We start from the raw sequence: 115,343 nt of genomic DNA, 5'->3' as shown, positions 1-115,343 counted from the left end.
CTCATCACCCGGCGGATCGAGGAGGTGCGGCATTTCCAGGAAAAGCACGGCGCGATCGTGCTCAAACCCCTGCACGGCAACGGGGGGAAGGCGGTGTTTCGCGTCGATGCGGATGGCGCGAACCTGTCCGCGCTGATGGAAATGTTCAACCAGACCTGGCCCGAACCGCACATGGTGCAGCCCTTCCTTCCCGAAGTGGCGAAGGGCGACAAGCGCATCGTGCTGATCGACGGGGAGGTGGCCGGCGCCATCAACCGCAAGCCGGGCGAGCGGGAGTTCCGCTCCAACCTGGCGCAGGGCGGCTTTGCCGAGGCGGCGGAACTGACCCCGCGCGAACGGGAAATCTGCGACGCGATGGGGCCGGACCTGCGCGAAAAGGGGCTGACGTTCGTGGGCATCGACGTGATCGGCGGCGAATGGCTGACCGAGATCAACGTGACCTCGCCCACCGGCATCGTCGCCATCGACCGTTTCAACGGCAGCGATTGCGCCGGCATGATCTGGACCGCGATCGAGCGCCGGATCGCCGCGCGGGCGCAATCCTGATCCGTGCCGTTGCCGATGGGCGGAGCTTTTGCCGCTCTCGCCGGTTGGGTAAGCGATATGGACGTTTCGACATGAACGACGCTTCGGCATTGGCGATGGGGGCATGAGCGACTGGATCGTCTCGATCATCGAGGGTGGCGGCTATGTCGGGATCGCGTTCCTGATGGCGCTGGAGAATATTTTCCCGCCCCTGCCCAGCGAGGTCATCATGGGCGTGGCCGGCGTCGCCGTGGCGGAGGGGCGGATGGCGTTCTGGCCCCTGCTCGCCTGGAGCACATTGGGTGCGACGCTCGGCAATTACGCATGGTTCCTGCTCGGCGACAGGCTGGGATACGAACGCATGCGGCCGTTTGTCGACCGGCATGGCCGCTGGCTCACCATGGACTGGCGACAGGTGGAGGCGACGAGCCGCTTCTTTCGCCGCTGGGGCCAATGGGTCGTGTTCTTCCTGCGCTTTTCGCCGTTGATGCGCACGATCATCTCGCTACCGGCCGGTCTTGCCCACATGGGACACTGGAAATTCCTCATATACACGCTTGCGGGGACGGCGATCTGGAATGCGGCGCTGATCTGGGGGGCGGGATTGATGGCGCGCTGGTTCCGGGAATTCGAACATTACCTGGGCGATGCGGTGCTCGTGCTCGTCGTCGCGATGACGGCGTTCTACATCTACCGCGTGGTCACGTGGAAGGCCGTGGACCACGATCCGGGCGATCCGCCGGCGTGACCGTGTTGATATGGTAGGCCGCCCGGCGTATCGAGGCGGCATGATCCCCGATATCCTCGCCGTGAATACGCAGATCGCATCCGATCTCGTGTCCCGCACCGCCAGCACGGCGCGGGTGCAGCAGATCCTGCAACTGTCGCTGGCGCCGGCGTTCCTGCTGGCTGCGGTGGCGGCGATGCTGAACGTCATGAATCAGCGGCTGACATGGATCGTCGACCGTGTCGAACGGCTCGAACGCAGGGCCGAGCGCGGCGGGCTCGACCGGGAGGTGCAGGAATTGCCCGCCCTCCTGCGGCGTCAGAAATTCGCGCATGTCGCCATTAATTTCAGCACGGGCTCCGCGCTGATGATCTGTATCGTGGTCAGCCTGATGTTCGTGTCGGCCTTCATCCGCCCGCCGCTCGGCACATGGGTTGCGGCGGCGTGGATCGCGGCGATGATGGGCGTGTTCGTGAGCCTGCTCTATTTCCTGCTCGAAACGCAGCTTGCGACCCGCTCTTCACGCGACCGGCGCCGCATCTCGCGCGAATTGCGCCGCCGCGAGGAGGATTAGCCGCTCTCGCGCGGCTGACGCTCGCCGGAGCGTTCGCGCGGGTGCGCCTCCCGGTAGATGTCGAGGATGGTCGCCGCGTCCACCTTGGTATAGATCTGTGTCGAGCCGAGGCTCGCATGGCCGAGCAATTCCTGCAGGCTGCGCAGATCGGCCCCCGCGGCGAGCAGGTGCGTGGCAAAGCTGTGGCGCAGCGCATGGGGCGTGGCCGATGATGGCAGGCCGAGAATCTGCCGCGCAGCCGCCACCGTTTTCTGTACGACACCCTGCGACAGGCGCCCTCCCTTCGCCCCGCGGAACAAGGGATCGCCGGGCCGCGCCAGCCATGGGGAGAGGGCAAGATAGTCAACGACCGCGTCGCGCACGATGGGCATGATGGGCACGACGCGCTGTTTCCGGCCCTTGCCCATGACGGTCAGCGTGTCGCCCGGTGGCCATGCCTCACAATCGAGCGCGAGCGCCTCCCCAATGCGCAGCCCCGCGCCGTAAAGCAGCAGCAGCACGGCCCGGTCGCGTGCACCGATCCAGTCCTCGTCCGAGCCTTGCGCCACCATGTCGGAGACGCCCACCGCCTCGTCCGGGGTGATGGCGCGGGGGATGCCCTTCTTGACCCGCGGCGCGCGCAGGCGGGGCGGCGTTTCATGTTCGATTCCAGTGCGTTGTCGGGCAAAGGCGATAAATGCCTTCAACGCGGAAATCTCCCGCGCCGCCGATGCGTTGGACAATCCGTCGCCGCGCCGCCGTGCCATATGCCCGCGCAGGGTCGCCGCATCGCACCGCGCCAGCTCCGCCCATCCCACATCGCCTCCGAGATAATCGAGCAGGCGTTTCGCCGCGGCCTGATACGCGCGTACGGTATGGGTGGAACGGCGCAGGTTGTGGGTCTGATGCGCGTGCCATTCGGCCAGCAGATCGGCAAAATGCGTCACGATAGCAGCAATTCGGGCTGCACCAGCTCGCCCAGCAGACCGTCGAGCAGGACCATCCCCCGCGGCGTCACGGTAAGCCGCGAGCCATCGAGCGTGACGAAACCGAGATCGCGGTACAGCGCCACCTGCCGCATCGCCACCAGCCCGTCCATCGGCATGCCGAACCGCGCCGAAAGCCGGTCGAGATCGACACCCTCGTCCAGCCGGAGGCCCATCATCAGCGCCTCTGCCGCCTGCTCGCCCGTCGGCAGGGGATGGCTGTCGCAAATGCCGTGACCGTCCCGCCGGACCGCGGTGAGGAAATTCTCCGGCTTGCGGTGTCGCTGCGTCGCCGTGGCGCAACGCAGGCCATGCGCGCCCGGTCCGATCCCCGCATAATCGCCATAGCGCCAGTAGGTGAGATTGTGGCGGCTTTCCCCCCCCGGCCGCGCATGATTGCTCACCTCATAGGCGGGCAGCCCCGCCGCCGCGGTCATCGCGCGCGTCATGGCGAACATCTCGGCGGACAGATCCTCCTCCGGCATGGCGAAGGCGCCTTGGCGCAGGTCGGTGGCGAAGCGGGTGCCCGGCTCGATCGTGAGCTGATACAGCGAAAGATGCCCCGTCCCGAAGCCGAGTGCGCGGGAGAGCATCGCTTGCCATTCCTCCTCCGTCTGACCGGGGAGGGCGTAGATGAGGTCGAAACTGACCCGCTTGAAATGCGCCTGCGCCGTGTCGAGCGCGGCAAGACCCTCCGCCGCGCCGTGCAGTCGTCCCAGGAATTTCAACGCCTTGTCATCCAGACTTTGCAAACCGAGCGAGGTCCGGTTAATCCCCGCCCGCGCCAGATCGGCAAAGCGCGATGCCTCGACCGAGGAGGGATTGGCCTCCAGCGTGATCTCGACATCCTCCGCAAAGGACCAGTGCCGCCCCGCCGCCGCGATCAGCCGCTCGACCAGTTCCGGCGGCATGAGGGACGGGGTGCCGCCCCCGAAAAAGATCGAGGTGAGGGTGCGTTGACCCGTCCGCTCCGCCTCGAACGCCATGTCGGCGAGCAGCGCCGCCTCCCACGCGGCCACGTCCACCGTATCGCGCACATGGCTGTTAAAATCACAGTAGGGGCATTTCTTCGCGCAGAAGGGCCAGTGGATGTAAAGCGCAAGCGTCATGCCGCCATTTCAGCGCCGCATCGCCCGCCAAAGTCAAGCCCGGCGAACGTGCTTCGGGTTCAGGCGCCGAACTGATCCGCGCGCAATTTGGCAAAGGCATGGGCGCGGTGGCTGACCCTGTGTTTTTCCGCCGGGTCGATTTCGGCGAAGGTCCGGTCGCGGCCCGCGGGCACGAAGACGGGATCGTATCCAAAGCCCAGCTGCCCGCGCGGCGGCCATGTCAGCGAACCGTCTACGCGCCCTTCGTACACCGCTTGCCGCCCGTCGGGCCAGGCGATGGCGAGAACGCAGCTGAACCACGCGTCGCGCGCGACGTCCGGCCCGCGCTCGGCCAGCATGCCCTCGACCTTGCCCATCGCCATGTACCAGTCGCGCCCGGCATCGCCCTCGAACCATTGCCGTTCGGCCCAGTCCGCGGTGTAGACGCCCGGCCGCCCGTCCAGCGCGGCAACCGACATGCCGCTGTCATCGGCCAGCGCCGGCAATTGCGAGGATTTTGCCGCCGCATGCGCCTTGATCAGCGCGTTTTCAACGAAGGTCGTCCCCGTCTCCGCCGGCTCCGGCAGGCCGAGCGAGCCTGCCGAAAGACATTTCATCCCATAGGGTTCGAGAAGGGCGGAAATCTCCTTCAGCTTGCCTGCATTATGGGTTGCGATCACCAGCGAACCGGCGCCGAGACGGGGATTGTCACTCATCACATGCGTCCTTTATGCGACGGCCTTTCCCTGCGCGGCGAAGATTTCGCTGCAACCGGTGCGGGCGAGGCGAAGCAGGCGCAGCAGCGCCTCCTCGTCATAGGTCGCGCCCTCCGCGGTGGCCTGTACCTCGGCGATGTGCCCGCCTTCGATGAGGACGAAATTGGCATCGGCGTCGGCGTTGGAATCCTCCGCATAATCGAGGTCGAGCACCGGCGTCCCGTCAAAGATGCCGCAGCTCACCGCCGCGACCTTGCGGGTGAGGGGGTCCTGCTTGATCGCGCCCGCCTCCATCAGGCCTTTCACCGCGAGTTTGAGCGCGACCCATGCGCCCGAAATCGCCGCGGTGCGCGTGCCGCCATCGGCCTGGATCACATCGCAGTCGAGCGTGATCTGCCGTTCACCAAGCAGCTTCAGATCCGTGACGGAACGCAAGGAACGCCCGATAAGCCGTTGAATTTCCTGCGTCCGGCCCGATTGCTTGCCCTTGGCCGCCTCGCGCGATCCGCGGGTGTGGGTGGCGCGGGGCAGCATGGAGTATTCGCCCGTGACCCAACCTTCGCCCTTGCCGCGCAGCCATGGCGGCAGGCGTTCCTCGACACTGGCGGTGCACAGCACGCGTGTATCGCCAAATGCGATCAGGCACGAGCCTTCGGCATGCCTGGTAAAGCCGGTTTCGATCGAGATCGCCCGCATTTCATCGGGGGCGCGGCCGGATGGGCGCATGAATGTGTTCTCCTGTGGTAATTCGCACGCGGTCTTACGGATGGCGCGGCGCGGCGCAAGGGGTTTCGCTCTGGAATCCGGTAAAGCGGCCATCGTCCGCGAGGCCGTTTCACCGGGTGCCATGGCCCGAAACGCTTGAGCATGGGCGCGTTCCACCCTACTTCGAATGCATGACAGCCCCGCCCATCACCGAACTGACCACTCGCGCACGCGAAATCTTTCGCCTGGTGGTCGAGGGATACATCGAAACGGGCGCGCCGGTCGGGTCGAAATTGCTGGCAGGGGCGGATGGGGTCAATCTTTCGCCCGCGTCGATCCGGTCGGTCCTGGCCGATCTGGAACGCGCCGGGCTGTTGTCCGCGCCGCATACCAGCGCGGGGCGGATGCCGACGGAAAGCGGGCTGCGCCTGTTTGTCGATGGCATGATGCAGGTCGCCGAACCGACCGAGCAGGAACGCGCCACGATCGAGCGCGAGCTTGCCAATCCCGGCCCGGTGGAGACGGCGCTTTCGCGGACGAGCGAGGCGTTGTCGAACCTGTCCGCATGCGCCGGCGTGGTCATGGTGCCGCCGCGCGAACCCCGCCTTGACCAGTTCAGCCTCGTGCCGCTGGGGCAGGGGCGCGCGCTTGTCGTGATGGTGGGCGAGGATGGGGGCATCGAGAACCGCGTGATCGAAGTGCCTGCCGGCGCCGGTCCCTCCGCTCTAGAGCAGGCGGCCAATTTAATCAGCGCCCAATTGCAGGGCCGCACCCTGCCCGAAGCGTCGCAGGCCGTGCGCCACGAGCTCGACGCCGACCGGGCGAGCCTCGATGCCGCGGCGCGCGACCTTGCCGAACGGGGCCTTGCGATATTGAGCGAGGATGCCGCGCGGCGCCCGGTGCTGATCGTGCGGGGACAGGCGCGGCTGCTGGACGACGGGGCGGTGGCGGATCTCGAACGGGTGCGCTCGCTTATCGACGACATCGAACGCTCCGAACAGGTGGCGCGCCTGCTCGACAGCGCGCGCGATGCGCAGGCGGCGCGGATTTTCATCGGGTCGGAGAACAAGCTGTTCTCGCTTTCGGGGTCGTCGGTCATCGCTTCGCCCTATCGCGACCGCGAAGGGCGGGTGATCGGCGTGGTGGGGGTCATCGGCCCGACGCGGTTGAATTACGCGCGGCTCGTCCCCATGGTGGATTTCACGGCCCGGTCATTGGGGCATTCGCTGGGCAATCCGCGCGGATGACCAATGGGGCAAGCGCCGGTGCGCGGCGACAATCGCGCCCGGTTTCATCACCGGACAACAGGACATGGAAACGTCAATGAACGACGAAGGCACTCACGACGAAGCGGTGGAACACGAACTGAAAGGCGTGCCCGAAGACATGCTGGACGATGGAACGCCGGAGGAAGAGGGCGAGGCAGGCGGCGGCGACCGCGTCGCGGAACTGGAAAACGAACTCGCCGAGGCGAAGCAGCAGGTGCTCTATGCCCGCGCCGAGACGCAGAACGTGCGGCGCCGCATGGAGAAGGACGTCGCCGATGCCCGCGCCTATGCCGCGACCGGTTTTGCGCGCGACATTCTCTCCGTCTATGACAACATGCAGCGCGCGCTGGAAGCGATCCCGCCCGCCATGCGCGAGGACGAGAAGATGAAGGGTCTCGTCGCCGGGCTGGAGGCGACGGGCCGCGAGCTCGACAAGATTTTCGGGCAGCATGGCATCACCCGCATCGCGGCCAAGGGGCTCCCCCTCGACCCCAATCAGCATCAGGCCATGATCGAGGTTCCGTCGGATGAAGAACCCGGCACGGTGGTGCAGGAAATGCAGAGCGGCTGGATGATCCGCGAGCGTCTTCTTCGCCCCGCCATGGTGGGTGTCGCGAAAAAGCCGGATTGATGTCCTGCGCCCCGATTTCGTTTCTGCCGGAACGGTTCGCGGATTGGATCGTATCATCCAGCAGAATGAAACAGGGGCGGACAAGGGAAGTTTTGCCATGAATACGATGAAGATGATTGCTCTGCCCATGATGGGTGCCGCTGCGCTTTCGATGGGCGGCTGTGCCGACAATTACGCGGTCGAAGGTGCCGGCATCGGCGGCGCGCTCGGCGCGGGCGTCGCGGCCGTGACGGGCGAGGACGTGATTACCTATGCGGCCGTGGGTGCGCTTGCGGGTGGTCTTGCCGGCACGTTCAAGGACAAGAACAACGATTGCAACGGTTTCCGCGACCGCAACGGCAATCGTTACATCGACGAGGATTGCCGGAACGACGATCGCTATCGCAATTATTTTTGATCGCGGTTTTCCCTTCGGTCTTGAAAGGGCGCTGCCTGCAGGCGGCGCCCTTTTTCGTTTGGGGCCGGGGCGGGTGATGCGCGGAGACGCGTCGATATGCGAATGAACACACAGGGGGCAGATATGCGCAAGGGTTTGAAATGGATTTTGGGGATCGTGGCGGCGGTCGGCTTATTGCTGACGCTGGTATCGCTGATCCCGAGCGATCAATGGTTCATTCGTGCGCTCGACATGACGCGGGAACCGGCGATGTGGGCGGCGATCATCCTGGCGATCGTGGCGGTGCTCGTGCTGCGCGCGGGGCGATGGGTCGTAGCGGGCACGTTCGTCGTGATCGCCATCGTTCATCTTCTGCGCATCTGGCCCTATAATGCGCTTGCCGGCACGGATATTGCCCTGGCCGATCCGAACGATGAAAGCGCGCAATGCGTCACCGCGCTCGCCGTCAATGTGAAGGTGAAGAACGACGGCTATGCCGAGGTTATTCGGCAGATCGAGCGTGTTTCGCCCGATCTCCTGCTTTTGATGGAAACCGACGTGACGTGGGAGCGGCAGCTCGACCCCGTGCTTAGCCAGTATGATTACCGGACGCAGGATATTCAGCCGCACGCCTTCGGCATGATCTTCGCATCGCGCATTCCGGTGTCGGGTGCGCGCATGGTGGAGAATACCTCGCGCGATACGCCGACGCTCTACGCCACGGTGGCGCTGCCCAACGGGCGCCGGTTCGATTTCATCGGCCTGCATCCCAAACCGCCCATTCCCGGCATGGATACCGAGGAACGCGACGCCAATATCGTGCGTGCGGGCACGGAAACGCCCAACGGCCTTCCCGACGCGCTGGTCATGGGCGATTTCAACGATGTGCCGTGGTCGGCCACGACGAGCAAGTTTCGCAAGGAAGGCGACTGGCGCGATCCGCGGATCGGGCGCGGCACCTATCCGACCTTTCCGGCGGACATGACCTGGCTCGGCTGGCCGCTCGACCAAGTCATGGTGCGCGGCGACTTGGAATTGCGCGATTTCACCGTGATGCCGAAGAACAGCTCCGATCACCGGGCCGTCCGCACCACCGTGTGTCTCGGCGACCGCAACGCGGGATGATCGCTACTGCGGGGTGAAGGGCAGGATGGTTTCCAGCTGCTCGCGCGGCGGCGCGCCGATCAGCGGGAAACCATGGCGCAGCAGGAACGCGTGGCGCACGATTTCGGCCTGCTGCTCGATCCCGTATTGCGTCAACCTGCGCCCCGGCATCACCGCATAGCCATAGCGGCAAAATGGGTGCCGCATCATCACGAGCCAGTATTTGCCGCGCTGCTGCGATTGCCAGACATGCGTCATTTCATGCAGGAACAGCCCCTTGAGCCAGAGCGAGGCATGGGCGAAATCGTCGCAATAAAGCCGGGTCCGCGCGGGAAAATGGATATGCCCGGTCGGCGCCATCAAGGTGTTGGCGGGTTGGAACGGAAACCATTTTCGCCGCTTGATCCGCACCGGATCCGGGTCGAGCGCGCCGCCGAAGACGGAGGCGACGAGCGCCTTCTCCCCATCGGTCAGGCCGCGCTCCCCGCCCGCGGGACAAGCGCCGGGTGCAGGATGGGGGGCCACAGGATCGGGCGCCGGATTCAGCGCATCGCCTCCATCCCGCCCATCTCGTCGCTATCGCCCAGGCCGCCGGGGCTTTCACCGGGTTTCAGGATGGGGGCGGCGAACGATGCCTTGTCGCCATTGTCGAACGTCACGGTCAGGTCGGCGGTGGTGCGCGCCATGATCGCAGGGTCGAGATCGAAAAGCATCACGTGGTAGCCGCCCTGTTCGAAGGCGACCGTCTGACCCGGTTGTATGGCGATTTCGGTAACCGGCTCCATCGATGACACGCCGCCTTCCTGCATCGTGCGGTGCATTTCGGTGCGGCCGGCGTTCACGATGGACACCGAGGCGATATTGCGTACGCCGTCGCCATTGTTGACCACGTTGAAATAGGCGGCGCCGGGCCGGCCGCTCACGGCGGGGAGGCGGACATAGGCATCGGTGAGCTGAATGCCTTCGGGCGTGTCGGGATCGGTCGCCTCCTCGATCAGTTCGTCGGCGGGCGGCGCCTCCGTCGTGTCGCCGCATGCCGAAAGCATCAGCGCAGCGGGGACGAGCGGGGCAAAAATCGCAAAACGGCGCATGGGTGTGTTTTTCATCCTCGGCATGGCGCGGCCGATACAGGCTGCGCGTTTCTCAACCGTCGATAGGCGTTTTCAAGCCCTTGTTCCATGAAAAACCGCCCCTATATCGCGCCCTGTTACTGAGCCGCGTGGCGGGCTTGCCCGTGTCTGGGGGGCCCCGAATGCGCGGTGTCCAATGTCAAAGAGGTGGGAACACTTAAATGTCTAAAGTTATCGGTATCGACCTTGGCACGACCAACAGCTGCGTTGCGGTGATGGATGGCGACAAGCCGAAGGTTATCGAAAATTCCGAAGGCGCGCGCACGACGCCCTCTATTATCGCCTTCACCAAGGATGGCGAACGCCTCGTCGGGCAGCCGGCCAAGCGCCAGGCCGTCACGAACGGCGACAACACGATTTTCGCGGTGAAGCGCCTCATCGGCCGCCGCTTCGACGACCCGGTGACCAAGAAGGACACCGAGCTCGTCCCCTATTCCATCGTCAAGGGCAAGAACGGCGATGCATGGGTCAATGCCGGCGGCAAGGATTACAGCCCGTCGGAAATCAGTGCCTTCACGCTTCAGAAGATGAAGGAAACGGCCGAGAGCTATCTTGGCGAAACGGTTACGCAGGCGGTCATCACCGTTCCGGCCTACTTCAACGACGCGCAGCGCCAGGCGACCAAGGACGCGGGCCAGATCGCGGGTCTCGAAGTGCTGCGCATCATCAACGAGCCGACGGCGGCGGCGCTGGCCTATGGTCTCGACAAGGCGGACGGCAAGACGATCGCGGTCTATGACCTTGGCGGCGGTACGTTCGACGTGTCGATCCTCGAAATCGGCGATGGCGTGTTCGAGGTGAAGTCCACGAACGGCGACACGTTCCTCGGCGGTGAGGATTTCGATACCGCCGTGGTCGAATATCTCGGCGACAGCTTCAAGAAAGACGAGGGCATCGACCTTCGCGGCGACAAGCTTGCGCTGCAGCGCTTGAAGGAAGCGGCCGAAAAGGCGAAGATCGAGCTGTCCTCGGCGCAGAGCACCGAAGTCAACCTGCCCTTCATCACCGCGGATCAGAACGGTCCGAAGCATCTCGTGAAGACGATCAGCCGGTCCGACCTCGAAAAGATGGTTGGCAATCTCATCGAACGCACGAAGGAGCCGATGAAGAAGGCGCTCGCCGATGCGGGCGTCACGGCCAAGGAGATCGACGAGGTCGTGATGGTCGGCGGCATGACCCGCATGCCCAAGGTGCGCGAGGCGGTGAAGGATTTCTTTGGCAAGGAACCGCACACCGGCGTGAACCCCGACGAAGTCGTCGCGATGGGCGCGGCCATTCAGGCCGGCGTGTTGCAGGGCGATGTTAAGGACGTGCTCCTTCTCGACGTGACGCCGCTGTCGCTCGGGATCGAGACGCTGGGCGGGATCATGACCAAGATGATCGACCGCAACACCACGATCCCGACGAAGAAGAGCCAGGTCTACTCCACCGCGGACGACAACCAGCAGGCCGTGACCATTCGCGTGTTCCAGGGCGAACGCGAGATGGCGAGCGACAACAAGATGCTGGGTCAGTTCGATCTCGTCGGCATTCCGCCCGCACCGCGCGGCGTTCCGCAGATCGAGGTGACGTTCGATATCGACGCCAACGGCATCGTGAACGTGTCGGCCAAGGACAAGGGCACCGGCAAGGAGCAGCAGATCCGCATCCAGGCATCGGGCGGCCTGTCCGACAGCGACATCGAGCAGATGGTGCAGGACGCGGAAAAGTTCGCCGAGGAGGACAAGAAGCGCAAGGAGCAGGCCGAGGCCCGCAACCAGGCCGACAGTCTCGTCCACTCGACCGAACAGCAGCTGTCCGAAAACGGCGACAAGATCGATGCATCGCTCAAGTCCGACATCGAGGCCGCGATCGCCGAGGTGAAGACCGCGCTCGAAGGCGAGGACATCGACGCGATCAAGTCCAAGAGCGAGGCGCTCGCGCAGAAGGCCATGCAGATGGGCCAGGCGATGTACGAGCAGCAGCAGGCCGAAGGCGCGGCAGCGACCGACGGTGCCGCTGAAGGGTCCGAAGCGGGCGGCGCGGAAGAAGACGTCGTCGATGCCGAGTTCTCGGAAGTGAACGAGGACGAAAACAAGGGCTGAAACGCCCGATGAAACCGAGCGCCGCCCGGCCATCGTGCGGGGCGGCGACGGAACACGGGAAGCGGTCGGCGTCAGCGAGAGTTCGCCGCCGGCCGCTTCGACATATTCAGGCCGTGCGCGCGGGCCGGTTCCTCCGGCACGATGACACGCGCGGCGTATCGCAACGGCGGGATGGGCCATGGAAACCGAAATCGACTTTTACGAACTGCTTCAGGTCGAACGAAGCGCGGACGACAAGACGATCAAGTCCGCCTATCGCAAGCTGGCGATGAAATTTCATCCCGATCGCAACCCCGGCGATGCGGAGAGCGAGGCGAAGTTCAAGGCGATCAGCCGCGCCTATGACTGTTTGAAAGATCCGCAGAAACGCGCGGCCTACGACCGTTACGGCCACGCCGCCTTCGAACAGGCGAGCAGTGGCGGCGGCGGCGGGCAGGCCGGATTTTCCGACATCGGCGATATTTTCGAGACCATTTTTGGACAGGGTTTCGGCGGCGGTCGCGGGGCCGGGCCACGCCCGCGCCGGGGCGCCGATCTGCGCTACGACATGGAAATCGCGCTCGAGGACGCGTTTCACGGCAAGGATACCGAGATCACGATCGAGGTATCGCAGGCTTGCGAACCGTGCGAAGGCACCGGCGCCGAACCCGGCACGGGCAAGCGCCGCTGCCCCATGTGCGAAGGTTATGGCAAGGTCCGCGCGCAGCAGGGCTTCTTCATGGTCGAACGCGCCTGTCCGACGTGCCACGGGCGCGGCGAGGTCATCGAAAGCCCGTGCCGCAATTGCGGCGGCGAAGGCCGGGTCGACAAGCCGCAGACGCTGGAGGTCAACATCCCGCCCGGCGTCGAAACGGGCACGCGCATCCGCCTTTCGGGCAAGGGCGAGGCCGGGCCATACGGCGCGCCGCCGGGCGATCTCTACATCTTCCTCCACGTCAAACGCCATTCGGTGTTCGAGCGGGAAGGCACGACCTTGCTGACGCGCGTGCCGATCACCTTCACGACGGCGGCGCTGGGCGGGACGGTCGAATTGCCGGGCATGGACGATGAATGGATCACCGTCACGATCCCCGCCGGGGTGCAGTCGGGCGAGCAATTGCGCAAGCGCGGCGAAGGCATGCCGGTGTTGCAGGGTCGCGGGCGCGGCGATCTGGTCGTGGAGGTAAATGTCGAAACCCCGCGTAAGCTGAGCGCGAAGCAGAAGGAGTTGCTCCGCGAATTTCAGGACACCGAAACCGGCGCCGAATGCCCGGATTCGCGCGGGTTCTTCGAACGTATCCGCGACAGCTTCACAGGCTGATCGCCGGATTTACGTGTCGAATTTGTCGGCGATCTCCGCGCGGAGCCGGGCGATGAGGGCGGGGTTGCAATTGCCGTCCTCATCCTCCTCGTCGAGGATTGCGGCGAATGCGTCGCGCTTCAGATCGCGCAGCATCTGCGGTGGCAATGCGTGCTCCGCGTCCAATGTCGAGGCGGTGATGTCGATCAGGCGGTCGGCGCCCTGAAGCCTGCCCCACAGGTAATCGTTCTCGCGATAGGCGCGGGAAAAGAACGCGCCGAAGCGGTAGAATTCGACGCCGCGCAACGTCTGCGCCGCGCCGCCCGAACGGATCGCATTGGCATCCTCCGGTGAAATCCGGTCCACCTTGATCGGGTCGAATTCGTCGGGCCCGCGCCCGCCCAGGATGGGAAGCGTGGCGATGTCGTAAAAGGGAAAGCCGAGATAGCTCAACAGCAGCGTGCGGCGCACCTCGCGCGGCAATTGCGCCATCGCATCGGCGAGCATGGCGTCGACCTCGGCATCCGTGCGCCTGAGATCGCGCCGGTCGGCGAGCCGGGCCATCGCGCGTTCCGGATGGCGCAGTGCATCGGACGCCAGCGCGGCAAAATCCTCGCCCAGCGTTTCGACCTGCTCCAGCTCGCCATAAAGCGCGAGCGCCTTGAACACGGTGTCGCGCGCGCCCTCGCGCTCCGCCGCGGTGAGCTGCCCGCCGATCCCGCTCTCCCCCACCGGTAGCAGCCGCCGCGCCAGCAAGCGAAGCCGCCGCACGCGGAATGCGATGTCATGGGTGCGGAAGAAGGAGATGGCCGCCTCGCTCGCCCCGCCGCCGTCCGCGGCAAGCCGGTCCAGCCCGGCTGCATCGAAATGACGGGTCAACGCATCGACGATCGCCGCCCTCGGCGGTGCCTCGTCCGGATTGGCGCGGCGGATCGTTTCGGCCAGCGTATCGATGATGCGCGTATATTTCGCCTTGGCATAGCCGTGAAAAGCAAAGCCGGATTGCTTGGCCGCGGCCTGCTGCGCCTTGTTGCGCCATCTGCCGAGGCGCGCGGGCGTCGGGCGGTCGAGGAACAGCGTTCGCCCGAACAGCCGGTCCACTGCGGCCTCTACCTCCGGGCGGAGGGCATCGACGATGGCGCGGGCACGCTCCGCCTCCTCGGAATGTTGCGCGATGCGTTCGATATCGTCGCGGATCGGCTGTTCGCGCGGGATGGAGGATAGCGCGCCGAAGATCGTGCTGAAGAAACCGGTGCTGCGTGGCTCGGCCTTGGCATTGGCATGTTGCGGCGGGTGCGGATCGATATAGACGAAGCGCCGGTCAACCTCCCGCATGGAGGGCCGGTTGTCGAGTGCGCCGATCGCCTCTGCAAACGGGCGTCCGGCAAGCACCGCCCCGTCGATGAGCGCGACCTCCTCGATATCCCCGCTTGCAATATGTTGCGGCATGATGCGCCGCAGGAACCGTTCGCGGCCCGGCCATTCGGCGCCGCGTTCCTGCAACAACGTGTCGATCTCGCCGACGCGCAAGGGTGGGAAGGCGCCGGGAAAGCTGGCCGTGGCGCGCGCGGCGAACACGAGCTCGGGCCGCGCCGCCAAGCGTCCGTCGCCGCTTCGCGCACGGAAAGAAATCGGGAGGCGATGTTCGGCCTCCACCGCGAAATCCGGGCTGTGCAGTTTGAGGACGCTGCGGTGCCCGTGAAAATCGGTCGCGGTGACGAACAGGTCGATCGGATGGCGCGGCGGCAACAGCGGCGGTCCCGCGATCTGCGCATCCATGGCCAGCAGCGCATCGTCGATGAGCCGGGAAAAACCGATGCCCGAAAACGGCGGCGCGAACCAGCGCGAGCGCATGAGCCGCGACAGTTTCTCCCGCAGTTCCGCACGCGTTTCGGGCGCCACGGTGCGGTTGATGGCATTACCCGGCCGTTTCAACGTCCATTTGACCAGCGGCGTCGCCCAGAATTTCGAGAGCCGGTTGCGCGCCATCGCATCCGGCGCGATCAGCAGGTCGCTATCCGCCTTTTCAAGCCAAAGTCGCGTCAACGGATCGAGCGAACGCCCGCTCACGAGCGCCTCTGCGAGGAACACCGCGTTCATTCCCCCCGCGCTCGCCCCGGATAATATGTCGGGCAACACGCGCAGCCGCGTCTCCCCTTTTTCCGCAATCAACGTCAGCAGCCGGTGATAGGCACGCTGCGACCCGGTTTGCGGCCGCTCGTCGAGACGGAACGCGCGGCTCGCCTGCGCCAGTTTCCAGACCTCTTTCGTGATGCCGTGCATGTAGACGGCGAGGCTGACGCCGCCATAGCACACGAGCGCGATCCGCAGTTCCTTTTCCCGCATGGCCACGGTGATGGCAGGCCCGCGCCGCGATGAAAAGACCTGCGTGAAAACGGAGGGTGCGCTTTACCGCAACGTGGTTGTGTTCCCCTCCTGTTCCGGGTAGGCGAGGCCATGGCAAAGACAAAGCGCAAATATGTATGCCAGGCCTGCGGCAGCGTATCGCCCAGATGGCAGGGGCAATGCGGCGATTGCGCCGAATGGAACAGCCTTGTCGAGGAGGCGGCACCGACCGTCTTTTCCGCAAAGCACGACCTTTCGGGCGGGGGGCAGACGATCCGTTTCGTGCCGCTCGACGCGCCGGTCCCGCTCCCGCAACGGCGCCCGACGGGTCTTGCCGAATTCGATCGCGCACTGGGCGGCGGCTTCGTGCCGGGTAGCGCCATATTGATGGGCGGCGATCCGGGCATCGGCAAATCGACCCTGCTGCTACAGACCTGCGCGACGGTGGCGCGCTCGGGCGGGCGCGTCGTCTATATCAGCGGGGAGGAAGTAGCCGGGCAGGTGCGGCTGCGCGCCGAACGGCTCGGTCTTTCGGACGCGCCGGTGAGCCTTGCGGCGACGACATCGGTGCGCGACATCCTGACGACGCTGGGCGATATGGAGCCGCCGGCACTGCTCATCATCGATTCCATACAGACCATGCATTCCGACCAGATCGAGGGCGCACCCGGAACGGTGAGCCAGGTGCGCGGCTGCGCGCTCGAACTCATCCGCTATGCCAAGCGGAACGGGGTGGCGATGGTGCTGGTCGGGCATGTCACCAAGGATGGCAATATCGCCGGACCGCGCGTGCTCGAACACATGGTCGATGTCGTGATGAGCTTCGAAGGCGAGCGTTCGCATCAATATCGCATCCTGCGCGCGTTGAAGAACCGGTTCGGCGCGGTCGATGAAATTGGTGTTTTCTCGATGGAAGGGGCCGGCCTTGTCGAGGTCACGAACCCGTCCATGCTGTTCCTGTCGGGCCGGGACGAGCCGCTCGCGGGAAGTGCGGTGTTCCCCGCGCTCGAAGGGACGCGCCCGGTTCTGGTCGAGATTCAGGCGCTCATCGTGCGGTTGCAGAGCGGGGCGACGCCGCGCCGCGCGGTCGTGGGGTGGGACAACGGGCGCATGGCGATGCTGCTCGCCGTGCTGGAGGCGCGGTGCGGGCTCAATTTCTCCTCGGCGGAGGTTTATCTCAACGTGGCGGGGGGATACCGGCTGACCGATCCGGCGGCGGACCTCGCCGTGGCGGCGGCGCTGGTATCCGCCTTGTCGGAACGGGCGTTGCCCGCCAAATCGGTCTGGTTCGGGGAGGTGTCGCTGGCGGGTGAGATTCGGCCCGTGGCGCATGCGCCGCTGCGTCTTCGCGAATCGGTGAAGCTTGGCTTCGACCGTGCATTCGGGCCAGGTTCGGTGGCGGAAAAGGGCGAAAAGGTTGCGGGCGCGCGCTTTCACCCGATGCGGCAATTGCCAAATCTCGTTGACCATGTGGTGGGGAGCCAATAGCGGATAACGCCATGACGGCATTCGATCTCGTGGTGATTATCATCGTCGGTTTTGCGGCGGTGGGCGGCTTCATGCGCGGGTTCGTGCATGAGATACTGGCGCTTGCCGCGTGGATCGCCGCGATGATCGCGATTTCCGCGCTGCATACGCCGCTGACGCAATGGATGCTGCAGTATATCGACACGCAGGCGAGCGCGGCCGTGCTCGCATTCGCCGTATTGTTGATGGTGCCCTATCTCATCGTGAAGCTGATCGCGCGGTGGGCCGGGTCGCGTGCGCGCAATTCGGTGCTCGGCGCGGTGGACCGGATGCTGGGCCTGGGCTTTGGCATCGTGAAGGGGCTGATCATGGTGGTGCTGGCCTTTTCGGTGCTGGTGCTGGGATATGACACGATCTGGGGTGTGGAGGGGCGGCCCGACTGGATCGCCAAGGCGCGCAGCTATTCCTTCGTCAACGCGGCCAGCATCGCACTGGTCGAGGATATCGAGCAGCGCCGCGCCGCTTTTCGCGAGCAGGCGGACGATGAAGACGGCGAGGACGACATGGAGCGCGTGAGCAGCGAAGTGGACGCCGCGACCCGATGAACGCGCACCGGCTCTATACGCCCGCCGTGCTGGCCGCGGCGACCCGGCTCGCATCCTTTACGCTGGATCTGCGCTTTTCCATTCGCGGGGAGGCCCGTTCGCCCAGCTGCGGCAGCCGGGTCGAGCTGGGCCTGTTGCTCGGCGAGGGCGGCAAGATCGCCGAGGTCGGCATCGCGGCCCATGCCTGCGCCGTGGGGCAGGCGGGCGCGGCGGTCTTTGCCGAGCATGCCGCGGGCCGCGACGCGCAGGACATTGCGGCGGCGAATGCGGCGATGGAGGAATGGGTGCGCCGCGACGGGCCGCAGCCCGAATGGCCGGGGCTCGACCTGATCGCGCCGGCACGCGCCTATCCGGGGCGCCACGGGGCGATGTTGCTGGCGTGGAACGCGGCGGCGAACGCGCTTCGCCCGATGGTTCGCGAAGGGTGAGCGGAATGAAGACGCCGCTCGCGAATGGCGATGAGCCGGCCGTGCCGCTTCCGCCGCCGGCCTTGCGCCTGACTTTTGACGAGGACGCGTTGGCGGCGAACTGGCGCGCGCTGGACCGGTTGTCCGGGCGGGCGACGGCCGGGGCGGCGGTGAAGGCGGACGGCTACGGCACTGGCGCGCGGCGGGCGGCGCGCGTTCTGTGGGAGGCAGGCTGCCGTCAATTCTTCATCGCCCACTGGCAGGAGGCGCCCGATGTCATGGCCTCCGTTCCGGCCGAAGCAGTCTCGGTGCTCCACGGCCCTGCCACGGATGAGGAAGCGCGCTACGCCCGGGCGACCGGATTGCGCCCCGTGCTCAACAGCCTGACGCAGGTCGACCGATGGCTTGCGACCGGCGGCGGGCCATGCGATCTCATGATCGATACGGGGATGAACCGGCTGGGCCTGCGTCCCGACGAATGCGGCGATGCCAGGTTGCAGCAATTGCAGGTCGGCACGCTGATGTCGCATCTCGCCTGCGCCGACGAGGATGTCGCGGCGAATGCGCGGCAGCGCGATGCGTTCGCAGGCCTGCTGCACCGGATCCCGCATCAGCGGGCGAGCCTCGCCAATGGTGCGGGGATCGCATTGGGCGCGGATTACCATTTCGACCTCACCCGGCCCGGCCTTGCGCTTTATGGCGGGGTGCCGCGTCCCGAACTGTCCCCGCATATCCGCCAGGTCGTCACGCCCGAGGCGATGATATTGCAGGCCCGCCATGTCGCCGCGGGCGATACCATCGGCTATAACGCGACGTTCACCGCGCAGCGCAACATGCGCGTGGGCATCGTGTCGCTGGGCTATGCCGATGGGTATCTGCGCTGCTGGAGCGGGAAGGGCGGCTTCGTGTCCGATGGCCGAACGCTCCCGGTTCTGGGCCGCGTGTCGATGGACATGACCGCGATCGACCTCGGCGATAGCGGCATCGGGGAGGGGGACTGGGTCGCGGCGCGTTACGACCTGCCGGAGGCGGCGCGGACCTGCGGCCTGTCGCAATACGAACTGCTCACCGTGTCCGGGCCGCGCCTTCGGGGGTAAGCGGCGCTTGCCCCGTCAATGCTGCGCATGCTAAGAGCGTGTGCAGCAACGTGAAAATCCGCAATCCGGCGGGATCGTTCAGTACTGATGGGCATGGATATGGCGGAAAAGAAGCGCGAAGATGGTGTCATCATCATCAAGAAATACGCCAACCGGCGCCTGTATAACACCGACAGCTCCAGCTATATTACTCTTGATCACCTGTCGAAGATGACGCGCGAAGGGGTCGAGTTTCAGGTCGTCGACGCGAAGAGCGGCAACGACATCACGCATCAGATCCTGACGCAGATCATCATGGACGAAGAGGCCGCCGGCGGATCGCAGATGTTGCCGGTGAGTTTCCTGCGCGACCTGATTTCGATGTACGGCAATTCGATGCAGTCGATGATCCCGCATTATCTCGAAATGTCGATGCAGCATTTTCGCGAAAACCAGATGAAGATGCGCAAGACGTTCGAGGAAAGCCTCGGCTCCAATCCGCTGGCCAAGCTGGCGCAGCAGAACATGGCGATGTTCACCGCCGCGACCAATGCGTTCATGCCCGGCGCCGCGCAGCCCGGCGGAGCGCCACAGGGCGAGGACCGGCCCGACGGCGACGCGAGCGCGACGACCGACGAGGGCAAGGAGGCGGAGCTTGAAACCCTGCGCCAGCAAATGGCCGAGATGCAAAACCAGCTGAACAAGCTCATCAAATAGCACGCCACGCTTGGCAAATGGAGCGCTTGGGAATAGGGCGTTCCCGACAGGGGTGCGGCAGGACAGCCGTCACCCCTTTATTGATATGCTCTATACCCGAGGTACGCAGTGGCCGCCAAGACCGACGCCCAATTTCCGACGATTCGCCATGCGCTGGACATCAAGCGCGAGGACGATTTCGCCGCCTGGTACCAGGCGGTCGTGTCCCAGGCGGATCTGGCCGAGGAATCGGGCGTGCGCGGGTGCATGATCATCAAGCCGTGGGGCTGGGGCATCTGGGAACGGATTCAGCGGCTTCTGGACGAGCAGATCAAGCTGACCGGTCATGACAATTGCTATTTCCCGATCTTCATTCCCCTCTCCTATTTCGGGAAAGAGGCGGAGCATGTCGAGGGTTTCGCCAAGGAAATGGCCGTCGTCACCCATCACCGGTTGAAGGCGGAGGACGGCAAGCTCGTCGTCGATCCCGATGCCGAGCTTGAGGAACCGCTCGTCGTGCGGCCGACGTCGGAAACGGTAATCGGTCACGCGATGCACCGTTGGGTGCAGAGCTGGCGCGATCTTCCGCTGAAGATCAACCAGTGGGCCAATGTCGTGCGCTGGGAAATGCGCACGCGCATGTTCCTGCGCACGAGCGAATTCCTGTGGCAGGAAGGGCATACCGCCCACGCCGACAAGGCCGACGCCATGGACGAGACGCTTAAAATGCTCGAAGTCTATCGCGCCTTTGCCGAGGACGTGCTGGCCATGCCGGTGATCGCGGGCGAAAAGCCGGAGAACGAGCGTTTTCCCGGCGCCGATGCGACCTTCAGTATCGAGGCGATGATGCAGGACGGCAAGGCATTGCAGGCGGGCACCTCCCATTACCTCGGCACGACCTTCGCCGAGGCCGCCGACATCCGTTACCAGGACAGCGAGGGGCAGCAGCAGCTTTGCCACACGACGAGCTGGGGCGTGTCCACCCGCATGATCGGCGGCGTCATCATGACCCATGGCGACGATGACGGGCTGGCCGTGCCGCCGCGCGTCGCCCCGCATCAGATCGTCATCCTGCCCTTGCTGCGCGGCAAGGACGAGGACGCCGACATCATCAACTATTGCGAGGAAGTGCGCACCGCGCTCATCGGGCAGGACGTGTTCCGCGAGCCGATCCGCGTGCTGGTCGATCGCAAGCCCGGCAAGACGGCGGTGAAACGCTGGGGCTGGGTGCGCAAGGGTGCGCCCGTCATCATCGAGGTCGGCCCCCGCGACATGGAGGGCGAAAAGCTTTCGGTCCTGCGCCGCGACGCGCTGTGGCGCGAGGATGATGGAAAGCCCGATTTCGCCCTGCAGGACCGCCACGATTTCGTGTTCTGCGCCGGCGGTATCCTCGCGGAGATTCAGCAGACCCTGTTCGAGCGCGCCCGCGAACGGCGCGATGCCGCGATCCGTTACGACGTCACCGATTTCGAGACGCTGGCCGATCATTTCCGCGAAAGCGAGACGAAGCCGGGCTGGGTCGCGGTGCCGTGGTCGCGTCCGACCGGTGCCGCGCTCGACGCGATTGTGGAAAAGCTGAAAACGCTGAAGATCACGATTCGCAATTCCGCGCTTGATGCCGACGTGCCCGATGCGCCGTGCTTCTTTACCGGGGATAAGGCGGTCGAGACGATCTACATCGGCCGCACCTACTAGGCGGGTTTGGCGCGCGGGCGATCGCCTGCTCTTGCCGCAGGGCAAATTGGCGGGCATCGTCGCGTAATGAAAACCATCGCGCTTCTGTCCGCCCCATTGCTCATCTCGCTCAGCGTCGTCCCTGCCTTCGCGCATGATCCGTCGCCCGCATCGTCGGTCGCCGCCCCCGTATCGCAGGACCGTCTGCGCGCCGATGTCGAAAGCCTGGTCGGTTTCGGCACGCGCCATACGCTTTCGGAGCAGGACAGCGCGACGCGCGGCATCGGCGCGGCCCGCCGCTGGGCCGAGGCGGAATTCCGCCGTGCGAGCGAGGCGTGCGGCGGCTGCCTCACGGTCGTCACGCCCGAACGCATGGTGTCGGGCAATCGCATCGAAACGCCGGTGCGCCTCGTCAATGTCGTGGCGATACAGCCCGGCACCGAGCGTCCGGACGAGGTCGTGATCGTGCAGGCCCATATCGACAGCCGCGCCAGCGACGTGATGGACTGGAAAAGCGACGCGCCGGGCGCCAATGACAATGCATCGGGCACCGCGCTCGTGCTCGAAGCGGCGCGCACGCTGTCGCAGCATGACTACCCCACCACCATCGTTTATGCCGCGCTTTCGGGTGAGGAACAGGGCCTTTACGGCGGTAGCCTGATGGCGGATTACGCGCGGGAGCAGGGCTGGACCGTGAAGGCGGTGCTGAACAACGACATCGTCGGCGGCTCGCACGGTTCGGACGGAAAGACGGACGATACGCATGTCCGCGTCTTTTCAGAAGCGCTGCGCTCCGATTCCAACGACGAATTGCGCAGTGCCATGCGCCGCAACGGCGGCGAGAACGACAGCCCGTCGCGCAATCTGTCGCGCTATATCGCCGGCATCGCGAGCGCCGACGCAGATGATACGCTCGCCGTTCGTCAGATATATCGGGCCGACCGCATGGGGCGCGGCGGCGATCAATTGCCGTTTCAGGCGATGGGCTATCCCGCCATCCGTTTTTCCGTCGCGGTCGAGGATTACGAGCACCAGCATCAGGATCTGCGCACCGAGGATGGCGTGACCTACGGCGACACGGTCCAAGAAATGGATTTCCCTTATCTCGCCAAGGTGACGCGGCTGAACGTCGAGACGCTGGCCGCGCTCGCGCAGGCGCCGATGCCGCCGCGCGTGTCCGCCGAAGCCGCGGTGCAGACCTTTACCACGGTGCAGTGGACGCCGAGCGAGGGGGCGACGGGCTATCGCATCTGGCGCCGGCGGACCGACGATGCGCAGTGGGAAATGCTGCGCGAAACGGATGGCGCGACGCATATGGTGACGCTCGACGGGTTGCGCGGCGATGACTGGATCGTCGGGGTCAGCGCACGTGCCGGCGAGGCGGAAAGCCCGGTCGCCGCGGCGGTTCCGGGCGGCGCGTTCTATCCGCTCGACACTTCCGAGGGGGAGTGAACGGTCCGCGCGTCAAGGCGCGCGACCGGATCTTGCGTCGATAGCGCGAGCGCCCAGAGCCCGCCCAGCGCAAGGTCGGTCGCATCGTCCAAAAACCGGTCAAGCCCCGATCCGGGGTAGAAACAAAATTCGCCGAACACCGGGCGCCCGTGCAATTCGTAGAAATCCACGCGCACGAAGGACATCGCGCCCGACAGCATTTCCGCCGCCTCGATCATCGCGTCGAGGCTGCGCGGACGGGGAAGCGCTGCGCCGCCATCGCGCCGTTTCCAGTCCCGGTCATGCAGGTGCCAGCGATGCCGCCCCCCGCCGCGCCCGGTGTGCACCTGCACATGGGTGGCCGCGCCGCCGAACACATAGATCTTGTAATCCACCGGCAGCGTGTCGCCATCGCCGAGCCACCCCTCGATCAACAGCCCGCGCGGTACATCGCGGTAAGCCCATTCGTCGAGCCACGGCGAACGCAGCCAGCGATGCGCATGACGGCGCACGGCATCCCACCGCCCCGGCGCCAGCGACGGGCTGAGCGCGCGATACTGATTGCAGCCGTGCCGGGATTTCAGCATCGCGCGCCCCGACACGGGCGACCGCGCGGCAATGCCGGCCCCTCCCACGCAAGCGGCGCCACCCAGTCGGAGCCGAGGCGGCCAGCAACGAGCCGTTTGGCGTAGAGCTTGTCGAGCAGGCGCGGCATGGCGGGGTCGCGGTCGTAAAGCTTGCGATGCTGCACGAATTCGGTGAAGCGGCGCGGGTTTTTCACCGGACACAGCCGCCCCATTCGCGCCGCGTAGCACAGCGCGACCCGCATACGCGCGCCGGGTGCTGGCGGATCGTTCGCGTCGGCGGGAAGGTCGGTCATTCTTGCTCAAATCGCGATCTTGCCGCCGGTTCCCTACGGCGCGTCGGCGCCCGCACGATAGAGGGCGAAGGGATCGTGCACCGCCATGCCGAGCGCATCCTCGAACGCGTCGCGCGCCGATCCGGCTTCGCCATGTCCGTTGCTCGTTTCGGCGCCGAGGTTGGATTGAAAAATGCCGGCTGCGCTCACGGGCAGGAAATCCTCGTAGGTGACCGGATTTCCGCCGCGGAAAAAGGCGAGCGCATCCTCGCGCATCGCGTCGAGGTCGTCGGGGAAGCGGGCAAAGGATTCGCGCAAGGCAGCCTCGTAATCGCCGCGTGCCGCGCGCGCATCGGCGAGGCATTCGTCGTAAAGCGCGCGGCCCTTGGGCGTGAGCGCGGCGCCGCGTTGCTCGATCTCTCCGAAACGGGCGGTGTGGGCGCCTGCGTTGTCCCCGCCGAAGGACACTGTTTCGGACAACGCCTTGAAACTGGTCTGACGCAGGAGGATGGGGCACGCGCGGCGCGGCGGGCCTTCGATCTGATCCTTGGCGTCGATGTTGCGCGCGATCATTTCCGCCTGCGCCGCGTCGATGTCGAGCGTGCGCGGCGTCAGATGGTTGATATGCGGTCCGGCAAAACTGACCACATCGGCAATCAGGCGATGCGCATCATGCAATTCGCCATAGGTCTGCGCATCGACCCGCGCCGTATCGTGCCAGCGAAAGACGTTCAGCCCCTCCTCCAGAAACGCATCGGCATCGCCTGGCGCCAGCCCGCCTGTCTCCTCCGCCTTTGCGATGAGGTGCATCAGCCGCGTCGAGCAGATCTGCCGCGCCTCTAGAATGCCCGCAGCCCGATCGCGCAACTCCGCATCCTCGATCAGTTCGAGCCGGAGCAGCGAGCAGAACATGCGGAACGGATTGGCCTCCATCCCCTCCGCCGTGATGGGCCGGAACGCGGTGGAGTGCACCGGCACGCTTACCACCGAAAGATCGTAGTAATCGACAGGCTCCATGCCCATCACGTCAAAGAACCGCCGCATCGCGCGCAATTCCGCCGCCGTGCCCACGCGGATCGCACCGTGGCGTTCCTCACCCAACCGTCCGCCAACGCGCGCTGCGGGTCCGCCCGTCCGCGCATTGACCGCCGCCACGATGTCGAGCAATTCGCCGTAAAGCGGCACCTCGGCGCGGTACATCGCCGACATCGCGGCGGAAAAACGGGCGCGCAGCGTATCGGGCGAAACGAATTGGGTCATGGGTCTGCTCCGGTCGGCAAGTCTTGCCGGGTGATAGGGCACGCAGTTGCATTTGCAACCGGGCGAACGCGCTTGCGTATCGCGCAGGTGCGGCCCACATGGGAAGCATGAACGAAAAATCGAAGAAATTTCAGGGGCTGCCGTCGAAAGAACAGATTCTGGAGTTCGTGAAGACGAGCGAAACCCCCGCCGGGAAGCGGGAAATCGCGCGCGAATTCGGCCTCAAGGGGCAGGAGAAGATCGCGCTCAAGGCGCTGCTGCGCGACATGGCCGAAGAGGGGCTGATCGACGGGAAGAAATCCGCGTTTCACAGCATGGGCGGCCTGCCGCGCGTGACGGTGTTGCGCGTCGCCGATATCGAGGATGGCGTGCCGATCGCCATTCCCGAAAGCTGGTCGCCCGATAGCGGGGCGGCGCCGCCCCGGCTGCGCGTGGTGGATCGCAAGCAGGCCGGCGGCAAGGGAAGGGCAATCGCGCCTTTCCCGCCTTGCGCAAGGGTGACCGCGTGCTCGCCCGGACGGAGGAGACGGGCACGGGCTGGCTCGCCCATGTGATGAAGAAACTGCCCGATGCGCAGACCGCGATGATGGGCGTCGTCGAAATCGACAAGACGGGGAAGGGCTGGCTCGCTCCGATCGAGAAATCGGTTCGCAATTCCGCCGCCATCGCCGATCTTGGCGGGGCCGAAGAAGGCCAGCTCGTGCTCGCCGAGCCGACCGGCAAGTCGCCCCGCGCCGGCGTGAAGGTCACGCAGATCCTCGGTGATCCGCTCGAGCCGAAATCGTTCAGCCTGATCGCGATTGCAAAGCACGAAATCCCCTTTCACTTCGACGACGCGGTGAAGGATGCGGCGCAGGCGGCGGCGAAACTGCCGGTGTCCGCCGACAGCCGCGAGGATTTGCGCCATCTGCCCATCGTCGCCATCGACCCGGCCGATGCGCGCGACCATGACGATGCGATCTGGGCCGCGCCCGACGACGACCCCGCCAATGCGGGCGGGTGGAAGGCGATCGTCGCCATCGCCGACGTGTCCTATTACGTGCGGCCGGGCAGCGCACTCGACCGGGAGGCGAGGAAGCGCGGCAATTCGGTCTATTTCCCGGACCGGGTCGTGCCGATGCTGCCCGAAATCCTGTCCGCCGACGTGTGTTCGCTGGGCGAGGGGGAGCCGCGCGCCGCGATGGCGTGTCACATGACCGTCGATGCGAAGGGCAAGATCAAGGACTGGCGCTTTACCCGCGCCATCGTGAAGATTTCCGAGGTCATCGCATACGAGGATGCGCAAAGCCGCATCGACGATGATCGCGCGGATGAAAGCCTGCGCCATCTGTGGGCTTGCTGGAAGGTGCTCAACGCCGCGCGCGAGGCCCGCGATCCCCTCGATCTTGACCTGCCGGAACGGCGCGTGGTGTTGAACGAGGCGGGGCGGATCGAGGAGATCGCCGTGCGCGAACGGCTCGACGCGCACCGTGTGGTGGAGGAATTCATGATCGCCGCCAATGTCGCGGCGGCCAAGGCGCTGGAGAGCAAGGTCGCGCCCGTCGTCTATCGCATTCATGAAACGCCGAGCCGTGAAAAGTTGATGGCGCTCAAGGATTACCTCGCGACCTACGACCGCAATTTCACGCTGGGGCAGGTGATCACGCCGGGGATTTTCAACCGGCTGATCAAGGATACGGCCGACGATGCGGAGCGCGCGCTCATCATGGAGCAGGTGCTGCGCAGCCAGACGCAGGCCTATTACGGGCCGCAGAATGCTGGGCATTTCGGGCTGGCGCTGGGAAGCTATGCGCATTTCACCTCGCCCATTCGCCGCTATTCCGACCTGCTCGTGCACCGCGCGCTTGTCGATGCGTTCGACCTCGAACAGCCCAAGCCGCAGGACCGCGACATTCCGGCGCGCTCCGGCCTGTCCGACAAGGATCGCGCCAGCCTCGAATCGATCACCGAGGCGATCAGCAAGACCGAGCGCCGCGCGATGGAGGCGGAGCGCGATACCATCGACCGCTATGTCGCGGCGTGGCTTTCAGGCAAGGTCGGCGAGGTGTTCGACACCCGCGTGACCGGCGTGCAGAAATTCGGCCTGTTCGCGACGATCCTCAATTTCGGGGGAGACGGGTTGCTGCCGATTTCGACCATTGGCGATGAATATTTCGTCTATGAGGAAAAGGCGCAGAAATTGGTCGGTAGCGACACCGGCACCGAATACAAGGTAGGCGACCGGCTGAAACTGCGGCTGGCGGAGGCGAACCCGCTCAGCGGTGCGTTGAAGTTCGAGCTGCCCGAGCAGGAAGGCAAGGTCGAACCGCGCGGCAAAAAGATCGTGCACAAGGGCAAGGCGCGCACGAAGGACCGCGGCCCGAAAAAGGACGCGCAGGGCAAGCACATCGTCGGCAAGCGCGGTAGGCCCGGCAATATCCGGCATCAGGGGCGCAAGAAGAAATAGCCCGGCGTCAACTCAGCGCGTCGATATCCTCCTCGCTGAGCCCGCCGGGCACGATCATGAGCGGGCAGGGGAGCTGCCCCGCCTTGTGATTGGCGAAATGGTGTACCAGCGGACCCGGAGAGCCTTCTGCCGCCGCGCCGAGAACGAGCGCGGCAATCTGTGCATTTTCGGTGAGGTAGTCCTGCACCACCTTCGCCCCGTCGCCGACGCGCACCGAGATGGACGGCATCCGCCCGCTTTCGGCGAGCAGGCTCCCCGCCGCCGCCATGACGAGAACTTCGGCGCGGCTTTTCGCCTCCTCCTCGATCGTGGCCTGGACGCCGCCGAACGCGACGAAGGCCTGTTTCGGGACGAGCGCGATGAGATGCACCGACCCCCCGGTTTTCGCCGCGCGGCGCGATGCAAAGCGCAACGCGACCTTCGCCTCCGGCGTTTCGTCCATGATGACGAGATATGTGCGCATGTGGCGTGGTGTCCCCTCTGTGCCCTGGGCTCCAGACTGGGCCATGAACGCATTATTGGCAAGTCGGCGGCTTACGCCCTTGACCCCGGCGGGCCGTCCCCCCAACAAGGCGATCAAATGTGAGCCAAGGATCGCGAAGGAAGCCCATGCCGATCGAAATCAAGATGCCCGCCCTGTCCCCCACGATGGAGGAGGGCACTCTCGCCAAGTGGCTGGTCGAGCCGGGACAGAAGGTGGAACCCGGTGACATCATCGCCGAAATCGAGACCGACAAGGCGACGATGGAGTTCGAATGCATCGATGAAGGCACGATCGCGGCCATCGCGGTGGATGAAGGCACCGAGAACGTGAAGGTCGGCACGGTCATCGCCATGCTGGCCGAAGAAGGCGAGGATGCCGATACGATTTCGGCGCCATCCGCGCCCGCCTCCGATGGCGGCAGCGACGCGACGAAGGTCGAGACGCAGGACCGCGAGGAAAAGGTCGAGGGAGAGAAGGCCCGCACGCGCGAGGCGCCGGCCCCGGCACCCGCACCTGCGCCGACCGGCGGGGACCGTATCGTGGCATCCCCGCTCGCCAAGCGGATCGCGGCGGAAAAGGGGCTCGACCTTTCGGCCATCAGCGGCAGCGGTCCCAACGGCCGCATCATCAAGGCCGATGTCGAAAATGCAAAGCCGGAGCAGCAGAAAGCCGCCGCCGAAACGGCTGCGCCCGCCGCCGCATCCGCGCCCGCAACGGCGCCGAAATCGGCCGCGCCCGACATTCCGCACGAGGCGGAGAAGCTTTCGGGCATGCGCAAGACCATCGCGCGCCGCCTCACCGAATCGAAGCAGCAGGTGCCGCATATCTACCTCACCGTGGATATTCGCCTCGATGCGCTGCTGAAACTGCGGGGGGAGCTCAATGCGACGCTGGCCGCGCGCGATGTGAAGCTTTCGGTCAACGACCTGATGATCAAGGCGCTCGCCCGCGCGCTCGAAATGGTGCCCAAGTGCAATGTGCAATTCGCCGGCGACGAGCTTTACAGCTTCACGCGCTCCGATATTTCGGTGGCCGTTTCGGTCCCGGCGGGCCTCATCACGCCGATCGTCACCGATGCAGGCGGCAAATCCGTTTCCAAGATCTCGACCGAGATGAAGGATCTCGCCGCGCGGGCCCGCGATGGCAAGCTTCAGCCGCACGAGTTCCAGGGCGGTACGGCGTCGCTGTCCAACATGGGCATGTACGGGATCAAGCAGTTCGAGGCGGTCATCAACCCGCCGCAGGGCATGATCATGGCGATCGGTGCGGGTGAAAAGCGCGCGTGTGTCATCGACGATGCGTTGCAGATCGCCACGGTGATGAGCGCCACCGGCAGCTTCGATCACCGCGCCATCGACGGCGCGGACGGCGCGCAATTGATGGCCGCGTTCAAGGAGCTTGTCGAAAACCCGCTGGATCTTCTGGCCTGATGGCGGGGGGCGGCGTCGCCGAAGGCCAGCCCGACGGCGAACCGGTCATCCGCATGACCGCGATGCCCGCCGATACCAATGCCTATGGCGATATTTTCGGCGGCTGGCTGATGAGCCTCATGGACATGGGCGCGGGGCTCGTCGCCTCGCGCAGGTGCAAGGGGCGCGCCGCGACGGTGGCGATGGACGGGATGCAGTTTCACGAACCGGTCGCGGTCGGCGACGAGGTTTCGGTGCATGCCTATATCGAGAGCGAGGGCCGTACATCCATCAAAATCGCAGTAGAAGCATGGCGGCGTCACCGGCATGAAGAGGTACGCGTAAAGGTGACCGAGGCGCGGTTCACCTTCGTTGCAATCGACGATAACGGGCGTCCGCGCCCGGTGAGTGGTTAGGAGTTTTTCAGTGGCTGACAGCTATGACGTGATCGTTCTGGGTTCGGGGCCGGGCGGCTATGTGGCGGCGATCCGCGCCGCGCAGCTCGGGCTGAAGACGGCAATCGTGGAGCGCGAATTGCTGGGCGGAATCTGCCTCAACTGGGGCTGTATCCCGACGAAGGCGTTGCTGCGCTCGGCCGAAATCCTGCACTACATGCACAATGCAAAGGATTACGGCCTCGCGGCAAAGGAGATCGAAGCGGATCTCGACGCGGTGGTGAAACGGTCGCGCGGAGTGGCGTCGCAGCTCAACAAGGGCGTGACGCACCTGATGAAGAAGAACAAGATCGCGGTGCACATGGGCACCGGCAAGGTCGCCGGAAAGGGCAAGCTGTCCGTCACCGACAAGGATGGCAAGACTCAGGAATTGTCGGCGAAGCACATCATTGTCGCGACCGGCGCCCGCGCGCGAGAGCTGCCCTTTGCCAAGGCGGACGGGAAGCGGATCTGGACCTATCGCCATGCGATGACGCCGTCCGAAATGCCGGCGAAGCTGCTCGTCATGGGGTCGGGCGCGATCGGCATCGAGTTTGCCAGCTTCTACAATGACATGGGCGCGGATGTGACCGTGGTCGAAATGCTCGACCGGATCGTGCCGGTGGAGGATGAGGAGGTGTCCGCATTCCTTCAGAAGGCGTTGACGAAGCAGGGCATGAAGATCGTTACGGGCGCCGGTGTCGAAGCGCTCGACGTCGGCGCGAAGGGCGTCAAGGCGAAGATCAAGGGCGCGGATGGCAAGGTCACCGAGACCGAGTTCAGCCATGTCATCTCTGCCGTCGGGATCGTGCCCAATACCGAGGACGTGGGCCTCGAAAGCCTGGGAGTGAAGATGGAGCGCGGCTTCATCCAGATCGACGATTTCGGGCGCACCGGGGTCGATGGCGTCTGGGCGATCGGCGATTGCACGCCCGGCCCGTGGCTCGCCCACAAGGCCAGCCATGAGGGCGTGGCCGCCGCCGAATCCATCGCCAAGGAACTCGGCAACAAGGACGTTCACCCCCACGGGCTCGACCGCAACAATATTCCCGGCTGTACCTATTGCCACCCGCAGATCGCCAGCGTCGGCCTGACCGAGGCCAAGGCGAAAGAGGCCGGGCACGAGGTGAAGGTCGGCAATTTCCCGTTCATCGGCAATGGCAAGGCGATCGCGCTGGGCGAGGCCGAAGGGTTCATCAAGACGGTATTCGATGCAAAGACCGGCGAATTGCTCGGCGCGCATATGATCGGCGCCGAGGTGACCGAATTGATTCAGGGCTATGTCGTTGGCAAGACGTTGGAAACGACCGAGGCGGAGTTGATGAACACGGTGTTCCCGCATCCGACTTTGTCCGAAATGATGCATGAAAGCGTGCTCTCCGCCTATGGCAAGGCGCTGCATATCTGAGGCGTGATGGAACGGGGCGCGGTTTTCGACCGTTGGTCGTGCAAAGGAGAAACCGCATGAGCGACGACGAATACACCCCCGTTCCCAAACGCCCCGATCCGGCCAAGGAAAACGCTGTCGATCCCGGCGCCGTACCGGGCAAGGGCAAGCCGGCGGATTCGGCGAACAAGGATCCGGACGACATGCCCAAGGGGATAACCCCGCCGGCAACAGCCAGCTGCACAACACGGCGAAATTCAATTCCGAAGTCAGCCCGCAGGATTATCCCGAAGACGAACGCCGCGCGAGCCAGCTGACCGGGGGCCCCAAGAAATAACGCGATTCTGACGTGCCGGTAATGCCGGCGCTTGCCGGATACGCCGCGCTGGGATAGCGGCGGACCGGTGACCGAAAAGACGCAAGACACCGCATTTCCGCAACCTCGGCCCCACGGCGTTGCGGAAGATATCTATGGGCTTGTCACCGGTGCGTTGCTGATGGCGATCGGGCTCACCTTGATGAAGGCGAGCGGCATCGTCACAGCGGGCATGGGCGGGGTCGCCCTGTTGATGACGTACAAGGTGGGATGGACCGTCGACGGTTGGTTCTGGACCTTGAACCTGCCGTTTTTCGTGCTGGCGCTGTCGGCGATGGGGCGTGGCTTCCTGATCAAGTCGATCGCGGCCGTCACGCTGGTGTCCGTGTGCGCGGCGATCACCCGTATCTCGCTCGACATTTCGGCCATTCACCCGGCTTTTGCGGCGGTGGGCGGGGGGACGGCGGCGGGTGCGGGCATCCTCGCCATGTTGCGGCACAAGGCCGGCGTTGGCGGGGTGACGATCCTCGCCATCTTTCTTGAAAAGAAGTTCGGCTGGAATGTCGGCTGGCTAAGCTTCGTGCTCGACGCGTCGATCATCGCGATCGCGGTCACGGCCATTCCGTCGGAACTGGTGATCTATTCCGTGCTGTCCGTCGCGGCGGTGAGCGGCATATTAATCGCCTATCACAAGCCTGGACGATATACGGGATATTGAGCGGGCGAGGGTTCGCGCTCCGGCCTAACTCGTGATCTCTCGCAATTTCGGGAAGCAGGCCCTTGTCGAAAGGGTTTGCGGAAAACCCGGCGCCAGTTCGGATAGAACCGAACGGAACGGCACCTCGATCCGGACACTATGCGATTCGGCAAAACCCTTGCAGGTGCCCGTATCGCTCGTGACGATGCGGTCGGCGGGTACCGCGATGCCGTAGGCGGCGGCCCGCTCCTTTGCATAGGCGCCGCGCGTTGCGGTATCCTCGCAAGTGAGGCTTACGCTTATGCAACGCGCGGTGCTGTACGCGACCTCGTCAATGGTGTGCTGCGTCCAGAACAGCCGCCCGGTTTCGATCACGCCGAAAATCATCATGATCATGATTGGCGCCAGCAGTGCAAATTCGATCACCGCCGCGCCGCCTTCATCCATCCAGAGCGCGCGAATTTTCATTCCAGCCTCAGCGTCGTGGCGCGCGTTACGGTGTCGCCGCCAAAGGCGCGTTGCGGGATGATGAGCGCCTCGATCGGGGTTGTCGCCTCGACCGTCATGTAATAGCCCGCGCGTGCGCCATTGTCGGGGCACGTCGCCTTGCAGGTATAGGCGCTGTACCCGCCGTCCGCGGAAATGCAGGCACAGCTGCGATCCATGTTGGTGCATGCATCGACGACGCCGTTGCAGCTCAGGATCACGCTCGTTGCCGTATCGTCGGAAAGCGCGCGGACATAGGCGGGAAGCTGGTCGAAGCGTACGTTTTCGCGATTGTCGAATGCGACGATGGCGCTGGCCGACAAGGCTTCGTCGAGCCTGCTCCGCTTCATGAAAAAGGATCCGATGTCGAGCGCACTCGCCACGACCATGAAGAACAGCATCGACCACAACGCGAATTCGACCGCAACCGCGCCCGTTTCATCATCGCGGAGGGACCGGATCATCGGACCAGCCTGATCCGGCTGTTGGCGCGCGTTTCGCCGCCGGCCGATCCCGTCATCAGGCATTTGGACCCGGCCGTCGCGCCGCCAGCCGCCTTGATCTCATCCGCGATCAGCATGAAGCATGTGCCGCCATCGGCGGTCGAATTGCCGCCGGCCATCGTCACCGATGCGTTGGGGAAATGGATGGTGCCCGAAAACACGTTGCCGGTCCCGCCGGTCCAGTTCGACGCACCGCTTGCCGCCGAATGGAAAAGGAGTTGCGCGATCTGCGCACCCGATTGCGAGTAGCTCGGCGCGGAAAGCTTGGTCAGCGCACCACCCGCCAGCTTGAGGAGGCCTGCAAGAATGAACGTCACATCCTGCCCGGCCATGTCGAAGCCAGCGCCATACCCGCCATAGGTTTCGCCGGTCAGCGAGGAGGTATAGGGCCAGGTCGTGCCCCCCGTGCCGTTCACGAAATCGCCATTGACGGTGTAACGACCCGCGCCGAAATACACCGAACCGCCGAAATCCATGTCGCCATCGATATAATGGTTCGCGGTGTCGCCGAAAACCATGCGGCTCCCGCCCATCGTCTTGATATCGCCGCCGATCGACGTGCTGCCATCGCCCATCAGGAAACGCGCGCTTCCCGAAAGCGATACCGCCGCGCCGCTTTTTGGCGTGCCGATGATCACATCACCGTTGCCGATGGCAAGCTCGCTGTCACCTTGGACGTCGATGGATTCCGACACGACGAAATCGCCGTTCCCCATCAAGGTGTCGCCACCGCCGCCCAGCTTGATCGATTTGAAATAATGGTCGCCATCGCCCATGAGCAACGATTGTCCGCCGCCCAGATTAAGGGTGTCGTTGATCACGACCTTGCCATCGCCCTTGCGATTGGTGCCGAGGAAATCGATCTTTCCGTCGCCGATCCACAGCGTGCCGTCGCCGAAGGTGACTCCGTTCGATCCGCTGTTGAACCCGCCGTTGATGTAAACGTCGCTATCGCCGAAATTGACGGAGGATCCCCCCCCGACCGCGACGCCGTTTGACACCGTAATCCTCGATCCCGACTGGAATACGACATCGATGCCGCCGTCCACCGTCAGGCTGGAAATATCGTAATTGCCGGCGGGGATCACATACCGGTTCGTGTCGCCAACCCGGTATTGCTTCACCGCATTGCTGGGCGACCACGACAGATCCCATTTTGCGCCGCCTGGCGTGACGGGATTGAACAGTTCGGGCGGCGCTGTGCGAGAGCCCAGCTTGTCTTCTGCCTCCGCGATTTCCAGATTGTCCTTCCACGGATCGAACAGGTCTGTCTTGGCATTGTGACGGTCGGCGAGGGCGGGCAGTTGATTGTTCCACTGCGGCACTTTCAATTCGCCGCCGTACCGCAGGGAATCCGCCTTCAGCCAGCCGGAATTGAGCACGATGTCGCCAAGCCCTGCGACGATCTGGGATGCCTCGATCGTGTCGCCCTTGTTCGCGAGACCGCCGATCGCCGCCACCGAACAGCCCGGCGCATTGATCGATGCGCCGCCGTTCACCACAAGCGCGTCGTTTCCCGTACTCAGCGCCAGAAAACAGGGCGTGTCGTAGGGCGATCTGCTTTCGACGACGGCGGCGGATACGGCCGACACGGTAAAATTCCCGCCAAGCCCGACCGCCGCAGCGAGGAGATAGGGCACGTCGCGCGTGATGGTGACTTCGACCACCTTGTCACCCTCGTAAGGGTAATCATCGACCAGCTTCGCCTTTACCGTCACGCCCTCCAGGCGGTTCGCGGCGGCAACCACCGCGGCGGCGCTTTCCAGATCGACGGAATTGTTGTCCTGATACTCGAGCGCCACACTCAGGGCGGCCATGTCGGCGACGCGCTGATTGACGACTTTCTGCCCGTATCCGCGGCTGAGGTCGAAGGCCAGCCCCGCGCCGCCCAGCATGACGGGCAGCGAAAGGGCGGCAAGCGTGGTCACCGATCCGCGCTGATCGCGCAAGATCCTGCGAAACAGCGAGGAAGATAGTCTGCGGGCCATGCTCGGGAAGATGGCGCAAAAGGCTTAAGATTTCCTAAACGTCCCGCTTGCGGGCGTGATTGCGTCCGGCAATTCCCGTGGCCGCCATCGCATGGCAATGCCGGTCCCGCGACCGCATCGCCCGTGACAAACGCAGCGCGCGCTCGGGGCGCCGCGCGACCCATGCGACATGGTGAACGCATTCATCGCCGCCTCGATAAAACGCCCTGCGCAATGGCACTTTGGCTGCGGCTCTTGTAGGCGGGCGGCATGACCCTGTTGATTTTCTACGTCGCGCTTGCGCTCGTCGTGTCGTTTTTGTGCTCGCTTCTCGAGGCATCCTTGCTCACGATCACGCCGTCCACGATCCGTTCGGCACAGGATCATGGCGCGGGCTGGGCGGTAAAGCTCAAGAAGCTGAAGGACGATGTGGAGCGTCCGCTTGCCGCGATCCTGACGCTCAATACCGTGGCGCATACGATGGGGGCGGCGGGCGCCGGCGCGCAATATGCCAAGCTCTACGGCGCGGGAAGCGAGGCCGTGTTCGCAGGCGCGCTGACCCTCGCCGTGCTGATCGTGACGGAGATCATTCCCAAAACCATCGGCGCCCGCTACGCGCCGAGGCTTGCGCCCTTTACCGCCTGGCTGCTGCCCATCCTCATCACGGTTCTGGCGCCGCTGGTGTGGGCATCGCGGCAATTGACGCGGGCGATCACGCGCGGACGCCCGGCCGAAATGCCGCATCATCGCGACGAATTGCTGGCGCTGGCGAGCCTCGGCCATGCCTCTGGCCAGATCGAGAGCAGCGAGGTCCGTTTCGTTCAGAACATGCTGCAACTCCACCGGGTCAAGAGCGCCGACGTCATGACCCCGCGGATCGTCGTGTCGAGCCTTCCGATGGATCTCCCGCTGGCCGAACTCGCGACACGGATACGGGACGTTCCCTATACGCGCATTCCCCTTTTCGAGGAAAAACCGGACAATATCCGGGGCTTCGTCATCAAGCACGAGGTGTTCGCCAGCCTGTCCGACGATCCGCCGCAAGAGGATGTTCAATCGCTGATCCGCCCGTTGCCCGGCGTGCTGGACGAGGTGACGGTGGACCGTCTTTTCCGCCGCATGATCTCCGATCACCACCATATCCTCGCCGTGGTCGACGAATATGGCACGTTCCTGGGGCTGGTCACGCTGGAGGATGTGCTGGAGACGATTTTCGGGTTCGAGATCGTCGATGAACTCGACGAAATTGCGGATCTTCAGGAGTATGCGCGCGAACTTGCACGGCGCAGGGCATCCGCATCGCGGCAGGGTCGCGGAGCCGCGTCACCCCCGCGCGCCGGCTCGGATGCTTGACCCGGCGGTCATCGGCATCGCGCCGCACCATGCTGTCGGGGAACACGCGGCTCGTGCCTCGATCGCGGAGCAGGACGTTTCGAAAGAGGCGCGTTCCTTCCTCCGAAAACGACCGTCCGCACCGTTCCCGAACAAGCAGGTTGAGATGACGCAGATGTTGAAGACACTGGTGAAGGATTATGGCTGGATACACACCGCGCTCGGCGTGTTGGGCAATGCGACCTTCGTGATCGGAAGCGTGCTCTTTCTGCCGCAATTCGAACAGCTTCAACGTCTGGCCGTGTGGTGCTTCATCGTCGGGTCGGCGTTGATGCTGGTCGGTGCGTTGGGGAGCCTGGCGGTGAAACTTTACGACGATGCGTAGCGAGGCACAGCCGGGGAAGTCCGGATCGGTGTGACGGTCTCGGCGCTGGCGATGTGACCGGCGGGGGTTGCAAACGCCGCGATCTGGCGCCCGGCGGCATCGGCCTCTGCTGTGTGTCGAAGGATCGAGCCGCGCCCCATCTCCGGTCCGACGCGCTGATGGAGGGGCGCCGGCACTTGTCCCGTGCCACCTCCATGACCCGGGCAAGCGGCAACCGACCGCCGTATTCGCGCCGTTTGCGCTAGGGGATGCGCGTGTCCTGATCGCGCATGGCCGAACCGCTTGGCGAGTGGGGGGCAGGGAAGGGAAGGGGCCGCCGCCCGCCGTGGCGAACATGCGGCCCCTTGACCCTCGTGCCCCGTTTCCCGGCCTCTAGAACGTGATGCGCCCGCGCAGGCCGTAGGTCCGGGCATCGTTGAGGAAGCGAATGTTGAGGGCAGAGCCCACCAGCGCCTTTTGCGAAACCTCCTCGTCGAGGAAATTGCTCGCCCACGCCTCCAGACGGAAATTCCCGATCGTGTAGCCCGCCCCGAGATTGAGCGTCACGAAACCGCTTTGCCGATCGGGAAAGCCGGCTTCGAGCGCCCCCTGCCGATCCCCGTCGAGGAAGACGATGTCGTCCTCGTTGAACTGGGTCAGGAAGAACGAGGATCGGTAATTGAGCAGAGCCTGCCAGTCGAACTGACCCTCGCCGATGTCGAACCATTGCGAGAGACGCGCGCTCAGGTTCATCTTGGACGCCAGAGGCAGGCGATTGCCGACAAGGCTGATGAGCGGGGATTCGCCCCCGGCATCGTTATCCTGCGCGCGGGGATCGGCCACCACGCCCTTCGTGATCTCGGTATCGAGATAGGCGGCATTGAGGTCGAGCGCATAGTTCGCCGGCAGTTTCAGCTTGAGCTCGGCCTCCGCGCCGTAGATGCGGGACGCGCCGATGTTGCGATTGACGAGCGAGTAGCCGTTGCAGACCGGCGGTGCCTGCGTGTTGTCGAGATTGATGCAGGTGAGGTCCTGAAAAACCTGATCGGAGTAGTCGTAGTAGAAGCCGGTCAGGTTGAAGATGGCGCGGCGTCCGAACGCGTCGAAGCTGTTTCGGCTACCCGCCTCGTACACGATGATCTCTTCGGGGCTGAATGTCTCGGGTATGGTCGAGCCATTGAAGCTGTCGTTGAAGCCGCCCGATTTGTGGCCGGTCGACACCTTGGCATAAAGCATGGTGTCCGGGCTCACGTCGAATTCGATCCCGGCGCGCCAGTCGATGAAATCGAACGCGGCCTGACCAATCTGCTGATCCGGGATGGTGAGTTCGACGAAGCTGAAGCCGCCGTTCGCGTTTGCCGGACAGTTCACGAACCCGTTGTCGATATCGGGACGGTCGATACAGGTCCCGTTGGGGTTCGTTCCATTCGCGATCGCGCCGATCTGGTCGATCAACGTATCGCGAAGGCCGGGCGTGCGGATCCCTTCGATCAGGAATTGCGCGCGCTGTTGCGGGGTCGTGATCCCGCTCACGTCGAAATTGGGGCGGCCGAGGAGGTTGGGCCGGAAGCCCTCGGTCCCCAGACGCGTGCCAAAGCAGCAGGAGAAATCCTCCCCGCCCAGCGTCAGCGCCCAGTTGCCGCCGATGCCGTAGCGCGACTTCTGTTCTTCGGTGTAGCGCAGCCCGCCGAAGATACGCAGCCGGTCCGTGACGTCGTAAGTCCCGTCACCGAAGAATGCGAAGCTTTCGCCATTGACGTCGGGCATCGTGAATTCGGTACCCGAGTAACAGCAATACCCACGATCGGCGAGCGCGAGATAGCCGACCGCCTGGTCCTCCTTGAAATAGAACCCGCCCAGGTTCCAGCGCAGGCGCTGCTCGTCATTTGCGGACAGGCGCAGCTCATAGACCTGGCTCTTGGATTTCGCCTGCCAGAAATTGTTCGAGAAATTGTCATACTCCTGCGCATCGAGGTCGCGGCCCGGATAGTCGATGCCTTCGCTGCTGGCATTGGCCTGCTCGAAATCGACGGAGCGATAGCTGCCGGTGAATTCGGCGGTGAACGTGTCGAACTCGTAGGCAAGCCGGCCCTGTATGCCCCACAGCTCGTTCTCCATGTCGCCCTGCATGCCGCGATAGACGACGTCCTTCAGGTCGAGCTTGTCGGGCCGCAGTCCGGTGGCGATGACCGCGGTATAGATATTCGCGCCGGGATAGCCGGTGCCCGTTTCCATGCCGTAATCGCCCACGAAGGAGATGCTCAGCCGATCGTCCGGCTCCCAGAGAAAGGAGAGGCGGCCGGCGTAGTTCTCTTCCAGGCCCGCGGGCTTGAGCTGGCTTGCCTGTTCGCCCGTGGAGACATTGCGAAAGCCGAAGTCGCGATTGACGTAATAGCCTGCTGCCCGCACGGCCATGGTGTCGCCGAGCGGTATGTTGAGCGCGCCCTCGGCCCCATAGGACGAGCGATTGGCGATCTCCGCCTGCGCATAGCCGCCAAATTCGCCGAGCCGCGGCTTGGCGGTGATGATGTTGAGCGTGCTTACCAGCGCGTTGCGGCCGTAGAGCGTACCCTGCGGCCCCTTGTTCACCTCCACCCGTTCAAGATCGTAGAACATGAGGCCGAGCCCGCGGGGGCGCGGAATGTAGACCCCGTTGAGATGCGGCGCCGCGCCGGGATCGCCCAGTTCGGTATTGTTCGCGGAGCCGACGCCGCGAATGAAGATTTCCACATTGCCTTCCTGATTGGCGATGCTGAGCCCGGGGACGGCGACCTGAAGATTGCGCAGGTCCCTGATGCCGTCCTGGCGCAATTGGTCGGCATCAATGGCCTGCACCACGCCGGCCACGTCCTGCAGATTTTCCTCCCGGCGGTTGGCGGTTACCATGATGACGCTGTTGTCATCGTCCGTATCCTGCGCCTCGGTCGGCCCGGAGCCGTCCGCGGGCGCCGTCTGCGCCTGTGCAGGCAGGGCTGCGACGGAGCACAGCAGGATGGTGGCAAATGTCCTTGCGAATTTCGTATTGGTCATGGTGTCCTCCCCTTCGATCTGTCCGTGCAGATCGTGCTTATTGACATGAAACTTGGTTGCCCGACGGCGACACGATCCGCGCCGACGAGAGTGTAAGATCGAGCCGCCCTTCGGTGACCAGCATCAGCGGCGCATCGATGCGCCCCATGTCGACGCCGGCTTTTTCGAAACAGCTCAAAGGAAGCGCGAGCCGCGTCCAGGCCCCGCCCTGCGCCGCCTTGGTCAGCACCGCGCCGAGCGGAAAGCCGCCAGCGCATCCCTCGCCGCAGGTCATCATCAGCGTCACGTCCTCGGTCGGCGCGGAATTGACCCTGAATTGCAGTTCCAGCGCGAGATCGCCGTTGGTCTGCCGCGTAAGGTCCGCCGGGCTGTTCTGTACGATGGCGGCTGCGGCGCGGCCCTTGCCGGTGAAGCGCAGGCGCACCGAATCCTCCTGCGCATTGCGGTCGGCCCGCTCGAGCGTGATGAGGTCGGGGCCGGGGTTCGTCGCGAGCGCGCCCGGCGTCCCGATCAGCAATCGCCGTCCCGCACCGGCACGCCCGGCGTCAAAGAGCACGCTATCGTCGACCGGCGCGGCGGAGGCGCGGTCCTCGGGCAGCATCGCAAGCGCGCCGTCGTCCACCGTGGTCAGCCCGAAGCCATAGGGAAACAACGGATCGTAATCCGCATCGCCGATGTTCAAGGCGGTCTGATCGCTGGATTTCGGCCAGCTATACGGCAGCTTGCCCGTAAATTCGGTTTTGCCGAACAGGACATCGGCGATACCGCCACCCTCGGAACCCGGAAGCCACGCGGCAACGAAGGCGTCCGATGCGTTGATGAAGGGATTGGCCCACATCGCGCGGCCCGACAGAAACACCGATACGGTCGGAATCCCCTTCGCGCGAAGCGAGCGGAGCAGGGAAAGGTTGGCCTCATCGTCATAGCCGACGTCGGGCCGGTCGCCCTGAAACTCTGCGTAGGGCTCTTCCCCGAACACGACGATCGCGACGTCCGGCCTCGTCGCATAGGAGCCATCGGGCGAAAGCGTCGCGGTTCCGCCTGCGCTGGTGGCGGCGTCCGCGATCCCTTCCCATATCGACTGCGCATGGGGAAAGTCGGATCGCTTGGTGCCCGTTCCCTGCCAAGTCAGCGTCCAGCCGCCGGTCTGCTTGGTGAGATTGTCGGCGCCGTCGCCAGTGACCAGCACGTTCGCCCCGCTGTCGAGGGGGAGCACGCCGCCCGCATTCTTGAGCAGGACCAGCGATTTTCGCACCGCCTCGCGCGCCACCGCCCGGTGGTCGGCGCTGCCCAGGCGTTCGAACTCGCCAGCATAGGGGCGCGAGGACGGCTTGCCCGCCTCGAAAAGCCCGGCGCGCAGTTTGACGCGAAGGATGCGCCGCACCGCGTCGTCGAGCCGGTCCATCGGCAGCGTACCGTCGCGCGCGTCCGCCAGTGTGGAGGTGTAGAGCGCCTTCCAGCTGTCGGGCGCCATGTACATGTCGAGGCCCGCGATGACCGACTGCGCGCAATCGGTTGCGGTGCAGCTTACCACCTGCCCATGGCCGTTCCAGTCGCCGACGAGAAACCCGTCGAAGTTCCAGCGATCCTTGACCACGCCGGTCAGCAAGGACCGGTTGCCGTGCATTTTCGCCCCGTTCCAGCCTGAAAAGCTGACCATGACCGACTGCACGCCGGCCTCGATCGCGGGAAGGTACGGCGCGCTGAACAAATCGCGCAGGCCGGTCTCCGTAATCCGGGTGTCGCCCTGGTCCTTGCCGCCGGTGGTGCCGCCGTCGCCCAGGAAATGCTTGGCCGTGGCGATGATATGCGGGCCGCGCAGCCAGTCTTCGTCGCCAATCTTTCCCTGCAACCCCTCGATCAGCGGGGCGGCATAGGCGGTGGCGATCTCCGGCGTCTCGCCAAACCCTTCGTAGGTCCGGCCCCAGCGATCGTCCCGCACCACGGCGAGCGTTGGGGCGAATGTCCAGTCGAGGCCGGTCACGCGCATCTCGACTGCGGTAATCTCGCCGATGCGGCGCAACAGTTCGGGGTCACGCGCGGCGCCGAGGCCGATATTGTGCGGAAACAAGGTGGCGCCGACGATATTGTTGTGGCCGTGCACCGCGTCGCTGCCCCAGATGATCGGAATGCGCGGCAGCTTGCCATCGCGCTTCATCGAGGCGGCGTAAAACGCATCGGCCGCCTTCAGCCATTGCGGGGCGGGCGCATTATAGGCACCGCCCGGCGTCGAATTGCCGCCGTTGAGGATCGAGCCGAGGTGATACCGGCTGACGTCCTCGGGGGTGACGCTTCCGATGTCGGCCTGAATGATCTGCCCGACCTTCTGCTCCAGCGACATCGCGGCGATCAGGGCCTCGATCCGCTGCTCCATCGCCGCATCGCGCGCGATGGGCGCCGACAGAGCTAGCCAGACAGAGGGATCGGCGACCGCCGACGGATCCGGTTGCGCCGCGAGCGGAGCGGCCGCCAGCGCCGCGCCAAGCGCGCCCGCCATCGTTCCCGCCATGAATCTAGCCCTGCCAAACAGCACCCGTCTCTCTCCCTGCTTATGACAACGTTTACCGTCGTTGCTGACAACGTTTACCGGCGTCTATCGACAGGTGTCAAGAGAGTCGCTAACCCATACCCGCCGGCAGGGTCGGCGAGGGGTCCGGCGGCGCGCTTTTTTCCGGAGACTGTGCTATTCCCAAACGATCCACGATCGTCGACGTCGCCGAACTCGCCGGGGTGTCGATCAAGACGGTCTCGCGCGCCCTGAACGACGCCCCGCATGTCAGCACCGATGCCCGCGAACGTGTGCGCGCCGCGGCGGCGAAACTCGATTATCACCCGAACATCGCGGCACAGAGCCTGATCGCGCGGCGCAGTTACCTGATCGGGCTGACCTACGAACGGCCGAGCCCGAGCTATGTCGTCGAACTGCAGAACGGTGCGCTCGCCCGCCTCGAAGATTCGCGCTTCCGGCTGGTGGTGCTGCCGTTTCGCGACGTGGCCAACCGGCCGACCGAACTGGGGCGCCTGCTCGTACGGGCCGGTCTCGACGGCGTGGTGCTCGCACCTCCTGCCTGCGATCAGGACGATCTGCTCGAAATGCTCGACCGGCAGAAGGTACCCTATGCGCGGATCACGCCCCATCGGGAGATGGCGCGCGGGATCGTGGCGACGATCGACGAGGTCGCCGCCGGTCACGCGATCGCCGCACATCTGCTGTCTCTTGGGCATCGCCGCATCGGGATCATCATGGGCGACCCCTCGCATGCCGCGTGCGCGGCGCGGATGGAGGGGTATCGCCGGGCCTTCGCGGAGGCCGGGGCGGAGATCGACGATCATCTGATCGTGACCGGCGATTTCACCTATGACGTGGGCTATGCCGTTGCGGCGGATCTGCTCCGCCGGGCACCGCAGCCGACCGCGATTCTGGCGCAGAACGATGACATGGCGGTGGCGGCCATGGCCGCAGTGCGCGACCGCGGCATGGCTGTGCCGGCGGATGTCTCGGTTGCCGGGTTCGACGATTCCGAAGTGTCGCGTACGGCGTGGCCGCAATTGACCACCGTGCGTCAGCCGGTCAGCGAACTGGCATGGGACGCGACCGACCGGCTCATTGCCGCGCTCGAGACAGAGCGCGACGGTAGCAGCAAGGACGCCGCGTCACCGGCTCCGCGCGGCGATCATGCCCACGAATTGTTCGTGCGGGGTTCGACCGCACCACCGCGCTAATCCCGGATCAACGGCGGGACCGCATTCCGGATCAGCTCGCGCGCCTGCGCCGGGAACCAGCCACCCGCGCGCGGCGCCGCGATCCCGCGCGCGGGGTCGGTCGGCCCACCGGTTCCGCGATAGCATTCACCGTCGGATTCTCCGGGAATCTTGATCCACAGATACGCATCGACATAGGGATTGCCGGTATCGAGCGCAGGCCGTCGGCCAAGCCCGCGCCCCGGCGGATTGCACCAGATTTCCGCGTCGGAATATGTGTTTGCCGGCGGATCCCACGATCCCGTTCCGTTGCGGCTGGTATCTATGATTGCGTGTTTCTGCGATGCCGGTTCCCGCGCGATTCCGACGCGCGCGAACAGCGCGTCATAAGCCGCATCGGTCGCGGTCCACGAGCTGGAATCGGCGAAATCGGCGGGATGATATTGGCTCGGGCATGCGCGCGGATCGGTTTCTCCCCCTGTCACGAGGGCGAGGCAATCGCTGATCCAGCGCGCGTAATGGAGCAGGCGGAGGTCGCTTTCGAAATTCGATACGTTGAGGAAATATCCGTCCGCGCGGGCGACATTCGCGCGGATGAGGCGGTCGGCGGCTTCGCCCGGGGCGAGCCATCCGCTGCCTGTTCCGTCGAGGTAGATGCGCACGTTGGGCAAGGCGGCGAGGATATCCACCGCCGCGCTCAATTGCGCAAACCGTGTCGCGGCGGCATCGCTGTCCGCGCTGCTTCCGGGTTGGCAATGCTCCAACTCGCCGTCGAGCGTGCGATGCCAGGGGATCGCGCCCAGGCTGTCGGGTTCGAGCACGACGATTGCCGCACGTTCGCCGATGCCGGCTGCAAAGCCTTCGATCCAGGCACGATAGGCATCGCTGCCCGCCGCGCCCCCGGCGGAATAGAGCGCGCAATCCCGCGCGGGAATGTTGTAGGCGACAAGGACCGGCAGGGCATTCCCTGCCGCCGCTGCGTCAACGAGGCTTGCAACCTGTCGTTCCACTTCGGCGGGCGTCCCATCGGAGAACCATGTCGCGGTGGGAATGCGGCCGAGGGCGAGAGCATCCCGCCGCGCTTCCCCGTCCAGCCGTTCCGCCGCGGCGAAGGTGGTGCTGTGAGGATTGACGTATAAAGCGGGCTGCGCCTGCGCCGAAGACGCAGCGCCCAGTCCGAGCGCCATGTGTGCCGCGAGGTAGGCCATGAACCGTAATTTTGCCATCGCCAATGTCTGCCAGCATCGCACGATCGTGACAATCGGAAGGCGCGACGGGACGGTGTAAAATGGCAATTTCGCCGTATTGAAACGGCCTGTGTCGACGGCGCGGATCGCGGGACGGAACGAAAGTTACGCCGCAGGACCGGATTTCGGCCTTGAAGCCGCGCCCGATCGGCGACGAGGCCGCGAATCTCGATGATGTCGTGTATGTAGCGCCCGGTATTGGTCGGTGCCATGTGGCGGAAGCGGTGTCCGCCAAACTATCTGCCAAAGTTATTCGAGTTTGACCTTGGAAACCAACTAAATGCTGCGGTTTATCTTCTAAAATAGTTTTCATCTGTCCTTACCTGTTCGATTGCATTCCCATAAAACCAGCCTATTATCAGGGAGCGGTTATGGGAACGGCCCTTGATGTCGACGGTTGGTTCGATTCCCTAAAAGGGAGCCGAAATGCCAAAGAAGCTTCATAACGCGCTAACCCCTCTTACTGTGAAGAACGCCAAGCCCGGACGTCATGCCGATGGCGGTGGGCTGCACTTGCTTGTGAAGCCGACCGGCGCTCGCTCATGGGTCTATCGCTTCATGCTCAACGGCAAGTCGCGGGACGTTGGCCTTGGCGCGGCTGGGCAAGGCGGAATGTCGCTTGCCGATGCGCGCGACGAAGCGGCGGCGCTGCGACTCAAGGTTAAGGCGGGCATTGATCCGCTGGAGGAACGGGACAGGGAAGCCGCTCAGGCGCTTGCAGCTGCTCAAGCTGCCAAAGTGGCCGGGACTACGTTCAGGGACGTAGCAACCGCCTATATCGCCGCGAACGAAGAAAGCTGGCGCAATCCCAAGCATCGCCAGCAATGGCGCAACACGCTCCGCACCTACGTTTATCCGGTGATCGGAGATTTGCCGGCTGCCGAGGTCGAAACCGCGCATGTGCTCAAAATCCTTGAGCCGATCTGGAAAAGGAAAGCGGAGACTGCCAGCCGCATTCGCGGGCGGATAGAAACTGTGCTTGATAGCGCTAAGGCGCGTGGCTATCGGCAGGGAGAGAACCCAGCGCGCTGGCGCGGGCACCTTGCGCAAATCCTGCCTGCGCGCACTCGGCTATCGCGCGGCCATCACAAGGCCATTGCCTATGAGCAAATCCCCGCATTCGTCCGCGCGTTGCACAATCGGGAGGCGGTTGCGGCGCTGGCGCTGGAATTTACGATCCTCACCGCTGCCCGCTCTGGCGAAGTGACCGGCGCGACTTGGGCTGAGGCCGATTTGGACAAGGCAATCTGGACGATCCCAGCTGACCGCATGAAGGCCGCAAAAGAGCATCGGGTGCCATTGTCCCCGCGCGCTGTTGCCATACTCGAAAGCCTCAAGCCGCTGAGCAGCAAATATCTGTTCCCCGGCGCGAAGGGCGGCAAGCTGTCCGGCATGGCAATGGCGATGCTTATGCGCCGCATGAAGGTCGACGCCACCGTGCACGGCTTCCGTTCGGGCTTCCGCGATTGGGCAGCCGAATGCACCGGCTATGCCCATGAGGTTGCCGAAATGGCGCTCGCGCACACTATCGAGAACAAGGTTGAGCGGGCTTATCGCCGCGGCGATCTGTTCGAAAAGCGGCGGCGGCTCATGGACGATTGGGCCACATATTGCGGCACAATCCCGGCGGCTGGTGCCAAGGTGACGCCAATCAGGAAGGCCGACTTAGCCTAATGTCGCATTAGCCATACATCAAACTCCTAGCGGCTGCCCCTGCGCGCATCCGCCAGGAGTTTCTCATCAATTGCAGAGGGTGCGCCAAACATAGGCGCTTCCGTTCCAGACTTGAGCTTGGCGGCAAGATCTGGTGCCAATTGGCGGAATGACCGGGGGCTGGATTGGGCGAACGGAAGGTGGCACGATTGGGGCGATCGCCGGGGGTCGGATGGCTGGCAAGTCTATTGCGCTATCACAAAGCTGCTTCTGTTCGCCGTCAACGAATGTCCAACGGCATTCAGCCGACGCCTGAGTTGACGCAAAAAATGCTCCTAATGCGATCATCACTTTTGCTAATTTCATTTGACCTCCCCGTGCGCCAGATTCCCATTATCGCTACTTTTTTTAGCCCATTTTTGGTTGCTAGCAATCTTTACGTTCGAGATTGTCGCTTAATCTAGCTGGCAAGCTTCCACCGGAGACCATAGATTGCGGGCGGGGATAGGCAGGCCAGCCGACAAGCGCGCATCCCATGCGCTTCCCCGCCTCAACCTGGGAGCCGCTAGGGAGGCGGTATGGCGCGAAAAGACGAGCGGGGCGTAGTGATCCCCGCGCCCCTTCAATTCAATAATCCGGCGTCTGCAAGCCAGCCGCGCTATGATGACGAGCATCGCGGCCCAGCCGTCACCGATTCCTATGAGCTATCGCATTGCCGGATTGATCTTGCGGAGCGTTCGGAAGGTTGGCCTACTCCCGCAAACCTGCCTGCCCGGATGGTGGATTTTGCACAATCCGTTCCAGAGGATCAGCGGGCGGACTGGCTTAGGCGGCGAGCCAATATCGAAGAAGCGGACAGGCATATTTCCAATGCCATGCGTTCCGGGGAACTGCCGATATGGGTTGCTCCAATTGGAGAACCGGAACGGTTGGTAGCTCCCGGCGCGATTGTCGAAGTTGATTACGCTACGGTTGTTTCCGGCGTGTATTGTCCCCCAAAAGATCGCGGCTGGCTCTATGGCAGGCCGCTCTTTGTAAAGCGTGACGACTGGGCAAAATTCGCCGCGCGGATTGATTCCGCGAAAAAGCCTGCGCGGGAAAACGGCAAATCGCAATCACGATTCCATGATGACGACGAAAAGCAATGGCTGCGAATATCGAAGGCTGTTCGCATCCTGCACCGCATCCTGAGAACGCGGCTTGCAGGGCAGGAACCGGCCCCGTGGATTGATCCCCCAGCCGACCCGTTCGATGCTGACTACGAGAACGCAACGCATCGGCACAGGCGCACTGCCCGCACGTCACTCACCATGCGCCGCGCCTTGCTGGCGGGCGATTTGACCGCGCATTTGGTGAAAGATGGCCGCTCCCATCCGCTTCCCGGCTGGGCTTGGGAGAATGCGAGTGCGGCAGAGAACGCCTTCAACTTCAATTGGCTTCCCCTCAATCCGCTGCTGGAGCACGGCCTTGGGGAATTTGGAGATTGGCGTTGTTTCGTTTCGCGCGCCGAGTTTCGGGCATGGCTTTCCCGATCTGATATTGCTGAAATTGGCGATCTGCCGACGCTCCCCGCCCCGTTTGACCAGGATGCGCGGCCCGATCGGCTTTCCTATCGGGAGCCGCCAGAAAGGCCGTTTATCGAGCTTACAGAGGCTTTGACGTGGATAGCCTTTGCCGTCTCGCTGAGCCGCGATGAGTTCAGCTTCATGGAGCCATCCGAGTTTGGACCGTTCGCAGAGGGCGGCTGGCGGGATGGCTTGCGAACTGCGATGGCCGCTTTTGCCAATGAAGCCAGCGCCGGGAATATAAGGGTTCGAGGGCGGTATGTGGCGAAAATGTCTGATGACGATGCAACGAAGTGGGCTGACACTAAATATCTCACTGATTTGCAACTCAGAGACTTTGCCTGTTTTGAACCGGCCTTCGGGGGGCTTCAGAGAGGTGAAGGTTTGATGGAAGATCACGACATATTTGAAAGAGCATTCCATGGGAAAGATGATGGATGGCGGGAGGTTGAAGTTAGTCGAGCCGAGTTTGTGAATTTGTTCGGGTTAGGTTGGGGTAAGACAGCTCATGTCCCGAGGGCACAATCTATCGTGGGAGCCGAAAGTAAATGCAAAGATTGGTTGAGGACGGAGTTCACAAACGAGCTCAGCAATCAACGCAAAAAGGAGGATTTTCGATCAGATGCACAGGCTAAATTTCCAGGCCTGTCGCACCGCGGCTTCTTGCGGGCGTGGGGTGCGGTCGCACCTGCTGCCGGAAGGTCGAAACCGGGTCGTAAATCATAACGGCGTTTCGGTACGCTAATAATTCGTGACGGCTATTTAGGACAGTCCACTCCACGCATTTTCCGCCTCGTTCAACGGCAACCGCCAGCAAACGAGGAATGGCTATGCACACCGAAACCAATGATCTCCCCAAGATCGCCTACTCCATTAAGGAGGCTTGCAGGGCATCCAGCCTTGGGCGCACCACAATCTACTCGCATATTGCGGCGGGGCGTTTGCTCGCACGTCGAATCGGTGGGCGCACTGTCATCCCGGCAGAGAGTTTGCACGCTCTAATTGCTGGGGAGGTTTGAGCCATGCCTCACAAAAGCAAAACCCCGGCTGACACCGGGGCTTCGCGCGATAGCTTTGCAGGCCTGTCGCTCCCCACCTCTACCACTCTTGCCATTCAGGCGCAATTCTTGATCGCAGGGCATCACGTCAGGCCGGAATTGGCCGCGATGATCGCCGCGCTCGCATTCAAGGGAGGCGACCATGGCTGATCGCTATCCCGACATTCCCGGCGCGAAAGGACCGGACGGCACAAGCCAGGACGCTGCCGAGGCTATCGCTCCGACCGTCTCGCACCTTCGCCGCCTTGCCATGCACTTGCTGGCACGGCTGGGGGACGCAACTACATTAGAGGTCGTGGCAATATCCGGCGTCACGCGGGAATCGCTCCAGCCGCGCTTTTCGGAACTGCGAGCCATGGGGCTGATTGAACCGACCGGCACGCGGCGGCGCAATCCCAGCGGCAAGAGCGCAGCCGTACTCAGACTCACTGACAAGGGGAGGGCGGCGCTATGATTGTCGATATTCGCGCAATAGCGCGCCACTACGGAGGCAAGGTCTGCAAGGGCAATGCGCTAATCCCAACGCCGGGCCATTCTGTCCGCGACCGGGGGACAGCGATTAAGGCCAGCGCGCACGCTCCCGATGGTTGCCTTGTTGCTTGCTACAACGGCACTCGGGCCGATGCGCTGGCGGTCAAGGAAATGCTCCGCGCGGACGGGTTTCTTGCGCATTCCGCGCACACGCACGCGTTATCTATACAGGAACGGCGCTCGATCCGGCAGGCCGAACTAGCCCGCAAACGCGAGCGGCTGAAGGCTGAGGAAGCGGCGGCAGGGTGCGCGGTGGACCTATGGGCCAATGCCGGCCGCGCCGATCCTGCGCACCCTTACCTTGTCGCCAAGGCGCTGGAGCCGTTCGGCATCCGGCGGGCGGGCCGCGATTTGCTGGTGCCTATGGTCGATCCCCGCTTTCGAATGTGGAACGTGCAGCGCATCCGACCCGATGGTATCAAGCTGTTCGGCAAGGATGCTCCCACGGCTGGCCTGTTCTGGCCTCATGGCGTGCACCTGAGCGATGGAAGGCCATCGGCTGGCCCGCTGGTAATCGGGGAAGGCTTCGCCACAATGGCGGCTGTCCATTCGGCAACCGGCTTTGGCGTTGTCGCCGCGATGTCCGCGCGCAACCTTGAATCCGTGGCGCGGGCCATGCGCAAACTGTTCCCAACGCGCGAACTTGTCATTGCGGCGGACGATGACCGCCACCTATCGGAGAATATCGGGCTGGGAGCCGCCAGAAAGGCTGCTCAGGCCGTTGGCGGGGTTGTGGCCACCCCAAGGCCGGAAATGTGCCCAGCGGACTCCAGCGCCGATTTTGCGGACATTCCGCGCGGCGATGTTGCCGGACGCATCGAAGCGGCGCGGCTGGGGGAATGACGATGGCAGCAACCGCGCCCCAGCCGATGGACTATGCCGCAATCCATCCGGACGACGCAGCGGCGCGCATCAATGGCCATTCCGCCTTGCGCGCCACGCCTTACCGCTGGCCCGACCCCGCTTCGCTGCCACGGCGGCAATGGCTCATGGGCCATTGGCTGCTTCGCGGCGAAGTGACCGCGATTATTGCACCGGGCGGCACCGGCAAGAGCACGATCGGCAACACGATTGCGCTTTGTCTCGTCAGCGGGCACCCGCTTTTGGGTAAGCCACTGCATCGCGGGCCGCAAGCGGTGTGGATCTTCAACCTTGAGGATGGCACCGACGAACTGGAACGGCAATTGTCCGCTGCCTGTGCGTATCATGGCATTGGCCCCGATGATTGCGGGGACCGGCTCCACCTCGATAGCGGACTGGTCCAGCCGCTCTGCACGGCAAGGGAGGACCGCGACGGCTTTACGCTGGCGGAGGACGTGTTTGTCCAGCTCGCAGCGACGATCCGCGAACGGCGGATTGCAACGGTGATCGTCGATCCTTTCGTTTCCAGCCATGCCGTGCGCGAAAGCTCGAACGAGGCAATCGACGCTATCGCCAAGCGGTGGAAGCGGCTGGCTCAAGAAACCGGCTGCGCGGTCGTGCTGGTGCACCATACCCGTAAGCTGGGCGGGCGGGAGGTGACGGCAGAGGATGGGCGAGGCGCGGTTGCCTTGCGCGACGCTGCCCGCGTCGTGCTCCCGCTCAATCCCATGGGCGACAAGGAAGCTCAGGAACTGGGTATTGCGGACCCGGCATTGCGCCGCTCGCTTGTGCGTATCGACACCGGCAAGGCCAATCGCGCGCCTCCCGATTCCGCCACCTGGATCAAGCTGGAGAGCCAGAGCCTCGACAATGGCGAAGGGCTCGAACCATCCGATTTTGTCGGTGTGGCCACGCTCTGGGAAAAGCCGGACGTATTCCATGGCCTGACAACATGGCACCTCTACACCGTCCAGCAACGGCTTGCGGCTGGTGAATGGCGGGAAAGCGTGCAGGCCAAGGATTGGGTTGGCCACCTTGTCGCCAACGTGGCGGGCCTGTCCGCTGAAACCGACAAGGGGCGCATCAAGGCAATTATTCGGACGTGGAAGCGCAACGGTGCGCTGGCTGTGGAGCATCGCGCGATCAATGGCCGGGAAGTGCCTTTCGTGATCGCCGGCAAACCGATGGACGCGAGCGAAATAGGTTCCCGTCCGCACCTTGCAACGTGTGGTGCGGAAAGTGCGGAAGGTGCGGGCGCGGACCCGTGACGAACCTGCCCACACCACCACCCCCTTTATAGGGGGGTGAGGTGGTGGTGTGGTGCGAGTGAATGCTGGCGAGGATCAATTTTGGAGGTGCGGGAATTATGACTGAAACGAACAAGGCGAAGCGCAAGCAATCGGCGCGCAAGGGCAAGGCTGGTGCCCAGCCGCAAGAGCGGACTGTGACGATCCCGTTTCCCGATACCGACAGCGAGGACGAGGCCACCCGCATTCTGGAGAAACAGGTTCCCGGCTGCGACAAGCTCGACAAGGACGAGCGGGCCGAACTGTTGCGGCTGATCCGCGATCATCGCAAGCGCGGCGCACCGGCCAAGGTCAAGATGACCCGCAAGCCCCATGGCGGCTGGAGCATCGAGGCGACCGGCAAGAGCGAAATGCTGGCTCTGCTCAAGCTGCACGAAACCTTTTCGGCCAATTCGATTGACCCGGTGAATGCGCGGGCAAACGAACTGCTCAAATATCTCGGCTCAGTCGGGGCGGACAATGAAGCGCGCTACAATGCCGCGCTGTCATTCATCGAAAGCATGAAGCCCCAGGATCAGGCCGAGGCGCTAATGCTGGTGCAGATGTATTGCACCCACGATGCGGCAATTCGCGCGCTAAGCCAACTTGGATTGGCGGAATGGGCGCCAACCGCGCAGACATTCGGAAACCTCGCCACGAAGCTGCTGGGCACCTCTCAGCGGCAAATGGAAACGCTGGCTCGAATGCGCCGGGGTGGGGAACAGGTAGTGAAACATATCCACTTTGATAACCGGGGCGGGCAGGCCGTAATTGCCGAGAACGTCAGTCAAGGGGGGAGGAACAGCGAAAAATGAGGATCAATGCCATGGAGCCGGAATTACTGGCAGCGGCCCCGCGCTGCTTGGCCATGACGCGCAAGGGAACGGCGTGCCAATCCCCAGCCGTGAAAGGGCGGAAGCGGTGCCGTATGCACGGCGGGACGAACCCCGGAGCGCCTAGGGGCAATCAGAATGCCCGCAAGCATGGCGGCTATTCGGCAAAGACGCTGGAGGCGGTGCGATATGTGAGGGCAATTGCGCGCCTGGTTTGCGACTAAATGGCTACACGTTACCGGCGGTGACGCGATGAAGATCGGCGAAACGTTTTCGACCAGGAACGAAAGGGAACGGGTTTTTTGTCTAGCTGCAATGCATTTAGCGATTTGGCAATTCTATTAATCCCTGAGTTAAGGGCGTTGGATTGTCGCTCATATTTCTGCGGCATATCGAAAAAAAATCTGCTGCCATCGTCTCGGTTGGATGGTCCTTGAAGAAGCGCTTCTAAGTCGATCGCAAAACAATCGGTTATAAGCTTACCTCCGCTTTCATATTCTACCGTAACGTTGAACAGCAAAGGGAAATTTTCGCGATCGTCTGACCCAAGCCAGAGGTGAGGCTGACCCAATCCGTAATGCCACTCAAAATCGATAGGTAACGCTTCAATTGTTCGCTTGAAAGCAACCGTTTCGCGCAATGTTTTTCCACCAAATGTTGAATGCACATCGGAATCGACAGTTAGGCGGCATTGGCGCGCTGGCCCCCGACCAATATTTTTAATAACCAGATGAATCATATTGCCTCCCTGATGGAGAGACAGTGTAGCAATCAAAATTGCCCGGTTATTCTCCCAGACTTGCTTTGCTGTCGTTTGCGCAAGCCAATAGGTCAGTCCCGCATATATGACCGTGGCTACAAGAAGGCCAGAGGTTAGCCATTCTATCGCGCTCATTATCATCTCCCTTCAGTCAGCGCGATTCATCGACGCTTGGAAAGTGAGATGCAAGTGATGATCGTATCAGGGAGCCATCATGGGAACAATGTGATATAAGGCAAGAAAACAAAATAAATTCAACGCCATGTGGCGGAAGCGGTGGGATTCGAACCCACGATACGGTTGCCCGTATGCCAGTTTTCAAGACTGGTGCCTTCAACCGCTCGGCCACGCTTCCACATCATCGCCATCGTTCGTCGCGGCAATCGCGGCTGCGTCGCTAGCCAAAAGCGCCGGCTTTGTCACGCCACATCGCGCATGGGGGGGCATTCGTCGCATGTCGCAATTCACACGGCCGTGTTCCTGTGCCATGAGCCTGAACATGCTGAAAAAACTTCGCGCCGCCGTGCGCCTTCCCTCGTTCGCCGGTGCCGCCGTCGCGCTTTTGCTGGCCGCGCCGTCATCGGCGCAGACGCTCACGCAGGCAGGCTTCGATGCCTATCTCGATCAGGTTGCCGCCCGTGCGCGGCAGCAGGGCGTGTCGGATCGCGCGATCGCCGCGGGGCTTTCGGGTCTCACGCTCAATCCCCGCGTGGTCGAACTCGACCGCCCGCAGGCGTCCAACCCCAATTCGGTGCCGCCCCCCTTTGCCCCCTATCGCGAGCGTCATGTCGATTCCGCGCGGATCAATGGCGGCATCCGCGCCTACGCGCGCAATGCCTCGCTCTTTCCGGAGATCGAGCGGCGCTATGGCGTGCCGGGCGAGGTGCTCGTCGCGATCTGGGGGCATGAAACCAATTACGGCAGCTACATGGGCGGGTTCGACCTGCCGCGCTCGCTCGCGACGCTGGCGTATGAAGGGCGCCGCCGCGACCTCTTCGAAGGCGAGCTCATCGCCGCGCTCAAGATGATCGACCAGGGTGTCGCACGTTCGCAGCTGGAGGGGAGCTGGGCCGGCGCGTTCGGCAATCCGCAATTCCTGCCGAGCGTGTGGCTGCGTCTCGCCGTCGATGGCGACGGGGACGGGGACCGCGATATCTGGAACAGCAATGCCGATACGCTGCATTCCATCGCAAATTATTTTAAAAGTGCGGGCTGGCGTCCGGGCGAACCCTGGGGCGTGCCCGCCGCCGTACCGGCCGGGTTCGACATGGGCCCGCAACGCACCGACCTCGTTGCGCCGCGTTGTCCGCGCGTCTTCGCCCGGCATAGCCAGTGGAAGACCGTGCGCGAATGGAAGGCGCTCGGCATTCGTCCGCAACGCGCGATCCCGGACGACAGTTTCGCCGTATTGTTCGAACCCGACGGGCGCGGGAACACGGCCTATCTGCTGACCTCGAACTATCGCGTGATTCTCGATTACAACTGTTCCAACTATTACGCGCTTTCGGTAGGGCTGCTGGCCGATGCGATAAGGCGTTGATCCGACGCCGCCGCGCTGATGACGGGATGACATGACCGGATTGACCCTTCGCCGAACGCTTTTCGGCCTGACCGCGGCCGTGATGCTGGGCGGCGCGCCGCTTCTTTACGCACAGGCGGATCGCGGCGACGGGGCAGGGGGCGCGGCCTCGGGCGGGCCCGCCCCGCCGCTTGCGCCCGCCCCTCCGCAAAGCCTCGACGGTGCGCCCATCGCGCTGATGTACGATCTGGGCTCCAGCCGGACCCTGCTCGCCCGCGAAACCGACCGGCGGTTCATTCCCGCCTCGCTGACGAAGCTGATGACCGCCTACACCGCCTTTGAGATGGTGGAAGAAGGCCGCATCGCTCTCGATCAGGTCATCACCGTCGATCCCGAAACCGCCCGGCAGTGGAGCCGGCGCGGGTCGTCCATGTTCGTGCGCGCTGGCGACCGGATCACCGTCGATACGTTGCTCGCCGGGATCGTGACGGTGTCGGCAAACGACGGCTGCGTCGTGCTGGCCAAGGGGGTTTCGGGCAGCGTGGACGGATTTACCCGCGAGATGAACGCGGAGGCGCGCAAGCTGCGCATGACCGACAGCCATTTCAACACGCCCAATGGCTGGCCGGACGAGGGGCGCACCTACACCAGTGCGCGCGATCTCGCCAAGCTGGCCAAGGCGATCCTGACCGATCATCCCGATCTTTACCGGCGCTATTTCGCGATGGAGGAATTCAGCTTCAACGACATCACGCAAAAGCATCACAACCCGATCCTGGGCGCGGTGGCGGGCGCGGACGGGTTGAAGACCGGCTTTACCAACGAGGCGGGTTATGGCTTCGTCGGCTCGGCACAGCGGGACGGGCGCTACGGCTCATCATGGTGGTGGGCAACACCGAAACCTCGCGGGAGCGCAAGCAGATCTCGCGCGATTTCATGGAATGGGGTTTTGGCGAATGGTCGGCGACGCGATTGTTCGGGAAGGACGCGGAAATCGGCCGGGTCAAGGTGCAGGGCGGCAGCCACACCAGCGTCGCGGTCGCCGCGCCGCGCCCCGTTTTCGTCACCACCCCCATCGGCAAGGCGCCGAACCCGTCCGTCAGCATCGTTTATCAAGGTCCGGTCGTCGCGCCCATCCGCAAGGGGGAGCGCATCGCCGAACTGCACGTCGAGAACGGCAACGGCAAGGCGAGCCGGATGGATCTCGTCGCAATGGAGGATGTCGCGCCTGCCAATCGCTGGCAGCAATTGCGCAACGGCTTGCTGGGGCTGGTCGATTGACGGGGGTGTTCATCGCGGTCGAGGGGATCGACGGGTGCGGCAAGACCGGCTTTGCGCAGGCGCTTGCCGATCACCTGACGCAGCGCGGCAATGATGTGGTGGCCACGCGCGAGCCGGGCGGATCGCCGCAGGGCGATGCGATCCGTGCGCTGATCCTGTCGGGCGCGGACGATTCCTGGGACGATCGGTCCGAGCTGTTGTTGATGACGGCGGCGCGGATCGAACATGTGCGGCGCACGATCCGCCCCGCGCTCAATGCCGGGCGCTGGGTCGTGTGCGACCGGTTCGTCGGCTCCACCATCGCGTACCAGGGGGCGGGGCGCGGGCTTCCGGTGGATTTCATCCGCATGTTGCACGCCCGCACGATCGGCGATTTTTTCCCCGACCTGACCGTCGTGCTCGACCTCGATGCCGGGACCGGCCTTGCGCGCAGCCGCAAACGGCTGACGCGCGATGGCAGCGGGGAGGACCGTTTTGAAACGCTGACGCAGGAATTTCACGCGCGGGTGCGGCAATCCTTCCTCGATCAGGCGGCGGCGGATCGCGCGGCGCATGTCGTCATCGATGCCTCCGGATCGCAGGACCGGGTGATTGCCGATGCGCTCGCCGCGGTCGACGCATGGCTCGATGCGCGGGGGTGATGCGGCCGTGATGCGTTCATGACGCAGGGGCGCGGATCCATGCTGCGCCTTGTGCCGAAAGGTTGCACCGGCTAAGGGCCGCGACATATCCGAACAATCGACAGTTTTTTTGCAAACCATTCAAGGTCCACACCCATGAAGATCAGCGGCGTCGACATTCGCCCCGGCAATATTCTCGAATATGAAAAAGGCATCTGGAAGGTCGCCAAGATTCAGCACACGCAGCCCGGCAAGGGCGGTGCCTACATGCAGGTCGAGATGAAGAACCTGATCGACGGGCGCAAGACCAACGTGCGGTTCCGCAGCGCCGACACGGTCGAGAAAGTGCGCCTCGACCTCAAGGATTTTCAGTATCTGTATGCCGATGACGAAAGCCTCGTCTTCATGGATACCGACACGTTCGAACAGATCCAGCTTCCCGCCGACCTGCTCGGCGATGCTGCCGCCTTCCTTCAGGATGGCATGCAGGTCACACTCGAAATGTATGACGAGCGCCCGATCAGCGTTGCCCTGCCCGAGCAGGTCGAGGCCCAGGTCGTCGAGGCCGATGCCGTGGTGAAGGGGCAGACCGCCTCCTCAAGCTACAAGCCAGCCGTGCTCGACAATGGCGTGCGCGTCATGGTCCCGCCCCATATCGAGAGCGGCACCCGCATCATCGTCGACGTGTACGAGCGCAGCTATGTCGGCAAGGTCAGCTGATCTTTCCCTTACGCCCCTGATTTGAAAAGCGAATAGAAGAATGGCCCTTTCCGGCATCATCCGCGTCATGGAACGCGCCGCGCGCAAGGCGGGTTCGCGCCTGCGCCGCGATTTCGGCGAGGTCGAGCACCTTCAGGTCAGCCGCAAGGGACCGGCCGATTTCGTGTCGAAGGCGGACCGCGCCGCCGAACGCACGTTGTGGGACGAATTGCGCGCCGCACGGCCGGGCTGGGGCTTTCTCATGGAGGAAGGCGGCACGATCGAAGGCGACGACGACAAGCCGCGCTTCATCATCGATCCGCTCGACGGGACGACCAACTTCCTCCACGGCATGCCGCATTTCGCGATTTCGATCGCGGTGCAGGAGCCCAAGCTCGACCGCAGCGGTTGGGGCGAGGTGACCGCCGCGCTGGTCTACCAGCCGATCACGGACGAAAGCTTCTGGGCCGAAAAGTCGCGCGGGGCGTGGCTCCACGATGCGCGGCTGCGCGTGTCGGCGCGCCGCGACCTTGCCGATTCGCTGATCGCGACGGGCACGCCTTATGGCGGGCATGGCAATTTCGCCGAATGGTCCAAGATCGCCAATGCCATCGGCCCGCGCGTGGCCGGGTTGCGCAGGTTCGGCGCGGCCTCGCTCGATCTCGCATGGGTGGCGGCGGGCCGCTACGAAGGGTTCTGGGAAAGCGATCTCAGCCCGTGGGATACGGCTGCCGGGTGCCTGCTCATCCGCGAGGCGGGCGGTTTCGTGTCCGACTGGAAGGGGCGTTCTCTCCCCGTGTGCGACAAGACCGTTTTGGCCGGGAATGACGCGATCCATTCGCGGCTGCACAAGCTTCTCGTGGGCGCGCTCAAGGGGGATTGATGCGCGCAGCCCACCCGGCTAAGGCCGGTGAGCGCCGCCTGTGACAGGGCGGCTGTGCCCCTGTGGCGGAATGGTAGACGCGAACGACTCAAAATCGTTTGTCGCAAGACGTGCCCGTTCGAGTCGGGCCAGGGGCACCATTTCATGGAATGCGAATGTCGCCCCGGTGGGCGGATCGAGGCGCCATATGGCGCTTCGTCTCGCAGGGTGTTAGGACTTTTGGTCTATGCCGGGCTTGCCGTCCTATCACGCCGCTGCCGCGATGGCGCTGACCATCGCGATGTTCGTCGCCTTTGCGCGCGGGCGGATCAAGACCGAAATCGTCAGCCTCGTCACCATCGCGATCATCGCGCTGGGCCTCTATTTCTGGCCGCTTGATTCCATCGACCGGAATGCCGGGCTCGCCGTCGCGTTCAGCGGTTTCGGCCACCCGGCGCTCATCACCATCTGCGCGCTGATGATCATGGGCCGCGGGCTGGTGGTCACCGGCGCGCTGGAGCCGGCGACGCTGTTCCTCGACCGCGTGTGGAAGTTCAATCCGCAGGTCGGCATGCTGGTGTCGCTCATGCTGGCGATGGGGCTGTCGATGATGGTCAACGATACGCCGGTGCTGGTGCTCCTGCTTCCGGTGTTCGTACAACTGGCCGAACGCGGCGCGATGCCGGCATCCAAAACGCTGATCCCGCTCAACGCTGCGGTGCTGATCGGCGGGATGGCGACGACGATCGGCACGTCGACCAACCTGCTCGTCGTGTCCATTGCCGAGGATCTGGGCATGCCGCCGCTGCGCGTGTTCGATTTCACGCCGATCGTGCTGCTCGCCGCGCTGGTGGCGATCCCCTATCTCTGGCTGGTGATGCCGCGGCTCCTGCCGGACAATGGCCTGACCGCGATGCGCACGAAACGGCGGTTTTCCGCGACCCTGCGCATTGACGAGGACAATGAGCTCATCGGCATGACGCCGAACGACCTTGCCGATCGTCTGCCTGAAGGTTTCGCCTTCGAAGGACCGCAGGACCGGCAGATCACGGCGAGTTCGCGCATTCCCGTAAGCGGCACGCATCGCGCCCTCGAAGAGGCGATGCGCGTGTTCAAGGGGCGGGTCGCACCGGCCTGGGTGGTCGAACGCATCCGCGCCGCCGCCCGCAGGCAAAGGCTCGACGTGATCGTCGTCGAAATGGCGATTACCGCCGAATCGCGGCTCGTCGGGTTGACGATTCCGTCGTCCGGCGTGGCGGGGCAATTCGGCGTCGCCGTGCTCGGCATTCATCAGCAGAAGAAATCCGACGACCGCGGCCGCCATGAATATTCGGAACTGACGCTCAAGGTCGGCGACGTGCTGCTCGTCATGGGATCGCTCGCCGAGATCGAGGAATTTGCCGAGACGGATCGCCTGCTCCTGCTCGAAGGGGCGAAGGAAGTGCCTCGCCGGTCGAAGGCTGTGCTGGCCGCGGCGATCATGCTGGGCGCGGTTCTGTCGGCCAGCATCGGGCTCTGGCCGATCGCGGTGTCGGCGCTGGGCGGGGCGATCGCGATGTTCGTGACCGGCTGCGTGAAATTCGACCGGGTCGGGCGCGCCCTGTCCGCCAATGTGATCGTGCTCGTCGCGGCGAGCATCGCGATCGGGCGCATCATCCTCGAAAGCGGGGCGGCGGAATGGCTGGGCTTGGTGATGTCGGCGGGCTTGCAATATCTGCCGGCGTGGCGTGCTGGTCGCGATCATGCTGTTCGTGACGCTGCTGACCAATTTTGCGTCGAACGCGGCGGCGGCGACCGTGGGCACGCCCATCGCCTTCAACATTGCCAACACGCTGAACCTGCCGCAGGAGCCGCTGATCCTCGCCGTGCTGTTCGGGTGTAATCTGTGCTATGCGACGCCGATCGCGTATCAGACCAACATGCTGATCATGGAGGAGGGCGGCTACGACTTTGCCGATTACCTTCGGACCGGCGTGCCGCTCGTGCTGTTGATGGCGACGACGCTCTCGATCCTCTTGGTTATATTTTACGGGATGTAGCGAGATTACGCGATGTTATGGCGCGGCGTTCCATCGCCCAGCCGGTATCCGACGCCCGGTTCGCTGAGGATATAGCGCGGCAGATCGGGTTCCGGTTCCAGCGCGTGCCGCATGTGACCGATCGCCACGCGCAGATATTCGCGGCGTCCTGCCGCATGTTCGCCCCATGTCTGCGCGAGCAGCGTCTCATGCGTCACGAACCCGCCCCGCGCCGCCCATAAAAGCGCGAACACGCCTGCGCCCCGCTCCCGTAACACGACATCGCGTCCGTCGATCCGTACGGTTGCCGGCGGATGGAATTCCACACCGTCCGGCCGCGCCGCCCCGTTTTCCAGGAAACGCAGCCGCGCACGCAGATCGGCCGGTTCGACAGGGCCACTTTGCAGGAATTCGTCGACCCCCTGCTCAAGCGCGTCCTCACGCTCCCGGATCTGCGCCGCGGTGGCGAGCGCGAGGACGATGCGCCCCTCGCTGTGCCGCGCGGCAATCCGTAGTGGCGCGTCGGGGAGGGACAGGCTGACGCAGGACAGCGTCGCCGGGACGGGAATGGCGGGAAGGGCAGCCATCGCGGCGACCCATTCCTCGCGCTCCGGCGCGGTGGTGTCGGCAAGAATGTCGGGGGCGACCTCCATCCGGTGCTTGTCCGACGAACAGGCGACGAGCGCAACGAAATTCCGCGCCGCCGCCTCCGCGCGGAACGGAATCCTCCTGTCCGGAGTTTTCAAGGACTGGATAAACAAGGAGGCCGCCATGGTCGAAGAACGCGTCACCGAAACCCGCACGCCCGAAGGCAACACGCACACGCATACCGAAGTCTATCACGACAGCCCCCGCAAATCCGGCGGGGCCGGGTGGGCGATTTTCGCGGTGCTTCTTCTGGCCGTGCTGGTCGGCGGGTTTTTCCTGATGCAGGGGAGCGGGGCCGAAGTCGCCAAGGACAACGCCATTGCCGAGGCCGCCGGCGATGTGGGCAATGCCGCGCAAAGCGTGGGCGATGCGGCCAACGATGCCGCGGACAATCTGGCTAACTGAACGTCCAGACCGCCGATGGACCCGCCGTAATGTGCGGCGGGTCCATACGCGGATCAGGAGGAAACGGGCCCGCCGGACGGTCCGGCCTCAGCATTGGCCTCCGCGGCGTCCTCGGGATGCTTGCGCGCATGGCGGATCGACCAGAGCAGCGACAACCCGATCAGCGTCGCGCCGATCAGCCCGGTGATCGTTTCGGGGATATGCACGACCGCGGACGCCAGCATGATCGCGCCCAGCACGATAATCGCCCAGAACGCCCCATGTTCGAGATAGCGATATTGCGAAAGCGTGCCCGCCCGCACCAGGTGAATGGTCATCGACCGCACGAACATCGCGCCGATGGAAAGGCCCAGGGCGATGATGAGCATGTTGTTGGTGAGCGCGAACGCCCCGATCACCCCGTCAAAGCTGAAGCTCGCGTCGAGCACCTCGAGATAGAGGAACCCGCCGAGCCCGGACCGCGCCGCGCCCGATGCGGCGTTGTTGTCCGCCATGTCGAGCAGCGTCCCGATCGCCTCGACCACGATATAGGTCAGCAGGCCCAGCATGCCCGATGCCAGGAAGGTCAGTGCCTCCGCATCGGGAAGCGCCAGCGATATGAGATAGAGCGCCAGCACGAGGACGGCGATAGCCGCCGCATCGATATTCGAAACCTTGGCAAGGAAGCGTTCTATCACACTGATCCAGTGGACTTCCTTGTCCGCGTCGAAAAAGAATTTCAGCCCCACCATGGTGAGGAACGCGCCCCCGAAACCGGCTATGCCGATATGCGCGTCGGATACCAGCGCCTCATAGGTTTCCGGATCGTTCAGCGACAGGTTCAACGCCTCGATCGGGCCGATGCTGGCCGCGATCGCCACGATGGCGAGCGGAAACACGATGCGCATGCCGAACACCGCAATCGCGATGCCCCAGGTGAGGAAGCGCCGCTGCCATTTTTCGTCCATGTCGCGCAGGACCGTGGCATTGACGACCGCATTGTCGAACGACAGCGATATTTCGAGGATCGAGAGCACGACCACGATCCACAGGACCGAAAGCATGCCCGACACCCCGTCGCCCTGCGCAAATCCAAGCCATACGGAAAGCGCCAGCGCCACGAAGGTGAAAAGGAACGAGCCTTTGTAATGGGCAAGGAATGTCTGCAAGACGGTTCAACCTGAATAAGCGTTGCGGTAAAGGTGCAGGATCGGCGCGCGGCCGGGCGTTCAATCCGCCTTTGCGGGATAGATCTGTTCCGGTCCCGGAAATTCGCGGGCGCGCACGTCGCGGGCGTATTCGGACGCCTTTTCCGAAATGAATTCAGCGATGTCGCCGTATTTCTTCACAAAGCGTGGCACCCGTTCGAACATGCCGAGCATGTCTTCGGTGACGAGAACCTGCCCGTCGCACCGGGCCGATGCGCCGATCCCGATGACAGGGACCGCGACCGCCGCGGTGAGCGCGATGGCGATATCCTCCACCACCCCTTCGGCGACGACGGCAAAGGCGCCGGCCTCGGCAACCGCGCGGCCATCGGCAATGATTTTCGCATGTTCCGCCTCGCTGCGCCCGCGGGCCATGTACCCGCCCAGCGCATTGACCGCCTGCGGGGTCAGCCCGACATGCGCCATGACCGGAATGCCCCGCGCCGAAAGGAACGCGATGGTGTCGGCCATCGCCGTTCCCCCCTCCAGCTTGACCGCGGCGGCGCCGGTTTCGGCCATGATCCGGCTCGCATTTTCAAAGGCGTGCTGTGGCGATGTCTCGTAACTGCCGAACGGCATGTCGACCACGACCAGCGCGTGATACGATCCGCGCACGACGGCGGCGCCATGGGCGCACATCATGTCCATCGTCACGGCCAGCGTCGATGGCAGGCCGTAAATCACCTGCCCCAGCGAATCGCCGACCAGCAGCATGTCGCAATGCGGATCGAGCAACTGTGCCTGCCGCGCGGTATAGGCGGTGAGCATGACGAGCGGTTCCGCCGTCTCTCCGTCCTGCTTGCGCCGGGTGATCTTGGGCACGGTGAGCCGTTTCATCGGCGCCGGCGTCGGCGTCGCCCGGCTGGTCGAGGTGTCGATCTGAAAAGTGGTAGACATGGTGGCGGCTTTTACCCGTGAACGCGAATATGGCAAAGCCCCGCTTGGAATGCGGGCCAAACCGTTGCAAGAGATATGAAACAAATGGTTACCGGGGGCGAAGGCAAAGATATGGCGGCACCAACACAAGACGCAGCGCATGAAGGCCCCGACCACGAAGGCCAAGCCCACGAAGGCCAAGCCCACGAAGGATGGTCCTCGCGCAGCGCGTTCATCCTGGCCGCGATCGGGTCGGCGGTCGGGCTGGGCAATCTGTGGCGGTTCCCGGCGGAGGCCGGCGCGAACGGGGGCGGGGCGTTCGTCCTGTTCTACATCTTCTGCGTCGTGCTGATCGGCTTGCCGGTGCTGTTGTCCGAAACGCTGATCGGGCGGTTCGGGCAGACGTCGGCACCGCAATCGGTGCTCAAGCTTGCGGCGGCATCGCGCGCGTCGCGCCATTGGGGCGCGCTGGCGTCGATCGGCGTGCTTTCGGCGTTTATCGTGCTGTCGTTCTACTGCGTCGTGGGGGGATGGGTGCTGTATTATATCGGCATCTTCGTATCCGACCTGTTCCACACCGGTGTCGCGGGCGGCGCGTTCCAGGGGCGCGACCCGGCGACGATCGACGCGATCCTGCCCGGCCTGTTCGGAAACGGGCCGTTGATGGTCGGGCTCGACGTGGTGTTCATCGCGGTCACGCTGTTCTTCGTGGCGCGGGGCGTTTCGGGCGGCATCGAATTCGTGGCGAAATGGATGATGCCGGCGTTTTTCGTGCTCATCGTGGCGATCACCATCTATGGCGCGTTTACCGGCGCCATGGGCGATACGGTGAATTACCTGTTCACGTTCGAGCCTGAAAAGCTGACGGGGGCAGTGATGCTGGCCGCGCTGGGACAGGCGTTCTTCTCGCTCTCGCTCGGCGTGGCGGGGATGATCACCTACGGGTCGTATGTGGGGCGCGACGTCAATCTGGCGGGCACGTCGCTCATCATCGCGGGCGCGGATACGGCCGTGGCGCTGATCGCGGGGCTGTGCATCTTTCCCATCGTGTTCCTCGCCGGGCTGGAGCCGAGCGCGGGGCCGGGCCTGATGTTCCAATCGCTGCCCATCGCGTTTCAGGACATGCCGGCGGGATCGCTCGTGGGGCTCTTGTTCTTCGTCATGGTGGCGTTTGCCGCGCTGACGAGTTCGGTCGCGCTGATGGAGGTGCCGACCGCCTGGATGATGGAGCGGTTCTCGCTTGCGCGCGGCCCGGCCAGCGGGATCGTGACCGCGGGGGCACTGGCGCTCGGCGTGCTGGCCGCATTGTCGTTCAATACGCTTTCGGATGCGCATCCGGCCGGTTTCATCCCCATGTTCGAAGGTTTGGGCTGGTTCGATTTCCTCGATTCGCTGACGTCGAAACTGTTGATGCCGATTGCCGCGGTGCTGACCTCGATTTTCGTCGGCTGGGTGGCGGAACGGCGCATCGTGGATAGCGAGACCGGCCTTGGCGGCGGGTTGCTGCGGGTTTATCTGGTGCTGGTGCGCTGGGTCTGTCCGGCGGCGTTGATGGCGATTTTGATCATCGGCATCTTCCCCTCGATCCTCGGCGCCTGACGCCCGGCATACGAAAAAGGGCCGCTCCGTGTGAAAGGAGCGGCCCTTTTGCTACGCTGCGCGGTGGATCAGAGCGCGGTTTCGGCCTGTCCGCCCTTGGTATCGTCGGTGATGTCCATGCCGAGCATCATCTTGGCCGTGGTGATCGCACCCATCTCGCCGGACCAGATCGACGCATCGCCCAAATCCATCCGCATCATCAGCAGGTTGGGATCGTCCTTGCCCTTGGGGAACCATGCCTCGACGGAATTGCTCCATTCCTTGTCGAGCCGTTCGCGGCTGGTTTCCTCGCTCAGCACGCCGTGGAAACGGGCGAACAGCTCGTGGTCCTTCGACGCGAAAGTGGCCGTGGCCGGACCCATCGTGGCGAAACGATTGTCGCGATAGGTGAAGAACCAGATCGCGCTATCGGCATGCTTGTCGAGCTGCGCAGTCATGGGTGCGAGCCAGATCCGGGTCGGCATCGAGTTGCAGCATGACGAAGGGCGATTTCGCCATCTTTTCCCAGAATTCATGCTTCAGTTCGTCGGCGTCGCCTTGATCGTACATTGTCGGTCCTTTCGTTGTTTTCTCCTTAACGGGTGGGGACGGCGCGCGTTCCGCCTTTGCACACGCCTGTGGATGAAATGCGGAGATCGCGGAGCATGACAATGGACGCAACGAACGGAACATAATAAGAACATAGCCGTTGCCTCCACAACCGTGAAAGACCGATTCGCCGGAAAAATACCGCCATGAACAAGACCCGCCCCGATCCCGTTCCCGACCTTCCCGACGGCCTTTTCGCGGCCAGCCGGCTGTCGCCTTCGCATATGCGCGGGGCAGGGGGGGAGTGGCGCCCCGGCATGGGGTTTCGCGGTGCCGGCGATATTTTCGGACAGGGGCGGGAGGCCGCCGCCGCCGCGCTCGCACTGGCGCTGGCGCAGGAGGCCCCGCGCGACATGGGGCACGCCGCACTGAACGCGGCGAAGGCTGCACGGGTGGAGGCGGCGGATGACCGCGCGTTCCTCTGGGTGCAGGACCGGGCCGCGATCCGCGTGGGCGGGCGACCCTATCTGCCGGGCCTGCCCGATGCGTTGCGCCACCGGATGATCCATGTCGCGGCGCGCGATGCGGGCGATGCGCTCTTTGCGCTGGAGGAGGGGGTGCGGTGCCGCGATCTCGCCTTTGTCATCGGGGAGATCGCGGGCAATCCGCGCGCGCTGGACTTTACCGCCTCGCGCCGGCTGGTGCTGGCCGCGGAACGGCATGGCGTGCCGTTGTGGCTGGTGCGGCCCGATGCGCGGCGCGATCTTGGCGCAGGGCGGATGCGGTGGGAGGTGTCCGCCGCCCCGTCGCAGCCGCCGCGATGGAACGCGAACGCGCCCGGGGCGGCGCGCTGGCACGGCGAATTGTTCCGCGCCCGCGGCCTGCGCCCCGGTGCGTGGTGGATCACGCAGGATATTGCAGGACAGGACCATGACCGCAGCCAACACGAAAGGCAGCCCCTGCGCGCCGCCCCGGCGGGTGCTGGCGATCTGGCTGGCGCGGCTGGCGATCGATCGCTGGCGGTGGCATCGGCCCGCGCCTGAGGGGCACGCGCCTTTGGAGGGGGCGGGCGAGGACGCCGCCCCCGTCGCGCTGATTACCGAAACCGCGCACGGACCGCGCATTGCCGCGACCAACCACGCGGCGGAGCGGCACGGCGTGCGCGCGGGCACCATGCTGGCCGATGCGCGGGCGGTATGCCCGCAGATTGCCGTGCATCCCGCCGATCCCGCGGGCGATCTCGCCTTTCTCGAACGGCTGGCCGTGTGGGCACAGCGCTGGGGACCGTGGAGCGCGCTCGACCCGCCCGACGGGGTCATCGTCGACATCACCGGCGCGGCGCATCTGTTTGGCGGGGAAAGACGATTGATCGGCGATGCCGCCGCGATCCTCGCCGCGCGCGGATTGACGGCGCGCATCGCCATCGCGCCCACGGCGGGTGCGGCATGGGCGCTCGCGCATCATGGCCCGGCGCAGGCCATTGTCGCGCCCGATGACGACATGCCCGCGCGGCTGTCGCAATTGCCGGTGGCGGCGCTCCGGCTCGACGATGACGTGTTGCTGGTGCTGCGGCGGCTGGGGCTGAAACGGCTGGGCGATCTGCACGGGGTCGGGCGCGATGCGTTGACCCGCCGGTTTCGCGTGCGCCGGTCGGCGACGGCGAACCCGCTTTTGCGCTACGATCAATTGCTGGGCACGGTGCCCGAACCGTTGCTGCCCGTGGTGGGGGAAACCGCGCCCATGGTGCAGCGGCGGCTGATGGAGCCGATCCGCCATCTGCCGCTGCTCGAAATCGTGCTGTCCGATCTGGCGGAGGAGATGATGCGCCTGCTTGAAGGGAAGGGACGGGGCGCGCGCCGGCTGGAGCTGGGATGCTGGCGCGTGGATGGGGAGATGGTGGGCCGCCGGCTCGAACTCGCCGCCGCGACGCGCGATGCCGCCCACGTGTGCCGCCTGTTCACCGAAAAGCTGGACGGGATCGACGCGGGCTTCGGGATCGAGATGGTGCGCCTCACCGCAAGCTGGGCCGAGCCGCTCGATTTCAACCAGGCCGATCTCGACACGGCGGCGCAGGAACACGGCACCAGCCTTGCCGCGTGCGTCGACCGGTTGACCACCCGGCTGGGCGCGGATGCGGTGCGCCGCCCCGTCCCGCGTGCGAGCCATGTTCCCGAACGCTGCGTGAGATGGCAGGCGCCGCTCGCCCCGCAACCGGCGGCGCAGGCGGAAATGGCGTTCCATGCCCGCCCGTTGAAACTGCTCGACCGGGCGGAGCAGATCGCGGTGGTCTACGAAACGCCGGACGGCCTGCCGCGCCGGTTCCGCTGGCGCGGCGAATTGCACGAGGTCGCGCGGGCGGAGGGGCCGGAACGCATCGCGCCCGAATGGTGGCGCGAACGCTCGACCGTGCGGCTGCGCGATTATTACAGGATCGAGGACAGCGCGGGCCGGCGTTACTGGCTCTATCGCGACGGGATCGCGGGCGACGGGCGCGGCGGACCGCCCGCGTGGTATCTGCACGGGATCTACCCCTGAACGAGGGTTTGCACATCCTCCCGCACGGCGCGCAACGGGTGGCGCACCACCGGCGTCATCGGCGCGATCGACAGCCCGTCGCCATAACCCCATTCCGCCGCCCGCGCCGCCTGATCGAGCGTCATGTTCGGGACATCGGCATAATCCGCATTGCCGTCGCGCATTGCCATATCGACCGGCACCGGTTCGAGATCCAGAAACCGGTGCAACGCCGCGGTCCATGCATCGGGCCGTGCAACGAGATCCTCGTAACGCACGACCATGGCCCAGTGCAGCCGGGCCAGATCCCGCGCCACGATGTCATAGGCGTCGAGCGCGTAATCGACGAGTTCGGCAAACGGCCGGTCACTCCATTTCGCCAGCGCCCCCGCCATCGCCGCCGGGTGGCGCAGGAGGACGATGAATTGCGCCGTCGGAAACACTTGCTGGTAAAGGCGCATGCGGGTGAGGTTCACCGGCGATTTCTCGACCCGCCACGGTCCCGCCGTGTCGAACCACCGCGCCCAGTCCGCCTCGATCCTGTCCCGCGTGGCGAGCGTATCGTATCGGCACCCCTCGATCAGGTGTTGCGCCGGGTCGGTGGCGAAATGCCCCGGAATGCCGTGGGTTGCGTCGTGGGGAATGGCGCCCTGGAGATAGCATCCCTCGTTTTCGGGGACGGGCGCATTCGTGATCGCGGCGACCTGCGGATGGGCCGCGATCAGCCGCGCGGTCATGCTGGTCCCGGTGCGGTGCAATCCGGCGACGAAGGCATATCGGTGGGGGCGCGGCGTCACAGTCACAAGGCCATCCAATGAGCGGAACCGCCACCGGTTCCACCCGTTTCTCGCCACATGCGAAATTCTCCCGCTCGTCCCGCCCCGACCCGCCGGTCAAGACCGCCCCGTCTATGAAGATCGCCGTCGTCGCGCATATTCGCCACCCGCTCACCGAACCGTTCATGGGCGGGATGGAGGCGCATGCCGTGCAATTGTCGCGCGGGCTTCGCGATGCGGGGCACGACGTAACGCTGTTCGCGGCGCCGGGGGGCGAGGATCCCGACCTCGTGCCGATATGCGACGCGCCTTACGAGGCTGTCCTGCCCTGGGCGCAATGGCGCGGTACGCCCCGGCTCGACCGGTATCAACGTGCGGCCTTCGACCGGGCATGGACCGCGATCCGGGTGGGGTTTCGTAACCGCGAATTCGACGTGGTGCATAACAATTCGCTGTTCCCCGACCTCATCGAACGGGCGGCGGAGGAAGGCGTGCCGATGGTCACGTCGCAGCATGTGCCCCCTTTCGGAAAAATGCGGGAGGCGGTGCATGCCGTCGCCGGATGCAACCACGCGCAAATCACGCTGACTTCGCAGAGCCAGATGCCGCTCTGGCTCGCCGGATTGGGGCCGGACGGGGCACAGGCCCGCGATGCGCCCGCCAATTTTGCGGTCGTGCCCAATGGCGTGTCCTGCGCCGAATGGCAGCCCGCGACCCGCGGCGACCGCCTGTTATGGTATGGGCGGATCACCCCGAACAAGGGGCTGGCCGAGGCGATCGCCGCCGCGCGAGAGGCGGATGCCGCGCTCGACATCTACGGCCCGGTCGAGGACGAGCAATATTTCTCGGATCGCGTCGCACCCGCGCTCGGCCCCGATATTGTCTATAAAGGCCATGCCAGCGGCACTGTGCTCCGCGCCGCCGTGGCGCGGGCGCGGGCGGTGTTGGTGACGCCGATGTGGGACGAACCCTTCGGTCTCGTCGCGGCGGAGGCGCTCGCCTCAGGCGTTCCTGTCATCGCATTCGACCGCGGCGCCATGCGCGAGGTGATCGGCGATTGCGGGATCGTCGTACCGGCCAGCGATACCGGGGCCATGGCACGGGCCATCGGCGCTATTCACGCCATCGACCCCGCCCGATGCCGCCGCCACGCCGAAACCATGCTTTCCACCGCGGCGATGATTGCCGGGTACGAGGCGCGCTATTCCGCGGCGATCGAGGCCGCATCCTTCGCCGCGGCGCGTTCCAGCAGATCGAGCACGCGCGCGCTGCTGGCATAGGGCTGGTCCTCCTCCTGCCGGGTGAGGGCGAGGTCGCGCTCCTCCGGCTCGCGCAGTTTTACCCACCCCGCGCCGTCCCGCCGGGTCAGCCCCATGAGTGTGAACGCCCGCATCCAGTGCTGCATCGTGGGTTCGCCCCATTTTTCGGCAAAGCGATGCGCATTGGCCATCACGCTGTCGAGGTGATGCACAGGCGGCATGTGGTGCGGGTGATATTGATGATACGCCTTCGCCCCGCGCACCCATTGGAGCGGAAGTCCGCAGGCGGCGACCACGCGCCCGAAATCCGTATCCTCCCCGCCATAGCCGGTATAGCGTTCGTCGAAACCGCCGGTCCGCGCGAAATCCGCCGCCGATATGGCGAAGTTCAACGACCAGAAACACCGGTAATCCCGGCACGGCCCGACCGCAGCTTCGGGTGGGCCGGGGCGTTCGGAATGGCGCACGGAGACGCGTTCGAAATGCGCGAAATCCACGCCGTTCGCGGTCGCGCCGCGCGGCAGATAGCCGACCTCGCCCATCAGCACGCCTGTATGGTCGCGCGCGGCCTTCGCATAATCGCCGACGAGTGCGGGGTGCGGCACGCAGTCCACGTCGAGGAAGATCAGCAGATCGCCCGTCGCCCCGCCCGCCGCCGTATTCCGGCCCAGCGACAACGGCACGCCGTCGCTGCCCAGAACGATCTGCGTCACAGCGAACGGCGCCGCCGGCAGGTCATAGGGCGCATCCTGCAACACCGCCACGATCAGCTCGTCCGGTGCCCGCTCGCTCTCCATCAGGCCGAGCACCAGGTTGCGCAGATGCGCGGCCCGTCCGCTCGCCAGCGTGCATATCGAGATTTTCATGCGCAATCCTGCCTTTCGCGAAGGGGCACCCCTGCGCCCGCCCACAGATCGGTGGCGAGATGGTCGAGCCATCGTGCTGCCTGCGCCGCGGCATCGTCGCGCACCATGGCGCGTTGTCGTTCCGCGTGAATCGCGCGTGCCGCGTCCCACAATGCGCGCCATCGGCCCGCATGCGCTTACCAGTGCGGCGTGACGGCCGCGACCCCGGCGCGCGCCAGGGCATCCGCCTTGCGCAATTGCTCATCGAAATAGCGCCATTCGGGCACGACGATCCATGGTTTGCCAGCGGCGCACACCATCTGCACCGTGGTGTTGCCGCAGCTCGACACGATGCGATCCGCCGCCGCGATCCAGTCCTGCGGATTGTCGACCCATCCCATGTGGCGAAGATTGCCCGGCGGCGTTTCGTGCCATTCGCTCGCGATCGTGCCGATGGTGAACCATTGCGCCCCCGCATCGTCCCGCGCGCCGAGCGTAAGCGGCGCCGTCGGCGTACCCGTGCCGCCGCCGCCGGCAAGGACAAGGACGATCTCCGCATCCTGCGACAGGGATAGCCGCTCCCGCGCCGCGTCGCGCGTGGGCAGCGCGGTCATATCCACCCCGACACCGGGGGCGTAGTGGGTCTTCGCCTGCATCCAATGGGGTCGTTCCGGCTGCTCCAGATCGGCGTGGTAGGGGGCGAGAAGGCCGGCCGCAGCGGCGTAGGATGCCATGTGGCCGGGATCGGAGCGGTCGCCATGTTGCAGCACCGCGACATGCGGCACCGATGCGATCCGCGCGAGCTGGCCCAGCTCTGCCGAAACATCGGTCACGAACAAGGCGGGCGCCGCATCGTCGAACCACCCGGTAATCGCCGCGACCGCGCGCGTGATGGTGGACCATCCGACCGGCGCGCAATGCAGCGTATCGGGCGTCGGCATCGCGTCGAGCCGGGGCGGGGCGGCGCCCTCCGGCTCGAACAGCGAAGGAATGGCGATGCGCTCGATGCGCGGGTCGAGTTCCGGGAAAATATCGCTGCGCGCACAAAACAGGTTGACGGGGCGGCAATCGATAAGCCGGTTGGCGATCGCTGCGGCCCGTTCGGCATGGCCGCGCCCCTGATGATGGACGAAATAGCCGACCGCGCGACGCGGATCGCCGGTCATGCCGCGACGCCCCGCCGGCGCGCGAAACGATGGGCGACAATCCCCTCCAGCGTGCCTCCGGCATGATGGCGCCGGGTGAGGTAGACATTGTCCCGCTCGCTCAACCGTGCGAGCTCGGGCGCGTGATTGCCGACGAGGATCGCGTTGCGGCAATCGGTCAGCATGTCGATATCGTTGCCGCTGTCCCCGGCGGCGAAAACATCCTCTGGCGTGAGGCCGAGCGTGGTGGCGACATGGCGCATCGCCGCCGCCTTTCCGCCCTCCACGGGGAGGATGTCGAGCAGCTTTTCGTGGCTGAAGATCACGCGCGTCTTCAATCCCGCCCGGTCGAGCCGTTCGCGCACCTGCGCAAGCCGGGCGGGATCGTGGAGGAAATAGCTGCGCTTGAATTCGCGTTGCTCGCTGCGCCCCTGCGGCGTGAGGGTGGGCAGGTCGCGCAGGGCATCGTGAACCGCGTCGCCGTCCCATCCCCGTGCGAGGGACCGCGCATAATCGTGATCGGCGATACGATCCTCGCCCCGTTGCCAGTAGATCTCGCTCCCCACCGAGGTCACCCAGACGGAGGGAAAGGGGAGCGACCATTCGCGCAGGACACGCTGCGCCTCGAGGATGGAGCGGCCCGTCGCCACGCCAAAGACGGTGTCGCGATGGCGGGCGAGATAGGCGCTTAACCTCCGCGCACCTTCGGCGCATCCGGTGAGCGTATTGTCGATGTCGCAAAGGGCGAGCGCGCGGGGCACGGGCATAACGGCACGGTTCGCCACCACCCGCCCGGTCACTTCCCGCGCCAGCGCGACGAACCCGCTGGCATAGCGGTCCCAGCCCATCGAGCGCACACCCTCGCGCCCGCTGTTCGATGCGCGCAGCCATAATGGGCGATCCTCGATCAGGGTACGTACCGCATTTGCGATTTCGGCCCGGTCCGTCGGCTCCACCAGCAATCCGTTTTCCAGCTCGCCGACGATATCAGCCGGCCCGCCCCGGCATGTCGCCACCACGGGGAGGCCGTGCGACGCCGCCTCGATCAGGGTCAGGCCATAGGGTTCGGTCAGTGCCGGATTGACGAACACGCCGCCGCTGTCGCGGGCAAGGGCGTAGAGCGCCTGAACCTCGTCGCGCGAATGGTTGCGGGGCCACGCGACATGGCCATGCAGATCGTGACGGTCGATCGCGTCGGCAATGCCGGACAGCACGCGATCCTGCTCCGGCTCCCCGCCGACAAGCCCTTTGCGCAGACCGGCGAGCAGGACCAGATTGGCCCGGTGCCGCAATCGGGGATCGCGCCCGAACGCCTCGACCAGGGCGACGAGATTCTTCTTTGCCACCGGGCGCGCCACGGCGAGCACGATGGGCCTGTCCGCATGGCGCAGGAACGGGGCAATCATGGCCGCCGCCCCCGCACGCGCCGCGGCATCGGGCACCGTCATGTCGACGCCGGGACGCAGACGATGAATGCGCGCCGCATCGGCGGACGGGTAGGCGGGCAATTGGCGCTCACACTCGTCGACGGAGCTCGCCACGATAGCGTCGGCGCGGGCGATCGCCGCGTCCTCCTCCGCGATGCGCGCTTGCAACGTGGGCGTATCGCGGGGCGCCATCGCGCAATCGCGCTTGTCGATGCCGAGCGAATGGGCGGTGTAGATGAAGGGAATGCCCAGTTCGCGCCGGACCCGCGCCGCGACATCGGCCGCGTCGGCGAAATGAGCATGGATGAGATCGGGCAGCCGGTCCCGCGCGCGCAGATGGGTAATGAACGCGCGCGCGAAGGCATCCCGGTCGGCGGCAAGAGCCTCCTTCGCGAGATAGGCGCGGTTGCCGCTGTCGATCCGCGTGATGGACAGCTTGGGGCCGAGCGGTTCGTGCGCGCACCCATGGATCGCGCCGAGTTCGGGCGCGTCGAAGAGGCGTGTGACAATCTCTGCCTGCGTCACCGCGCCATGTGCGGCAAGCGCGCGCATCTCACCCAGGATATAGGCGATATGCCCGCCGGTATCTTCGGTAATGCCATAGGCAACGGGTTCGCCCCGCAAACATCCACCCAGCGCCAATGAAACGATATGCAAGGAATGATCCCCGGTCATGAAACCCGAACGTTCAATCGTTGCTGGCGATACCCGTTCCTCAAACTGATTAAGGTTAATACGTTTTTTCCGGCGGGCTGTCCGAAAGGGGGCGGAGCCTCGCCGGCGCCTGTTTGGTTCCGTTTTGTTCTGGCCTCTATCTAAAAGAACATTTATAGAACATAAAAAGAGGTGCCCATGGCTCAGAAACCGATTCTCGACCGATTGAAGATCCTCGCCGATGCGGCGAAATACGATGCGTCCTGCGCGTCGTCGGGGACGTCCAAACGGGACAGCCGCGGCGGCAAGGGCATCGGCTCGACCGAGGGGATGGGCATTTGTCACGCCTATGCGCCCGACGGGCGGTGCATCTCGCTGCTCAAGGTGCTGATGACCAATCATTGCATCTTCGATTGCCATTACTGCATCAATCGCAAGAGTTCGAACGTGGAGCGCGCACGCTTCACGCCGCAGGAGGTCGCCGATCTCACCATCGCATTCTACAAGCGCAATTATATCGAGGGATTGTTCCTGTCCTCCGGCATCGTGAAATCGTCGGATCACACGATGGAGCAATTGGTGGAGGCGGCCCGTATCCTGCGCGAGGAACATGATTTTCGCGGCTATATCCACCTGAAAACCATTCCCGAGGCGGACCCGGAGATCATTCACCGCGCCGGGCTTTATGCCGATCGCGTGTCGATCAATGTCGAATTGCCGACCGATGCCGGGTTGAACCGGCTGGCGCCCGACAAGAACGCAGGGCAGATCGACGGCGCGATGGGCCGCATGGGCAGCGACATCACGGAGGCGGTGGATGCGCGCAAGCGGTTCCGCCACGCGCCGCGATTTGCGCCTGTAGGCCAGTCGACGCAGATGATCGTCGGCGCCGACGGGGCGAGCGACACCGATATCGTCACCCGCGCCAGCAGCCTTTACTACCGGCATGCGCTGCGCCGCGTATATTACAGCGCGTTCAGCCCGATCCCCGATGCAAGCGCGGTCCTGCCGTTGAAGCGTCCGCCCTTGATCCGCGAACACCGGCTCTATCAATCGGACTGGCTGATGCGGTTCTACGGCTATTCGCCGCAGGAGGTCGGGCAGGCGGCGGGGGCGGACGGGATGTTGCCGCTCGACATCGATCCCAAGCTGGCCTGGGCTCTCAAATTTCGGGAGCAATTTCCGGTGGATGTGAACCGGGCTTCGCGTGAAATGTTACTGCGCGTGCCGGGGCTGGGCACGCGGGCGGTGGGGCAGATCCTGTCGGCGCGGCGGCATCGGCGGCTACGGCTGGACGATGTGGCGAAGATGACCGTGTCGCTCACGAAGGTGCGCCCGTTCCTCATTGCCGCAGACTGGCGCCCGACATTGCTGACCGACCGGGCCGACCTGAAAACGCTGATCGCCCCGCCGCAGGACCGGCAGCTGGAGCTGTTCGCCGCATGAGTGCGCCGGCGCAGGACAGGCTGGCTCATGTGAAGCTGGGCACCTATTATGTGGTACCCTTGGCCGAGAGCGACGATTTCGAGGGGTGGCGCGATCAGGCCCGCCGCCTGTTGATGGCGGATGTGCCGCCCGACCGCGTGGCGTGGACCGAACCGGGTGGAAGCGCCGGCGATCTGTTCACCCATGGCGACCGCCGCCTGCCCACCGCGCCCGGCGATGCGCCGCAGCCGCGCGTGTCGCGACGCTTCATGGATATTGCGAAGACTGTTATCCTTCACTCTGATCCGGAACGGTTTTCCATTCTTTACCGCACGCTCTGGCGGTTGCAGACGCGGCCCCGGCTGATCGAGGATGCCGCCGAGGGCGATATTCGCAAGCTGGCCGACATGGCCCGCGCGGTGCGGCGCGATATTCACAAGATGCGGGCCTTCCTGCGCTTTCGCGAAACGAAGGACGAGGACGGGACCGAGCATTACATCGCGTGGTTCGAACCGTTCCACCACATATTGCGGCACAATGCGGGCTTTTTCGTGCGGCGCTTCGCCAATATGCGCTGGTCGATCCTGACCCCGCGGGGGACGCTGCACTGGGACGGAGAGGTGCTGCGCGAAGGGCCGCCCGCCACCCGCGCCGACGCGCCGACCGGCGACGATGCGGAGGAATTGTGGCGCGGCTACTATGCCTCCATCTTCAACCCCGCGCGTCTGAAGATCGGCGCGATGATGAAGGAAATGCCGCGCAAATACTGGAAAAACATGCCCGAGGCGCAGATGATTCCCGCGCTTGTCGCGGGCGCGCAGGCACGGGAGGCGACGATGGTGAAGGCCGGCGAAATCGACATGGGCGAACGGCCCGAAACGCTGGCCGCGATCGAAAAGGCGATCCATGCCTGCGCCCGCTGCCCGATCGGCGAGCTCGACAATACCGCCGTCATGGGCGAAGGGCCGCGCGGTGCCCCCCTCATGATCGTGGGCGAACAACCCGGCGATCAGGAGGATCAGCAGGGCCGCCCCTTCGTCGGGCCGGCGGGGCAATTGCTCGACGTGCATCTTGAAAAGGCGGGCATCGACCGGGCCACCGCCTATGTCACCAACACGGTCAAGCATTTCAAGTTCACGCCCAAGGTCACGCAGCGTGGAAAGCGCCGCATTCACCAGTCGCCCACGGCGAAGGAGATCGACATCTGCCGCTGGTGGGTGGAGAGCGAACGCGCCATCGTGCGCCCGAAACTCGTGCTGGCACTGGGGGCGAGCGCGGCGCGCGGCATGCTGGGCAAGACGGTCAGCATCACCAAGGCGCGCGGCACCGCCCATCCGCTGGATGACGGAAGCGAATTGTGGGTGACGGCGCACCCGTCCTATCTCCTCCGCCTCGACGGCGCGGCGCGGGAGGAGCAGCAACGGCTTTTCGATGCCGATCTCGCCGCGGTGGCAGAGCGGCTGTCCGAACTGACCCATGCATAATGGCGATGTCCGATGCCCGATGCACCGCTGACCCCCGCACGCCGCCGGATTGAGGGCGATCCCGACGGCTTTGACCCGCCACCCCGCGCGCCCTTCGTGGAGCTGGGGCTGATCAGCTGTTTCTCGTTCCTGCGCGGGGCTTCGGATGCGGTCGATCTGGTCGAGACCGCGCGGGCGCTGGGCTATGATGCGATGGGCATTGCCGACGTCAATTCGATGGCGGGCGTGGTGCGCATCCATACCGAGGCGCGGACGGCGAAGCTGCGCCCCGTCATCGGTTGCCGCATCGAAACGGTGGAGGGGCTGGCCTTTCTCGCCTATCCCACCGACCGCGCCGCCTATGGCCGGTTGTGTCGCCTGATTTCCACCGGGCGGATGCAGACGCTGAGCGGTGAGTGGCAGGACAAGGGCGTGTGCGAGATCGATCTCGCCATGCTCGCGAACCATGCCGAGGGGGTGCAGCTGATCGCGGTGCCGTAGGCCGATCTTGCCACGCAATTCACGATTTGCGCGCCGGGCAATGTCGTCGCCTTTCCCGGTGCCGAACAGCCCGTGGCCGATGGCCGCATGACGGGATGTTTCGAGACCTTGCTGCCCCATCTGTCCCGCATGTTGCCGAGCCTGCGCCATGTCGCGGCCAGCCTCGTCTATATCGGTGACGATTTGGCGCGGATCGCGCAGCTCGACCGGATGGCGCGCGCCCATGGCATGGCGATCCTCGCCACCAATGACGTGCATTATCATGCGCCCGGATGCCGCCCGCTTCAGGATGTGATGACCGCGATCCGGCACAAGACCACGGTGGCGAAGGCGGGCCATCTGCTGCACGCCAATGCGGAACGCTATCTGAAAGGGCCGGAGGACATGGTCCGGCTGTTCCGCGACTGGCCCCATGCGATCGCGGCGGCGCGGGAGGTTGCCGATGCCTGCGATTTCAGCCTCGACGAATTGCGCTACGAATATCCGGAAGAGATCTATCCCGACGGGCAGACGCCGCAGGGCTATCTGGAGGCACAGACGTGGGAGGGGGCAAAACGACGATATCCCAATGGTTTGCCGGATAGTATTCGCGCAACGCTGGAACGCGAGCTGGCGTTGATCGGGAAGCTCGACCTCGCGCGCTATTTCCTGACCATCAAGGATATCGTCGATTTCGCACGTGGGCAGGAACCGCCCATCCTGTGTCAGGGGCGGGGCAGCGCGGCCAATTCGGCGGTGTGCTATTGCCTCGAGATTACCTCGGTCGATCCGGCGCGCCATGCGCTTTTGTTCGACCGCTTCATATCGGAGGAACGCAAGGAGCCGCCCGATATTGACGTCGATTTCGAACACGAACGGCGCGAGGAGGTGATCCAGCATATCTACAGGACATACGGGCGGCAGCGGGCCGGGCTGTGCGCGACGGTGATCCATTACCGCCCGCGCATGGCCATCCGCGAGGTGGGCAAGGCGATGGGTCTGTCGGAGGATGTGACATCCGCGCTCGCCGGGACGGTATGGGGCGGCATGGGCCGGGAAATCGGCGAGGCGCACGCGGCGGAAACCGGGCTCGACATTACCGATCCACATTTGCGGCGGGTTTTGAAGATTACGCGGCAAATGATTGGAATGCCGCGCCATTTGTCGCAGCACGTTGGCGGTTTCATCCTGACCGAAGGGGCGCTGACCGAAACCGTGCCGATCGGCAATGGGGCGATGCCGGACCGCAGCTTCATCGAATGGGACAAGGACGATATCGAGGCGCTGGGCATTCTGAAAGTCGACGTCCTGGCGCTCGGCATGCTGACCTGTATTCGCAAATGTCTCAACCTCGTCGGCGATCATCATGGCCGCCGGATGACGCTGGCCACCGTCCCGCGCGAGGATGCCGAAACCTATGCCATGCTGCGCAAGGGCGACAGCCTCGGCGTGTTCCAGGTGGAAAGCCGGGCGCAGATGAACATGCTGCCGCGCCTTCGCCCGCGCGAATTCTACGATCTTGTGATTCAGGTCGCGATCGTGCGTCCCGGCCCGATTCAGGGGGACATGGTGCACCCCTATCTGAAACGCCGGCGCGGCGAGGAGGCGGTACAGATCCCCGCACCCGGTCCCGCGCATGGCCCGCCCGACGAATTATCCTCGATCCTCGGCCGGACGCTGGGCGTGCCGATCTTTCAGGAGCAGGCGATGAAGATCGCGCTCGACGCCGCGAAATTTTCCAGCGTCGAGGCGAACCGCCTGCGCAAGGCGATGGCCACGTTCCGGTCGCGCGGCATGGTCGACGAATTGCAGGACATGATGGTCGAACGCATGGTGGGGCGCGGGTACGACCGCGAATTCGCGCAGCGGTGCTTCAACCAGATCCGCGGTTTCGGCGAATATGGCTTTCCCGAAAGCCACGCGGCGAGCTTTGCGCATCTGGTCTATGTGTCGAGCTGGCTGAAATGCCATTACCCGGCCGCGTTTGCCTGCGCCCTGCTCAATTCGCAGCCGATGGGATTTTACGCGCCGGCGCAGATCGTGCGCGATGCCGCCGAACATGGCGTGGAAATCCGGCCCGTGGACGTGAACCGGTCGCAATGGGACTGCACGCTGGAGCAGGCGGGGGAGCAGGCGGGGCGGGGGCGCATGGCGTTGCGCCTCGGCTTTCGTCAGGTGGACGGGTTCCCCGAACATGTCGCCGCGATGGTGATCGATGCGCGCGATGCAGGCGGCGATTTCGCCGATGTCGCGGCCATTCGCGAACGATCCGGCATTCCGGTCGCACATGTCGAGCGGCTTGCCAGCGCCGATGCGTTCGGGTCGCTGAACCTCGCGCGGCGGCAGGCGCTCTGGGATGCGCGCAGCCTGGTGTCCGCCCCGGCGCTGCCCTTGTTCGCCCATGCCGATGCGCGCGACGAAGGGGCAGAGGCCGTGCCCACCCGCCTGCCGTCGATGCCCATGTCGGAGGAGGTCGTCGCCGATTACCAGACGACGCGCCTGTCATTGAAAGCGCATCCGATGGCGTTCCTGCGGGCCGATCTGGCCGAGCGGGGTTTCGTGCGGGCCTGCGACCTGCGCGCGCGCAAGTTCCGCTCGATGATCCATGTCGCGGGCGTGGTGCTGATCCGGCAGAGGCCGGGCAGCGCGAAGGGCGTGTGCTTCATCACGCTGGAGGATGAGACCGGCGTCGCGAATCTCGTCGTGTGGCCCGATCTCAAGGAGAAATATCGCAAGGTGGTGATGGGCGCACGCCTGATGGAAGTGCGCGGGCGCGTCGAATATGACGACGACGTGGTCCATGTCATTGTGCAGCACATGGTGGATGCGACCCCGGCATTGATGGCGCTGTCCGACGACCTGATCCGTACCGATCTGGCCCGTGCCGACCATGTGAGCCACCCGTTGCCGACGAAATTCGGCCCGCGCGACGAATTGCGGGAGGGGCGCGACGATCCTGCCCATCCCAAACCCCCGCTCGACCCGTGGCAGCCGCCACCCGGCGACAATCGCGAATGCGGCTTTCGCGGCGGCCATCCGCGCAATGTCAGGATACTGCCGCGCTCTCGTGACTTTCATTGAGGATGGATGTCTTTTCGCGCCTGCCCGCCCGTTCGCTGTTCCGCATGGACCGTGTGTTCATCGGTGCCATGATCCTTGCCGCACTGGCGCTGGCCGCGAATGGATGGATTGCGGCCCATCCGGAGCACGATCCGCGCGCGCCCCTCGCCTTGAACGGGCCGGAAGGGATGGCGACATCGCGCAAGCTGGCCGCGCTGCGCACCGATCCGGCGCAGTGCCGCGGCGCGCTCGAACAGGCGGAGATCGCGTTCGACGATCTCGACCCGGTGGGTGAGGGGGCATGTCGGCGCGACGACCGGCTGCGCGTTGTCCCGGCGCCGGAACGCGGCCTTGCCTTTGCGCCGGCGCGTCCGGAAACGACCTGCGCGGTGCAGGCGGCAATGGCATGGTGGCTGGATAAAAGCGTGCAGCCCATGGCGGAGGAATTGTTGAACAGCCGCGTCGCCCGGATCGAGCAGCTCGGCACCTATAGCTGCCGCCGGGTGAATGGCGCCGACACCGGCCGGTGGAGCGAGCACGCCACGGGCAATGCCATCGACATCGCCGCATTCGTGCTGACCGACGGACGCCGCATATCGGTGCAGCGCGACTGGTGGACCGGCGCGGGCACGCCCGATGCCGAGGGCACGTTCCTCTTCGCGGTGCGGGACGGGGCGTGCGACGCGTTCGGGACGGTCTTATCGCCCGATTACAATGCGCTGCACGCCGATCATTTCCATCTTGACCAGTCGCCGCGCGGTTTCGGCTCGTTCTGCCGGTAGGTCAGACCGCCTCGAACGCATAGTAGGCCGAACGCACCGTGCGGACCGGATCGGTGCTGTTCTCGATGGTCAGCCCCTTGCGCAGGCGGCGAATATGCACATCGACCGTGCGCAATTCGATGTCGCTCCCGGTGCCCCATACGGCGTCGAGCAATTGCACGCGCGAAAACACCCGCCCGGGATGCTCCATGAAGAATTTCAGCAGGCGAAACTCCGTCGGTCCCAGTTGCAGTGATTGCCCCCGCCGCGTGGCCCGATGGCTCGTCGCGTCGAGCCGGATGTCGCCAACCTCCAGCATTTCACCGGCCAGCGCGGGCCGCACCCGCCGCAGCACCGCACCGACGCGCGCAATGAGCTCACGCGGGGAAAACGGCTTGGTCAGATAATCGTCCGCGCCGGTTTCGAGACCGCGAATCCGGTCCTCCTCCGCATCGCGCGCGGTCAGCATGACGATCGGTACATGCGCCGTGCCCTTGCCCCGGCGCAGGCGGCGGCAGATCTCGATCCCGCTCGTCCCCTCCACCATCCAGTCGAGAATGACGAGATCGGGGGCCTGTTCCTCGGCCAGGAGCAACGCCTCGTCGCCATCGGGGGTGGAGATGACCTTGTAGCCTTCGGCCTCGAACCGGTATTGCAGCAATTCGGCGAGCGACAGATCGTCCTCGACGAGGAGAAGGCGGGGGGAGGGCACGTCTGAAACTCCTGTATTCGCGAAACCGGCCACAGTCTCACACGCGCAACGTTACCGCCTTATGACAATTGCGACCGCGATTTAACGGCGATCCTCGTCGGGCGGGTAATCGCCCGTCGCCGCAAAGTGCACCATTTCGGCGACATTGGTCGCATGGTCGCCGACACGTTCGATATTGCGCGCCACGAACAGCAACTGGGCCGCGCTGCTGATCGTGGCGGGGTTTTCGACCATGTGCGTGACGAGATTGCGGAAGATGCTGTCGTAGAACGCATCGACCTTTTCATCCATGGCGATGACCTCGCGGGCAAGGACGGGGTCGCGCGCGGCATAGGCGGTGAGCACGTCATGCACCATTTCGGTCGCGACCTCGCCCATCGCGGGCAGCAGGGTGAGCGGTTCGAAATGGCGGCGCCCCTCGATCTTGCCGACGCGTTTCGCGATGTTCTTCGCATAATCGCCGATGCGTTCGACGACGCCGGCGATCTTCAGCGCGGCAATCACCTCGCGTAAATCATCCGCCATGGGCGCGCGCAGGGCGATGATGCGCACGGCGAGCCGGTCCACCTCGGTTTCGAGCGCGTCGATCTCCTTGTCGCGCTTCACGACCTTTTCGGCGAGATCCTCGTCGCCGTTGACCATCGCATCCAATGCTTCCTGTACCGACAGCTCGGACAGGCCGCCCATCTCCGCGATCAGGCCGCGCAGCCGGGTGATGTCCTCTTCGAAAGCCTTGACCGTGTGTTCCATCGTCAACCGTACCGTCCGGTAATGTAATCCTTTGTCCGCTCTTCACGGGGATTGGTGAATATCGCGCTTGTCTTGTCGTATTCGACTAGATTGCCAAGGTGAAAAAAGGCTGTGCGCTGGGATACGCGTGCGGCCTGCTGCATCGAGTGGGTGACGATGACGATGGCATAATTGCCGCGAAGATCGTCGATCAGCTCCTCGATCCGGGCCGTGGCGATGGGGTCCAGCGCGGAACACGGCTCGTCCATGAGAATCACCTCGGGATCGACCGCGATGGCGCGGGCAATGCAAAGCCGCTGTTGCTGCCCGCCCGAAAGCGCGGTGCCCGAATCGGTCAGCCTGTCCTTCACCTCTTCCCACAGCCCTGCGCGTTGAAGCGAGCGTTCGACGATCTCGTCCATCTCGGTCTTGCCGGACGCCAGGCCATGGATGCGCGGGCCATAGGCGATGTTTTCATAGATGGATTTCGGGAACGGGTTGGGCTTTTGAAACACCATGCCGACGCGGGCGCGCAATTGCACCACGTCCATTTTCGACCGGTATATATCCTCCCCGTCGAGGAGGATTTCCCCGTCCACGCGCGCCGCCGCGATGGTGTCGTTCATGCGGTTGAGGCTGCGCAAGAAGGTAGACTTCCCGCAGCCCGACGGCCCGATGAACGCCGTGACATAGCGGGTGTGAATGTCGATCGACACGTTATCGATCGCTTTCTTCTCGCCATAATAGACCGACACGTTGCGCGCCGACATTTTCGCAGGGCCGGCATCGGCGAAGGGATTGTCCGCGTCCTCACCATGCGTTTCGTCGAGATTCTGATCCGTCATTTTCAACACTCACCAGCGCCTTTCGAAGCGATTGCGCAGATAGATGGCCAGCCCGTTCATCAATAGCAGGAAAACGAGCAGCACGATGATCGCCGCCGAGGTCCGTTCGACGAAACCGCGATTGATTTCGTCGGACCACAGGAAAATCTGCACCGGCAATACGCTGGACGGCGAAGTAAAGCCATCCGGCGGCGTCGCGACGAACGCGCGCATCCCGATCATGAGCAGCGGCGCCGTTTCGCCCAGAGCGCGGGCCATGCCGATGATCGTGCCGGTCAGAATGCCGGGCAGGGCGAGGGGGAGCACATGGTGAAACACCACCTGCACCTTTGACGCGCCGATGGCGAGCGCGCCGTCGCGAATCGACGGGGGCACGGCCTTGATCGCGTTGCGGTCGGAAATCACGATGACCGGCATCGTCATCAAGGCCAGCGTCATGCCGCCAATGAGCGGGGCCGAACGATAGTTTGGAAAGATCGCCAGGAACACGGCGAGGCCGAGCAGGCCGAAGATGATGGACGGCACCGCGGCGAGATTGTTGATCGACACCTCGATAATATCGGTCCATTTGTTCCGCGGGGCGTATTCCTCGAGGTAAAGCGCCGACAGCACGCCGATGGGAAAGGCGAGCGCCAGCGTCACCACCATGGTGAGCAGCGACCCCTTGAGCGCGCCCCAGATGCCCGCCTGCTGCGAATTGGTGGCATCGGCGCGGGACAGGAAGCCCCAGTCGACCGCGCGATAAAGCGCGCCCTAGGCCGCGAGCTGGTCGGCGAGCGCGCGCATCTGCGGTGTGCCTTCGCCGCGCAGGCCGGAGGCGAGATCCTCGCTCACGGGCACGGACACGGTCTGCTCCCCGCGGAGCATCGCGGGGTCTGCGATCAGCTGATCGGCGAGGTTGCGCCATGCCGCGGCATCGAGTTCGTCCGCCGCGTCCTGTCCATAGGCTTCGGTCGCGGAGAATTGCAGGATGTCGGCAAGCCCTGCGGATTCCAGCGCGGACTGCGCGCCCGGCTGCGAAAGCCGCATTTCGTCGATGGTCAGTCCCGCGCCGGAAAAATCGACCGGCACCCGCATTTCTGCGCGCGCAAACCCGGCGATCCCGTTCGAGGTCATCACGAAAAGCAGGAACGCCAGCACGAGCGCGGAGAAGATCACCGAACCCATGGCCAGATATTTGAACCGCTTTTCCGCGGCATAGCGTTTTTTGAGCCGCGCCGCGATGCGGGCATTGCGCGCCTCGCGCTGTGCATCGACGCTGGTGGTGGTCTCGCTCATGGCAGGCTCACTCATACGCTTCGCGGTAACGTTTCACCACGCGCAGCGCGATGAAATTGAGGATGAGGGTCACGGTGAACAACACCATGCCCAGTGCAAAGGCCGACAGCGTCGCGGGATGGTCGAAACTTCCCTCGCCCGTCAGCATGGCGACGATCTGATAGGTGACGGTGGTCATGCTTTCGAACGGATTGCCAGTGAGGTTCGCGGCGGCGCCGGCGGCCATGACGACGATCATCGTTTCGCCAATCGCCCGGCTGACGGCGAGCATCACGCCCGCCACGATGCCCGGAAGCGCCGCGGGGATCAGCACCTTGCGAATGGTTTCCGATTTCGTTGCGCCCATCGCCAGGCTGCCATCGCGCATCGAGGAGGGCACGGCGGCGATGGAATCGTCCGCCATCGAGGATACGAACGGGATGATCATCACGCCCATGACGAGGCCGGCGGCAATCGCGCTCTCGCTGCTGGCATTGGAAATGCCGATCGCGCGGGCCCAGTCGCGAATGACCGGCGCCACGGTCAACGCCGCGAAATAGCCATAGACCACCGTCGGTACGCCGGCGAGGATTTCCAGCATCGGCTTCATCACCCGGCGCAGGCGGTCGTTCGCATATTGGGTGAGGTAAATCGCGCTGAACAGGCCGAGCGGGATCGCGACGAGCATGGCGATGATCGCACCGATATAGATCGTGCCCCAGAACAGCGGGAGCGCGCCGTAATCCTCGCCCGCGGTATAGGCGGGATCGCCCATCGGATTGGGCGACCATTGCGTGCCGAAGAGAAAATCGATCGGCGACACCATGCCGAAAAACCGGACGGTTTCGAACAAGAGCGAGACCAGAATGCCCAGCGTCGTCAAAATCGCGACCAGCGAGGCCAGCAGCAGCGCCAGCATCACCGTACGCTCCACCCGGGTGCGGGCGGTAAAGTCGGGCTTCACCCGCAGGAACGACCACACGCCCGCCACAAAGGCGATGAGCAGCGTCACCACGACCCCGATGATGCCATAGCGGGTCAGCGCGTCGCGGGCCGGCTCGACCAGCGGCTGCGCCAGCGGGTTGAACACGCCCTGTGCATTGCCGCGCGCGACGGCCATGGCCTCCGCGATGATGCTGTCGCGGGTCATGCCGAATTCGGGCAGCGCGCCCGCCGCCGGATGCGAGGTGACGGCCTGCATCACGAGCTGCGGGCTGATGATGGCCCATACGGTCGCGAACAGGACGGCGGGGACGAAGACCCACAGGCCCACGTACCACGCATGATACGACGGCAGCGAATGCAGCCGACCAGGCGTGGACGCGGCCATGGCCCAGGCGCGCGAGCGCGCCGCCAGCCACCCGACCAGACCCAGGCCGAGAGCGAGAAGGACGAAGATGGCTGGAGACATGACGGCGGGTCTATATCCGTATTATTTCAGAACCGAGGCATCGATCGGCGTGAGGTTCTTCGCCGCATCGGCGGTCCGCGCCTGCACCGCATCCGACGATGCGATCATGCCCCGCCCGGTCAGCATGCCGTCACGGCCCCAGTTCTCGATCCAGGTCTGGATATATTCCTTGAGCCCCGGAACCGCGTCCATGTGCTGTTTCTTGACATAGAGGTACAGCGGGCGCGCGCCGGGATAGGCGTTGCTGGCGATGTTTTCGTAAGTCGGCTCGACCCCGCCGAGCGGCTGTCCATGCAGGCGCTGTGCGTTTTCTTCGAGGAAGCTGTAGCCGAAGACGCCGACGGCCTGCGGATTGGCGACGAGCTTCTGCACGATGAGATTGTCGTTCTCGCCCTGCTCGACGAACTTGCCGTCCTTGCGGACCTCGGTGCAGACGGCTTCGTATTCTTCCTCGTTGCTGTCCTTGAGCGCGGCGGTCGCGTCGTCGGTCTTGCACCCGGCAGTCATGATCAGCTCGGCGAGCGCATCGCGCGTGCCGGACGACGGCGGCGGGCCGTAGACCAGGATCGGCTGATTCGGGAAGGCGGGGTTGATGTCGTTCCAGTTCTGCGCGGTATTTTCCTCACCGAACGGACGGGCCGCGATCGCCTGGTAGAATTCGCGCGGGGTGAGGTCGAGTTTCAGCCCGTCCGCGGCCGATGCGATGGCGATGCCGTCCATGCCGACTTCGAGTTCTACGATATCGGTCACGCCATTGTTCTGGCAGGTTTCGAATTCGGACGCCTTCATCCGGCGCGACGCATTCGCGATGTCCGGGTGCGCGACGCCGACGCCGGCGCAGAACAGGTTGATGCCGCCGCCCGTGCCGGTCGATTCGATGATCGGCGAGGGATATTGCGGATAGCTGCGGGCGAATTCCTCGGCTGCCGCCTTTGCAAACGGATACACGGTGGACGATCCAACAGCCTTGATCTGCTCCCGCGAGGAAGACTGCGCCCCGCCGCATGCGGCAAGCGCGACCGTGCCCAGCAGGACGGGCAGGCTCTTGAACAGGATATTCGTCATCGATTCGATTCCTTGCATGCAATTTTCAAAGGCCGGAACACCGGACATTTTCGCGCGTTTTGTTACAGCCGTGACGCGCCATGCGCGGTCCCCATGACAGCTTTATGACAGTGACTCAACCGCGGGCGCGCAAGGGGCGTAGCGCGAAGGTTTACGCAGGGTGACGATCGGGGGCATCATCGCCCTGTAACGGAAGGCGGACCGTAATCGCGGTCCCTTCGCCCAGACGGCTGCGGATGTCGAGCCGGCCACGGTGGCGTTCGACGATATGTTTGACGATCGCAAGGCCGAGCCCCGTGCCGCCCACGGCCCGGCTGCGGCCAGGGTCGGTGCGATAGAAACGCCGGGTCAGGTGCGGCAGGTGTTCCGCCGCGATGCCCGGACCGCGATCGGTCACCACCATTTCGGCCTGATCGCTGTCGAGACGGGACAGCGCAATCGTCACCGGCGCGTCCTCCGCCCCGTATTTCAGCCCGTTGTCGACGAGATTGCGCAAGAGCTGGTCGACCTGTTGCCGGTCGCCGCGCACGGGCAGCGGCGCGTCTGTATCCTCGAGCCGGATACGATGTTCGCCATGGAGGGCGGCAATGCCTGACGCGACCGTGCGCGCCATGTCGCCGAGATCGAAGATGGCGGGCGGCAATTCGTGCTTTTCCGCCTCGATCCGGGAAAGCGACATCAGATCCTCGACGAGCGCCTGCAATCTTTTGCTTTCGCGCAGGATGGTGCGGTGGAAACGAAGGCTGGTCTCCGGCCCGATGCGCGCGCCGCCCTCCGCCTCGATCAGGGTTTCGGCATAGCCGATGATGGAGGCGAGGGGGGTGCGCAGCTCGTGGCTGGCGTTGGCGACGAAATCGGTGTGGGCGCGGCTGATGTCCGCCTCCGCCGTGCGGTTGACCAGTTCGACCATCGTGGAGGTAGCGTCGATGGGAAGCAGCGACACGTGCCATATGCTGCGCGAACCGGTGAGCCCGCGCACGATCGCCTGTCCGCCGCCCTCGCGGTCGAGCAGGCGTACCGCCTCGGGATGGCGAAGCGCGACGCGGGCGTCCTGTTGCACGATATGGGCGCCCAGCACCTCGCGCGCGGCGGCATTGGCAAGGATGATGCGTCCGCCCTCGATCACGAGATAGGGCAGGCCCAGCGGTTCGAGGAAATCGCGCAGCCGGTCGGTCTGAAACAGGGCATTGGGCGGGGGCGGCGCCTGCGCATCGCTTTCCCGCGGGGTAAGGAACAGCGAGGCCGCCCATATGGTGAGCACGGCCAGACCGAGCCAGAAATCACCGGCAAGGACCATGATCGCGATCCCGCCGACGAAGGCGAGCATCAGACCCGGCAAAGGCAGGGGGCGGTGTTGCATGAATTCGAACCTGGCCTCGTAGCTTGTTCATTTCCCGCACAGAGCAGCGAGGCGCGCGTACCGGCCGAGATGTCGCGGCACCCGTGACGGATGCCACGCCCGCTTTAGGGAGGGAGCGGAGACGATACTATCTCCAATTCCCGAAAATGCATCTAGGGAAGGGATGATCTGCCAGTCTAAAACGATCGAGCGAAATGGAGTGTGATTTGATTGCAACAGATACTTAAGAATTGTTGCAGCTGCGTCAAAGGTGCCTTGTTTCCCTATGCGCTGCGACGCAATAGATACGGCAATCTTGGCCGGGAAGGGGCGGAAATCGTCGACCCGCTGGGCAGGAGATTCATTAGCTCCCGATTATCGGCGGCTGAGGACTACATTTAGGGGATTTTCCATCGTGAAATTCAAGACCAATTCCATGCTGAAGGCGAGCAGCAGCCTCCGCGCTGCCGCTCTGGTCGGCGCGACGTCGCTACTGGCCGTCGCCAGCCCGGCGTTCGCGCAGGCAGACATGGACGAGCCCGGCGTCGGCTCGCCGTCCAATTCCTATGACGAGCAGGTCGGTCAGCCGATCGTCGTGACCGGTTCGCGCATCGCGCGCCGCAACCTCGAGACTGCGGCCCCCGTCGCCGTCGTCAACGAGGAAGAGTTCGAACTTTCGGGCTCGGTCAACGTCGAATCCGTCATCAACGCGCTTCCGCAGGTCGTTCCCGGCCTCAACGGCAACTCGAACAACCCGGGCAATGGCGCCGCGACGCTGAACCTTCGCGGTCTGGGCGAAACCCGCACGATGGTGCTGGTCAACGGCCGCCGCTGGATGTTCTACGATACCTCGCAAATCGTCGACCTCAACACCATCCCGCAGTTCCTGATTCAGAACGTCGATGTCGTGACCGGCGGTGCTTCGGCCGTTTACGGTTCGGACGCGCTGGCTGGCGTCGTCAACTTCAAGCTGCGTGACGATCTCGACGGCATCCTGCTCGGCGGGCAGAGCTCGATCACCGAGCGTGGGGATGGCCACCGCTACAACATCGACATCGCACTCGGTTCCGACCTTGCCGACGGTCGCGGTAACGTCACCGTGTGGGGTTCGTACAACCGCCGCAAGGAAATCTTCCAGGATCAGCGTGCATTCTCGCGCTTTGCAGCCGTCGACGGTTGTATCGTTCCCGGGTCCATCGATGGCGACACCGGCATCAGCAGCGACCGTGTTCCGTTTAGCTCGTCCGCAGGTCAGACCTGCGTCGGCCAGGGCGGCGTGATCGGTCCGGTTGCCGGCGGTTCGTCGGGCGTTCCCTCGACCTATGTCGACGTTCTGGGTGCGCAGTTCGCGAACAGCGGCGGCACGCTCGTCGATTATTCGCCGTTCAACTACGCTCCGTTCAACTACCTGCAGCTTCCGCAGGAACGTTACATGCTTGGCGGCTACGGTCACTATGACATCGCCGATGGCATGACCGCGTACACCGAACTGTCCTATGTCAATTCGAACGTGCCGCAGGAACTGGCTCCGACGCCGGCGTTCCTGACTGTCGACCTCGACGTAGACAGCCCGTTCTTCGATCAGTCGGTTCAGAACCAGCTGGCCGCGCTCGACACCGATGGTGACGGTTTCGTCAGCTCGCAGGTGCGTCGCCGCCTTCTGGAACTTGGCTCGCGTAACTCGAACGACGACCGTAACGCGTTCCGCGTTCTGGGCGGCCTGCGTGGCGAATTCTCGCCGGCATGGGGCTATGACGCCTATTACATGTATTCGCGGACCCGCAATTCGCAGATCCAGTCGGGCAATGCGTCGATCAGCCGCTTTACCCAGGCTCTGCGGACCGAGTTCGACGAGGACGGCAATCTCGTCTGCACCAATCCGGCGAACGGCTGTGTGCCGCTCAACATCTTCGGCCTGAACACGATTTCGGACGAAGCGGCGGACTTCATCCGCATCGGTGCGCAGAACACCGAAATCTCGTCGCTGCAGGTTGCCAACGCCACCATCAATGGCGAGCTTTTCGAGCTTCAGGGCGGCCCGCTGGGTGTGGCCTTCGGTGCTGAATATCGTAAGGTTTCGTCGGAATACATTCCCGACACCTTCCTTGCATCGGGCGACGTGACGGGCTTCAACGCCGGTCTGCCGACCGAAGGCAGCTATGACGTGAAGGAGCTCTTTGGCGAACTTTACGTTCCGCTGATCAACGGTGGTTTCATCGACCGTCTCGAGCTGACCGGTGCTGTGCGTTATTCGGACTACTCGCTCGGCGCAGTGGGCGGCGTGTGGACCTATGCCGGCGGCGTTACGCTTGCGCCGATCCGCGACATCACCCTGCGTGGTCAGTATCAGCGTGCCGTCCGTGCGCCCAACGTCGACGAATTGTTCGGCGGTGCGTCGCAGGGCTTCCCGCCCGCTACCGACCCGTGCTCGAGCCGTAGCACGAACCAGAGCGACGCGGTGCGTGATCTCTGCATCGCGACGGGCGTGCCTGCCGATGCGGTCTTCACCGATGCGGTTCAGCTGAACTCGCAGATCGAAGGCCAGTTCGGCGGCAACCCGAACCTCGAAGAAGAAACTGCCGATACGTTCACCGCCGGTGTCGTGCTGCAGCCCTCCTTCATCCCGCGTCTCGCCATCACCGTCGACTATTTCGACATCAAGGTCGAGAACCTGATCTCGACCTTGGGCGGCGGTCTGAACAACGCTCTGTCGCTGTGCTACAACACGGTGCAGGACGTCTCGAGCGAGTATTGCCAGGCCATCAACCGTTTCGACGATGGCAGCATCAACTTCGTCGAGATTCTGAATGCCAACATCTCGGAACTGACCACCTCGGGCGTCGACCTCGAAGTCAGCTACGCGACGCCGGTCGGCTTCAGCATGTTCGGCGCAGGTGAGAGCGACCTGTCGTTCTACTTCCTCGGCACTTGGACGGACGAGAACACCTTCACCCCGGTGTCGGATCTCCCCGATCAGACCGAGCAGTGCGCGGGCTACTACGGCTCGACCTGCGGCACGCTTCAGCCCGAGTACAAGTTCTCGAGCCGCGTGACGCTTTCCGATGGTCCTGCAACGATCAGCCTGCGTGGCCGCTATGTCGGTGAAGCCGAGGACGATCAGCTGCGTGACGGCGTGGATGCGGCATCGCTCGCCATTCCGCGTCTGAAGGAAACCTTCTACCTCGATCTCGCCACCTCGTTCGAGGTTCTGGAAAACAAGGTCATCACCTTCGGCGTGAACAACCTTCTCGACCAGCAGCCCCGTCTGACCGGCGATTCGCAGCAGCAGGCGAATACCTACCCGACCGTCTATGACGTTCTGGGCCGGGACTTCTTCGTCTCGTTCAAGGCGGAATTCTGATCTCACCGGATCAGATCCGATCGAATGGAAAGGGCGGTGGCACTCAGGTGCCGCCGCCCTTTTTCATTGCAGGCTTGAAACGCCGGAAAGCGAGCCCGAGTTTCGTTCCGCGGGGCACGACGTCGAAGGCCACGGTCATACGCCGGCCGCCTTCAAAAGGACGCGTGCCGTGATAGAGCGTGCTGGGGAAGAGAACGAGATGGGCGCGCCGTGGTTCGACCATCCGCTCGGGCGGCAGGTTCAGCCGGAGATCGCGCGGCGGTCTTCCAAGTTCAAGCCATCCGGCGCGATCCATCCCGTCCGTATCGGGCAGCTCCAGATGGATCGCCGAGGACACGCATCCTTTCGGATGAATATGCGCCGCATGAAAGCCAGAGGAATTCAGACGGACTGACCAGGATCCATCGGTTCGCCAAGGCGTGTCGCGAAATCGGAGCAGGGGGTGCCGGTCATCGCGATCGGGCAGCGCCGCGCGATAGGAATCCAGCGCCCCCATGACGGCGCGATGAAGCCTTTGGATCTCAGGCGTCGAGCGGGCGAAAAGCCGCCCGCGCGTCTGGCTACCGCCCCGCACCGATTGGCCGAGCGGCAGGGAGGACCGTTCGTGAAGCGCATGGAGAACTGCGCATACCGTCCGCAGCGATTGCGGTTCGAGGGGAAGGGGAAGTCGCTGCACCAGCGTGTCCTGGCCATGCAGCCATTCCAGCCGGCTATCCCCCGACAGACGCCAGCAAATCGAACGAAGCGCCCATGCGCCGATATCGAATGGACGTTCGTCCAGAACGCGCAGCAGCAGGGCTTCTGCCTGTTCCTGATCGCCCAGTCGTATCCAGTGCCGCGCTTCGTGGAGGTCGCGCGTGGCACTTCGCCCTGACAACTCGGCAAAAATTGCACCCGCGCGCGCATCGTCGCCCGCCTCGCCGGCGTGAACCGCCTCCAGCAAGGCAAAGCGCGGGTCGTCGGGAAAAGCACGTCGTGCGTTTGCCGCGACATCCGCTGCCTCGGAAAAACGGTCGAGCCCTGCCAATTGCCGCGCCCATTCCAGTCGTATCGCAGCATCGTCCGGCGCACGGAGTGCCGCCTCATAATAAGGCGCTGTAAAATTGTCATCGCCGCGCGCAAGACGCAATTGCGCCGTTTGGGAAAGCGCATCGGTCCATCGCGGAGCGGCTGCGTTCAATCGCTCCGAGAGGGCGAGCGCATCGTCATTCCGGCCGGTAATTTCGAGAGCCTGCGCATATCCGAGCAAGAGTTCCGGGTCGTTTGAATTCAAGCGTAGCGCCGCTTCGTATCGCGCGACCACATCGTCATCCGCCCGTTCGAGCGCGATACGCGCCCGTCCGTGCATCGCTCGCGCATGATCCGGCTGTAATGACAATGCCCCGTCATAGCTTTTCGCCGCATCGTCGAGGAGGGAAAGCGCGCGTTCGACATGGCCCCGCGTCGCAAAATAGCGCGCATCGCGTTGCGCACTGAACTCGAAACCGGAAAGCGTCGCCAGCGCTTCGTCATGATGGCCGAAGCGATGAAGCGCGATGGCGAAATTGGTGGCATATTCGATGGAATCCGGCACCAGTCGAAAGGCCTTGCGATACCATGCGAGCGCATTTTCGCGCCGGTCGAGCCGGAGCGCCAACCCGCCCGCACTATTCAAAAGCGCGGCGTGGTCGCCCGCCAATTCCACCGCATGGGCCATCCTCTGCATCGCGGTGTCGCGGTCCCCGGCCCGTTCGGCCGCTAGAGCCTGTTCCCGAAGGTTGGCCAGATCCGCGGCCTTCACCGGTCGCGTGCCCATCCCGTGATCGCGAAACGCCCGGCAGGCGCGAAGGGGGGGACATAAGACACCGCGTGACGTTGTGGTACGAGGAAGAGATTCAGCGCGTTGAAGCGCGGCTTCCATCCCGCGACGATGTCTCCATCCTCGGCGTGAAAGTTCAGATACCCCCCCCATTCCGGGCGCCAGTCGGCATCCGCGAAATTGAGGACATAGGCAACGCGCCACCCTTCGGCCACGTGGCTGTCGTCGTGCGTGGCAAGGAAATGGTTTGGTCCGTAAAGCGTCGCCTGCGCGTCCGCCTTCTTCAACGCGTCGATGCCGGTTACATCGCGGAGAAGTCCAAGATATTCCTGGGTATTAAGATGTTCTAGCAGGATGTCCTGCGCACTTCCCTCGGCCCATTTTTCGCGATAGGCGTCGAGCATGGGATAGCTGCCAAAGCGGAAAGCGTAATCCTCCCCCCTGCTCGCAGCGGCCTTGTGCGTGCTTTCCATCATGGTCTGCAGACGGCCGCGATGCTCTGGATCGCGCACTTGGTCCGCACGCATCAGGTTCGGTCCGTGGTTCCCTGCCTGCCAGGCGAGACCCCAGGGGGTCGCCGATTGGAGCACGTGGCGAATTTCGCGCGCACTTTCGTCGGTAAGCACGTTGCGGATCTGTACGCGGCTGTCCTGCGCAAAGCGGCGAGCCAGCGGGATCCGATCAATATCCGGGTTCAGCTTAAAAAGCGATTTGAGCACGCGTTTCTCGCTACAACCGCGTATGCCGCGATGCAAGGTCTAGCGGTGGGCAGCGTGATGGTCCGACGCGGTGCGCCGCAGTGGTGACCCCTACGGGAATCGAACCCGTGTTTCAGCCGTGAGAGGGCCGCGTCCTAACCGCTAGACGAAGGGGCCTTGCCGACCGGCGGCAGGGCCGCGAGGGGTCGGGAATATCTGTGCACCGGTGGTGACCCCTACGGGAATCGAACCCGTGTTTCAGCCGTGAAAGGGCCGCGTCCTAACCGCTAGACGAAGGGGCCACGTCCGGTGCAGGCCGCGCAATTACGAAGGATGAGCCGCACGGTCAAGGGTGAATTGCGAGGAAACGCAATTTTCTTTTCTAACCCGCCCAGGCGGCGTCCTCGACATGCAATTCGACCGCAGGAACCCGGCCCCAATCGTCGATTTTCGCCCGCCCGGCGAGCCAGACCCTGCGGCCGGCAGAGCCGTGAAGCAGGGCCTGCCCGAGTTCGGTTTCCTCGGCGCGAAAGGCGATGCCCTTGAAGCGTGCGCCGTCCTGTCCCGCCGCGATGATGCGTACGTGGCCGTTGCCGACCACATCGGCCTTCACCAGCCTTACCGGCCCGACCGCGACCCGCGGAGAGGGCCAGCCCACGCCGTAAGGGCCCGCGCTCTCGAGCGTATCGACAAGCGCGGGCTGCAATCCGCCCGGTGCGAGCGAGAGGTCGATCGTCGTCGTCAGCGAGGTGCGCGCGCGCTCCACGTCGCGGGACAGCCGCTCGTCGAGGAAATCCCGGAACGCGTCCAGCTTCTCCGCCGCGATGGTCAGCCCCGCCGCCATCGCATGGCCGCCGCCCTGCATGACAAGCCCCGCATCGCGCGCGGCGATGACCGCGGCGCCGATATCGACGCCCGGGATCGACCGCCCCGAACCCTTGCCGATCAACGCGCCGTCGTCGCCGTCCTGCATCGCGATGATGAGCGCGGGCCGGCCCGCCTTCTCCTTGATGCGGCCCGCGACGATCCCGATCACGCCGGGATGCCAGCCATGCCCCGCGATCACGACCACGGCGCGATTATGCTGCGCGGCGAGCTGCTGCTCCGCGGCCTCCTGCACCTCGGCCTCGACCCCGCGCCGCTCCTCGTTCAGCGCGTCGAGCCGGTCGGCGATCTCGGCGGCCTCCTCCGGGTCTTCGGTGGTCAGCAGGCGCACGCCCAGCGTGGATTCGCCGATGCGGCCCGCGGCATTGATCCGCGGGCCGAGCGCGAAGCCGAGATCGCTGCACACCGGCGCACGTTTCAACCGGCTCGCGTCGATGAGCGCCGACAGTCCGACATTCTGCCGCCGCGCCATGATCTTCAGCCCCTGCGCCACGAAGGCGCGGTTCAACCCGTGCAGCGCCGCCACATCGGCCACCGTGCCCAGCGCCACGAGGTCGAGCAGCGCCATGAGATCGGGCTCCGCGCGGTCGGCGAAATAGCCGCGCGCACGCAGTTTACGCACCAGCGCGACCGAGAGGAGGAACGCGACCCCGACCGCGGCGAGGTGCCCGTGCGCCGCCGCCTCGTCGCATTCGTCGAGCCGGTTCGGGTTCACCAGCGCGGCGGCACGGGGCAGGACGCTGCTGCATTTGTGGTGATCGACGACGATGACATCGACGCCCGCATCGTGCGCCATGTCCAGCGCCTCATACGCCATGGCGCCGCAATCGACGGTGACGACAAGGCTGCTGCCCTGCTCGCCGAGCCGGACCAGCGCCTCTCCCGACGGGCCGTATCCTTCGAGCAGGCGATCGGGGATGTAATGGCCCGGATCGGCGCCGAGCATCCGTAGCACCCGGATCATCAGCGCCGCGCTGGTCGCGCCATCGACGTCGTAATCGCCGTAGATCGTCATCGCCTCGCGTGCGAGCACCGCCTGCGCCAGCCGGTCCGCCGCGTTTTCCATGTCGGCGAAGATCGACGGATCGGGAAGGAACCCGCGCATCGTCGGCGAACGGTGGCGGTCCATATCCTCCACCGACACGCCCCGCGACAACAGCAGCTGTGTCACCAGTTCCGCAGAGCCTGCCTCGTCCGCGGCGGCGCAATCGACATTGCCCCCGCGCCACCGCCATGCCCGGCCGGAAAGCGAATGTTCGACGCCGCACACGTAACCATTGGTAAGTATTGCCATGCCATGGGATTACAGCAATGCCGGTGCGAGCGAAATCGTGCTATGCCCGGACGGGATAAATTATTGTTCTGCCACCGGCGTCGCGCGGGCGCCCTTTCGATGACCCAAGGTGATGCGCAGATGACCATGAACCCGGATGCGCCATTGCTGATCGTCTGGCACAGCCGCACCGGCGCGGCCGAGGCGATGGCCGACGCCGCGTCGAAGGGCGCGGACGGCGAGGCGCGGATCGTCCGGGCGCGCGATGCGCAACCGGACGACGTGCTGAAAGCGAAGGCGTATCTTTTTGCGTGCCCGGAAAATCTCGCCACCATGTCGGGCATGATGAAAGAGTTTTTCGACAGGTGCTATTATCCCGTGCTCGGCCGGATCGAGGGGCGTGCCTATGCCACCGCGATTTCGGCGGGATCCGACGGGGAGGGCGCCACGCGGCAGATCGACCGCATCGTGGCTGGCTGGCGGCTGAAGCGTGTGGCCGACCCGCTCATCGTGAATTGCGATGCGCAGGATGCGGCGTCGATCCTCGCGCCCAAAACAATCGCCCCGGAAGAGGTCGCGCGATGCGAAGAGCTCGGCGCCGCCATGGCCGAGGGGGTGCGGATGGGCATTTTCTGATCTGCGAAGAGGGGCGATTGCGCAAAATCTGAACCATTATGGACATGTATGTAAACTAATCTCGACCTGAGGGCGGGTATGTCGTTAGCGACGATAATTCGCAACAAAGGTTATAACCATGTCTGATCGGAAGGCGCGCTCGTCACCGGAGATTGAAACGATCAACGAAAACGGACTCATGATCTTCTTCGACCGAGACAGGACCGACATCTCTTCGCTGCCCCCCGCGGTGGCGGGCCTGTTGTCGCCGGTGTCCATCGGGCAGAGCGAATGCGTGCATCCGCGCTACCTGTTCGGGGTCGACGGCGCGACCTTGTCGAATGCGGTCTGCTTTCTGCTGCGCTCCGAATACGAAGGATTGAACGGACTGCGCGACCAGGTCGCTGCGGCCTTGCGCATTTCCGACACCACGGGATGCCTCGCCGTGGGGTGGGCACGGGCGCGCACGGCGATGGGCGTCGGCTATTTCCGCAGTGTCGCGCAAAGCTGGCTCGACGGGGGGGCGTTTCCGGCGCTCGGCCTGACGGCGCTCCACCTCGATGAAAACGGCGTCATGCAAAGCGTGGGGGTGCGCGCGCTCACCGGGTGGGAGGTTGCCGTGGCGCCGGCGCCGGGCATGAGTCATGCGCAACAGGCAAAGGTGGCGACGCGTTTCATCGATCACATCATCCGCGACGGACTCTCGGAGGATGAATCGGGGGTCGAAATCGATGGCATGGGAAAATTTCGCGTTCAGCCGAGGCGAGATTATAACATTGTTTACTTATTGCGATAATATCCGGTTAAGATAAGCCTTTGCGTATCGCAGAAGCAGGAGACTATCTTGGGATATGAGCAGTGGTCGCAGCCAGCTCCAGATTGCCGGAAGGGGATTTCATTTGGACGCGTCAATCGTCCGTCCGACCCGGGGTTCAAACCCGGGTGGCAGAAACACCATCTGCTCCCGCGGCAATTGTCGGCTATTTCTTCGCTCGCGCCGTTCTGGACGGCAATGCGTAGACATGGCGTATCCTTCGACGATTTCCATTTCAACGGCGTCCTGCTTCCCGCGACCGAAACCATCGCGGCAAAGGAAAACCTGCCGCTCCACCGCGGTCCGCACCGCGAGTATAGCGATGCGGTCGGCGAACGGGTCGGAGCCATCGAATCGTCATGGGCGAGGGGGCAGTCGAGACCCGCTTTCGCCGATTGCGAGGCGGCGGGCCGGCTGCGGCTCCTTCAAAAGCCTTGCGCCGGCGCCTGTCGCGCGAGGGGAACTCCCCGCTCACGCTGAACCGGCGCGATCCGATTGGCCACGGGATCGATTTCGGCACGCTCGACGCCATGGCCGAGCAGCTGTGGAGCGTTACCGCATACGAGGATCCGGACCGCGGCATCGCGACCATCCCCGTATGCGGAAAGGTCGGCTAGGCCGAAACGGCGGAATTCCCGGCGCTGAGAATGGCGCGCACGCTTGCGGTCGCGACATCCTCGTCAATGCCGACGCCCCAGATCGTTCGCCCGTCCTTTGTCATGCACTCGACATAGGCGGCCGCGCGGGCATCCGACCCCTTCGACAGGGCGTGCTCGCTGTAATCGAGCACTTCGAGCGTGACGTCGAAGCTTTCGCGCAACGTCGCCACGACCGAGGATATGAGGCCGTTGCCCCGGCCCGAAACGCTGCGCTCCTTGCCCGCGACGGCGATGGTTCCGGCAAAGGTACGCGTGCCGTCCGCCGCGCGCGATTCCTCGTAATCGACAAGGTGGAAATGGCGCGGGCGCGACAGGTGATATTCGCTGCGGAACGCGTCCCAGATATCCTGCGCCGTGACTTCCTGTTTCTTTTCGTCGGCGAGCCTTTGCACCGCTTTCGAAAAATGCGCCTGCATCCGCTTGGGCAGTTTGAGTCCGCGATCCTGTTCGAGCACCCAGGCGAAACCGCCCTTGCCGCTCTGCGAATTGACGCGGATGACCGCCTCGTAATTGCGGCCCAGATCGGCGGGGTCGATCGGCAGGTACGGCACGCGCCAGGTTTCGTCGTTCTGACGCTCGTGCGCCTCGAACCCTTTCTTGATCGCGTCCTGATGGCTGCCGGAAAAGGCGGTGAAGACGAGCTCCCCGCCATAGGGATGGCGTTGATGCACGGGGATCTGGTTGCAATATTCGACCGTCTCGATGACCGCATCGATGTCCGAAAAATCGAGGCCGGGATCGACGCCCTGCGTGTACATGTTGAGCGCCATCGTCACGAGACAGCAATTGCCCGTCCGCTCGCCATTGCCAAACAGACAGCCTTCGATCCGGTCCGCACCCGCCATCAGACCCAGCTCCGCCGCCGCGACCCCGGTGCCGCGGTCGTTATGGGTGTGCAGGCTGACGACGACGCTGTCGCGGCGGGGAATATTGCGGCAGAAATACTCGATCTGGTCGGCGTAGATGTTCGGCGTCGAGGCCTCCACCGTGGCGGGGAGGTTGAGGATGAGCGGCCGCTCCGGCGTCGGTTGCAGGATGTCCATGACCGCTTCGCAGCAGGCGATGCTGAAATCGAGTTCGGCGGTCGAGAACGTCTCGGGCGAATATTGGAAATGCCAGTCGGTATCGGGCCGCTTGCCCGCTTCGTCGCGCATGATCTTCGCACCGGTGACGGCGATGTCGCGCACTTCGTCCTTCGTCATGCGGAACACGATGTCGCGCCACGCGGGCGACACGGCATTGTACAGGTGCACGATGGCGGCGCGCGCGTAGGCCAGGCTTTCGAAACTGGTGCGAATGAGATCCTCGCGCGACTGCGTCAGCACCTGCACCAGCACATCGTCAGGGATGCGTCCATTTCGGACCAGACCCTGTATGAAGTCGAATTCGGTCGCACCGGCAGCGGGAAAGCCGATCTCGATCTCCTTCAATCCGACGGACAGCAGCAAGTCGAAGAACCGGTTCTTCTTCACGCTGTCCATCGGATCGATGAGCGACTGATTGCCGTCGCGCATATCGGTCGAAAGCCAGCGGGGCGGCTGTTCGATGACGGCGGAGGGCCAGGTCCGATCGTTGAGCGCGACAGGCGGGAACCGGCGATATTTGGCCGAAGGGTCGGAAAGCATGGGCATGGGAAATCTCTACTGCGATGGCGCCGGATCGGCGGCGCCGGACTGCGGCGATGGTTCGTGTCGTTCCCCCGGGCGATGCACGCCGCCCGCGGGCAACGCGAATGTCACGCCCGAGGGCGCGTAAGTCGCAGGAGCAGGCCGATGGCCGCAAAGGTCCGGATGCCGTTCATCACCGACCCCCTATGGGCACGCGGCACCGGATTGTCCAGACCGAAAACAGGATGGATCGTGGCGATTGCACGCCATTTGTTGCGCGGCATCTGCGGCGCAGCGAAACAATCGTTGCGCGAAGGCCGGCCCCCGTCTCACCGAGGCAGGGGCGCGCAGCGTCTTACTGCTTTTCGAATGCGGCCGAAATGTCGAGCACGACCTCGTCGGAGACGACCGGCAGCGCGGTGTCGATCCCGAATTGCGAACGCAGGATCGTCGCGCGCCCTTCGAAGCCGATGGTCTCCGCCTTGCTCATCGGGTTGGCGCCGGCGCCGGTGAATTCGGCTGCGATCACGACCGGATTGGTGTGACCGTTCATCGTGAGGTTGCCGGTGATCATCGCCTCGGTCGGGGTGTTGCCCATCGTGACGGAGGTGGAACGGAACACCGCCATGCCGGGATTGGGGCCGAAGAAATCGGGCTCTGCGCCATCCTGTCCCGGGCGGAGCATGTGGTCGCGCAGCCCCTCGCTCACCACGGCGAGGCTGGTGATCGGAATGCTGATCTCGACCTCGGCGGCGGTCGGGTTGGCGGGATCGATCGTGAGCGTGCCCTCCGCATCGCCGAACATGCCGAAATAATCGTTGAAGCCGAAATGGTTGACGGTCCAGCCGACGATGGTGTGCGACGGATCGGTCGCGTAGGTGCCGGCGGTGACGCGGCTGACATCGGCGACGCCGGGGAGCTGCGGCTCCTCGTGATGGTCGGCGATGGCGGGCACGGCGAGCGCGGCGGTAAGCGCGGCGAGCGGGGCGAGATAGGCAAGACGCATGATGTGAGGTCCCTTCGTGTGTTGCGTTGCGGCACGATGGCCGTGTTGCCATTCATTCGCAAGTCATCCGGCCCGAAACCCGAACGAAAATCCCCGCACGGCGCGGGGCCGTACGGGGGTTTCGTTATCGTGCCGGTGAGGCGAGGGGATCAGTTCTTGTCCTTGTCGACCAGCTTGTTCGCGCCGATCCACGGCATCATCGCGCGCAATTGTGCTCCGGTCTTTTCAATGGGATGCGCCTCAGCCCGCTTGCGCGACGCTTTCAGCTCGGGCTGCCCGGCGCGGTTGTCGAGGACGAAGTTCTTCACGAAACGGCCCGACTGAATATCGTCGAGAACGCGCTTCATTTCCGCTTTCGTCTCATCCGTGATGATGCGCGGGCCGGTGACGATGTCGCCATATTCGGCGGTGTTGCTGATCGAGTAGCGCATGTTGGCGATGCCGCCTTCGTAAAGCAGATCGACGATCAGCTTCGTTTCGTGGAGGCATTCGAAATAGGCCATTTCGGGCGCATAACCCGCCTCGACCAGCGTTTCGAAGCCGGCCTGGATCAGATGGGTGATCCCGCCGCACAGCACGGCCTGCTCGCCGAACAGGTCGGTTTCGCATTCCTCGCGGAAATTGGTCTCGATAATGCCCGAACGGCCGCCGCCGACGCCGCTTGCGTAGGCGAGCGCCACGTCATGCGCGTTGCCGGTCGCGTCCTGATGCACCGCGATGAGGCAGGGCACGCCGCCGCCGCGCTTGTATTCGCTGCGCACGGTGTGGCCGGGGCCCTTGGGCGCGATCATGATGACGTCGATGTCCTTGGGCGGTTCGATCAGGCCGAAATGCACGTTCAGACCGTGGGCGAAGGCCAGCGCCGCACCCGCCTTCATGTGGCCGGCGAGGTCGTCGTTCCAGATCGCGGCCTGGTGTTCGTCCGGGGCGAGGATCATCACGATGTCGGCCCATGCGGCAGCCTCGGAATTGTTCATCACCTTGAAGCCGGCGTCCTCGGCCTTTTTGCGCGTGGCGGACCCTTCGCGAAGGGCGATGGCGACGTCCTTCACACCCGAATCGCGCAGGTTCTGCGCATGGGCGTGGCCCTGGCTTCCATAGCCGACGATCGCGATCTTCTTGTCCGCGATCAGATTGGTGTCGCAATCGGCGTCGTAATAGACTTTCACTACTGGTTCCTTGCTGTTGTTGGTTCGCGTCGCGCCCGCAGGCGCCGTCGTTCGGGTGTTATCGAAAAAGGGTCAGTCGATGCCGCGCATCATGCCGACGATGCCGGTGCGCCCCACCTCGACCAGGCCCAGCCCGCGCATCAATGCGACGAAGCTGTCGATCTTTTCCGGTGCGCCGGTAATCTCGAAGATGAAGCTCTCGGTCGTGGAATCGACGACCTTGGCACGGAACACATCGGCAAGGCGGAGCGCCTCGACCCGGTTGTCGCCCTTGCCCGCCACCTTCACGAGCGCAAGCTCGCGTTCGACATGCGGGCCAAGCTCGGTGAGGTCGTCGACCTTGTGCACGGGGATGAGCCGGCCCAGCTGCGCATGGATCTGGTCGATCACCTTGGGCGGGCCATGGGTGACGATGGTGATGCGGCTGATCTCGTGATCCTCGGAAATATCGGCCACGGTCAGGCTGTCGATATTATAGCCGCGCGCGGTGAAAAGCCCGGCGATCTTGGCGAGGATGCCGCTTTCATTGTCGACCGTGATGGCGAGAACGTGGCGTTCGGACGGACGGGTGTCGAGATCGGTCATACCGCGGCCCTCGCTTCTTCGGTGACTGCGGCGGGGGCTTCGTCCCCGTAGAGCAGCATGTCGGTGTGCGCCGCGCCCGAACGGAACATCGGCAGGCAATTGGCAAGCTTCGCGACGCGGCAATCGACGATGACGGGACCGTCATGCGCGATCATCGCCTCGATCCCGGCGTCGAGCTCGGCCGGGTCGTCGATCAGGATCCCCTTCCAGCCGTAAGCCTCGGCGAGCTTCACGAAATCGGGCAGCGATTCCGAATAGCTGTTGGAATAGCGGCTTTCGTAGGTCAGCTCCTGCCATTGCCGGACCATGCCCATGAATTCATTGTTGAGCACGAACACCTTGACGGGGAGGCGATACTGGCTCGCCGTTCCCATCTCCTGAATGTTCATCTGGATCGATGCTTCGCCCGCGATGTCGATGACCAGCGCATCGGGATGGCCGATCTGCGCCCCGATGGCGGCGGGCAGGCCGTAGCCCATCGTGCCGAGCCCGCCACTGGTCAGCCATTTGTTGGGCTCGAAGAAATGGAAATGCTGCGCGGCCCACATCTGATGCTGACCGACCTCGGTGCTGATGATCGGGTCGCGGTCGCGGGTCAGCTCGAACAGGCGCTCGATCGCGTGCTGCGGCATGATCTCGCTGTCCGATTTGGGATATTCCAGCGAATGACGCGCCCGCCACCCCTCGATCCGGGCATACCATTCGGACAGATCCTGCGACGTCTTGCCGGTATCGCGCCATCGGTCGATGATCTGTTCCAGGACGCGTGCGCAATCGCCCACGATGGCGAGGTCGACCTCCACCGTCTTGTTGATCGAGGACCGGTCGATGTCGATGTGGATCTTCGTCGCATCGGGCGCGAAATCGTCGATCTTGCCCGTCACGCGGTCGTCGAAACGCGCGCCGACGCACAGGATGAGATCGGCGCGGTTCATCGTCATGTTCGCTTCATACGTGCCATGCATGCCCAGCATGCCGAGCCAGGCCGGATGCTGCGCCGGGAAACTGCCCAGGCCCATCAGCGTGGAGGTGACGGGCGCGCCACTCATCTCCTGCAATTCGCGCAGGAGCCGCGATGCCTCCGGCCCCGAATTGATGACCCCGCCGCCGGTGTAAAGCACGGGCGCGCGCGCGCCGGACAACAGCTCGACCGCTCGGGCGATCGCGTCGTCCGCGCCGAGTGAGGCCGGGACGTAGCGGCGATGGGCTTCGCGCGTCTTGGCTTCGGACCGGGTGGCGGGCTGTTCGGCGACCTGAACGTCCTTGGGAATGTCGATCACAACGGGGCCGGGGCGGCCCGTGGTCGCGATCTGGAACGCTTCCTCCACCGTCGCGGCGAGATCGGCCGGATCCTTCACCAGATAGTTATGCTTGGTGCAATGGCGGGTGATGCCGACGGTATCGGCTTCCTGAAACGCGTCGGTGCCGATCATCGCGGTCGCGACCTGTCCCGACAGGACAACCATGGGGATCGAATCCATGAACGCGTCCGCAATGCCCGTCACCGCATTGGTCGCGCCGGGGCCGGAGGTGACGAGCACGACGCCCGGTTTCCCGGTGGAACGCGCGTAACCCTCCGCCGCATGGGCGGCGCCAGCCTCGTGGCGGACGAGGATGTGGCGGATGCGGGAATCGTTGAACAACGCGTCATAGATGGGAAGCACCGCGCCGCCGGGATAGCCGAATACCACTTCGACACCCTGCGCGACGAGGCTGTCCATCAATGTTTCGGCGCCGGTGCGGCTGGTCACGTGCATTCTCCATCACTCGAACAAATTCGTCCGCCTAAAACAGCAGGCCCGGACGCATATCGTCCGGGCCCGTGTGAAAGCATTCGATGGGCGGCTGCTAAGTGAAATGTAATGTCATGTCAAGCCTAAGCTACGCAACATTATTGCAAAATTAGCATCAATCGTATTCGATTCCCATGCGAGCCTGCGCCAATCGCCAGGGGGTTGGTGCCGGAACCAGGTGAATTGCCGCTTGGCATAGCGGCGAGTCGCCTGCGCGCCGGCCGCAATCGCTTCCTCGCGCGTGCAGGTTCCGCGCAGCCACGCGGATATTTCCGGGACGCCGATGGCCCGCATGACCGGAAGCGCGGGGTCCAGCCCGCGCGACAACAGAGCCTCGACCTCGGCGACGGCGCCATGCTCCATCATCCTTGCAAACCGGCGGTCGCACCTGTCGAACAGCGCATCCCGTTCGGGAAGAAGGATGAACGCCGCAAGCGCAACCCCGTCGCCGATGCCGCCCGCCCTGGCCGCCTGCCATTGCCGCAGCGGAACCCCGGTGGACCGCACGACCTCCAGCGCGCGGGCGACCCGCGTCGTATCGGCGGGGGCGAGGCGGGCGGCGGCGTCCGCATCCTCATGGACGAGAGCGGCATGGGCCTCGTCCACGCGCAGGGCGCGCACGGCCGCGCGGATCGCGGGATCGATGGCGGGAACGGGCGCGATGCCGTCGATCAGGCTGCGCAGATAAAGCCCGGTCCCGCCGACGAGGATGGGCAGGGCGCCCGCCCGATGCGCCTCGGCGATTTCGCGGCGTGCCGCATCGGCCCAATCCGCGGCGGAGCATGGTGCCGCGCCATCCCATGCGCCGAACAGCCGGTGTTCGATCCCGCCCATCTCCGCAACCGACGGCCGGGCGGACAGCACGCGCAGATCGGCATAGACCTGCGCGCTGTCGGCATTGATGATGATGGCCCGCGTGCCTGAACGCTCCGCGGCCTGCGCGAGTGCGACGGCGCAATCGCTCTTGCCGCTGGCCGTCGGTCCTGCGATGAGCGCGAGCGGCGGCTTGCCGTCCTGCGGCGCGCCAAACGAATGGTAGGCGCCACCATCATCTGCGGAGTTCGAAGCCTTGCTCATTGCCCGATTGATAGCAGACAGCGCGAAACTGGAAACCGGCCTCGACACCGCGGGGGCGAAACTCGCCGAACGCGGCTGGACGATCGCCGGCGCGCAGATGATGGATTTTTGCGGCGACGTCCTTCAGATTTCCCTGCCCGAGGGTGAGTCATCGGCGGTCGCGAGCATTCTGGATCAGGCATTCGGCCCGTGCGATCTGTTGATTTCGGACCGCCCGATCGAGGTGCCGCACCTGCTGATCTCCGACATGGATTCCACCATGATCGGACAGGAGTGCATCGACGAACTCGCCGATTTTGCCGGGCTGAAGGACGAAATTTCCGCCATTACCGAGCGGGCCATGCGCGGGGAGCTCGATTTCGAGGCGGCGCTGACCGAGCGGGTCGGGCTGCTGGCGGGATTGGCGGAGGAAACCATCGCGCAATGCCTGGCCGAGCGGATCGAGCCGGTGCGCGGCGCGCGCAAGCTGGTGCAGACGCTGCGTTCGCGCGGTGCCCATACCGTATTGGTGACCGGCGGTTTCCACAGTTTCGCCGACCCGGTGGCGGACATGATCGGATTCGAACGGGTGGTCGGCAACCGGCTCGCCATCGCGGACGGGCAGCTGACGGGAAAGCTTGCCTCCGCCATCGTGGATTCGGGCGTAAAGGCGCGCACCTTGCGTGAGGAGATGGACCGGCTGGGCGATAATGCGCGCAGCCTCGCGATGGGGGACGGCGCGAACGATATTCCCATGCTACAGGCTGCCGATTACGGCATCGCCTATCGCGCGAAGCCGAAGGCGCGGGAGGCGGCCAATGGCTGGATCGAGCGCGGCGATCTTACCGCCGTGCTCGAACTGTTCGACATTCCTCGGGCGGAGTGGGTCGACTAACCCGCCATCCATTCGCGGAAAAAGCTGTCATGCGCATCGCGCAGCGCGGCGAGTGAAACGCCCGCAACCGCGTCGCCGCCCACCGTCCCGATGCGCACCGCATCCGGCAAGGTCGCATCGGCCGCGGTCGTGACGACATAGCGCCCCTGATCCTCGGCAAAGGCGCGCGCGGCGTCGAGCGGGGCATCGAGCGTGCAGCCCATGCCGCCCGCCATCGCCATTTCGGCCAGCGCGACGAGCAATCCGCCATCGCTTACGTCATGGACGGCGCCGGCCGTGCCATTGGCGATGGCCTCACGCACGATGGCGCCATTGCGCGCCTCCTTGGCAAGGTCGACGCGCGGCGCATCGCCCGCCATCCGCCCGTGCATTTCGCGCAGCCACACCGACTGGCCAAGGTCGGTGCCTTCGCCGCCGATGAGCCAGATGGCATCGCCTTCGTTGACAAACGCGATGGTCGCCATGATCGAAAGATCGTCGAGCAGGCCGACCCCGCCAATCGCCGGCGTGGGCAGGATCGCGCTGCCGCCGCCGGTCGCCTTGCTCTCGTTATAAAGGCTGACATTGCCGGACACGATCGGGAAATCGAGCGCACGACACGCGTCGCCCATCCCGTTCAGACAACCGACGAATTGCGCCATGATCTCGGGCCGCTGCGGATTGCCGAAATTGAGACAGTTGGTCACCGCGAGCGGCCGCGCGCCGACCGCGCACAGATTGCGATAGGCCTCGGCGATGGCCTGCTTGCCGCCTTCGTACGGATCGGCATAGCAATAGCGAGGGGTGCAATCGGTCGTCATGGCGAGCGCCTTGTCCGTGCCGTGCACGCGCACCACCGCCGCATCGCCGCCCGATTTCTGCATCGTGTCGGCGCCGACCTGCGAATCGTATTGCTCCCATATCCACCGGCGCGAGGCGAGGGCGGGCGTCCCCATCAGGCGCAGCAGATCCGCGCCCACGTCGCTTTCGGCTATATCGCCGAGCGGGGCCACGCCGGCCCATGCCTTGTATTCGGCATCCGACACGAAGGGGCGTTCATATTCCGGTGCATCGTCGGCGAGCGGGCCGAGCGGAATGTCGCATACCGTTTTCCCGCCGAAGGTCAGCTCCATCCGCTGCGTATCGGTGACTTCGCCGATGACCGCGAAATCGAGTTCCCACTTGCGGAAGATCGCCTCGGCCTGCGCCTCGCGTCCGGGTTTGAGGACCATGAGCATGCGCTCCTGGCTTTCGGACAGCATCATTTCATACGGCGTCATGCCGTCCTCGCGGCAGGGCACGGCATCCATGTCCAGCCGTATGCCGGTCTTGCCATTGGTGGCCATTTCGACGCTGCTGCTGGTGAGGCCGGCGGCGCCCATGTCCTGGATCGCGACGATGGCGTCCGTCGCCATGAGCTCCAGGCACGCCTCGATCAGCAGCTTTTCCACGAAGGGATCGCCGACCTGCACGGTGGGGCGCTTTTCCTCGATGTCATCGCCGAAATCCGCACTCGCCATGGTGGCGCCGTGGATCCCGTCGCGCCCGGTCTTCGACCCGACATAGACGATGGGATTGCCGACGCCCGTCGCGGCGGAGTAGAATATCCGGTCCGCATCGGCGACGCCCACCGTCATCGCATTGACGAGGATATTGCCGTCATAGGCCGGGTCGAAATTCGTCTCCCCGCCCACGGTCGGCACGCCGACGCAATTGCCGTATCCGCCGATGCCTGCGACCACGCCCTGCACCAGATGCTTCATCTTGGGGTGGTCGGGTAGGCCGAAACGCAGCGCGTTCATGTTGGCGACCGGGCGCGCGCCCATGGTGAACACGTCGCGCAGGATCCCGCCAACGCCCGTCGCCGCGCCCTGATACGGCTCGATATAGCTGGGGTGGTTGTGGCTCTCCATCTTGAAGATCGCGGCCAGCTTCGTCCCGTCCGGCCCGTCGCCGATGTCGATGACGCCGGCATTCTCACCCGGACCGCAGATGACCCAATCGGCCTCCGTCGGGAGTTTTTTCAGGTGAAAGCGGCTGCTTTTGTAACTGCAATGTTCCGACCACATGACCGAGAATATGCCCAGCTCGACAAGATTGGGCTCACGGCCCAGGGCGCCGAGCACGCGCTCGTATTCTTCGGGGGAAAGGCCATGGGCCTCGACGACGTCGGGAGTGATTTCAGCCATGCGCCGCGCCTTAGCCACGCCGCGCGCCGACTGCCAGCATTTTTGCCGCGGCCATGGCGGAGCGTTCCTCCATCCGCAGGCTTGCCGCCATCCGCAGGCTTGACCGTGACGCCGCGCCCCGCCAAAGCTGCGCGCCATGGACGAGGGCAATGACGATATCGCCGCGCTGAGCTACGAGCAGGCGCTGAAGCAGCTTGAGGATACGGTCCGCAAGCTGGAAAGCGGGGAAGCCGGACTCGACGAATCGATTGCGCTTTACGGACGCGGCGAAAAATTGCGCAAGCATTGCCAGTCGCGGCTCGACGCGGCGCAGGCCCGGATCGAGGCGATCGTCGCCGATGCGGAGGGAAAGCCGACCGCGACCCGCCCCTTCGACGAGGCGCAGGGTTGAGCATGGCGATGACGGGCCGGCCCGCGTGACGGATATCAGCAACAGCCTTGCAGGCGCGCTGACCCGCATCGCGGGCGAGGTCGACGCCTGTTTCGATGCGATGCTGCCGGTGCCGGACGATGCACGCAAACGGCTGATCGAGGCGATGCGCTATGCCGCGATCGGCGGGGGCAAGCGGGTGCGCCCGCTGCTCTGCGTGGCGGTGGCGGAAATGTTCGGCGTGCCGCGCGATGTGGCGGTCCGGGTCGGCTGCGCGATCGAGGCGATCCACGCCTATTCGCTGGTGCATGACGACCTGCCGTGCATGGACGACGACGATCTGCGCCATGGCAAGCCGACGGCCCACCGCGCCTTCGACGTGGGTACGGCGGTGCTCGCAGGCGATTCGCTTCATGCTCTGGCATTCGAGATTCTGGGCGCGCCCGATATCGTGACCGATCCTGTCCTGCGCGCCGAACTCGTCATGACGCTGGCGGGGGCGAGCGGGTCGGCGGGCATGGCCGGCGGGCAGATGATGGATATCGTCGCCGAAGAGCAGAGCTTTGACTTGCCGACGGTCACGCGCCTGCAACAGCTCAAGACCGGGGCATTGCTCGGCGCGTCTGTGGAAATGGGCGCGATCCTGGGCCGGGTGCCGGTGGATGCGCGCACGCCGCTCAGGCTCTATGCGCATGACATCGGCCTTGCGTTTCAGATTGCGGACGATCTGCTCGACCACGAAGGGGACGAGGCGCTCGCCGGAAAGGCGCTGCGCAAGGATGCGAAGGCGGGCAAGGCGACCTTTGTCTCGCTGCTCGGCCCCGAACGCGCGCGCGAACAGGCGCAGGCGCTGATCACGCAGGCGATCGGCCATCTCGCCGTCTATGACCACGAGGCGGATCTTCTGCGGGCACTGGCGCAATTCGTCATCGAACGAAAAAAATAACGTCGGAAGGGGGAGCCGAAGCGATGAGTGAACCGAGAATTGGGGTCTACCCCGGCACGTTCGACCCGATCACGCGCGGCCATTGCGACATCATCCGGCGCGGGGCAAAGCTTGTCGACAAACTGATCATCGGGGTCACCACCAACCCGTCGAAAAACCCGATGTTCAGCCCGGACGAGCGGATCGCCATGGTCGAGCGCGAGATCGCGGCCATGGAAATCGACAATGTGAGTGTGGTCGGCTTCAACGCGCTCCTGATGAAATTTGCCGAGGCGGAAGGCGCGAGCGTCATCGTGCGCGGCCTGCGCGCCGTCGCGGATTTCGAGTACGAATATCAGATGGCCGGCATGAATCAGCAGCTCAACGACAATATCGAGACGATCTTCCTCATGGCGGATGTCTGTCTTCAGCCGATCGCGTCGAAGCTGGTCAAGGAGATCGCTTGGTTCGGCGGCGACATCACCCCATTCGTGAGCGATCATGTCCGAGGCGAAGTCGTCGCCCGCGTCGCGCGCGACGGGCAGAAGGGCGATTACTGACGCAGCAGGCCGGCGATTGGCGCCTGCGATCGCGCGCGCGATATTCATTGTATCGTCAGCATCGCGCCTCTACCGCCACGCTTTCCCTATGCGTCGATACAGGAACGACACCGCAATGAAATTTCGCATGCTGACCGGTCTGGCCATGGCCACGTCCCTGTTCGCGGCCACTTCCGCCCAGGCACAGGATACAGTGCCGCAGGACGCGCCCGCGCAGGCTGCGCCGGCATCGGGCGCCGACCGGCCCGCCATCGCGCCGGCGATCGGCCCGACCTATTTCCAGATCGAGACCGACGCGAGCGTCGATCCCGACAATGTCCTCCTGCTCGACCTGTCGAATGGCGGGCGGGTGACGATCCGGCTGAAACCCGAATGGGCGCCGACGCATGTCGAACGGATCAAGACGCTCGCTCGTCAGGGATTTTACGATGGCGTCACGTTTCACCGCGTGATCGACGGCTTCATGGCACAGACCGGCGACCCGACGGGCACCGGCAATGGCGGTTCCTCGCTCCCCGATCTGAAGTCGGAATTCAATCGCGTGCCCCATTTGCGCGGTACGGTGTCGATGGCCCGGACGCAGGATCCCGATTCGGCCAATAGCCAGTTCTTCATCGTGTTCTATCCGCGCATGGCGCTCGACCGGGATTATACCAATTTCGGACGGGTTATCGGCGGTATGGAATATGCCGATGCGATCAACCGCGGCGAACCGCCCGCCAATCCGACGCGCATCGTGCAGGCCTCGCTCGGCAGCGAGAACGCACCGCGCCCGGCGGTCAACACCGCCCCGACGAGCGACGTGACCGCCGACATGCTGAACGCGCCTGTGGCGGACGCGGGCGAATAATCGCGGGCGCCATCGCGCGGTTTGCAGAATCCTGCGCTTTGCAAATGCGGCGCGCCCGGCCTAAGGGCGCGCCATGCGTGTCGACCTTTTCGATTTCGAACTTCCGCCTGAAAACATAGCGCTGCGTCCGGCGCGGCCGCGCGATGCCGCGCGCATGCTCGTCGCAGAGGGCGCAAGCGGAATTCGCGATGCCGGCGTCCGCGACCTGCCGCATGTGCTGCGGCGCGGGGATGTGCTGGTCTTCAACGATACGCGCGTCATTCCGGCCCGGCTCGAAGGGTATCGCGGGGAGGCGCGCATCGGTGCCACGCTGCACAAGCGGGTGGACCTGCGGCGCTGGCAGGCCTTCGTGAAGAATGCAAAGCGCCTGCGCGAAGGGGACGAGATCCGCTTTCCCGCCGAGGTGACCGCGACCGCCGAAACCCGCCACGACGATGGCAGCTGGACGCTGTATTTCGCGGGCGAGGAACCGGTCGAGGTGCTGCTCGAACGTGCGGGGACCATGCCCTTGCCCCCCTATATCGCGGGCAAGCGCGGCACGGACGCGCAGGACCGCGAGGATTACCAGACCATGTTCGCGCAGAAGGACGGCGCCGTCGCCGCGCCGACTGCCGCGCTTCATTTCACGCCGGAGCTTATCGCCGCGCTCGACGAGGCGGGCGTGGGCCGCGAAACGCTCACCCTGCACGTGGGGGCGGGGACGTTTCTTCCGGTGAAGGCCGACGACACCGCCGACCACGCGATGCATTCGGAATGGGGCCGGATCGATGCGCCGACCGCGGACCGTTTGAATGCCGCGCGCGCGGCTGGCGGACGGGTCATTTCGGTGGGAACGACCTCGCTGCGCGTACTGGAAAGCGCGAGCGGCGAGGACGGCATCATCCGCCCGTTCGAGGGGGATACCGATATTTTCATCACGCCGGGCTATCGGTTCCGCAGCGTCGACGGATTGATGACGAACTTCCATTTGCCCAAATCGACGCTGTTCATGCTGGTCAGCGCATTGATGGGGCTTGACCGGATGCAGGCGATTTACGCCCATGCGATTGCGGGGCGTTATCGTTTCTACAGCTATGGCGACGCCTCGCTTCTCATTCCCTGACTTGTAATGCGCAGGCCGCGGCCCCACTAAGCGGACGTGACTGATATTCTCGAAATTCGCGGGCTGACGAAGCAGTACGCGGGGCGCGGCGGTGCTCCTGCGGTAAAGGCTCTGGACAATGCCGACCTGACCATACGCCGGGGCGAGATTTTCGCGCTGCTCGGCCCCAATGGCGCGGGCAAGACCACGCTGATCGGGGCGGTGTGCGGGATGGTACGGCCGACCTCCGGACAAATCGTCGCATTCGGCCACGACATGGCCGACGACTGGCGCCGGGCGCGGGCGAAGATCGGGCTGGTGCCGCAGGAGCTGGGCTTCGACATGTTCGAGACCGTGGGCCGGTCCATCGCCTATTCCCGCGGGCTTTTCGGGGCGCCGGCGGACCCGGCGCGGATCGAATCGGTGCTGCGCTCGCTCCAATTATGGGACAAGCGGGAGGCGCAGATCCGCACGCTTTCGGGCGGAATGAAGCGGCGCGTGCTCATCGCCAAGGCGCTGTCGCACGATCCGGACCTCCTGTTCCTCGACGAGCCGACCGCGGGCGTCGATGTGGAGCTGCGCCGCGACATGTGGCGGCTCATCGCGCAATTGCGGGACAATGGCACGACCATCATCCTCACCACCCATTATATCGAGGAGGCGGAGGAAATGGCCGACCGGGTCGGCGTGATCGACAAGGGGCGCATCCTGCTCGTCGATGAAAAGGACGCCATGATGGCCCGGCTCGGCCGGACGGAGGCGCGCTTTACCCTTGCCGAAGCGACGGGCGATGTTCCGCAAGCATTGGACCGTTTCCCCGTGACGTTGGCCGAGGGGGGCACGGTGCTGTGCTATCGCGGCGGCGACGGATCGGGCAAGGGCAAGCAGGAGGTGGCCGAACTCGCCCGCACGCTCACCATCGAGGGGATCGTGTTCACCGCGCTCGACCAGAAGGAATCGAGCCTGGAGGACATTTTCGTCGATCTCGTCCAGAATGAAGAAGATATGTCCGGGGGGCAGGGCGCATGAACGCCGGTTTCAACACACGCGGCGCATTCGCCATCTATCGCAATGAATTATACCGGGCGTGGCGGGCCGTGTTCGGCACCATCGTGTCGCCGGTCATCACCACCTGCCTTTACTTCGTCGTGTTCGGCGCGGCGATCGGCGGGCGCATGAACAATGTCGGCGGGGTGGATTACGGCGCCTTCATCGTGCCGGGCCTGCTCCTGCTCACGCTTTTGTCCGAAAGCACGTCCAACGCCAGCTTCGGCATCTACATGCCGCGCTTTACCGGCTCGATTTACGAGCTGCTGTCGGCGCCGGTGGGGGTGGGCGAAACGCTCATCGGCTTTATCGGGGCGGCGGTGACGAAATCGCTCATTCTCGCGGCGATTATCCTCGCGACCGCGACGATCTTCGTCGATTACCGGATCGAGCATCCGCTGCTCGCCTTCGGCTTCATCATATTGGTGGCCTGCGCCTTTTCGCTGTTCGGGTTCATCCTGGGCCTGTGGGCCGAGGGGTTCGAGAAATTGCAGATGATCCCGCTGCTCGTGCTCACGCCGCTGACGTTCCTTGGCGGTACGTTCTATTCGATCGACATGCTGGCGGCGCCGTGGCGCACCATCGCGCTGTTCAATCCGATCGTCTATCTGGTGAGCGGGCTGCGCTGGACCTTTTACGGGGAGGCGGATGTCAGCATCGGCGTCGCGGCGGGGCTGACGCTCGCATTCCTGGCGCTGTGCATTGCGATCATCGCATGGATCTTCAAGACCGGTTGGCGCCTGCGCGACTGATTGGTAAGCGCGCTGGCATGAAGACCGTTGCCGCTCCGCTTATCCTCGCAACCGCCGTCCTGCCCGCACCGGCCCGTGCCGCGTTGCCCGAAGGGGTGCGCGCCATGGTGGAGGCAGCGATCGCCACTGGCGACCTTGCCAAGGTGGAAACCGTGGTCGAACTCGCGCGGCAGACGCACCCGGCCGACACGCGCGAGATCAACACGCTGTATCAAGAGTTTCAGGATCGCCGCCGCACGCGCCTCGCCGAAGAGCAGCAGCGCAAGGAAAAGGCGATTCGCAACGCCCATCTCTTCGATTACTGGAAGGGGAAGGGCGAGGTCGGTGCGTTCCGCTCCACGGGGAACACGCGCAACACGGGCTTTACCGGGGCGCTGTCGCTCGAACGCGTGGGCATCGACTGGCAGCACCGCATCGCCGCCCGCGTCGATTATCAGCGCAGTTCGGGCAATACGACGCGCGAACAATATCGCGCATCGTACGAACCCAATTATAATTTTTCGGAAAAAGGCTTCGTATTCGGGCTGTTTCAGTATGAGCGCGACAGGTTTCAGGGATTTACCTCCCGCTATTCCGCGTCGGGCGGGGTGGGGTATCGCGTGCTCGAACGCGATGGGCTGCAA

General features: G+C 64.6%; 103 protein-coding genes, 4 tRNA genes and 5 pseudogenes (2 of these 112 cut by a window edge). 66 read left to right on the top strand and 46 right to left on the bottom strand.

Features of this window, described 5'->3' with window-relative positions; translation table 11 throughout:
• The 3 genes from gshB to JD971_RS16045 all read left to right on the top strand — a co-directional run.
• Positions 1–546: the 3' portion of a glutathione synthase gene (gshB, locus tag JD971_RS16055; protein ID WP_256435268.1), read on the top strand. Its footprint begins 423 nt before the window's first position; the window shows 546 of its 969 coding nt (coding positions 424–969); its start codon lies off the left edge, out of view; it ends in the stop codon at positions 544–546.
• 103 nt (positions 547–649) lie between these two features.
• Complete coding sequence (locus JD971_RS16050) at positions 650–1,273, top strand: DedA family protein (protein ID WP_202084946.1); 624 nt, start codon at positions 650–652, stop codon at positions 1,271–1,273.
• A 40-nt stretch (positions 1,274–1,313) separates the two neighbouring features.
• Positions 1,314–1,826 (top strand): DUF2721 domain-containing protein, encoded by a 513-nt coding sequence (locus JD971_RS16045; RefSeq protein WP_202084945.1) that lies wholly within the window; start codon positions 1,314–1,316, stop codon positions 1,824–1,826.
• Here JD971_RS16045 and JD971_RS16040 read toward each other — a convergent pair.
• From JD971_RS16040 to rph, 4 genes are read right to left on the bottom strand one after another with little or no spacing between them, the layout of a single operon-like run.
• On the bottom strand, positions 1,823–2,752 hold the full coding sequence (locus JD971_RS16040; protein WP_202084943.1) for a tyrosine recombinase XerC: 930 nt from the start codon (positions 2,750–2,752) through the stop codon (positions 1,823–1,825). The two genes, JD971_RS16045 and JD971_RS16040, sit on opposite strands and share 4 nt — an antisense overlap.
• Complete coding sequence (hemW, locus tag JD971_RS16035; protein WP_202084941.1) at positions 2,749–3,900, bottom strand: radical SAM family heme chaperone HemW; 1,152 nt, start codon at positions 3,898–3,900, stop codon at positions 2,749–2,751. Before hemW ends, JD971_RS16040 begins: the two co-directional genes overlap by 4 nt.
• A 59-nt stretch (positions 3,901–3,959) precedes the next feature.
• On the bottom strand, positions 3,960–4,595 hold the full coding sequence (gene rdgB / locus JD971_RS16030; RefSeq protein WP_202084939.1) for an RdgB/HAM1 family non-canonical purine NTP pyrophosphatase: 636 nt from the start codon (positions 4,593–4,595) through the stop codon (positions 3,960–3,962).
• 12 nt (positions 4,596–4,607) lie between these two features.
• A complete protein-coding gene (gene rph / locus JD971_RS16025) occupies positions 4,608–5,321 on the bottom strand; it encodes a ribonuclease PH (RefSeq protein ID WP_202084937.1) in 714 nt (237 codons plus the stop codon).
• Between the two features lie 170 nt (positions 5,322–5,491).
• On the opposite strand from rph, the gene hrcA reads away from it, so the two are divergent.
• From hrcA to JD971_RS16005, 4 genes are all read left to right on the top strand, one after another.
• Entirely contained in the window at positions 5,492–6,547 is a 1,056-nt protein-coding gene (gene hrcA, locus JD971_RS16020) for a heat-inducible transcriptional repressor HrcA (protein WP_202084936.1), read from the top strand.
• Between the two features lie 76 nt (positions 6,548–6,623).
• Complete coding sequence (locus JD971_RS16015; protein ID WP_202084935.1) at positions 6,624–7,199, top strand: nucleotide exchange factor GrpE; 576 nt, start codon at positions 6,624–6,626, stop codon at positions 7,197–7,199.
• Positions 7,200–7,326: 127 nt separating this feature from the next.
• Complete coding sequence (locus JD971_RS16010) at positions 7,327–7,596, top strand: glycine zipper domain-containing protein (RefSeq protein WP_236672155.1); 270 nt, start codon at positions 7,327–7,329, stop codon at positions 7,594–7,596.
• Positions 7,597–7,752: 156 nt separating this feature from the next.
• Positions 7,753–8,700: an endonuclease/exonuclease/phosphatase family protein gene (locus tag JD971_RS16005; RefSeq protein WP_202084933.1), complete on the top strand. Its 948-nt coding sequence runs from the start codon at positions 7,753–7,755 to the stop codon at positions 8,698–8,700.
• 3 nt (positions 8,701–8,703) lie between these two features.
• Here the strand turns inward: JD971_RS16005 and JD971_RS16000 are convergent, their stop codons facing one another.
• Positions 8,704–9,204, bottom strand: coding sequence for a vgr related protein (locus JD971_RS16000; RefSeq protein WP_202084932.1), 501 nt, complete (start codon positions 9,202–9,204; stop codon positions 8,704–8,706).
• 17 nt (positions 9,205–9,221) lie between these two features.
• Positions 9,222–9,785: a copper chaperone PCu(A)C gene (locus tag JD971_RS15995; RefSeq protein ID WP_202084931.1), complete on the bottom strand. Its 564-nt coding sequence runs from the start codon at positions 9,783–9,785 to the stop codon at positions 9,222–9,224.
• Positions 9,786–9,970: 185 nt separating this feature from the next.
• Between JD971_RS15995 and dnaK the strand changes: the two genes are divergently transcribed.
• The gene (gene dnaK, locus JD971_RS15990; RefSeq protein ID WP_202084930.1) at positions 9,971–11,893 is read left to right on the top strand and encodes a molecular chaperone DnaK; all 1,923 of its coding nucleotides are present in this window, start codon (positions 9,971–9,973) and stop codon (positions 11,891–11,893) included.
• 178 nt (positions 11,894–12,071) lie between these two features.
• The gene (gene dnaJ, locus JD971_RS15985; protein ID WP_202084927.1) at positions 12,072–13,193 is read left to right on the top strand and encodes a molecular chaperone DnaJ; all 1,122 of its coding nucleotides are present in this window, start codon (positions 12,072–12,074) and stop codon (positions 13,191–13,193) included.
• Positions 13,194–13,202: 9 nt separating this feature from the next.
• On the opposite strand, the gene JD971_RS15980 is transcribed toward dnaJ, so the two are convergent.
• Entirely contained in the window at positions 13,203–15,518 is a 2,316-nt protein-coding gene (locus JD971_RS15980) for a patatin-like protein (RefSeq protein ID WP_202084925.1), read from the bottom strand.
• Positions 15,519–15,629: 111 nt separating this feature from the next.
• Between JD971_RS15980 and radA the strand changes: the two genes are divergently transcribed.
• The 7 genes from radA (at position 15,630) to JD971_RS15945 (ending at position 22,895) form a co-directional block, all read left to right on the top strand.
• A complete protein-coding gene (radA, locus tag JD971_RS15975) occupies positions 15,630–17,006 on the top strand; it encodes a DNA repair protein RadA (protein ID WP_202084923.1) in 1,377 nt (458 codons plus the stop codon).
• An 11-nt stretch (positions 17,007–17,017) separates the two neighbouring features.
• A complete protein-coding gene (locus JD971_RS15970) occupies positions 17,018–17,590 on the top strand; it encodes a CvpA family protein (RefSeq protein ID WP_202084921.1) in 573 nt (190 codons plus the stop codon).
• Entirely contained in the window at positions 17,587–18,018 is a 432-nt protein-coding gene (locus JD971_RS15965; RefSeq protein WP_236672154.1) for an iron-sulfur cluster assembly scaffold protein, read from the top strand. The genes JD971_RS15970 and JD971_RS15965 overlap by 4 nt, the downstream gene beginning before the upstream one ends.
• 5 nt (positions 18,019–18,023) lie before the next feature.
• Positions 18,024–19,094 (top strand): alanine racemase, encoded by a 1,071-nt coding sequence (gene alr, locus JD971_RS15960; protein ID WP_202084919.1) that lies wholly within the window; start codon positions 18,024–18,026, stop codon positions 19,092–19,094.
• A gap of 99 nt (positions 19,095–19,193) precedes the next feature.
• On the top strand, positions 19,194–19,790 hold the full coding sequence (phaR, locus tag JD971_RS15955; protein ID WP_202087793.1) for a polyhydroxyalkanoate synthesis repressor PhaR: 597 nt from the start codon (positions 19,194–19,196) through the stop codon (positions 19,788–19,790).
• 141 nt (positions 19,791–19,931) lie between these two features.
• Positions 19,932–21,464 (top strand): proline--tRNA ligase, encoded by a 1,533-nt coding sequence (proS, locus tag JD971_RS15950; protein WP_202087786.1) that lies wholly within the window; start codon positions 19,932–19,934, stop codon positions 21,462–21,464.
• 66 nt (positions 21,465–21,530) lie between these two features.
• A complete protein-coding gene (locus JD971_RS15945) occupies positions 21,531–22,895 on the top strand; it encodes a M28 family metallopeptidase (RefSeq protein WP_202084918.1) in 1,365 nt (454 codons plus the stop codon).
• On the opposite strand, the gene JD971_RS15940 is transcribed toward JD971_RS15945, so the two are convergent.
• From JD971_RS15940 to JD971_RS15930, 3 genes are read right to left on the bottom strand one after another with little or no spacing between them, the layout of a single operon-like run.
• Positions 22,865–23,461 carry an ATP-grasp fold amidoligase family protein gene (locus tag JD971_RS15940; RefSeq protein ID WP_202084915.1) on the bottom strand — a complete coding sequence of 199 codons (597 nt, stop codon included), beginning with the start codon at positions 23,459–23,461 and terminating at the stop codon, positions 22,865–22,867. The genes JD971_RS15945 and JD971_RS15940 overlap by 31 nt on opposite strands.
• Positions 23,455–23,754, bottom strand: a complete 300-nt coding sequence (locus JD971_RS15935) for a hypothetical protein (RefSeq protein WP_202084913.1) — start codon at positions 23,752–23,754, stop codon at positions 23,455–23,457. Before JD971_RS15935 ends, JD971_RS15940 begins: the two co-directional genes overlap by 7 nt.
• A gap of 33 nt (positions 23,755–23,787) precedes the next feature.
• Positions 23,788–24,993: a VOC family protein gene (locus tag JD971_RS15930; protein WP_202084911.1), complete on the bottom strand. Its 1,206-nt coding sequence runs from the start codon at positions 24,991–24,993 to the stop codon at positions 23,788–23,790.
• A gap of 107 nt (positions 24,994–25,100) precedes the next feature.
• On the opposite strand from JD971_RS15930, the pseudogene rnr reads away from it, so the two are divergent.
• Positions 25,101–27,439, top strand: a pseudogene (gene rnr / locus JD971_RS15925) (ribonuclease R).
• Between the two features lie 7 nt (positions 27,440–27,446).
• On the opposite strand, the gene JD971_RS15920 reads toward rnr, so the two are convergent.
• The gene (locus JD971_RS15920; RefSeq protein WP_202087784.1) at positions 27,447–27,902 is read right to left on the bottom strand and encodes a universal stress protein; all 456 of its coding nucleotides are present in this window, start codon (positions 27,900–27,902) and stop codon (positions 27,447–27,449) included.
• A gap of 146 nt (positions 27,903–28,048) precedes the next feature.
• Between JD971_RS15920 and JD971_RS15915 the strand changes: the two genes are divergently transcribed.
• From JD971_RS15915 to JD971_RS15895, 5 genes are all read left to right on the top strand, one after another.
• The gene (locus JD971_RS15915) at positions 28,049–29,353 is read left to right on the top strand and encodes a pyruvate dehydrogenase complex dihydrolipoamide acetyltransferase (protein WP_202084909.1); all 1,305 of its coding nucleotides are present in this window, start codon (positions 28,049–28,051) and stop codon (positions 29,351–29,353) included.
• A complete protein-coding gene (locus tag JD971_RS15910; protein ID WP_202084907.1) occupies positions 29,353–29,748 on the top strand; it encodes an acyl-CoA thioesterase in 396 nt (131 codons plus the stop codon). The genes JD971_RS15915 and JD971_RS15910 overlap by 1 nt, the downstream gene beginning before the upstream one ends.
• 10 nt (positions 29,749–29,758) lie before the next feature.
• A complete protein-coding gene (lpdA, locus tag JD971_RS15905; protein WP_202084906.1) occupies positions 29,759–31,174 on the top strand; it encodes a dihydrolipoyl dehydrogenase in 1,416 nt (471 codons plus the stop codon).
• A 56-nt stretch (positions 31,175–31,230) separates the two neighbouring features.
• Positions 31,231–31,470 (top strand): hypothetical protein, encoded by a 240-nt coding sequence (locus tag JD971_RS15900; protein WP_202084905.1) that lies wholly within the window; start codon positions 31,231–31,233, stop codon positions 31,468–31,470.
• Between the two features lie 87 nt (positions 31,471–31,557).
• On the top strand, positions 31,558–32,187 hold the full coding sequence (locus JD971_RS15895) for a YitT family protein (protein ID WP_202084904.1): 630 nt from the start codon (positions 31,558–31,560) through the stop codon (positions 32,185–32,187).
• Between the two features lie 24 nt (positions 32,188–32,211).
• Here the strand turns inward: JD971_RS15895 and JD971_RS15890 are convergent, their stop codons facing one another.
• Genes JD971_RS15890 through JD971_RS15880 form a run of 3 tightly spaced genes read right to left on the bottom strand, consistent with a single transcriptional unit; the run spans position 32,212 to position 35,143 of the window.
• Positions 32,212–32,634 carry a TadE/TadG family type IV pilus assembly protein gene (locus JD971_RS15890; protein ID WP_202084903.1) on the bottom strand — a complete coding sequence of 141 codons (423 nt, stop codon included), beginning with the start codon at positions 32,632–32,634 and terminating at the stop codon, positions 32,212–32,214.
• Positions 32,631–33,116 (bottom strand): TadE/TadG family type IV pilus assembly protein, encoded by a 486-nt coding sequence (locus tag JD971_RS15885; RefSeq protein WP_202084902.1) that lies wholly within the window; start codon positions 33,114–33,116, stop codon positions 32,631–32,633. Before JD971_RS15885 ends, JD971_RS15890 begins: the two co-directional genes overlap by 4 nt.
• A complete protein-coding gene (locus tag JD971_RS15880) occupies positions 33,113–35,143 on the bottom strand; it encodes a pilus assembly protein TadG-related protein (RefSeq protein ID WP_202084901.1) in 2,031 nt (676 codons plus the stop codon). Before JD971_RS15880 ends, JD971_RS15885 begins: the two co-directional genes overlap by 4 nt.
• A gap of 249 nt (positions 35,144–35,392) precedes the next feature.
• On the opposite strand from JD971_RS15880, the gene JD971_RS15875 reads away from it, so the two are divergent.
• Together JD971_RS15875 and JD971_RS16715 are read left to right on the top strand one after the other, a co-directional pair.
• Positions 35,393–36,475 (top strand): CNNM domain-containing protein, encoded by a 1,083-nt coding sequence (locus JD971_RS15875; protein WP_202084900.1) that lies wholly within the window; start codon positions 35,393–35,395, stop codon positions 36,473–36,475.
• Positions 36,468–36,839: a YrhK family protein gene (locus JD971_RS16715; RefSeq protein ID WP_236672153.1), complete on the top strand. Its 372-nt coding sequence runs from the start codon at positions 36,468–36,470 to the stop codon at positions 36,837–36,839. The genes JD971_RS15875 and JD971_RS16715 overlap by 8 nt, the downstream gene beginning before the upstream one ends.
• Before the next feature lie 372 nt (positions 36,840–37,211).
• Here the strand turns inward: JD971_RS16715 and JD971_RS15865 are convergent, their stop codons facing one another.
• Together JD971_RS15865 and JD971_RS15860 are read right to left on the bottom strand one after the other, a co-directional pair.
• Positions 37,212–39,848 carry a TonB-dependent receptor gene (locus JD971_RS15865; protein ID WP_202084899.1) on the bottom strand — a complete coding sequence of 879 codons (2,637 nt, stop codon included), beginning with the start codon at positions 39,846–39,848 and terminating at the stop codon, positions 37,212–37,214.
• Positions 39,849–39,885: 37 nt separating this feature from the next.
• Positions 39,886–42,357, bottom strand: coding sequence for an exo 1,3/1,4-beta-D-glucan glucohydrolase (locus tag JD971_RS15860; RefSeq protein ID WP_202084896.1), 2,472 nt, complete (start codon positions 42,355–42,357; stop codon positions 39,886–39,888).
• A gap of 116 nt (positions 42,358–42,473) precedes the next feature.
• Here JD971_RS15860 and JD971_RS15855 point away from each other — a divergent pair, with 116 nt between their 5' ends.
• Positions 42,474–43,571 (top strand): LacI family DNA-binding transcriptional regulator, encoded by a 1,098-nt coding sequence (locus JD971_RS15855; RefSeq protein ID WP_371809758.1) that lies wholly within the window; start codon positions 42,474–42,476, stop codon positions 43,569–43,571.
• On the opposite strand, the gene JD971_RS15850 is transcribed toward JD971_RS15855, so the two are convergent.
• Positions 43,568–44,758 (bottom strand): glycoside hydrolase family 6 protein, encoded by a 1,191-nt coding sequence (locus tag JD971_RS15850; protein WP_236672151.1) that lies wholly within the window; start codon positions 44,756–44,758, stop codon positions 43,568–43,570. The genes JD971_RS15855 and JD971_RS15850 overlap by 4 nt on opposite strands.
• A 465-nt stretch (positions 44,759–45,223) precedes the next feature.
• Here JD971_RS15850 and JD971_RS15845 point away from each other — a divergent pair, with 465 nt between their 5' ends.
• The 9 genes from JD971_RS15845 to JD971_RS17255 all read left to right on the top strand — a co-directional run bounded on the left by JD971_RS15845 (position 45,224) and on the right by JD971_RS17255 (position 52,808).
• Positions 45,224–46,471: a site-specific integrase gene (locus JD971_RS15845; RefSeq protein WP_202084894.1), complete on the top strand. Its 1,248-nt coding sequence runs from the start codon at positions 45,224–45,226 to the stop codon at positions 46,469–46,471.
• A gap of 557 nt (positions 46,472–47,028) precedes the next feature.
• Positions 47,029–48,741 (top strand): hypothetical protein, encoded by a 1,713-nt coding sequence (locus JD971_RS15840; protein WP_202084892.1) that lies wholly within the window; start codon positions 47,029–47,031, stop codon positions 48,739–48,741.
• 98 nt (positions 48,742–48,839) lie between these two features.
• Positions 48,840–49,034: a helix-turn-helix domain-containing protein gene (locus JD971_RS17260; protein WP_371809674.1), complete on the top strand. Its 195-nt coding sequence runs from the start codon at positions 48,840–48,842 to the stop codon at positions 49,032–49,034.
• A 3-nt stretch (positions 49,035–49,037) separates the two neighbouring features.
• Positions 49,038–49,223, top strand: coding sequence for a hypothetical protein (locus tag JD971_RS15830; protein WP_202084888.1), 186 nt, complete (start codon positions 49,038–49,040; stop codon positions 49,221–49,223).
• Positions 49,216–49,527: a MarR family winged helix-turn-helix transcriptional regulator gene (locus JD971_RS15825; protein ID WP_202084886.1), complete on the top strand. Its 312-nt coding sequence runs from the start codon at positions 49,216–49,218 to the stop codon at positions 49,525–49,527. The genes JD971_RS15830 and JD971_RS15825 overlap by 8 nt, the downstream gene beginning before the upstream one ends.
• Positions 49,524–50,447, top strand: coding sequence for a toprim domain-containing protein (locus tag JD971_RS15820; RefSeq protein ID WP_202084883.1), 924 nt, complete (start codon positions 49,524–49,526; stop codon positions 50,445–50,447). The genes JD971_RS15825 and JD971_RS15820 overlap by 4 nt, the downstream gene beginning before the upstream one ends.
• Positions 50,444–51,733 carry an AAA family ATPase gene (locus JD971_RS15815; protein ID WP_202084881.1) on the top strand — a complete coding sequence of 430 codons (1,290 nt, stop codon included), beginning with the start codon at positions 50,444–50,446 and terminating at the stop codon, positions 51,731–51,733. Before JD971_RS15820 ends, JD971_RS15815 begins: the two co-directional genes overlap by 4 nt.
• Before the next feature lie 98 nt (positions 51,734–51,831).
• Positions 51,832–52,566: a hypothetical protein gene (locus JD971_RS15810; RefSeq protein WP_202084880.1), complete on the top strand. Its 735-nt coding sequence runs from the start codon at positions 51,832–51,834 to the stop codon at positions 52,564–52,566.
• On the top strand, positions 52,563–52,808 hold the full coding sequence (locus tag JD971_RS17255; protein WP_371809673.1) for an HGGxSTG domain-containing protein: 246 nt from the start codon (positions 52,563–52,565) through the stop codon (positions 52,806–52,808). Before JD971_RS15810 ends, JD971_RS17255 begins: the two co-directional genes overlap by 4 nt.
• Before the next feature lie 11 nt (positions 52,809–52,819).
• Here JD971_RS17255 and JD971_RS15805 read toward each other — a convergent pair whose 3' ends face one another.
• Together JD971_RS15805 and JD971_RS15800 are read right to left on the bottom strand one after the other, a co-directional pair.
• Positions 52,820–53,479, bottom strand: a complete 660-nt coding sequence (locus JD971_RS15805; RefSeq protein ID WP_202084878.1) for a hypothetical protein — start codon at positions 53,477–53,479, stop codon at positions 52,820–52,822.
• A gap of 130 nt (positions 53,480–53,609) precedes the next feature.
• A tRNA-Ser gene (locus JD971_RS15800) sits at positions 53,610–53,699 on the bottom strand.
• 144 nt (positions 53,700–53,843) lie between these two features.
• Here JD971_RS15800 and JD971_RS15795 point away from each other — a divergent pair.
• The 9 genes and pseudogenes from JD971_RS15795 to JD971_RS16700 all read left to right on the top strand — a co-directional run.
• On the top strand, positions 53,844–54,884 hold the full coding sequence (locus JD971_RS15795; RefSeq protein WP_236672150.1) for a lytic transglycosylase domain-containing protein: 1,041 nt from the start codon (positions 53,844–53,846) through the stop codon (positions 54,882–54,884).
• 31 nt (positions 54,885–54,915) lie between these two features.
• Positions 54,916–55,704, top strand: a pseudogene (locus tag JD971_RS17250) (D-alanyl-D-alanine carboxypeptidase family protein); the annotation flags it as partial.
• Positions 55,705–55,742: 38 nt separating this feature from the next.
• On the top strand, positions 55,743–56,144 hold the full coding sequence (locus JD971_RS15785) for a hypothetical protein (RefSeq protein WP_202084874.1): 402 nt from the start codon (positions 55,743–55,745) through the stop codon (positions 56,142–56,144).
• Positions 56,145–56,149: 5 nt separating this feature from the next.
• A complete protein-coding gene (gene tmk / locus JD971_RS15780) occupies positions 56,150–56,785 on the top strand; it encodes a dTMP kinase (RefSeq protein WP_236672407.1) in 636 nt (211 codons plus the stop codon).
• A gap of 135 nt (positions 56,786–56,920) precedes the next feature.
• Entirely contained in the window at positions 56,921–57,484 is a 564-nt protein-coding gene (efp, locus tag JD971_RS15775) for an elongation factor P (RefSeq protein WP_202084870.1), read from the top strand.
• Positions 57,485–57,524: 40 nt separating this feature from the next.
• Complete coding sequence (locus tag JD971_RS15770) at positions 57,525–58,346, top strand: inositol monophosphatase family protein (RefSeq protein ID WP_202084868.1); 822 nt, start codon at positions 57,525–57,527, stop codon at positions 58,344–58,346.
• Between the two features lie 56 nt (positions 58,347–58,402).
• Positions 58,403–58,486, top strand: a tRNA-Leu gene (locus JD971_RS15765).
• An 86-nt stretch (positions 58,487–58,572) separates the two neighbouring features.
• Positions 58,573–60,207 (top strand): SLC13 family permease, encoded by a 1,635-nt coding sequence (locus tag JD971_RS17245; RefSeq protein WP_371809671.1) that lies wholly within the window; start codon positions 58,573–58,575, stop codon positions 60,205–60,207.
• Positions 60,107–60,364: pseudogene (locus JD971_RS16700) on the top strand (SLC13 family permease); the annotation flags it as partial. The gene JD971_RS17245 and the pseudogene JD971_RS16700, both read left to right, overlap by 101 nt.
• 5 nt (positions 60,365–60,369) lie before the next feature.
• Here JD971_RS16700 and JD971_RS15755 read toward each other — a convergent pair.
• Positions 60,370–61,089, bottom strand: coding sequence for a winged helix-turn-helix domain-containing protein (locus JD971_RS15755; protein ID WP_202084867.1), 720 nt, complete (start codon positions 61,087–61,089; stop codon positions 60,370–60,372).
• Positions 61,090–61,114: 25 nt separating this feature from the next.
• On the opposite strand from JD971_RS15755, the gene JD971_RS15750 reads away from it, so the two are divergent.
• On the top strand, positions 61,115–61,396 hold the full coding sequence (locus JD971_RS15750) for a hypothetical protein (RefSeq protein WP_202084866.1): 282 nt from the start codon (positions 61,115–61,117) through the stop codon (positions 61,394–61,396).
• A 53-nt stretch (positions 61,397–61,449) separates the two neighbouring features.
• On the opposite strand, the gene JD971_RS15745 is transcribed toward JD971_RS15750, so the two are convergent.
• Positions 61,450–62,544 (bottom strand): DUF475 domain-containing protein, encoded by a 1,095-nt coding sequence (locus JD971_RS15745; RefSeq protein ID WP_202084865.1) that lies wholly within the window; start codon positions 62,542–62,544, stop codon positions 61,450–61,452.
• A gap of 60 nt (positions 62,545–62,604) precedes the next feature.
• The gene (panB, locus tag JD971_RS15740; RefSeq protein ID WP_202084864.1) at positions 62,605–63,480 is read right to left on the bottom strand and encodes a 3-methyl-2-oxobutanoate hydroxymethyltransferase; all 876 of its coding nucleotides are present in this window, start codon (positions 63,478–63,480) and stop codon (positions 62,605–62,607) included.
• Between the two features lie 111 nt (positions 63,481–63,591).
• On the opposite strand from panB, the gene JD971_RS15735 reads away from it, so the two are divergent.
• Complete coding sequence (locus JD971_RS15735; protein ID WP_202084863.1) at positions 63,592–65,058, top strand: sodium-dependent transporter; 1,467 nt, start codon at positions 63,592–63,594, stop codon at positions 65,056–65,058.
• Between the two features lie 68 nt (positions 65,059–65,126).
• On the opposite strand, the gene JD971_RS15730 is transcribed toward JD971_RS15735, so the two are convergent.
• Positions 65,127–65,522: a pyridoxamine 5'-phosphate oxidase family protein gene (locus JD971_RS15730; RefSeq protein WP_236672147.1), complete on the bottom strand. Its 396-nt coding sequence runs from the start codon at positions 65,520–65,522 to the stop codon at positions 65,127–65,129.
• Positions 65,523–65,792: 270 nt separating this feature from the next.
• Here JD971_RS15730 and JD971_RS15725 point away from each other — a divergent pair, with 270 nt between their 5' ends.
• Positions 65,793–66,629 (top strand): hypothetical protein, encoded by an 837-nt coding sequence (locus JD971_RS15725; RefSeq protein WP_202084862.1) that lies wholly within the window; start codon positions 65,793–65,795, stop codon positions 66,627–66,629.
• Positions 66,517–68,121 carry a DUF6504 family protein gene (locus JD971_RS15720; protein WP_202084861.1) on the top strand — a complete coding sequence of 535 codons (1,605 nt, stop codon included), beginning with the start codon at positions 66,517–66,519 and terminating at the stop codon, positions 68,119–68,121. The genes JD971_RS15725 and JD971_RS15720 overlap by 113 nt, the downstream gene beginning before the upstream one ends.
• Here the strand turns inward: JD971_RS15720 and JD971_RS15715 are convergent.
• Complete coding sequence (locus JD971_RS15715; RefSeq protein WP_256435316.1) at positions 68,112–68,897, bottom strand: sulfotransferase; 786 nt, start codon at positions 68,895–68,897, stop codon at positions 68,112–68,114. The two genes, JD971_RS15720 and JD971_RS15715, sit on opposite strands and share 10 nt — an antisense overlap.
• A 17-nt stretch (positions 68,898–68,914) precedes the next feature.
• On the opposite strand from JD971_RS15715, the gene JD971_RS15710 reads away from it, so the two are divergent.
• Positions 68,915–70,156, top strand: coding sequence for a glycosyltransferase (locus JD971_RS15710; RefSeq protein WP_202084859.1), 1,242 nt, complete (start codon positions 68,915–68,917; stop codon positions 70,154–70,156).
• Here JD971_RS15710 and JD971_RS15705 read toward each other — a convergent pair.
• The 3 genes from JD971_RS15705 to JD971_RS15695 all read right to left on the bottom strand — a co-directional run bounded on the left by JD971_RS15705 (position 70,078) and on the right by JD971_RS15695 (position 74,227).
• The gene (locus tag JD971_RS15705; protein ID WP_202084858.1) at positions 70,078–71,001 is read right to left on the bottom strand and encodes a galactosyltransferase-related protein; all 924 of its coding nucleotides are present in this window, start codon (positions 70,999–71,001) and stop codon (positions 70,078–70,080) included. The genes JD971_RS15710 and JD971_RS15705 overlap by 79 nt on opposite strands.
• A 176-nt stretch (positions 71,002–71,177) precedes the next feature.
• Positions 71,178–72,146, bottom strand: a complete 969-nt coding sequence (locus tag JD971_RS15700) for a glycosyltransferase (RefSeq protein ID WP_236672146.1) — start codon at positions 72,144–72,146, stop codon at positions 71,178–71,180.
• Complete coding sequence (locus tag JD971_RS15695; RefSeq protein WP_202084857.1) at positions 72,143–74,227, bottom strand: HAD-IIB family hydrolase; 2,085 nt, start codon at positions 74,225–74,227, stop codon at positions 72,143–72,145. Before JD971_RS15695 ends, JD971_RS15700 begins: the two co-directional genes overlap by 4 nt.
• Before the next feature lie 177 nt (positions 74,228–74,404).
• On the opposite strand from JD971_RS15695, the gene JD971_RS15690 reads away from it, so the two are divergent.
• The 4 genes and pseudogenes from JD971_RS15690 to JD971_RS15675 all read left to right on the top strand — a co-directional run bounded on the left by JD971_RS15690 (position 74,405) and on the right by JD971_RS15675 (position 81,416).
• Positions 74,405–75,652, top strand: coding sequence for a putative DNA modification/repair radical SAM protein (locus JD971_RS15690; protein ID WP_202084856.1), 1,248 nt, complete (start codon positions 74,405–74,407; stop codon positions 75,650–75,652).
• Positions 75,649–77,115: a UdgX family uracil-DNA binding protein gene (locus tag JD971_RS15685; protein ID WP_202084855.1), complete on the top strand. Its 1,467-nt coding sequence runs from the start codon at positions 75,649–75,651 to the stop codon at positions 77,113–77,115. The genes JD971_RS15690 and JD971_RS15685 overlap by 4 nt, the downstream gene beginning before the upstream one ends.
• A gap of 12 nt (positions 77,116–77,127) precedes the next feature.
• Positions 77,128–80,655: pseudogene (locus JD971_RS15680) on the top strand (error-prone DNA polymerase).
• 2 nt (positions 80,656–80,657) lie between these two features.
• Entirely contained in the window at positions 80,658–81,416 is a 759-nt protein-coding gene (locus JD971_RS15675; RefSeq protein WP_202084854.1) for an extensin family protein, read from the top strand.
• A gap of 1 nt (position 81,417) precedes the next feature.
• Here the strand turns inward: JD971_RS15675 and phoB are convergent, their stop codons facing one another.
• The 7 genes and pseudogenes from phoB to JD971_RS15640 all read right to left on the bottom strand — a co-directional run bounded on the left by phoB (position 81,418) and on the right by JD971_RS15640 (position 88,774).
• The gene (gene phoB, locus JD971_RS15670; protein WP_202084853.1) at positions 81,418–82,107 is read right to left on the bottom strand and encodes a phosphate regulon transcriptional regulator PhoB; all 690 of its coding nucleotides are present in this window, start codon (positions 82,105–82,107) and stop codon (positions 81,418–81,420) included.
• A gap of 81 nt (positions 82,108–82,188) precedes the next feature.
• Complete coding sequence (gene phoU, locus JD971_RS15665) at positions 82,189–82,863, bottom strand: phosphate signaling complex protein PhoU (RefSeq protein WP_202084852.1); 675 nt, start codon at positions 82,861–82,863, stop codon at positions 82,189–82,191.
• Positions 82,860–83,606, bottom strand: coding sequence for a phosphate ABC transporter ATP-binding protein PstB (gene pstB / locus JD971_RS15660; protein ID WP_236672405.1), 747 nt, complete (start codon positions 83,604–83,606; stop codon positions 82,860–82,862). The genes phoU and pstB overlap by 4 nt, the downstream gene beginning before the upstream one ends.
• A gap of 84 nt (positions 83,607–83,690) precedes the next feature.
• Positions 83,691–84,959 (bottom strand): annotated as a pseudogene (pstA, locus tag JD971_RS15655) (phosphate ABC transporter permease PstA).
• A gap of 7 nt (positions 84,960–84,966) precedes the next feature.
• Positions 84,967–86,349, bottom strand: coding sequence for a phosphate ABC transporter permease subunit PstC (pstC, locus tag JD971_RS15650; protein WP_202084849.1), 1,383 nt, complete (start codon positions 86,347–86,349; stop codon positions 84,967–84,969).
• A gap of 21 nt (positions 86,350–86,370) precedes the next feature.
• Entirely contained in the window at positions 86,371–87,414 is a 1,044-nt protein-coding gene (locus tag JD971_RS15645; RefSeq protein WP_202084847.1) for a substrate-binding domain-containing protein, read from the bottom strand.
• Positions 87,415–87,565: 151 nt separating this feature from the next.
• Entirely contained in the window at positions 87,566–88,774 is a 1,209-nt protein-coding gene (locus JD971_RS15640; protein WP_202084845.1) for a cell wall metabolism sensor histidine kinase WalK, read from the bottom strand.
• 394 nt (positions 88,775–89,168) lie between these two features.
• On the opposite strand from JD971_RS15640, the gene JD971_RS15635 reads away from it, so the two are divergent.
• A complete protein-coding gene (locus tag JD971_RS15635; RefSeq protein ID WP_236672145.1) occupies positions 89,169–92,114 on the top strand; it encodes a TonB-dependent receptor domain-containing protein in 2,946 nt (981 codons plus the stop codon).
• A 43-nt stretch (positions 92,115–92,157) separates the two neighbouring features.
• On the opposite strand, the gene JD971_RS15630 is transcribed toward JD971_RS15635, so the two are convergent.
• The 5 genes from JD971_RS15630 to recJ form a co-directional block, all read right to left on the bottom strand.
• Positions 92,158–93,909 carry a putative 2OG-Fe(II) oxygenase gene (locus JD971_RS15630; RefSeq protein WP_202084843.1) on the bottom strand — a complete coding sequence of 584 codons (1,752 nt, stop codon included), beginning with the start codon at positions 93,907–93,909 and terminating at the stop codon, positions 92,158–92,160.
• Positions 93,891–94,631, bottom strand: coding sequence for a 2OG-Fe(II) oxygenase family protein (locus JD971_RS15625; protein WP_202084841.1), 741 nt, complete (start codon positions 94,629–94,631; stop codon positions 93,891–93,893). The genes JD971_RS15630 and JD971_RS15625 overlap by 19 nt, the downstream gene beginning before the upstream one ends.
• An 81-nt stretch (positions 94,632–94,712) precedes the next feature.
• Positions 94,713–94,787: transfer RNA gene (locus JD971_RS15620), tRNA-Glu, on the bottom strand.
• A 50-nt stretch (positions 94,788–94,837) separates the two neighbouring features.
• Positions 94,838–94,912, bottom strand: a tRNA-Glu gene (locus JD971_RS15615).
• 80 nt (positions 94,913–94,992) lie between these two features.
• The gene (gene recJ, locus JD971_RS15610; RefSeq protein WP_202084839.1) at positions 94,993–96,789 is read right to left on the bottom strand and encodes a single-stranded-DNA-specific exonuclease RecJ; all 1,797 of its coding nucleotides are present in this window, start codon (positions 96,787–96,789) and stop codon (positions 94,993–94,995) included.
• A 126-nt stretch (positions 96,790–96,915) separates the two neighbouring features.
• On the opposite strand from recJ, the gene JD971_RS15605 reads away from it, so the two are divergent.
• The 4 genes from JD971_RS15605 (at position 96,916) to JD971_RS16695 (ending at position 98,814) form a co-directional block, all read left to right on the top strand.
• Positions 96,916–97,404, top strand: a complete 489-nt coding sequence (locus JD971_RS15605; RefSeq protein WP_202087770.1) for a flavodoxin family protein — start codon at positions 96,916–96,918, stop codon at positions 97,402–97,404.
• A gap of 118 nt (positions 97,405–97,522) precedes the next feature.
• Positions 97,523–98,179, top strand: coding sequence for a hypothetical protein (locus JD971_RS15600; RefSeq protein ID WP_202084837.1), 657 nt, complete (start codon positions 97,523–97,525; stop codon positions 98,177–98,179).
• 48 nt (positions 98,180–98,227) lie between these two features.
• Positions 98,228–98,677 (top strand): AHH domain-containing protein, encoded by a 450-nt coding sequence (locus JD971_RS15595; protein WP_236672144.1) that lies wholly within the window; start codon positions 98,228–98,230, stop codon positions 98,675–98,677.
• On the top strand, positions 98,632–98,814 hold the full coding sequence (locus JD971_RS16695) for a hypothetical protein (RefSeq protein ID WP_236672143.1): 183 nt from the start codon (positions 98,632–98,634) through the stop codon (positions 98,812–98,814). Before JD971_RS15595 ends, JD971_RS16695 begins: the two co-directional genes overlap by 46 nt.
• Here JD971_RS16695 and leuA read toward each other — a convergent pair.
• From leuA to miaA, 6 genes are all read right to left on the bottom strand, one after another.
• Complete coding sequence (gene leuA / locus JD971_RS15590) at positions 98,811–100,487, bottom strand: 2-isopropylmalate synthase (protein WP_202084835.1); 1,677 nt, start codon at positions 100,485–100,487, stop codon at positions 98,811–98,813. The two genes, JD971_RS16695 and leuA, sit on opposite strands and share 4 nt — an antisense overlap.
• 331 nt (positions 100,488–100,818) lie before the next feature.
• Positions 100,819–101,469, bottom strand: coding sequence for a YceI family protein (locus JD971_RS15585; protein WP_202084833.1), 651 nt, complete (start codon positions 101,467–101,469; stop codon positions 100,819–100,821).
• Between the two features lie 149 nt (positions 101,470–101,618).
• Positions 101,619–102,638, bottom strand: a complete 1,020-nt coding sequence (gene ilvC, locus JD971_RS15580) for a ketol-acid reductoisomerase (RefSeq protein ID WP_202084831.1) — start codon at positions 102,636–102,638, stop codon at positions 101,619–101,621.
• A gap of 72 nt (positions 102,639–102,710) precedes the next feature.
• The gene (gene ilvN / locus JD971_RS15575) at positions 102,711–103,223 is read right to left on the bottom strand and encodes an acetolactate synthase small subunit (RefSeq protein ID WP_202084828.1); all 513 of its coding nucleotides are present in this window, start codon (positions 103,221–103,223) and stop codon (positions 102,711–102,713) included.
• Positions 103,220–104,980, bottom strand: coding sequence for a biosynthetic-type acetolactate synthase large subunit (ilvB, locus tag JD971_RS15570; protein WP_202084826.1), 1,761 nt, complete (start codon positions 104,978–104,980; stop codon positions 103,220–103,222). Before ilvB ends, ilvN begins: the two co-directional genes overlap by 4 nt.
• Before the next feature lie 108 nt (positions 104,981–105,088).
• Positions 105,089–106,093: a tRNA (adenosine(37)-N6)-dimethylallyltransferase MiaA gene (gene miaA, locus JD971_RS15565; RefSeq protein ID WP_202084824.1), complete on the bottom strand. Its 1,005-nt coding sequence runs from the start codon at positions 106,091–106,093 to the stop codon at positions 105,089–105,091.
• Here miaA and serB point away from each other — a divergent pair.
• Entirely contained in the window at positions 106,086–106,967 is an 882-nt protein-coding gene (serB, locus tag JD971_RS15560) for a phosphoserine phosphatase SerB (protein ID WP_202084822.1), read from the top strand. The genes miaA and serB overlap by 8 nt on opposite strands.
• Here serB and purL read toward each other — a convergent pair.
• Entirely contained in the window at positions 106,964–109,135 is a 2,172-nt protein-coding gene (purL, locus tag JD971_RS15555) for a phosphoribosylformylglycinamidine synthase subunit PurL (protein ID WP_202084820.1), read from the bottom strand. The two genes, serB and purL, sit on opposite strands and share 4 nt — an antisense overlap.
• A gap of 136 nt (positions 109,136–109,271) precedes the next feature.
• Here purL and JD971_RS15550 point away from each other — a divergent pair, with 136 nt between their 5' ends.
• The 8 genes from JD971_RS15550 to JD971_RS15515 form a co-directional block, all read left to right on the top strand.
• Entirely contained in the window at positions 109,272–109,526 is a 255-nt protein-coding gene (locus JD971_RS15550) for an exodeoxyribonuclease VII small subunit (RefSeq protein ID WP_202084818.1), read from the top strand.
• A 25-nt stretch (positions 109,527–109,551) separates the two neighbouring features.
• The gene (locus JD971_RS15545) at positions 109,552–110,451 is read left to right on the top strand and encodes a polyprenyl synthetase family protein (protein ID WP_236672142.1); all 900 of its coding nucleotides are present in this window, start codon (positions 109,552–109,554) and stop codon (positions 110,449–110,451) included.
• A gap of 23 nt (positions 110,452–110,474) precedes the next feature.
• Positions 110,475–110,990 carry a pantetheine-phosphate adenylyltransferase gene (coaD, locus tag JD971_RS15540; RefSeq protein ID WP_202084814.1) on the top strand — a complete coding sequence of 172 codons (516 nt, stop codon included), beginning with the start codon at positions 110,475–110,477 and terminating at the stop codon, positions 110,988–110,990.
• Positions 110,991–111,105: 115 nt separating this feature from the next.
• Positions 111,106–111,840 carry a peptidylprolyl isomerase gene (locus tag JD971_RS15535; protein WP_202084812.1) on the top strand — a complete coding sequence of 245 codons (735 nt, stop codon included), beginning with the start codon at positions 111,106–111,108 and terminating at the stop codon, positions 111,838–111,840.
• A 73-nt stretch (positions 111,841–111,913) separates the two neighbouring features.
• The gene (gene queA / locus JD971_RS15530) at positions 111,914–112,942 is read left to right on the top strand and encodes a tRNA preQ1(34) S-adenosylmethionine ribosyltransferase-isomerase QueA (protein ID WP_202084810.1); all 1,029 of its coding nucleotides are present in this window, start codon (positions 111,914–111,916) and stop codon (positions 112,940–112,942) included.
• Between the two features lie 36 nt (positions 112,943–112,978).
• Complete coding sequence (locus tag JD971_RS15525; protein ID WP_202084808.1) at positions 112,979–113,950, top strand: ABC transporter ATP-binding protein; 972 nt, start codon at positions 112,979–112,981, stop codon at positions 113,948–113,950.
• Positions 113,947–114,720 carry an ABC transporter permease gene (locus JD971_RS15520; protein ID WP_202084806.1) on the top strand — a complete coding sequence of 258 codons (774 nt, stop codon included), beginning with the start codon at positions 113,947–113,949 and terminating at the stop codon, positions 114,718–114,720. Before JD971_RS15525 ends, JD971_RS15520 begins: the two co-directional genes overlap by 4 nt.
• 17 nt (positions 114,721–114,737) lie before the next feature.
• On the top strand, positions 114,738–115,343 hold the 5' portion of the coding sequence (locus JD971_RS15515) for a YdiY family protein (RefSeq protein WP_202084804.1). It continues 312 nt past the right edge of the window; 606 of the gene's 918 nt are visible here — the first part of the coding sequence; its start codon is at positions 114,738–114,740; its stop codon lies off the right edge, out of view.

Source organism: Croceicoccus sp. YJ47 (genome assembly GCF_016745095.1).
Taxonomy (GTDB): domain Bacteria; phylum Pseudomonadota; class Alphaproteobacteria; order Sphingomonadales; family Sphingomonadaceae; genus Croceicoccus.
The sequence above is the reverse complement of the archived record's forward strand: the minus strand, read 5'-3'. Positions and strand labels throughout refer to the sequence as shown.

Excerpts from the sequence above, each read along its gene's own strand:
- JD971_RS15685 (WP_202084855.1), top strand. The coding sequence starts at position 75,649 with ATGAGTGCGCCGGCGCAGGACAGGCTGGCTCATGTGAAGCTGGGCACC.
- JD971_RS15825 (WP_202084886.1), top strand. The coding sequence starts at position 49,216 with ATGGCTGATCGCTATCCCGACATTCCCGGCGCGAAAGGACCGGACGGC.
- JD971_RS15880 (WP_202084901.1), bottom strand. The coding sequence starts at position 35,143 with ATGGCCCGCAGACTATCTTCCTCGCTGTTTCGCAGGATCTTGCGCGAT.
- JD971_RS15845 (WP_202084894.1), top strand. The coding sequence starts at position 45,224 with ATGCCAAAGAAGCTTCATAACGCGCTAACCCCTCTTACTGTGAAGAAC.
- JD971_RS15890 (WP_202084903.1), bottom strand. The coding sequence starts at position 32,634 with ATGAAAATTCGCGCGCTCTGGATGGATGAAGGCGGCGCGGCGGTGATC.
- JD971_RS15720 (WP_202084861.1), top strand. The coding sequence starts at position 66,517 with ATGACCGCAGCCAACACGAAAGGCAGCCCCTGCGCGCCGCCCCGGCGG.
- panB (WP_202084864.1), bottom strand. The coding sequence starts at position 63,480 with ATGTCTACCACTTTTCAGATCGACACCTCGACCAGCCGGGCGACGCCG.
- JD971_RS17260 (WP_371809674.1), top strand. The coding sequence starts at position 48,840 with ATGGCTATGCACACCGAAACCAATGATCTCCCCAAGATCGCCTACTCC.
- phaR (WP_202087793.1), top strand. The coding sequence starts at position 19,194 with ATGGCGGAAAAGAAGCGCGAAGATGGTGTCATCATCATCAAGAAATAC.
- alr (WP_202084919.1), top strand. The coding sequence starts at position 18,024 with ATGAAGACGCCGCTCGCGAATGGCGATGAGCCGGCCGTGCCGCTTCCG.
- JD971_RS15550 (WP_202084818.1), top strand. The coding sequence starts at position 109,272 with ATGGACGAGGGCAATGACGATATCGCCGCGCTGAGCTACGAGCAGGCG.
- pstC (WP_202084849.1), bottom strand. The coding sequence starts at position 86,349 with ATGTCTCCAGCCATCTTCGTCCTTCTCGCTCTCGGCCTGGGTCTGGTC.
- recJ (WP_202084839.1), bottom strand. The coding sequence starts at position 96,789 with ATGGCAATACTTACCAATGGTTACGTGTGCGGCGTCGAACATTCGCTT.
- JD971_RS15705 (WP_202084858.1), bottom strand. The coding sequence starts at position 71,001 with ATGAAAATCTCGATATGCACGCTGGCGAGCGGACGGGCCGCGCATCTG.
- JD971_RS16015 (WP_202084935.1), top strand. The coding sequence starts at position 6,624 with ATGAACGACGAAGGCACTCACGACGAAGCGGTGGAACACGAACTGAAA.
- JD971_RS15640 (WP_202084845.1), bottom strand. The coding sequence starts at position 88,774 with ATGCAACACCGCCCCCTGCCTTTGCCGGGTCTGATGCTCGCCTTCGTC.
- JD971_RS15605 (WP_202087770.1), top strand. The coding sequence starts at position 96,916 with ATGAACCCGGATGCGCCATTGCTGATCGTCTGGCACAGCCGCACCGGC.
- JD971_RS15690 (WP_202084856.1), top strand. The coding sequence starts at position 74,405 with ATGGCTCAGAAACCGATTCTCGACCGATTGAAGATCCTCGCCGATGCG.
- JD971_RS15700 (WP_236672146.1), bottom strand. The coding sequence starts at position 72,146 with ATGACCGGCGATCCGCGTCGCGCGGTCGGCTATTTCGTCCATCATCAG.
- JD971_RS16050 (WP_202084946.1), top strand. The coding sequence starts at position 650 with ATGAGCGACTGGATCGTCTCGATCATCGAGGGTGGCGGCTATGTCGGG.
- ilvB (WP_202084826.1), bottom strand. The coding sequence starts at position 104,980 with ATGCACGTGACCAGCCGCACCGGCGCCGAAACATTGATGGACAGCCTC.
- JD971_RS15965 (WP_236672154.1), top strand. The coding sequence starts at position 17,587 with ATGAACGCGCACCGGCTCTATACGCCCGCCGTGCTGGCCGCGGCGACC.
- JD971_RS15920 (WP_202087784.1), bottom strand. The coding sequence starts at position 27,902 with ATGCGCACATATCTCGTCATCATGGACGAAACGCCGGAGGCGAAGGTC.
- JD971_RS15815 (WP_202084881.1), top strand. The coding sequence starts at position 50,444 with ATGACGATGGCAGCAACCGCGCCCCAGCCGATGGACTATGCCGCAATC.
- JD971_RS15865 (WP_202084899.1), bottom strand. The coding sequence starts at position 39,848 with ATGACCAATACGAAATTCGCAAGGACATTTGCCACCATCCTGCTGTGC.
- JD971_RS15935 (WP_202084913.1), bottom strand. The coding sequence starts at position 23,754 with ATGACCGACCTTCCCGCCGACGCGAACGATCCGCCAGCACCCGGCGCG.
- JD971_RS15900 (WP_202084905.1), top strand. The coding sequence starts at position 31,231 with ATGAGCGACGACGAATACACCCCCGTTCCCAAACGCCCCGATCCGGCC.
- JD971_RS15710 (WP_202084859.1), top strand. The coding sequence starts at position 68,915 with ATGAGCGGAACCGCCACCGGTTCCACCCGTTTCTCGCCACATGCGAAA.
- JD971_RS15915 (WP_202084909.1), top strand. The coding sequence starts at position 28,049 with ATGCCGATCGAAATCAAGATGCCCGCCCTGTCCCCCACGATGGAGGAG.
- JD971_RS15520 (WP_202084806.1), top strand. The coding sequence starts at position 113,947 with ATGAACGCCGGTTTCAACACACGCGGCGCATTCGCCATCTATCGCAAT.
- JD971_RS15995 (WP_202084931.1), bottom strand. The coding sequence starts at position 9,785 with ATGAAAAACACACCCATGCGCCGTTTTGCGATTTTTGCCCCGCTCGTC.
- rdgB (WP_202084939.1), bottom strand. The coding sequence starts at position 4,595 with ATGAGTGACAATCCCCGTCTCGGCGCCGGTTCGCTGGTGATCGCAACC.
- JD971_RS16715 (WP_236672153.1), top strand. The coding sequence starts at position 36,468 with ATGCTTGACCCGGCGGTCATCGGCATCGCGCCGCACCATGCTGTCGGG.
- JD971_RS15940 (WP_202084915.1), bottom strand. The coding sequence starts at position 23,461 with ATGCTGAAATCCCGGCACGGCTGCAATCAGTATCGCGCGCTCAGCCCG.
- JD971_RS15535 (WP_202084812.1), top strand. The coding sequence starts at position 111,106 with ATGAAATTTCGCATGCTGACCGGTCTGGCCATGGCCACGTCCCTGTTC.
- JD971_RS15860 (WP_202084896.1), bottom strand. The coding sequence starts at position 42,357 with ATGGCGGGAACGATGGCGGGCGCGCTTGGCGCGGCGCTGGCGGCCGCT.
- JD971_RS15645 (WP_202084847.1), bottom strand. The coding sequence starts at position 87,414 with ATGACGAATATCCTGTTCAAGAGCCTGCCCGTCCTGCTGGGCACGGTC.
- JD971_RS15810 (WP_202084880.1), top strand. The coding sequence starts at position 51,832 with ATGACTGAAACGAACAAGGCGAAGCGCAAGCAATCGGCGCGCAAGGGC.
- JD971_RS16045 (WP_202084945.1), top strand. The coding sequence starts at position 1,314 with ATGATCCCCGATATCCTCGCCGTGAATACGCAGATCGCATCCGATCTC.
- miaA (WP_202084824.1), bottom strand. The coding sequence starts at position 106,093 with ATGAGCAAGGCTTCGAACTCCGCAGATGATGGTGGCGCCTACCATTCG.
- JD971_RS17255 (WP_371809673.1), top strand. The coding sequence starts at position 52,563 with ATGAGGATCAATGCCATGGAGCCGGAATTACTGGCAGCGGCCCCGCGC.
- hrcA (WP_202084936.1), top strand. The coding sequence starts at position 5,492 with ATGACAGCCCCGCCCATCACCGAACTGACCACTCGCGCACGCGAAATC.
- rph (WP_202084937.1), bottom strand. The coding sequence starts at position 5,321 with ATGCGCCCATCCGGCCGCGCCCCCGATGAAATGCGGGCGATCTCGATC.
- JD971_RS15875 (WP_202084900.1), top strand. The coding sequence starts at position 35,393 with ATGACCCTGTTGATTTTCTACGTCGCGCTTGCGCTCGTCGTGTCGTTT.
- JD971_RS15945 (WP_202084918.1), top strand. The coding sequence starts at position 21,531 with ATGAAAACCATCGCGCTTCTGTCCGCCCCATTGCTCATCTCGCTCAGC.
- JD971_RS15795 (WP_236672150.1), top strand. The coding sequence starts at position 53,844 with ATGCTGAAAAAACTTCGCGCCGCCGTGCGCCTTCCCTCGTTCGCCGGT.
- JD971_RS16010 (WP_236672155.1), top strand. The coding sequence starts at position 7,327 with ATGATGGGTGCCGCTGCGCTTTCGATGGGCGGCTGTGCCGACAATTAC.
- efp (WP_202084870.1), top strand. The coding sequence starts at position 56,921 with ATGAAGATCAGCGGCGTCGACATTCGCCCCGGCAATATTCTCGAATAT.
- JD971_RS15585 (WP_202084833.1), bottom strand. The coding sequence starts at position 101,469 with ATGCGTCTTGCCTATCTCGCCCCGCTCGCCGCGCTTACCGCCGCGCTC.
- JD971_RS15910 (WP_202084907.1), top strand. The coding sequence starts at position 29,353 with ATGGCGGGGGGCGGCGTCGCCGAAGGCCAGCCCGACGGCGAACCGGTC.
- JD971_RS15850 (WP_236672151.1), bottom strand. The coding sequence starts at position 44,758 with ATGGCCTACCTCGCGGCACACATGGCGCTCGGACTGGGCGCTGCGTCT.
- radA (WP_202084923.1), top strand. The coding sequence starts at position 15,630 with ATGGCAAAGACAAAGCGCAAATATGTATGCCAGGCCTGCGGCAGCGTA.
- coaD (WP_202084814.1), top strand. The coding sequence starts at position 110,475 with ATGAGTGAACCGAGAATTGGGGTCTACCCCGGCACGTTCGACCCGATC.
- JD971_RS15600 (WP_202084837.1), top strand. The coding sequence starts at position 97,523 with ATGTCTGATCGGAAGGCGCGCTCGTCACCGGAGATTGAAACGATCAAC.
- JD971_RS15930 (WP_202084911.1), bottom strand. The coding sequence starts at position 24,993 with ATGACCCAATTCGTTTCGCCCGATACGCTGCGCGCCCGTTTTTCCGCC.
- JD971_RS15770 (WP_202084868.1), top strand. The coding sequence starts at position 57,525 with ATGGCCCTTTCCGGCATCATCCGCGTCATGGAACGCGCCGCGCGCAAG.
- JD971_RS15695 (WP_202084857.1), bottom strand. The coding sequence starts at position 74,227 with ATGACCGGGGATCATTCCTTGCATATCGTTTCATTGGCGCTGGGTGGA.
- JD971_RS15820 (WP_202084883.1), top strand. The coding sequence starts at position 49,524 with ATGATTGTCGATATTCGCGCAATAGCGCGCCACTACGGAGGCAAGGTC.
- dnaK (WP_202084930.1), top strand. The coding sequence starts at position 9,971 with ATGTCTAAAGTTATCGGTATCGACCTTGGCACGACCAACAGCTGCGTT.
- JD971_RS15980 (WP_202084925.1), bottom strand. The coding sequence starts at position 15,518 with ATGCGGGAAAAGGAACTGCGGATCGCGCTCGTGTGCTATGGCGGCGTC.
- JD971_RS15840 (WP_202084892.1), top strand. The coding sequence starts at position 47,029 with ATGGCGCGAAAAGACGAGCGGGGCGTAGTGATCCCCGCGCCCCTTCAA.
- JD971_RS15735 (WP_202084863.1), top strand. The coding sequence starts at position 63,592 with ATGGCGGCACCAACACAAGACGCAGCGCATGAAGGCCCCGACCACGAA.
- dnaJ (WP_202084927.1), top strand. The coding sequence starts at position 12,072 with ATGGAAACCGAAATCGACTTTTACGAACTGCTTCAGGTCGAACGAAGC.
- leuA (WP_202084835.1), bottom strand. The coding sequence starts at position 100,487 with ATGCCCATGCTTTCCGACCCTTCGGCCAAATATCGCCGGTTCCCGCCT.
- JD971_RS15675 (WP_202084854.1), top strand. The coding sequence starts at position 80,658 with ATGGATGTCTTTTCGCGCCTGCCCGCCCGTTCGCTGTTCCGCATGGAC.
- queA (WP_202084810.1), top strand. The coding sequence starts at position 111,914 with ATGCGTGTCGACCTTTTCGATTTCGAACTTCCGCCTGAAAACATAGCG.
- pstB (WP_236672405.1), bottom strand. The coding sequence starts at position 83,606 with ATGTCGGCGCGCAACGTGTCGGTCTATTATGGCGAGAAGAAAGCGATC.
- JD971_RS15785 (WP_202084874.1), top strand. The coding sequence starts at position 55,743 with ATGGTGGTGGGCAACACCGAAACCTCGCGGGAGCGCAAGCAGATCTCG.
- JD971_RS15885 (WP_202084902.1), bottom strand. The coding sequence starts at position 33,116 with ATGATCCGGTCCCTCCGCGATGATGAAACGGGCGCGGTTGCGGTCGAA.
- JD971_RS15805 (WP_202084878.1), bottom strand. The coding sequence starts at position 53,479 with ATGAGCGCGATAGAATGGCTAACCTCTGGCCTTCTTGTAGCCACGGTC.
- purL (WP_202084820.1), bottom strand. The coding sequence starts at position 109,135 with ATGGCTGAAATCACTCCCGACGTCGTCGAGGCCCATGGCCTTTCCCCC.
- JD971_RS15970 (WP_202084921.1), top strand. The coding sequence starts at position 17,018 with ATGACGGCATTCGATCTCGTGGTGATTATCATCGTCGGTTTTGCGGCG.
- JD971_RS15730 (WP_236672147.1), bottom strand. The coding sequence starts at position 65,522 with ATGCCGACCCGGATCTGGCTCGCACCCATGACTGCGCAGCTCGACAAG.
- JD971_RS15750 (WP_202084866.1), top strand. The coding sequence starts at position 61,115 with ATGGTCGAAGAACGCGTCACCGAAACCCGCACGCCCGAAGGCAACACG.
- JD971_RS15725 (WP_202084862.1), top strand. The coding sequence starts at position 65,793 with ATGAACAAGACCCGCCCCGATCCCGTTCCCGACCTTCCCGACGGCCTT.
- ilvN (WP_202084828.1), bottom strand. The coding sequence starts at position 103,223 with ATGACCGATCTCGACACCCGTCCGTCCGAACGCCACGTTCTCGCCATC.
- JD971_RS17245 (WP_371809671.1), top strand. The coding sequence starts at position 58,573 with ATGCCGGGCTTGCCGTCCTATCACGCCGCTGCCGCGATGGCGCTGACC.
- JD971_RS15630 (WP_202084843.1), bottom strand. The coding sequence starts at position 93,909 with ATGGGCACGCGACCGGTGAAGGCCGCGGATCTGGCCAACCTTCGGGAA.
- JD971_RS15830 (WP_202084888.1), top strand. The coding sequence starts at position 49,038 with ATGCCTCACAAAAGCAAAACCCCGGCTGACACCGGGGCTTCGCGCGAT.
- hemW (WP_202084941.1), bottom strand. The coding sequence starts at position 3,900 with ATGACGCTTGCGCTTTACATCCACTGGCCCTTCTGCGCGAAGAAATGC.